We start from the raw sequence: 107110 nt of genomic DNA on the forward strand, positions 1-107110 counted from the left end.
AACTGGAACTCCAGCATTTTTTGTGATTGGACCTGATGGAAAAGTTACCCGATTGTTTGGAGCACAACCATATTCAACATTTGAAAATATTTTTGAAATTGAATTAAAAAAAATAAAATAATTTGCGATCAATTTACGAATAAAGTTAAAAAAAAGTATCAAAATTCCCTTCCTAGTTAGATAGAATTTACACAATAACCTTATTAATGAAATATCGGACGCAAGCTTATGGCAGCGGGAATTGATGACATTGCAATATACATACCTAGACTATACATTGACGCAGCAGATTTTGCAAAAGCTAGAGGACTAGACCCAGTAAAATTACAAAAAGGTCTTGGAGTATCTCAGATGGCAATAGTCGATGCCAATCAAGACCCAGCAATTTTGGCAGCAAATGCATGTTTGAAGATCATGCAAAAAAACAAACTATCACCAGAAGATATAGGTCGATTATACGTATCAACTGAATCATCATTTGATGAATCAAAGGCAATGAACTCTTTTGTTATTGGAATGCTCGAACAAGTTTATGGTCAAGGCGCATTTGAGCACTGTGGAGGAGTGGAAACAAAATTTGCATGTGTAAGTGGCTCATATGCATTGTATGACAATACAAATTGGATTAGAGCAGGAGAAGCTGAAGGAAAACACGCACTTGTTGTAGTGTCTGATATTGCAAAATATGATATGGGCTCCAGTGGAGAAATGACACAAGGTGCAGGAGCAATGGTAATGCTTCTAAATGACAAACCAAGATTATTAGCATTTGATCCTAGAGTAACATCAACATCAATTAAAGATGAATATGACTTTTACAGACCCTTTGGAAAAGAGACACCAATTGTTCATGGACAATATTCCAACATGTTATACATGATTCAAGTAAGAAAAGCACTTGAAGCATACAAGAAAAAAGTAATCTCATCAAAACTAATCAACATAGAACCAGGAGAAACAATACTAGACCATATGGATTACATTAACATGCACTTGCCATATAGCAACATGGGAAAGAAAGCATTAGCATACCTAGTAAGACATGAATGGCGTCAACTCCCAAGATGGAAAAAAATTCTGCAAGAAATTGGAATAGAAGAGCCAATTCCAAAAGATCCTAGAGGAACCATAGAATCAGTGTTAGGTGATGAGGAGTTTATGGCAAAAGATCATGAATTTACTAAACTATTTACTAAAACACCAGAGTATCAAGAAGTCTATGAATCAAAACTTGCAAGTTCATTAATTGCATCAAGTATGATTGGTAATTTGTATACAGCATCACTATACCTAGGGTTTAGGAGCAGTCTTGAATTTGAATATCAAAAAGGAATCAAATTGGAAGGAAAGAGAGTAGGATTTGGATCATATGGTAGTGGAAGTAGTGCCATGGTGTTTAGTGGTGTAATTCAACCTGAATACGAAGAGATTGTGAAAAACATGAACTTGGAGGCAGAAATTGGAGATAGACGAAAACTAACCTGGGAAGAATACGAAGAACTTCATGAGAACAAATTATCACCTGAAGACTCCATGCTACATTCAAAGAAAGAATTTATTCTAGTTGATGTAAATAAAGAAACTGAATCCAAAGGCGAAAGACGTTACATCTACAATGAATAATGGATGAAGAATCAAATCCAATCAAGGATTACCTATTTGATTATATCAAAAACTCACAAACAATACCAGAATTAATCTCTAAAAAGAAATTTGATGTTGTCATTAATGAAATAATTCAACATTGCTATGATAAAATAATTTTAATGGATAAAAAAGATGTAGCAGTTGGAGTACTTGCAACAGGACTTCTTCATTATTTGTTGACTAATGCGTTGCTGAATAGTCAAAGAAAAATAGAGTGTCAAGGAATTGAATTAGATATCATAATTCCCGATATCAAGACACTAGAAAAAGATCCAAAAATGGCTCTGCTAATTTGTATTCCAAAGTATTCGGACAAAAGAATCATTGAAGAAAAAATAGAACAGTTAGAAAAAATTCAACCAATCAAAGAAAATATTTGGATAGTTCTATCTGAAAACATAAAACTAGACAAGAAGACATTTGTTTTATCCAAACAAGATTCCTCTTTTTCAAAGATAATTTTTGAGATTGCTCAGTTTAGTAATGTGGGTGGGGCAAACAAATTCAAAATTTTACGAGTGTAAGATTAAAAAGAGAATAAATATCAAAAAAACATACAAAAGTTATGGCATCAGTTATCATAATTCCAATAGTTATAGTTGCGGTGGCGGGATTGAGTGCTTACTTGGTGTATAGATATGCCATGTATGATTTTCTATGTAAAAGATCAGTCAATCAGACCCTTAAAAGATACAATATCAAAAAGACACCATCTCAAATCATCAAAGAGTATTATGAGCAAAAAGATGAGAAAAAATCACACAAAGAGATTCTAAATTTGGAAAAATACTATAGGCAAAAAGAACCAGACCAGTTCCTAGCCATGTACGATGTGCTTAGAGAAAAATAAAACAACTAATTTTGAAACACTATGGTTGCATAGGTATCTGGATAAATGGAGTTCCACCTTCACCAACTACTAGAGGTAATCTTCCATCCCAAGCTTGTGTCTTTAGCCATTCCAAATAGTTTGGATTTTCAGAAAGTGCTTTGTTGATAATTGCAATTGCTTCAGCTTCACCTTTGGCTTCTGCAATATTTGCATTAGCAAGACCAATTGCATTTGCTTCACGTTGTCTTGCCTCTACTTCAATTCTTCGCAAATCATTCTCTGCTCTTAGAGCGTTTTGCTCAGCTTCTACTTTGGATTCAATGGCTTGAGCAAATAATGGTGAGAATTCAAAATCTGTAATTGAAATTACATCTGTTACAACATTAAATTGGTTTAATCTTTCTGTGATTGCAGCTTCAATATCTTGTTTAACAAGAGGTCTTTTTGTAATTAGTTCTTCAGCATTATATTTTGCAGTTACTTGTTTTACTGTCTCCTCAATTGCAGGTTGGATTACTCTATTTTCATAATCAAGCCCTAAATTCTTGTATAATCTATGTACACTTTCCTTATCAGGGTGATAATTGACGGTAACTGTTGTTTCTACTGTTTGTAAATCTCTTGATGCACTTCGGGCATCACTTGCATACTTTAGAGTACGAACTTCAATGTTAACTACTTCATCTTGAAAAGGGACTACAAAATGCAATCCTTCATCAAGAGGCGGTTGTGTAAGATCAACTGCATTCCAGTGTAATAATACTCCTCTATGACCGGAATCCACTATCTTTACAGATGCGGTTGCTACAACACCTATGAGGATTAGAATGATAATTCCAATTACAACACCTTTGGCAGCATTAATGTTAACTGACATTTTTGGAGATTGGTATTTTGACAACCATTACACTAGACATCTACTCCTTTTATACCATCTGTAAAATCACAAATCGCATTAAAACACCAAAAATGAACAAATTTATCACAAGAATACAAATGTAGTCTATGGCAGATCCAAACTATTCTTGGTTTTATTTGGTATTATTTTTGGCCATACCCCTATCTAGAATCATTCCAAGATTAATTTCAAAACGAAGGGAGAAGACTGATGGATATAAAACTAAAGAAACACAAACAGAACAAAGTACTGAATGGAGACCAAAACAAGAATCATTAAAATCACAAACAAAAGAAATGCAAGTTCTTGGAATAATGCATCAAGGTGCCAATACATTTGATAAAATTCAAAAAAACACCCAGATTGAAACCAAAGTACTTGATTCAATTTTACAAGAGTTAGAGCAAAAAGGCCTCATCAAGGTAGTAGAAAAACAAGGAATGTTTGGTCCAAAAATTGAGTTATACTCCACAGATAAAGGATTCAAAGAATATTATTCATAGTTATTTTAATAGCAATTTCAAATCAATATTCTTTTTGAAGATTTGATTCAAAGATGCATCACTCATGTCTTGGATAAATGGAATAGAACCCAATACTTTGATTCCTGTAAGATTTTGCAAATCCCTTGTCAAGTCTTTGATTGGATAGCCACTTTCAAAGTCATTAATGATTATTCCCTTGATTGGGATTTTGTACTTTTCACACATCTTTACTGTCATTACAGTGTGATTAACAGTTCCAATTTTACTACGTGTGACAATTACTGTTGGAATTTTCATCTCTTTTATCAAATTTGTAATGTAATAGTCTTTGAGAATAGGAGTCATGATACCCCCCATACCTTCAACTAGAATCACTTTGTGAAGTTTTGATAATTTTTTGAAACTAGATAAAACTGTAGAAACTTTGGGTTTTATTTTTAGTTTCTTCCAAGCAGTATAGGGTGATGCAGGAATTAAAAAGAATTGAGGGTTTACCAAATTTTCAGGATCACATGTTTGGGCAGCACTAGATAAAATTTCAACATCTTCGGATTTGTAGCCTTTTTTTTGAGCATCTCCTGCAGCAAATGGTTTCATCACACCAACATCCACACCCATTTTGCGCAGCACTACAGCAAGCCCTGCTGTGATGTAGGTTTTTCCAACATCTGTATCAGTTCCTGCAATAAAGAGAGATTTCAACAAAATATTTTTAGATGTATCCATTGATTAATTCATCGGTTAATTATTAAGATCTGACATCATAGAAAATCAAATGAAAAGTTATGTTTGGCACCCAAATACCCAGATGACTGAATGGGATTCTTTTGATAAAATTACCAAAGCCAAAGGAATGTGGCTAATAGATTCCAAAGGCAACAAAATGATAGATGCCGTAGCCTCTATGTGGTGTAATGTTTGGGGACATTCAAACCCTCAACTAGTCAAGGCAATCACAAATCAGAGCAAAAAACTGCAGCATTCATCAATGTTCAACATCACAAATGAGCCTGCAGAGAAATTAGCAGACAATCTAGTCAAAATCTCCCATGGAATGCACAAAGTGTTTTTTTCAGATAATGGATCATCAGCAATGGAAATTTCAATCAAAATGGCGTTACAGTATTGGAAAAACATTGGAGAGAAAAGAACAGAGATTGCAACACTAGAAAACGGATACCATGGAGATACCTTTGGCGCGATGGCAGTAGGATATGTGCCAGAATTTTTTGGGAAATTCAAAAAACAATTATTCAAAACAATACAATTTCCAGTTCCAAACAAATATCGACTGCCAAAAGAATATACGTTTTCTGATTATCAAAATGAATGTCTTGAAAAAATTGAAAAAAAGTTTTCAAAAAATAAAAACATTGCAGCATTTGTAATGGAAAGTGGTGCACAGGTAGCTGGGGGAGTCATAATTTATCCAAAAGAATTTCAAAAAAAGATTAGTCAATTATGTAAAAAATATGATGTATTGTTGGTCTTAGATGAGATTGCAACAGGATTTGGCAGATTAGGTTCTATGACTCAGCATGAAGAGCAAAAATCCACTCCAGATATTGTAGCATATGGAAAAATGTTAACAGGGGGTTATCTTACCATGGCTGCAACACTTGCAAACAAAAAAGTCTATGATTCATTCTCAGGAGAATTCAATGATTGGAAGCATCTCTTTCATGGTCACACATACACTGGAAACCCACTTGCAGCATCAGTTGCAAATGAAAATATCAAAATGTATCACAAAAACAAATTGATTAAAAAAATTCAGAAAACATCCAAAATATTTGAAAAATACTACAAGGAAATTTCTGAAATTGATATTGTTGGAGATATCAGACACAAAGGAATGTTAATGGGAATAGAACTAGTCACTGATAAAAAGAAAAAGATCCCAATTCATCCCAAAAAATCAATCAATAAAATATTCTATGAAGAAGGCAAAAAGAACGGAATCTATCTAAGAACCCTTGGGAATATAGTCATGCTTGTTCCACCCCTGGCAATATCTGAAAAAGAACTTGATTTACTCCTAAAGTGTACAATTAAGACTATTCTGAGTGCAAGGTCTCAAGTAATCTGACTGCTAACCCCCTAGATCGTTTCAAATCTTTTAAGATTCTATCTAAACAAACTATTGAAAAAATCAGTCATTGAAAATATGACTTGATCAAATGTATGAATCCAGAAATCATCATGGAATTTCTCATCTGCCAAAATATGTGAATGAGAATCTGTTAGTTCAACTGTAGCATGTGGGTGTGCTTCTACTATTGAAATAATTCCGGGGATTAAGAGAATTGATACAATTACAAAAATTATCACATGTTTCATACCTGATTTTCATAACAAAACTATTTTTACTTTTTTGAGATACTGACCTTTACAGATACAAACTAATGCTTGCAAACGTATTGTTTTGTGAATCTATTGCTGATAGAAAAATAAATTGATTGAATTACAATTTTTTTAATATACTTTGGAATTATATCAAATTTCTTACAAATCAATCTAAAAAAATGAATTTTATTATCTATGTTTTCTATTAATGCCTAAATACTATATTTCCTCTATCTTATTGGGTATGGTGGGGGTTGTAAGTGGAAGTAATTGATAATTCTCTTGTAGAACCTATTGAAATTCGAATGATCAGACCATCTAAATTCCCAGTTAGATACAAACTCCCATCAAATTCCTCAGAACTTGTAAACCTCAAATCTAGCATTAAAGAACATGGATTACTTCAGCCAATTGTGATCAGACCTCTTGATCATGGATTTGAGATTGTTGCAGGTCATAGAAGGTTTTCTGCATGTAAATCAATGCGTTGGAGATTTATTCCTAGTAAAATTAGAGATTTGTCTGACAAACAAGCATATGAAATCCAACTAACTGAAAATATTCAAAGAAAATCAATGGACCCAATTGAGGAAGCCGAGGCATACCAAAAATACGTAAATGAGTATGGCTGGGGGGGCGTAAGCGAACTAGGGAAAAAAATTGGAAAAAGTGAAGAATATGTATCTCATAGAATGCAACTTCTAAAACTCCCTGATGATGTGAGAGAAAAGATTGTTCACAATGATTTGAGTGTCAGTCAGGCATTAGAACTCACAAACGTTGATGCGTCTATGAAAAGCGAGTTTGTAGATGAAATTGTAGGTAATAAGCTTACAGTAAAACAGATCAGAATCATGAAAAAGAAGACCAAAGAAGAAACCGAACTTTACAAACCAAGTCCTAACAAGAATTCTAAAACCCTTAATCTGGTAAATAAAAGTAACCTTGCACTTAAAATCACTCTTTCAAGAATTGATGATTTGATTGAAGATGCACATGGTATTGATCCAAAACAAAGAGTAGAGATGATCAAATTTTTGATGGGTCTCAGATTGAAAACTCATTCAATGATAGATGAAACTATTAAATTTAAAAAGAAATTTTCAAAATAATTTTGTTATTTTATGATCCAATAAATGGCGGCGCCCATTCTTTGAGGAATTTTTTGTATTCATCTTCAGTGTATGTCAGAGCATAAATTGATGCTTCTGTCTGTGGAACAAAGTCATAGACCTCATAAGTTTGAATAATATCTCCAAATAGATTTCTATAGATGTCATTTTCCTCATCTGCCATCTCATTTGACAAAAATGATTTTACTGTGATCCAATCATATCCACCACGTGTCCTACCTGAAAATAATACAAATGGCGCATCATTAAGATATTTTTTCAAACCTACTAGACGTTTTGGAAGTGCTTGTGATGTTCTAAATGTAACAAGATCTACTCGAACAACTCTATGTGGAATTTTCTTTACATCTACTTTGATTGTATATCCCTTAATAATTTCATCTTCCTCAAGTTTTGTTATTCTAGATTCGATCTCTTCTTCTGCTAAATCATAGTTGAAACCTTTTAGATAATCCCATATCTCAAATACATCTTGTTTTGAGTTTTGGGAAAGCGCTGAAATTATAAGTTCATCAACCCTATCCACCATTATGCATAATCCCACAAATCAACTATTTAACAAATTTTCTAAATCTGTATTTTAGGGAAGAAATTTTTTGACTGTTTTAATTCTATTTTAATACCTGTTTTTTTGATACTATTCTACTGGTCTCTATATTACCTGAAAACGTAGGATATGTTGTACTGATAGGAGTTGGATTGATAATGGCATTATCAGTCATACTGATGGTCAAGGCCGAAACAAAATGGCTTGGAACTAGAAAAACCTCTGAGTGGTTTTATACTGCTGGACGAACAATCAAAACGGGATTAATTGCATCATCTATAGTATCTGCATGGACATGGGCTGCAACTTTACTTCAATCTTCTACTGTGACCTATGAGTTTGGATTGGGAGGGTCGTTTTGGTATGCAGCAGGTGCCAGTATTCAGGTTATCTTGTTTTCAATTCTTGCAATTGAACTAAAAAGAAAGGCGCCAATGACTCACACTTTTCCTGAGATGATCTATGTTAGATATGGAAAACATTCTCACAAGATTTTCTTATCTTTTGCATTAATGACTAACACAATTGTTACTGCGATGCTTGTTTTAGGCGGTGCTGCAGTAATCCACTCGCTTACTGGAGTAGATATTACTATAGCCGCATTTCTAATTCCTGTTGGAATAATCCTATACACTATTGGGGGAGGTCTTAAAGCAACATTTTTTGCAGAATATCTTAATGCAGCATTCATCTTTGTTGTGGTTTTGATTTTTGTAACTGTTATCTATTTTGCTACCCCTGAAATTGGGGGAATTTCTGGAATGTATGAAAAACTCCGTCAAGCATCTATTTTAAATCCTGTAGAAGGTAATGTATTTGGAACATATCTGACATTGGCATCAATTGGTGCTCTGATATTTGGCATCATCAACATTGTTGGAAACTTTGGAACTGTTTTTGTTGATCAATCATATTGGCAACGAGCAATTGCATCACGACCACGGGCTGCTACTGGCGGATTCATTATAGGTGGTTTGGCCTGGTTTGCCATCCCATTTACACTGGCTACTACTCTTGGTCTAGCGGCAATTGCTACTGGCGTCGTTCTAAATGAAAATGAGATAGAGTTGGGTCTTGTTGCCCCCACTACAGCCACAAATCTAATGGGTGATCTTGGAGCCGTTCTAATTCTTACAATAATATTTACAGCAGTTACTGCTGCGGGGTCTTCTCAATTAGTAAGTGTGTCATCTCTTATCACGTATGATGTATTTCGTACCTATCTGAAACCTTCTGCTACCGGTAGAGAATTGATTAGAATATCTCGATTTACCATCTTAGGATTTGGGATTGGAATGGGTGTTTTAGCATCTCTCCTATTTCATTCTGGATTTAGTTTACAATATGTCTATCTGATGATGGGTGTTCTGATAGGGTCTGCAGTTGCTCCGATCTCCTTTGCATTATTGTGGAAAAAGACCAACAAATTTGCTGCCACATCTGCTGCAGTAATTGGATTGGCATGTGGTGTTTTCTCATGGATCTTTGTAGCAAATTCTATCTATGGAGAAATCACACTTGCTTCAACAGGGAATTTAATTCCACTTTTGATTGGAAATGTTGTTTCAATCCTTGTCAGTTTGGGAATCACAATTGTTGGTAGTTTGATAAAATCTGAAAACTTTGATTTCCAAATAATGAAACAAAAAATTCTGGTTGTAGATGATAAGGTTCGTTCTATGCTAAGACGAGATACTGATGAAGAATTCCTTCAACGTTCTTTGAGATTTTGTAAAAGAATTGGATTCTCAATTTCAGTATTTCTTGTTATTGTTTGGCCTACCTCTTTTTATCTAACAGAGTTTGTTTTTGAAGAACAGTCATTCCACCTATGGGTTTGGCTTGCTATAACTTGGGCATTTTCGGCAGCAGGAATAATCATCTTTTTACCATTAATTGAGGCTAGAAGAAACATTACTGAGATTTTCCATAAAGCACAAATGAATCAAAATGAAGAGTTTGATGATTCTCAAGACTCTAAATATGATCTACCAATAATGAAAATCCTAGTCCCAGTTGACGGTTCTGCAAGATCACTTAAGGCATTGTATCAAGCAAATTATTTGTTTAGAGGTGCAGCAAAGGTTAGGATATACCTACTTCATGTGATAGAATGGACTGATGAAAATGAAGAAAATATTGATGAAGCATTATCAGAGCAAATTCAAGAAGAAGGCCGACTGATTCTAAGAAGTGTTGTTGTCCCCAAAAATATTAGTGACTATAAGAGAATTGTAAAACTGGGGGATCCTGCCCAAAAGATTTCCGAACTTGCTGACAAACTCAAAATTGATGTGATAATTATGGGCAAAAAGGGAATAGGAAAGTCCACTTCAGATTTGGGTCATGTTACACAAAAGGTACTCAAGTTAACTTCCAAATCTGTTGTTCTATCGGAATAGGAATAAAATCTTTGTCTTTTGATGAAAAGCTAAGAATTTTTTTTGGAAAATCATCTATCTTTGCCTCAATTGAAAACTTCTTGGTATCTTTGAGCATATGAATAATACTGTAATGTCTTGAGAATTCCTTGGTTAGATTGTTTTTAATTTTTTCTACAGGGGATTTTTTTCTAATCTCATTTACTACATGAAAACCACATACTATTATCAATTGGTCTAAACCTTGTTTTTTTCTTTGTATGATAGAATCTTTAGCAATTTTATACAATATATCAAAATCTTTCTCATGACTTTTACAAAACTGAATTTTTTTTGTTTGTTTGAAATTATTAATTTCAATGTTAAAATAAATTTGAATCAATAATTAAAATATGATATTATGAAAATACTCTTTTATTGCATAAAAAAATTTATTAAAAAGAAAAATTTTTTGACCTAGACTAACTCATTAATCTATACCATAATCTTTGTATGTTTTTGGACTCATCTTCATATTGTGCATCTTCATGACTGCCTCCACTCCGTATTCGTCAATGTATTTTTGATATTCATAGTGATATGGTTGCATTCCCGTACATGTTATCTCAAAATTATCGACCAGTACAAAGACTGATGCTTTATTATAACTATAGTCTTTGTCATTTAGAGTATCTATTGTATAGTTTGTAATGTCACACTCTCTGTATGTCATCTTTCTAATTGGAAGATCTCCTTGTTCTAGGTATATGGACATTCCAAATTCTGAGAATTTATGTTCTGCACCAAATGGACCTGTTCCTCGATTAAACTCTTCATCTGCAGCTCTATATAGAATACTTTTGTCAATTCCTACCATTCCTTGTAGATTTACAACTGGTGTTTCTCTGTTAAATCCAGATACATGTTGATACACATCAAAACTATTGATTTGTATAGTTTCTGAATCAAAGCTAAATTCGGTTATGATATTGATATCATTTAGACTGTTTCGTGGCATCATTCTTGTAGATTTGACCTCCTCATAGTCTACTTTGTAATCTACAACAAATGGACTGTTTTTGAAAGTGTGTAGTGCCAAAGCATTACCGACAAAACTCCACTGGCCAGTTGTAGTGTACTCGTTTACTAGAGTTATTTCATAATGTGTTTCTCCATCTGTTGTCCAAATGAATTTACCTTTATCTTCTCCTGGTTCTAGTGGACCTCTAAGTGAGACTAATTGTACAGGTTCAGATGCAGAATAGTATAAAGTCCCTGTATACTCTTTTTCGCTAATGGGGATGATTACTGCTAGTTGATGATTTTCATGTCCTATACCTGGATCTCTTTCTGAAATAATTCTATCAAACCCCTCAACAGGAATTTTTTCTCCTAGTTGGGCATTACTTGAGAATAAACTTGTTTGCTCTTTAATTGCCTTTTGACGTATGTCTTCTTGACTAAAAGTTTCTTGAGCAAATGATTGTGTAAATTCAATAGATGTCAAAGATACTGATAGTATAGCTATGAACATGCTGATTTTGATTTTGTTATATGTCATTGAAGGTAATTAGAAAAATTTGTTAGTTATGTTTGAAACAGATTTTGCTGGTTAAATAACACAAAACATGTCTAGTCGACGTCGACTATATATCTAAAACAACATATCAATATCTATTACTATTTTTTTATATTGAAAAATATTTTAAAATTGTTTTACAAGTATCTCTGTGGTAAATACCTCAAAAAAAACAACTCCATTTTTAATGACAATAGATAATTCAGTTTATCAAAAAATAAAAAAACTTGCCTCAAAACGAGGAATTACAACTCAAGAATTTATTCGCGCAATAATTATTCCTGAGTGGATTGCAAAGGAGAGAAAATCAAAAAAATAATCTAATATTTTTTAAAATTTCTAATAATTTTCAATTGTTTTTCAAAGTGATGTTTAGACTTGTTTAAGATCTGATTTGTTCAATTAGAAATTTCATCTCTTCACTATTCCTAGGATTGGATGTGTCGGTTGGAATTCTCAATAACTTCTAACTTTTCCTAATTTTACTAAATGGCGCATCAAGAGTTTTTTTCCTTACGATCTCTACAATTTTAAAAATTCCTTCAAAAATCATATCTGTTTTGTTTCCTAAAATTCTGATAATGACTCCTGATTCGTCAGACAAGATAGATGTTCCAATTGTTATTTTCTCAAATTTTTTTAGTTCTTTTTCAATAAGATTTTCTAGTGCAATGATTTCTTCTTTTTTTGTAAGGATGTAAACTGTTCCAACAATTTCATATTCACCTAATATTCCAAAATCTCTTACTCGTTGTTTTTTTGGTTCAATCTTCGTATTTTCTAAAAATCTAATCTTATTGTCTTGATTTTTGCAATGTGTTCTAAGATAACAAATATCATACTCAAATGACTCATCCATTGCAACTCTTCCCGGAGTTAAGATTTCTGAATAAATCAAAGTAGAATTGTCATGAACATTGAGATTCACCTTTTGATAATATCTAGAGTTTTTGTAAGGGATTATCTGATCCGGAATATATTCAAGATAACAATTCTCCTCAACTGTAATGTTTAGAATCTGTGATGCAGAATTTGCGTTCATGCTATAGATTCTAGTGGCCCCTTGCGTTGTAATATGAGAAATTGCCTTATTTTTTAGTAGGATGTCTGTTCTATATCGATCACCTTGTAGAATTCCCCCTGATGATGAAATTACATAAAGAAATGCCATTTGGGGAAGGAAACTTTCAGTGTATAGTGCTTTTTGAATTTGTAGAGGAACTTGTGAAAATTGCTTTGTAACAACAGTCTTTCCGCTTTCATTTACTTGGAGTTCTACATCTAAAATTCCTACCTTTCCGGATTTGCCCACCCCTAACTGTTTTACACTGGCATCATATGCCTGAATCTCTTTTGGAGTGTCATCAGGAGTATAGTATTCTAGTTTATTCAAGAATTACACCTTTTGGGCAATTATTGATTTTGGTTGTGCATCAAATAATACATCATGAATAATATGTTCTGTAACTTTCATTATTCCTTTATCCGTTTTACAGTTTACAAATTCAAATGGCTTTTCTTTTCTAATTTTTAGTGCATCTCTTTTCATTATTTCTAGATCTGCCTCAACTAATGGTGCAAGATCGATCTTGTTAATTATCAAAAGATCACAACTCTCAATTCCGAGTCCTCCCTTTCTTGGATACTTGTCTCCTCCTGCAACGTCAATAATGTAAATGAAATAATCAGCCAGGATTGGACTAAATGTAGTTGTAATGTTGTCTCCACCACTTTCAATTATTATGAGATCCAAATCAGGATGCTTTGCCTCCATCTCTTCAATTACTGAAAGATTCATTGAAGGGTCTTCTCGGACCGCAGTATGAGGACATCCACCTGTTGCAAGACCAATCACTAAATTCTCAGGGAGTAACCCCCTCTTAGTTGCAAGGTTATTTCGCATCCTATCGGCATCTTCTTTTGATATGACATCATTTGAGATGATACTTACACTGTATCCTTTTTGTGCAAGCATTGGAACTAGTCTCTCAATAAGCATACTCTTTCCAGAGCCTACAGGCCCTCCTATTCCAATTCTAGGAATATGTGTCATGATAAAAAAATCTAATTTTTATGTAATAAACATTTTAGAATCCATTTTCTCATGGGACATCTGAATGACATCCATTTGAGGTGCAAACTGCCACATTTCTGAAAGGGATTTATTTGAATTTTCTTTAATTGTCTGAGCAATTACAGGTTTAATTTTATGAATGATTTTTTGTCCTTCAAAGTGTTGAATTAGTCCTAATCGTAATGCCGCTCCCACTACTGCAACACTAAAACCGTAAAGCATCATCATCATGCTTTTCTCTTTTTTTATCTTCATGGCATTACAACATATAGCAAAGGCAACAGGAAAAATTCCATTTGCTTTTTTCTCTAAAATACTATCTTGATACTGCTTTAGCATTTTGTCATCTTTAACAAATTCTGCCACACACTTTACTAATTGAATCCCTGATCTTACTGATGCATCCCTAATTTCTTTAATTGATTTTGTTGCAAATAATGTATTATCTGCTTGAATAATTCTATCAAAATTACCTTCATTTGAATTCTCAAATATGTCTGCAAGTGCAATGCAATCAGTTGGTCCTATCTGCTGAATAATATTGATTTTAACCATCTCAGCTAGATCTGTCATCCCATGAATCTTATTTTGAGAGAAAAGATATTCCAATCCATTTGAAGTAGCAAATATTCCTGTAGGAAAAAAAGAATCTGATAACTGCATTACTCCTAGTTCTTGTTCAATCTCATCAATGTTCATGTACATCTGCCCCTGAATGCGGAGAAAATACCCGTTCTTCTACGGTCAACTCAATATAGTTGATAATACTATGAAATAGTTTCTCAAAGACTTCTTTTTCAGAATCAGCCTGTATTGGAAAGATTATCTCTTCTCCCTGAATAGAGATTGGTCTATGCCTATTTCCAATGATGTGGCCCAAAAGTATCATCACCTTTTTGTTGTTGCTAGTTTTTAGTCTCACTCTAATGACTTTTTCAGATAACTGCTCTATAACAATTGGATTTTTTCCATTAACCAGAACATCTCCATTACGTAGTTTAATTCCAGAATTTAAATTCAAACCAATATCAGTTCCACGATCAGTCTTTCTCCTGAGAATTTTTTTGTCTAATTCTATTCTGGAAATCTTTAATCTCTCAAAATTACCATCTTTAAGAGTATCAAATCCTTCATCTAGAAAAATATTTCCGATCGGTACATTGACCTCTAACACAACAAACTTTGTATTTTGATAAAGTTATACTTTCTTAGATTGTTTTTACATTTTTTAATTATTAAATACATTAAAACATAATCTCATTCAATGATGCTTACTCCTAGAGAATTAGAGAAACTCAATGTTTTTGTTACATCGGAACTTGCTCGCAGAAGACAGACTAGAGGACTTAAACTAAATCATCCTGAAGCAGTTTCTATTTTAGCTGATCATATCTTAGAAGGTGCAAGAGATGGAAGATCTGTTCCAGAACTAATGAGTTCTGGCAAAAAAGTTCTAACAAAAGATGATGTTCTTCCTGGCGTTGCTGATCTAATCCATTCCATCCAAGTAGAAGCAACTTTTGAAGATGGAACTAAACTAGTAACTATCCATGACCCGATTGTGTGATGTAAATGATTCCTGGCGAATATTTCCCTTCAGATGAACCAATAATTGCCAATGTGGGTAAGGAAACAGTTTTTGTTAGTGTTAGAAATACGGGAGATAGACCAATCCAAGTCGGTTCGCATACTCACTTTTTTGAAACAAATAAAGCACTTGATTTTCCAAGAAAGCAGTCCTATGGTTATCATCTTAATATTCCTGCAGGAACTTCTGTAAGATTTGAACCAGGTGAAACAAAAGAAATTGAATTAACAGAATTTGGAGGAAAGAAAATTGTTTATGGATTTAGCGGTTTAGTAAGTGGAAGCTTAGAAGAAAAACAAGAAGATGCTATCAAAAAAGCAGCAGAAAAAGGATTCAAGGGAGTGGCAAAATGACACTAACCATTCCAAGAAAAAACTATGTTGATTTGTTTGGTCCAACTACAGGTGATAAAGTTAGACTTGCTGATACCGATTTAATTATTGAAATTGAAAAAGACTTGGTCAAGTATGGTGATGAGGCTGTTTTTGGTGGAGGAAAAAGTATACGAGATGGACTTGGTCAAGCAAGTGGAGTGCTTCGTGCAGAATCACTCGATCTGGTAATTACTAATGCAATAGTTATGGATCCTATTTTGGGAATCATCAAAGCAGACATTGGAGTAAAAGATGGAAAAGTTGTATGTGTAGGAAATGCAGGAAATCCAAACATTATGGATGATGTTGACATGATAATTTCTTCAAACACTGAGATTATTGCTGGTGAGCATACAATTTGTACCCCTGGAACAATTGATTCTCATATTCATTTTATTTCTCCTCAACAAGTAATCCATGCAATCTGTAATGGAACAACTACAATGATTGGTGGGGGAACTGGTCCTGCAGATGGCACAAACGCCACTACATGTACTCCGGGAAAATGGAATATCCATAGAATGATTGAATCAGTTGATGATTTTCCACTTAACTTTGGATTCTTGGCAAAGGGAAATGATTCCCTTGAGACGGCATTACTTGAACAAATTGAAGCAGGAGCATGCGGATTAAAATTACACGAAGATTGGGGATCAACACCTGCTGCTATTGATTCTGCTCTAAACGTTGCAGATAAAACTGACACTCAAGTTGCAATACATACCGATACTCTAAATGAATGTGGATTTGTTGATGACACTATAGAAGCAATTGCAGGAAGAACAATCCATACTTATCACACAGAAGGTGCTGGAGGGGGTCATGCTCCGGACATTATGAAAGTTGCAAGTGAACAAAATATTCTTCCTTCTTCTACCAATCCAACAAGACCATTTACCGTAAACACACTTGCTGAACATCTTGATATGATGATGGTCTGTCATCATCTTAATTCTGCAGTTCCTGAAGATGTATCATTTGCAGAATCTAGAATTAGAGGTGAAACAATTGCAGCGGAAGATGTTTTACATGATCTTGGAGTGCTAAGTATGATGTCATCAGATAGTCAAGCAATGGGTAGAGTCGGTGAAGTGACAACTAGAAACTGGCAGACTGCCGATAAAATGAAAAAGATGACCGGACCATTACCTGAGGATAATTCTGGAAATGATAATTTCAGAGTAAAGCGATATCTTGCAAAAATCACAATCAATCCTGCCCTAACTCATGGAATCTCTGATTATGTAGGCTCTATTCAGCCTGGAAGACTAGCTGATATCGTTATTTGGTCTCCTCAATTCTTTGGCATCAAACCTAAAATGATCATCAAGGGCGGCTTTATCACCTATTCTCTAATGGGTGATCCTAATGCCTCAATCCCTACAACTGAACCCATATTGTATCGTCCTATGTTTGGAGCATATGGCCAAACAAAACATTCTACTTCTATAACTTTTACATCACAACTTGCACTAGACAAAGGAATTGAATCTGAAATTAAATCCCAAAAGAAATTGGTTCCTGTAAAAAATTGTCGTAATATTAGAAAAAAAGATATGTTGTATAATGATCAAACCCCCAAAATTGAAATCAATTCTGAAACCTATGAAGTAAAAGTTGATGGTAAACTTGCAACAATTGATCCAGCTGAAAAAATTTCTATGGCACGACTTTACAACTTGTTTTAATACTTTTCAATTTTTATTTTCTTCATGTAAATTTTCATTTAAGCCGACGTCGACTAGAATTATTTTTGATTGTAGGGTTTTATTTTGTCTTAAAAATTGAGTACATAAAGGTCCTAGTTTGTTCAATCAATAAGTAAATCTCAGAATATTCATTTTTGTGTACACGGCAAAATCTTTACCCTTTGTATTAACTACATTTTTTGCTATTGTAGTGTTCCTTGTCGGATCTCCACAAACCGTTTTTGCAGCAGGTGCCATTTCAGAAGGATTTGCAATTGGTGAAGCATTGCCTGAATGGATTGGTTGGGCTATTGTTGTTGGTTTAGGTGCAGTTTTTGCTGTAATAATTTCCATTGAAGTAAAAATTGAAGAAAGATACCTTGGAGTTAACCAGACCTCTGAGATGTTTAATACTGCTGGACGAACAATCAAAACGGGTCTAACTGCGGCTGCTATTGTTTCTGCTTGGACATGGGCTGCAACTTTACTTCAATCCTCAACTGTAGCATATCAGTATGGAATAAGTGGTCCATTTTGGTATGCAGCAGGAGCATCAATCCAAGTGTTGTTGTTCGGAATTTTAGCTATTGAATTGAAACGTAAAGCCCCAAACGCACATACATTCCTAGAAATCATTCGTGCAAGATTCGGTGATGGTTCTCATAAAGTCTTCTTGGTATTTGCATTAATGACTAACATGATTGTAACAGCCATGTTATTGCTAGGCGGTTCAGCCGTAGTCAATGGTCTTACTGGAATGGATATTTCTCTTGCTGCCTTCTTGATTCCAGTAGGTGTGATGATCTACACTCTAGTTGGAGGGCTAAAAGCAACTTTTGTTGCAGATTATATGCATACAATAATCATATTTGTTGTAATTCTAACCTTTGTTGCAGCAGTATATTTCAATACTGACATCACTGGTGGTGTTGAAGGAATGTATGAAAAATTAGTTGCAGCTGCAGATCTAAGACCAATTGAAGGAAATGCAGCAGGTGCATTCTTGACAATGGCATCAATTGGCGGTCTGATGTTTGGTATCATTAACATTGTAGGAAACTTTGGAACTGTCTTTGTTGACCAAGCATATTGGCAGCGAGCAATTGCAGCAAAACCATCATCCACTGTTAAGGGCTTCTTACTTGGTGGTGCATGTTGGTTTGCAATTCCATTTACACTTGCAACTACTATGGGGCTGACTGCAGTGGCACTTGATGTTGACTTGACCCCTGCACAAGTTCAATTAGGATTGGTAGTTCCAGCAGCAGCTACAGCGCTAATGGGGGAAGTCGGTGCTATCATGGTATTAACTATGTTATTTATGGCAGTAACTTCTGCCGGTTCTGCAGAACTAATTGCAGTCTCTTCTTTGATAACTTATGATATTTACCGAACGTACAAGAATCCAAATGCCTCAGGTAAACAACTAGTCAAAGTATCTAGAATAACGATTGTTGGATTTGGGCTTGGTATGGGGGGTTTAGCAGTCATACTCTTACACATGGGATTAAGTCTTGGCTTTGTCTATCTGGCAATGGGCATCATAATTGGTGCAGCAGTAATTCCAATTGCATTAACAATACTTTGGAGAAGAACAAACCGAGTAGCTGCCACGCTTGGAGCTATTATCGGTTTGATGGTTGCAGTAACTACCTGGGTATCTGTTGCAGCATCATTGCCAGAATTTGGTGGGGAAATCAATCTGGCAAGTCTTGGTCATAATTACTCTATGTTATTTGGAAACATTGCTGGAATCTTAACTGGTGGAGCAATTACCATCTTTGGAAGTCTTGCAGCTAAAACTGAGTTTGATTGGGCTGATCTCAAAAAGAAAATCACTCTTGTCGAATTATCTGAAGCAGAGTCTGCAGAAATCACTGAAAACGAAGAGACTTTGAAGAAAGCCTTCAAGTTTAGTCTTACTGGTGGCGGTATCATGACTCTGGTCTTAATCATTGCATGGCCAATGCCCTTGATTGCTGCCGGCGTAGTATTTGATATAATGGCTTATAGTATTTGGGTAGGAATCTCCGTAATTTGGGTAAGTATTGCTTCATTCTTCATCATATTTCTGCCCATCATTGAGGCAAGAAAAGGAATCGCACAAGTATTTAGCGGACAAAAGTCAGTTGCAGAAACTTCAAGAGGCGACAAGAATTGACTTCATGTTCTGGATGTAATGTTACATTGGGTTGGAAGAAATACAACTTTCAAAAGCAATGGAGAATTCCCGGATACTTTTGTAAAGATTGCATGAAAAAGATTGGGCATGACTTTGATGAACATGGAAAGATTACTCTTCCAAAAAGAACCTGTGATTCTTGTCACCAAGAATTTTTCTTTTTAACTACCACCTGGCAAAACAAACAACGACATAGATGTTGTGATGTTTGTAAAGACCTTGATAGTATAGAGTCATCATCAAAAACTGCATTGTTGCCCTCTGTTCCTTCAAGAATCCCAGTAATGATGGCGATCTTTGCAGCTTTTGGCATTATGCTAATGATTGGTGGATTTGCATATGTGATGTTAGTTGCACCACAGCAAGAATCTAGCATACTTCATGTAATTATTGGTAGTTGTATGTCTGGTGCAGGGTTTATGCTGGCAAGAAAGATGGTAAAGGTTAGAAACATGATCTTAGGCAAAAATTCACAACTTACAACTGAGGAATTAAGATAATGGCAAATAGATTATACAAAAAAATACTTGTTCCGTTAGATGGCTCAAAGTACTCAGAGCGAGCGTTTGCTGAAGCAGTAACTCTTGCAAAACAATGTGATGCAAAAATAGTTGGATTGTCCATAGTTCCTTTTTCACCACTATCATATCGTGAGATTAGAATTGCAAAAGAGACAATGTTTATTGAATCAAAAAAGAATCTTGCAAAAGCTAAGAAAAATGCAGAGAAAAAAGGTGTGACCTTACAAGAAAAAATATTGGAGGGGAATCCTGGAGAATTAATCTCTAATTTTGCAAATCAAAGTAGAAACAAAGTTGATCTGATAGTAATGGGTTCTAGAGGACGAGGTGGTCTTAAAGAAGTATTTCTTGGAAGCGTATCAAATCATGTAATGCACAAATCCAAAGTGCCTATAATGATCATAAAGTAATTTATTAAATTTACTAGTTGATGACTCTAAAGTAGATTAGGTTGTTTCTGTAATTATTGTATTACCCACAGACTAACTGGTAATGTACAATTCTTCATTGTGAAAATAGATAAAATTGTTGACATTACAGCCAAGAAAAAGGTGTAGAATAACTTTATTGAGATTCTATTAATTTTTAAATGCTTTTTTAACTTACATTCTGCTATGCGAACACGTGATCCTAAGTATAGAAAATACATGTATGCTTTGATGGGTGTATGCTCTGCAGTAATTTTGTTAGTAAACATGTAATGTGTGATGAATTCTGCAAAAGATACAAGGCTGAAAGTAATGATCTTGTAAGAGATGTACTGATTTTTCAAAATAAAATATTTTCAGAATTTAGTCTTGAAATTCATTAGTTATTCTTTACAAATGAATATCTTTAATGTAATTTTTACGTGTAAAATAATGAAGGACATGAGATATCTTGACAAGTCACCTCTAGCCCTTGTAATTTGATTTGACTCTTACAACTAAAAATAATTTCATGATGGGATTTAGTGATTATCTAAATGAATTTAGAAAAGAAGAGAATTATTGAATAAATCATCATATCATAATGGGTAAAATCCATTTGTATGAAAAAAATACAAAATCAAAATTAGAATTTTTGTTGAATAACTAGAATTCATGCGTGGCCAATTCTCGCTAAACAGTATTTGGCGTGCAAGCCAATCTACATCCATTTTTTCCCAAAATATAGTTGGGCATATTGGATAAAATTATTGAAAATAACTTTTTTAAAACCTGTGTTAACCCCCTATAGCATGGAGGTTAACGCTTTTCTAAGTTCATAGCAATAAAGGGAAATTTTTGACTACCTTCATTGTTATAAATGGAAAACATAAACAAAAGATCATGAGTGTCGTGAATTTCATAAAAGAGTGCCAGGAAAAAGTATTCTCAGGAAATCATATCACAGCAGAGGATGCTGAAAAATTACTAAACATCCCAGAGGAAAACCTCAAAGATTTGGCAAGATGTGCAAATGAGATTACTCGAGATTTTAATGGAGAAAAAGTAGATGTTGAGCAATTAAACAATATTAAAAAAAATGCATGTAGTGAAGATTGTACATTTTGTGGACAATCTGCATTCTTTGACACCGGAATTGAGACATACCAATTGCCCTCACCTGAAGAAGTAGTATCTAAAGCTCAAAAAGCAAAAGATGAGGGCGCAGAATCATATTGTCTTGTAGCAGCGTGGCGTGAACCATCAAAAACAGATTTTGAAAAAGTTTGTAAAATAATTACTGAGATAAATGACAAAGTTGGAATTAGTGTTGAATGTAGTTTAGGGTTTCTTACAAAAAAGCAAGCTGCAAAATTAAAAGAACTTAAAGTAAAAAGATACAATCATAATTTAGAGACAGCAAAATCAAAATTTCCAGAGATTTGTACAACTCATACATATGATGACCGGCTAAAGACATTAGGCATCGCGAGGGATGCAGGTTTAGAGTTATGTACGGGTGGAATCATAGGACTGGGTGAAACAAGAGCACAGAGATTAGAACTAACATTAGAACTTGCAAGACTGTATCCTGAAGAAGTTACAATTAACATACTTGTTCCAGTTCCAGGAACACCACTTGAACTTCAAACAGATTTACCAAACTCTGAAATTGTAAGAATGTTTTCAGTGATCAGATTTCTATTGCCTGAATCAGTTATCAAAATTTCTGGAGGCAGAGAAACTCAACTAGAGGATTCAGGTGAAGAGTTACTACAAAGCGGAGCAAATGGAATCATTACAGCAGGGTATCTTACCATGGGAGGTAATGAGGCCAAAAAAGACCGTAAAATGATTGAAAAAATTGGCCTCCAGGCATAAACTTGACTTTGTCGATGCAGAGTTACAAGCAATAAAGCAAAACAATCTCTATCGAGAATTACGATATGGGAAAGCTCAAGGCTCCCACATCACAATTAATGGAAAAAAATTAATCAATTTATGCTCAAATGACTATCTAGGAATTCCTACAACAAGGATTCAAGTGAGTCAACTCCAATCAAGTTCTAGACTTGTATCAGGCAATGACGAGTCATACAAAAAATTAGAAAAAATTCTTGCAAAACACAAATCACAGCAAAACAGTTTAATTTATCCTACAGGATACATGGCAAACCTGGGTTCAATTTCAGCAATTGCAAGAAAAGGAGACTTGATTCTAAGTGATGAGTTAAACCATACAAGCATTATTGAATCATGTAAGTTATCGGATGCAAGAGTTCTAGTTTACAAGCATAATGACATAAAAGATTTGCAAACAAAATTAAAACAAAAAGGAAAAAACAAGTTTGTAATCACTGAGGGAATATTTAGTATGGATGGAGACATGTCAAAACTAAAACAAATCACAGAGATATCTCAAAAAACAGATGCAATTACAATAGTAGATGATGCACATGGAGACTTTGTAATAGGAAAAGACGGAAAGGGAACACCAAATTATTTTAATGTTGGAAAAAAGATTGACATGTATATTAGTAGTCTAAGCAAAGGACTAGGATCATTTGGAGGATACGTTGCAGCAAAAAACAATGTAATTGACTTGTGCATAAACAGATCAAAATCATTTATCTATACATCAGCACTTCCTTCATTTTTAGTAGAATATTCATTAAAAAGATTCAATTCAAATAGAGAAAAACAAAAACTGAAACTAGAAAAAAACACAAAAAAATTAACAAAAGGACTCAAAGAGATTGGTTTTAAAATAAACTCAAAATCTCAAATCATACCAATTATTATCGGAAATGAGAAATCCGCAATGGACTTTGGGAAATTCTTATTTGAAAATGGGGTATTTGCTCAGCCAATTCGATACCCAACAGTTCCAAAAAACCAGGCAAGGCTTAGAATATCGGTAACTGCATGGCTAAAAGACAAGGATATTGAAAAATCGCTTGAAATATTCAAAAAGGCATACTTGAAATTTTGCTAATTATCTCATAGCGTCAAAGCCACCAAACATTGGAGACCCAATTAGAACAGCAGCCACAACGATTAGTCCTAAAACAACTCCAACTACTATGAATCGCTTGTTCATGCCAAAATTTGGTATAACCCAGTTAAAAACGGATTGTATCGACATATGATAAAAATCTGGAAGAATGCTTTAATGGAAAAATTGTAAATCTAGTGTGTGACAGAAATAACACTAGCAGTTGCAGCATTAGCAGGATTAAGCTCATTTGTAGCTCCGTGCATATTACCAATGATTCCTGCATTTCTTGCATATATCTCAGGAACTACTCTTTCAGAATTGAATCAAAAAGATGGAATAAAAACAGTATCAATTAACAGATCAAACATCATTTTAAATTCAGTATTTTTCGTGTTAGGTTTCTCGGTAGTGTTTTCCACATTAGGAGTTATAATTAACAGTACACTGTCATCATCATCAGGCGAACTAGTAGAAGGACTCAATCAGATAGGAGGAGCAATCATAGTAGCATTTGGCATATTCTTGCTTCTTTCAATGAAAATAAACAAACTAAACATGGAAAAAAAATTCTTTCCAAAAAGAGCAAAAGCAAGTTATCCAATGTCATTTGTTTTTGGTTTAGCATTTGCAGCAGGATGGACACCATGTGTAGGACCAATACTAGGAACAATACTTACACTTGCAGCAACAACGCCATCAGTTGCATTTAATCTACTATTAGTATACTCATTTGGATTAGGAATTCCATTTATTTTGATTGGTGTGTTTTATTCAAGAGCAAACAAAATTATTTGCTCAATGAGTAAGCATCTAAAATATTACAATATTGTTTTAGGTGGATTTATTGTGATTTTAGGAGTTCTAGTATACACAAATCAACTAGCATATATTGCCAACTTTCCACTTCTCAATGAATTATTATTTCTAGGGTAATAAAATGAAATCAGAAATTAAAACAGCAGTCATTTTGGCGGTAGTCATAGGTATGGGAATAGCTGCAATAAGCATATCATTTTCTACACTTGATGAGACAAATGTCTCAAACATTACCAATCAAGATACTAGTAAAATAGACAAATCAGGATTCAAAATGGCTCCTGACTTGGTAGGTATTGCACACTATCTGAATACAACACCTGAAGAACTGTCTCAAGAGATGGAGGGAAAAATTGTGTTATATGATATTTGGACATATAGTTGCATTAATTGCATCAGAACACTTCCATATATCACAGCATGGGATGACAAATATTCTGATCAAGGATTATTAATTATTGGAGTTCATTCTCCTGAATTTGAATTTGAAAAAGATCCTGAAAATGTAAAAATGTCAATTGACAAACATGGAATAGACTATCCAGTTGTAATGGATAACGATATGGAAACATGGAAAGCATTTGAAAACAGATACTGGCCAAGAAAATACATTGCAGACCATGAAGGATATATCAGATATGATCATATTGGCGAAGGAGGATACCAAGAAACTGAAAAAGTGATTCAGCAATTACTAAAAGAAAGATCAGATGCATTAGGAATTCAAACTACATTAGCTTCATCGCTAGTAGATATTGAAGAGTTTGAGCATACATTGTTTAGAACACCAGAATTGTACTTTGGGTACTACTTTGCACAAAATAGAAATCAGTTAGGTAGTGAAGAAGGATTCCAACCAGGAAAAACAGTAGTGTATGAAGAATCAGAAAAAATTGAACTACATAAATTCTATCCAATAGGGACTTGGAAAAATAACAAGGACAACATGGAGTTAATTTCAGATGCTGGAAAAATCAAATTGTTATACAATGCAAAGGAAGTAAACATTGTTACTGCAAGTAATGCCGAGTTGGAGATTTTTCTTGACGGGGAAGAATTGCCTGAACAATATTCTGGAACAGACATACAAACAAGAAACATTCTAAGGGTTTCAGAGCCAGGGTTGTATAACATTATCAGCAGTGAGGATAGTGCATCCCACGTATTAGAAATCAAAGTTACTGGTTCTGGCTTTGAAATATTCACATTTACCTTCGGGTAGTGTAACCATAACTGTCTGTCACTCCAGTTACACTAGCTGCAGTGACAAATCTCTTTAAAACAAAATTTTTGACCAATATCGAGAATCAGATATGCTAAGCAATTCTTGGAATAAATCACAGGGAGAAAGTATTTCCCAAAAAGTAATGGGAAAGGTACGACCTGATGAACCATTAAAGAATAAAATTGACTTTGCACAGAAAAAATTACAATTTCAAATTTCAAAATTAGAAGGAATAAATGAAAAACTTAGAGTAAAACATGATCAGATTTTTGATAAAATAGTTGTGGCTCACAAAAATAACAAGAATGCCTATGCACAAGCATATGCAAACGAATTGGCACAAGTAAGAAAGATGAAAAATATGGTAAGTGGTGCCAAACTTTCAATGGAGCAAGTAAAACTTAGACTAGATACAGTTTCAGAATTAGGAGACGTGGTAGTTACCCTTAGTCCTTGTATGTCAATTATCAAGGGATTGGCTCCATCACTTAATGGAATTATGCCAGAGGCAAATGCATCAATGCAAGACTTGTCATCAATACTCGGAGATGTAATGTCAGGCTCATCAATGGAATTAGGAGATACTATGAATGTGGGTGCAGAAACTAATGCAGACACACTAGCAATATTAGAAGAAGCACAAGGTGTTATTTCAGGTCAAACAAAAGCTTCTATTCCAGATGTTCCTGATACACTCAAACAACAAATTGTTGAAAGAAAATCCGACGTTTTCATTTAGATTTCTTTTTACTTTTTTGAATTAGAATTTTCTTTATTCTAGAAATTGTTGGATAGCTGTATCCGCGTCTTCTATAATTTGCAATCATCATCTTCCAATTTTTTAATCTCCATTGAGCTTGTTCAGTAGTTACAGAGTGAACTTCTTTTTGGATAATGCTTTTTCTTCCAACCTTTAGAGTTCCTGCATCTTTTGCAGACCATCTATTTTTTGCAAATTTTAATCCAGTAAGAATTTGATCAACAGGCATTTCTTTGAAATAATCTTTGAGTTTTTTTAATTCTAAATCAGTAGGTTTTGCAGAAATAGGTAACTCAATAGTAGGTTTTGCCATGAAGCATCTATTGAGTTGTGCTTTAAGAGAATCTTGCTAAACCAGAATTAACTAAAGCTAGAAAATATTGAGTCAACAAGGCAAAGAAACAAGAGCATTTTTGCACAATGTCATATACATTCCAGCACCAATAATCAGGGTAGCAAATGCAGCCAGAGGTATCAAAATAAAGAAATTAGTTTTACGACCCATTAAACAAAATACAGTTGATGCCTATAAAATTGTCACAGTTTTAATCAACTGTAATGGCAAAAGTACCTTTAGTTTTTGGATCTTGTAACAATGAAACCATTTTTCTAGGTAGTAAATCAGATGCCTTATCACAATTTACTGCAAGGGTTCTAGGACATACAAAATCGCTTTTTCTAATTACAATGTCATCAGTGTGTGAAAGGATAAGATCAGGGTGTCCTTTTCCCTCTACAGTGAAATTATGATCTCCAACACTAATGGAAAATGTAACAATTGAGTTAGAATTTTTGAGTTTATCTTTTAGATTTTGAGGCAAATCTGCACATGCGTAATTTGCACAAACTCCAATGATGCAATCGCCTTGCGGAGTCAAATGAGAATCTTTTGTAATCTCTATAGTCTTTTGATGATTTGATCTAATATTTTCATGGCCTGAAAATTCAATTTCGAATCTCACGGCAAATTAGATAGGCTAGACTTAAATTAAACTTTCAGAGCATTTGAATCAAATGCTTCCTGCACAACAAGGTTATGATAGAGCAATTACAGTATTTTCGCCAGATGGCAGGTTATACCAAGTAGAATATGCAATTGAGACTGTAAGAAGAGGAACAATTGCAGTTGGTATCAAATGTAAAGATGGCATCGTAATTGCAGTAGAAGAAAAGCCACGCAAATTGCAAATTTCTACAAATGCACAGAAAATTTTCCAAATTGATGATCATGTAGGAGTTGCAGCTGCAGGATATATCCCAGATGCAAGAAGTCAAGTTGACAATGCACGATTCTTTTCTCAAAGTAACAAAATGATTTATGATGAACCAGTAGAGGTTGAAACGATTGCTAAACACTTAGCTGATCAATCTCAACAATATACACAATATGCAGGAGTAAGACCATTTGGTGTTGCATTAATTCTTGGCGGAGTGGTTAACAACAACCCACAATTGTATTTGACTGATCCAAGTGGAACATACATCTCTTATGATGCAATTGCAATTGGTTCAGGTTCTGATCAAGTAACTGACTTTTTAGAAAAAACATACAAAAAAGATCTTTCGTTAGAAGATGCGTCAGCATTAGCTGCAGCAGGAATTTATCTATCAAGTGAAGATAAGGAGGGAACTAGTCATATCAGAATGGCACATATCAAAACAGATACTGGTTTGTATGAAATAGTTTCAGAAGAGCAGATTGCAAACTATGCAAACACTGCCAAAGAAAAATATCCACACGACAAAAATTAATTGTTTTATCTGTTTGTGAGACTCGATTATAGTGAAATTATCTGTTGCAATTCCTGAATCGTCGTTATCAGATGAATCATTAAAGATAGACAAGACTAGAAAAATTTCAGTACTGGCAAGAGCATGTGCAATTTTCAAAGTTGATACAATCTATGTTTACCAAGAAGGAAACAACAAACAAGATGGAAATCTCATGATTATGATTTTAAAATATCTAGAAACACCTCAGTTTTTGCGAAGAAGAATGTTTCCAAAAATGAATGATTTAAAATTTGCAGGAGTGTTACAACCATTAAAAATTCCTAGCCATATAACACCTGCAAACCCAAAAAAAATCAACAGAGGAGATGTCAGAGAAGGAATAGTCGTTAGTGTAAAGGGAAAAAGATTTGTAGATGTGGGCATAAACCAACTAATTCCATTTTTTGGAAAAACTTCAATTGGTAAAAGAGTAACAATTCAATTCAAAGAAGGACATCCAAATTTTTCAGTTAAAGAGATTAACAAAAGTGAGGCACCAGCATATTGGGGATATTCTGTAAAAGAAAGAGCAAATCTCTTCTCAGTACTATCAGAATGGAAGGGAAACATAATACTTACATCAAGAAAAGGCAAGACTGCAACAAAAGAACAAATTGCAAAATATACAAAATCAGATCAACCAACACTGGTTGTGTTTGGCTCTCCAGAGAAAGGAATTCATGAGATCCTAGGAGGAAAGATGAAAAATGTGCAAAACGCAAAATCTCTAAACTTTTTTCCAAACCAAGCTACCCAAACAGTACGTCTAGAAGAAGCATTACTTGGAACATTATCAATAATTAATGCACAAACTACATCATAATCATGGCAGAGAGAAAAAATTTTTTGTTGTTGGCAATCGGGGTTGGAGCTGCAGGAATTATCATTGGTGGAATAACAATTTGGAATATGGTAAATGATCTCTTTAGTCCTTAATTTTTAGGCACAGTTGGTTAACCAATATTTTTTTAGTAGTTAACGACATCTCACATGGTTTAATAGAGGGCAATCGATGATGCGTTTTAGTCATGGGTGCTAGAAAAAGACATTCACCACGTAGAGGAAGCCTTGCGTATTCACCTAGAGTACGTGCCAAAAGCATGGAGGCAAGAATACGTGCATGGCCAAAGTTAGATTCTGAAGAACCAAAAATTTTAGCTCACTGTGGCTTCAAAGCAGGATGTGTTCAAATTGTCAGTATTGATGATCGTGAAAAAGTACCTAATGCAGGAAAACAACTAGTAAGTTTGGGAACAGTTCTAGTTACACCACCAGTCTTGATTTTGGGAATTAGAGGTTATTCAAAAGATCATGATGGACTACATGCAGAGTTTGATGTTTATGCAGAAGATATTCCAAAAAACATTGCCAAAGAGATTTCACTAAAAAACAAACAAGAAAATGCAATAGAGAATGCAGAAAAAAGTTTGAAAAAAATTAAAGAAATTTTTGCCATTGTTGCAGTATCACCAAGTGCTGCAGGATTAGAACAAAAGAAACCATACATCTTTGAAGCTTCAGTTAGTGGAGGAGACATACCAAAACAATTTACACATGTTAAAGAATTACTTGGAAAAGAAATTAAGATTGATCAGATTTTTGAAACCGGTGCAAGCGTTGATGTTGCAGCAATTACAAAAGGCAAAGGTTGGCAAGGTGTTTTGAAAAGATGGAACGTAAAGAAGAAGCAACACAAATCAAGAAAGACCGTTAGAGAAGTTGGTTCACTAGGTCCAATCTCCCCACAAAGTGTCATGTATACTGTTCCAAGAGCAGGACAATTTGGATTCCATCAAAGAATAGAATACGACAAAAGAATTATGATTATGGGCAATACAGATGACGATAAACTAAAGATAAATCCAGATGGAGGATACAAACATTTTGGTTTAGTTAAAGGAGATTTCATCATTCTAAAAGGTTCAGTTCCTGGAACATATAGAAGATTAATCAAACTAAGAAGTCAAATCAGAAATGTTCCAGCCAAAGTTAACAAACCAAATATCTTGGAGGTAGTAGTATGACTAAAACAGCAGTATACGCAACAACTGGAACCAAAGACGGAGAAGTAGAACTCCCACCAGTATTTGCAACACCATTTAGAAGAGAATTGATTCACAAAGCTTTCACTAATCTAACATCACACAAATTCCAACCACAAGGAAGACATCCAACTGCAGGCCAAGACGTAGTTGCAGATTCTAATGATCCGCCAACAGGTCAAGGGGTATCTCGTGTAGCAAGAGCACGAGGTGGTGGTGGCGGAAGACAAGGACAAGGTGCAGAAGTAGCATCAACCAGAGGTGGAAGACAGGCACATCCACCTATTGTTGAGAAAGTAATTTACAAAAAATTAAACAAAAAAGAAAAAAAGTTGGCATTATGTTCTGCAATTGCAGCAACAGCATCAAAAGACAGAATAGAATCAAGAGGTCATAAGGTAGAAGGAATCGAATCATTTCCAATTGTAGTTTCAGACGACATTGAAGCAGTATCTAAAACAAGTGAAATTTCCAAAATACTAGATTCATTAAAACTAACACAAGATCTACAAAGATTACAATCAAGAAAACCACGTTCTGGTCAATCAAGACTCAGAGGAAGAAGTAAAAAAGTTGGAAAGAGCGTGTTGTTTGTAACTAAAGATTCATCAAATATATCAAAAGCAATTGGCGCACTTCCAGGTGTAGAGGCAACAAGTGTTAAAGATTTGAGCGTATTAGATTTAGCTCCGGGTTCAGACCCAATTAGATTAACCGTTTATTCCAAATCCGCAATAGAAGAAATTGGAAAAATAAAATCAACACATCTAGAGGTAATGGCGAAAGTACAATGAATGTAGATCAAGCAAGCAAAATCATAATCAAACCATACATTACTGAAAAGACATTTGCAATGGTGGAAAGTGAAAGTAAGATTTGCTTCATAGTAGATAGATCAGCAAGCAAACCAGAAATCGCTGATGCAGTTAACACACTATACAAAGAAAAAGTCACTAACGTCAATACAGCTAGAACAATATATGGCAAGAAAGCATTTGTTCAGTTTGAAAATACAGAAAAAGCAAGAGACCTCGCAACAAAGATAGGAATGCTATAATAGGGAGATTGAAGGTGAAGAACAAAAATGGTTAAAGAATTTTCATACAGAGGAATTCCAAAAGAAGAGTTAGAGAATATGTCATTAGAAAAATTATTCCAATTATTCAATGCAAGACAAAGAAGATCACTTACCAGAGGAATTAATGATGGTAAAAGAAAATTAATTGAAGAGATCAAAGCTGCAAAAGCAGGCAAATTAAAAAATCCAATCAAGACCCATGTCAGAGATTTGATTATCCTACCATACATGGTAGATGTTACAGTAAATGTTTTCTCAGGAAAGGAATTCAAACCAGTTCTAATTAGAACTGAGATGATTGGCCATTATTTGGGAGAATATGTCATAACAAACAAGAAGGTTTCACACGGTGCACCGGGTGTCGGCGCATCAAGATCCAGCCTCTATGTGCCATTGAAGTGATTATTATGGGTAGATTCGATTACGCTTTTCAAAATTATGATGCAACAAGACACGTACGTTCATCATTAAGAGAAAAAGATATCTCACATAAGCACGCAAGAGAAGTAGCAGTTGCAATCAAAGGATTGTCAATTGAAAAAGCAAGAGACTACTTACAATCTGTCGTTCACAAAGACAGAGCAATTGCATTTAGAAGATACAAGAATCAAGTCGGACACAAAGGTGATCCTGGAATGATGGCAGGACGTTACCCACAAAAAACAGCAAAAGAATTCATCAAAGTTTTAGATAATTTAGAATCAAATGCAGAATACAAAGGAATGGATTTAGATAGATTAAAAATTGTAAACGCAACTGTTCACAAAGGGGTTCTGATAAAAAGATTCATACCAAGAGCAATGGGTAGAGCAACTCCAAAGAACAATGTATTGACTCACGTAGAATTGGTGGCCCAGGAGATTTAGAAATGTCGTCAGTCAAGAATGTAATTAAAGACAACTACAACATGATGCTTCTCAAAGATTATCTTAGAGAAGCAATCAAAGAAGCTGGATTTTCACATGCAGAAATTTCAAAGACACCAACAGGTACAAGAGTTGCACTTCATGTTACAAGACCAGGAATAGTTATCGGAAGAAAAGGTTCAGGAATCAGAGACCTTACAGATAAACTTGCAACTGATTTTGGATTAAAGAATCCACAGATTTCTGTAGTGGAAATTGAAAAGCCAGAGTTATCACCAAGTGTAATGTGTAATAGAATGGCCTCACATCTTGAAAGAGGAACTGCGTTTAGAAGAGCGACTATGTGGACACTAAAACAAATTATGGAAAATGGCGCAATGGGCGTTCAAATTACAATTTCAGGTAAACTAAGAGGTGATCGTTCAGCTTTTGAGAAACATACTGCAGGAATCTTACCACGGGCAGGTCACCATGCAGAAGTAATAGTTGCTGAAGACATTGCACATGTCAATACAGCAATGGGATTAATTGGAATCAGAATTAGAATTGCAAGAAAAGAAAAATTTGTTCCAGAATTTGAGATGAAAACGGAGAAACCAAAGAAAGCTAAACAGGTCAAAGATGCAGATACTGGTAAGATGAGAGATGAAACTGCTGCTGAAAAGAAAGCAAGAACAGAATCAGAACAAATTGCACTAGAAGAAGAAAAAATGAAAGAACTTGAGACATTAGAAGAAGAGGAGGCAAAACTCAAATGACAAGAATTAGTATGAAGACAATCAAGAATCTAAATGAAAAAGATCTAAAAAGTAAGATTCAAGAATCACGAAGTGAACTTTCAAAACTTAGAGTTGATGCAGCTAAAGGTACATTAAGAAAAGAAAGCGGCAAACTAAAACCACTACGACACGACATTGCAAGAATGCTCACTAGATTAAACGAGATGAAGAAAGAGAAATGATTACAGCAGACAACATAACAGCACATGAATTTATTGGATTAAACACACAGATTGTTGAATCAACCAATCCACAAGTAATAGGATTAAATGGAACAATTGAAAATGAAACAAAATCAATGTTCACAATTAACACAGAAAATGGAAAAAAATCCATTGCAAAATCTACAAGTAATTGGAAATTCTCAATTGAAAATAACGATATAATTGTAAAAGGATCAAAGATTGCAAAAAGACCGTTTGATAGAATAGGAGCAAAGGCATGACTAGAGATATTGGATTAAAAGTAAAAGCACCAGAGAGAGAATGTACAGATAAGAATTGTCCTTTCCACGGAGGATTGGCAATTAGAGGTAAACTCTTTGATGGCAAAGTAACAGGAAGTAAAGCAAAACAGACCATCACCTTACAAAAAGACGCACCAATTTACTTTAATAAATTCAAAAGGTATGCAAGAGGAAAAAGCAGTATTCATGCTCACGTCCCAGGATGTCTTGATGTAGAATCAGGAGATAAAGTATTGACTGCAGAATGCAGACCAATATCAAAATCAGTGTCCTATGTGGTAGTGGAGGTTAGATCATAATGGCAAAGCAAGCAGGTAAGGGAGTAGAAGAATTCCGCCCATATGTAACTAAAGTTATTCCAGTCGGAGCAAATATTGTATGTGCAGATAATTCTGGCGCTAAAATTTTAGAAGTAATTAACGTTCCAAGGCACAAAACAAGAGCATCAAGACTCCCATCAGCATCAGTTGGAGATTTTTGTAATGTTGTTGTAAAGAAAGGTCCAGCTGAATTAAGAAAACAAGTGTATGGTGCAGTTATAATTAGACAAAAATATGCAATTCGCAGATTAAATGGTGTAAGAGTTTGTTTTGAAGACAACGCAGCAGTACTAATCACTCCAGAAGGAGAAACAAAAGGAACAGACATCAAAGGACCAGTAGCAGCAGAAGCTTCAGAGAAATGGCCAAGAGTAGCTAACTTGGCATCAATGGTGGTATAATAAAATGAAACCAACAAAAATGCGTAACAAGATGATTTATCGTGCATCATACAAGACAAAAAGTAAGCAACTTGGAAGTGCACTATCAAAAGATCTACATAAAAAATATGGAAAAAGAAGTGTCAGAGTAGTTGAAGGAGACAGCGTAACTATTCTTAGAGGAGAATTCAAAGGTGTAGATGGCAAAGTTTCAGAAGTATCTACAGAAAAAAGCAGTGTTGCCATTGAAGGAGTAAAGAAAGAAAAAACCAAAGGTGACAAATTTGATGTTTTTATTCACACCTCAAATCTGCTTGTCACATCATTAAACACATCAGACAAATGGAGAATGGCAAAGTTGGAAGGTAAAGATCCAACAAATCTACCTAAAGAGACACCAAAAGCTGCTGAAGAAACCGCTCAAGATACATCAAAGAAAGAAGAGTCACAGAAAACAGATACTAAAGAAACAAAAGTGGAGAAAGAATCACAAAAAAAGGAAGATGAGAATTAATGGTAAGCATTTCAGGTAGTAAAAAACTCAAACGACAAATGGCCCCTCAATTCTGGGGAATTACAAGAAAAGACAAAAGATTTGTAATTACGGTAAGACCAGGCCCTCACAAAAAGGATCATTCAGTACCTACAGCAGTATTTCTTAGAGATATGTTAAAGATTGTCACAAGTCTTAGAGAAGCAAAAACTGCAATCTATTCTGGAAAAGTAAAGATTGATGGAGTTGTTAGAAAATCACTACATCACGCAATTGGATTAATGGATATAGTGGAACTAGAAAATGTTCCAGATGTTTATCGTCTTGTGCCAACAGAAGGTAAGCTGCTAAAACCAATCAAAATTAACGATTCAGAAAAAACTAAAAAACTTGTTAGAGTTATCAGTAAAACTACAATTAACAAAGGAAAAATGCAAATAGGATTCCATGATGGGCGTTCAACAATTTCAGATACCAAAGTCAATGTTGGAGATGTATGTTTAATTCAAGTTCCAGATCAAAAAATTCTTGAAGTAATTAAATTAGAAACAGGAAACCATGGATTAGTAACACGTGGAATTAACGCAGGCCAGATTGGAAAGATTGAAAGTATTGAAGAAGGCACATTCATCCTTCCAAAAAGAGTTATTCTGTCTTTAGGAGATAGAAAAATCGAAATTCCAGCAGACATCATCATGCCAATAGGAAAAGAGGAACCAATAATTCAATTAAAGTGATCATATGTCTCAAACAACAGAATCCCCAATGAAAAAAATCTCTTTAGAGAAAGTAGTACTAAACATGGGAGTTGGTAAATCTGGAGATGTAATTGACATTGCAAGAAGAGCATTAGAACAAATTTCTGGTAAAAAACCATCAGCACGTAACGCAAAAGAAACACAAAGAGATTGGGGAGTAAGAAAAGGAGAACCAATTGGAGTTGCAGTTACAATTCGCGGTGATGATGCAAAAGAATTATTGAAAAGATTACTTGAAGCAAAAGGAAATACTGTAAATGGAAGATCATTTGATAATTTTGGAAATTATTCATTTGGAATTAAAGAACATATTGATATTCCAGGTGTGAAATATGAACCATCAATTGGAATTTTAGGTCTTGGAATTTCAGTTACACTAACTAGGCCAGGTTATGGAATTAGAAGAAGAAGCAAACACAAAGCAAGTGTTGGTAAATCTCACATTATTACAAATCAAGAAGCAAAGGATTATCTAGTAAAAGAGTTTGGAGTGACGGTAGCATAATGGCAAAAGATAGATCATACGAATTTACAGGTAGAAAAAAGCACGATTTTGGCAGAGGTTCAAGATGGTGTAAAAGATGCGGAGACTATACAGCTGTTATACAAAAATACGACTTGATGTTATGCAGACGATGCTTTAGAGAAGTAGCAACATCTCTGGGATTTAGGAAAAATAGGTGATATCATGCCAGCAACTAACATTTTAGCAAATCTATTTGTCACATTATACAATAACGAAACAAGAAGAAAAGGAGAGTGTACAATACTTCCAACTTCAAAATTGGGAATTGAAGTTCTCAAAACACTTCAAAAAGATGGATACATTGGAGAATTCGAACATATTGATGATAAAAGAGGAGGAAAATTCAAAATCAAATTATTGGCAAAGATTACAAAATGTGGTGCAATTTCACCTAGATTCAAAGTAAAAACTGATGAGTTTAACAATTGGGAACAGCAATACTTGCCAGCATACGATAGAGGAATGCTTCTTGTTACAACTAACCAGGGAGTAATGTCACATCATGATGCAGCACAGAAAGGAATTGGGGGATTTTTGATAGGATATGTCTACTAGTCAACTTGAAAAAATGCAAGATCAGGTGGAAATCCCAGAGGGAGTCAAGGTTACACAAAATAAACACATGTTATTGTTTGAAGGTCCACTAGGAAAAACACACAAAAGTTTTCGAAACATTCCAGTCAAAATTGACATTTCAGATAATAAAGTAAATCTCAAAACAATTGGTGAGAGAAAAAGAGATTATGCAATTTTACACACTGCAAGATCAATAATCAGAAATATTTGTGAAGGTCTCGTAGAAGGATATACAATAAAGATGAAAGTTGTTTTTGCACACTTTCCAATCACAGTAAAAGTTGAAGGAAAAAAAATTCTAATTGAAAATTATCAAGGAGAAAGAGCACCAAGAACTACACACATCATGGGAAATACAAAAGTAATTCCTAAAGGTGAAGACGTAATTCTCACAGGAGAAGTTTGGACAGACATTACCCAAACTGCAGCTAATATAGAATTAAAAACCAAAGTAAAGAATAAAGATCACAGAGTTTTCCTAGACGGCATCTATGTCTATGAAAAGAAAAAAGGCATAGAAAAGTAGATTTTAGTTTTTTCTAATGACCCTAGATCCTGAATTTGCCAAACAAACAACTGATTTAATTCAACAGACTTTAGAATTATACAAAAAATCAGGAGCTTCACCAAGAGTAGGAGAAGTTTGGGATTGTGAAAAAATTGGTGATTTTTTGTGTGGTTTTTTTGTTGGCGAAATGGTAGGTTCTGCACTTAGTGCATTTCAAGTTGTTCATCAAAGAGAACCTACTGCTGATGAGCACTTGGAAATAATTGAACTAGTAGAAAGTCATTCAAAAGAAATCAAAGAATTTTTTGCCAAATTTAACTAATCTACTATAACTTTGGTCTAAATTGTATAGTCGCAAGGATTAAATCACTTTTACCGAGGTACAAACATGTTGCCGCCCTAGCTCAGCGTGGTAGAGCATCCGACTGTTAATCGGACGGTCGTCAGTTCAAGTCTGATGGGCGGCGCCACTTATTTCTAAACTCGAGTTTTGAAACATTTTATTTTGATTGTGTTAACATATTACAAGGAGTGAAAAAATAATATTTCTAAATTCGAATTTAGAAATATTGATCGGTTGACAGTAATTGGTTTACACTATTAGACAACATAGATCTAATAGATGATCGCATATTTAGAATAATGCAGGAGGTTTACATTGGTCAGAACTAGAAGGGCCAACAGATATTGTGTTGACTGTGGCGCAAGACTAGTGTATTACCCAAGATTATCAAACCCAAAAGCACCAAATGAACATCGCGTACTAGTTTATGCATGTCCAGATTGCACAGATGATTTTGAAAAACCAAAAATGTTCTCAATTAAACGAAACCAAGTAGAAGATCCATTAGAAACTGTTGAGATAGAAATTACACAGTTACAGAAAAAAGCAGCTACTGCAAAATAATTTTAGGAAATGACATATCCAGAAAGACAAAGAAGTAATCTATGGTTTTTGTTGCCAATATTTTTTGGGATAATAGGGGGGATTATTGCATATTTTATTTTGCGTAAGGATGATCCCAAAAAAGCAAAAAATTGTTTGTATGTTGGAATTGCATTAATGATTGCAGGGTTAGTTTTTAATGCAATAATTGCATCACTCATACCTGAATTTGGCCCTGGTTTCAGAGTAAACGTTTAGCAAAAATGTTTAGTTCGCAGGTAAAGATTTAGAATATTTCAAAATTCGAATTTAGAAATATTCAAAATTTAGTACTAATCATAAATTTAGAATCATATAGAACCACTTTGCAATAATCCATTATGAGTGCATCAAGAATGAGAGATAATGTTGAAAGATGGTTAATTCATGAGGGGTTATCCTTTGAAGATGTTAAAAATCCTGAAAATGTATTCCAGATTTTGGTAAAACATGCAGGTCCAGCAGGAGTGCCAGTAGAAATTTTTGAACCAAAGGCACAACAAGGAATCTTAGTAGTAGGATCTAAAGTGAACATGAAAAATAATCAGATTGCAAGGTATTTGGGGTTTAACGAAGAAGAGAAAGAGAAGTTTGAGAAAAAAGTAGCAGATTATTGTTATTCAATCCAGGCAATTAACAAAAATACCACAGAAGATGGAAAGCAAAAGATCGGGGTTTATGTTGTGTTAGATAAAGAGGAAAACATCAATCAGCAAGGCCTGCTTGATACATTAGATAGAGTTTCAGAAATGCATGAAAAAACTGCAAGATTTTTGATGAAGACATTCTAAAACATAGATGATTTATCAGTTCTACGCGGGGCTTATAACAAAAATTACCTATTTCATAATATGAAAAGAAATACAACAAAATCAAAACCAAGAGAGATTACAATTTCTACAACAGAGTTGTCAAGATTTGGTATGGGGGTAATGAGCAGAGCCCTCAAAGTAGTTAATACTGCAAAAAAAGGCAAAATTACAATCAGATTAGAGAAGCAATAAATCTCAAATTTTGTAATTTTAACAAAAGGGATTTTGTCCCTTTTTTATTAAATTTCGAAGTAAATATTGCCAAACCCCCCCCCCCATTTAGGGGCAAGCAGTAGGTAAAATCAACACATCTCAACATAAAACATGAAAATCAATTTTTTTCAAATTGATGAGAATTCAATAAATGAATCGTTTGAAACTACCAATAATTTGTTTGAAGAGTTTAGAATTCTCTCATCTAAAATATTCATTCAAGTTTCAGAGTTTATAGGAGATATTACACAAAATTTTCTAAAATAGAAGATTTGTTAGAATTATGCCTAGGCGTTAAACCCCCCTCTAATTTTACCCTAATTAGGCACAATGTCAATTTTTCAAAAGTAGGCGTTTTGAGGGGGGGTTGAACACTCGTGCCTAGATATGAAATGCAACCATCAACCCACCAAGATGTCCCAGCTAAACATGTATGATCTTTTTGTGTTGTGCCTAAAAGCTCAACCCCTCAATTTTGACGAAAAATTACCAAAAATTACCAAAAAAATAGACCAAAAAAGACCAATGTGGAAACGTTGATCGATATAATTTTCCGCGGTTTTTATCTCATAAATGGTACCCGCATTATCGAGTTTTGGTCCTGCCCATTTCACTTGTGCAATTTTGCACTGGGCCTAAAGCCCTTTTTTTTCCAAACTATGCAACTATATATTCAAAAAAATGATGATTTTTTCGTGGCAGGATTAGGAATAGTCATTGTAATTGGAGCCATAATTGCATCCATGGCAGCTGCAATGTACATGTATACAGAATATCAGACAAATTACATCGAAACTACCACAGGTGATACTGTTACAGTAGGGCCTGTAGAATATGTCATCACATTTGAAGGCACACATGAAGGAAGTAAAGAAGTACAACCAGAAAACACGTTTGTAATGATTGGAATTACTGCAGAGTATACTGGAGATGAAGAGAAAACACTACTGTCAGGAGGACAATTTTACATTGTTGATGAAAAAGAGCAAAAACATGAAGCAGTTTATGGCGAATTTTCATCTAAAGACTTACTTTTAGAATGGTTAGAACCAAACAAGCCAGTAGAAAAAACGACACAGTTTGATATTCCATTTGATGAAGACAAAACGTACAAAATAATCATAAGACCACAAAAAGAACAGTCAACAGTAGACACAGCTGTTGTTTGCATAACAAATTGTTGATCGATAATTATCAAAATCAAAAAAAATTGTCAAATTTTTCTATAGTTTGCGTAATATTGTGTGACTTTTACTATATAACACACATGATTTTTGAAAAAAATCATGGCAATATCTAAAGCCAAAAGAGCTGAAGCAGCTAAGAAAGCAGCAAGAACTCGAAAGAGAAATGCAGCTAAGAAAGCAGCAGAGGCAGCAAAAGCAGCAGCATCTCGTAAGAGAAAAGCTGCAGCAACTCGAAGGAAGAATGCAGCTAAAGCAGCTCCAAAGAGAAGAACTGCAGCTAAAAGAAAAGCCGCTCCAAAGAGAAGAACTGCAGCTAAAAGAAAAGCAGCTCCAAAGAGAAAGGCAGCAGGAAAACGCAAAGCCGCTCCAAAGAGAAGAACTGCAGCTAAAAGAAAAGCAGCTCCAAAGAGAAAGGCAGCAGGAAAACGCAAAGCCGCTCCAAAGAGAAAGGCAGCTAAACGTCGACGTTAAGCTGTCTATGCTAACTTTTTTATGAGTTACATTCTTAATTTATCATATTTCTAAACTCGAATTTAGAAATATTGTAAATTGTTACTCGGACATTTTTAATTCAGGTAAAACAAAAATTCTGTTTGGTTTTATTTTTAGTATAACTCTTTTTTCAGCATCACGTTTGAATGGATAGTGATCACGTCCCATATATTGTTGCGTCAATTTATCAGCATGTTTGTAATCATAATCAGGAATCAATTCTTCAACAACACCACGAATTGTTGTCATATCAAGAGGGTTATCTTTTGAGACAACTGAAACTGCAACACGAGGATCACGTAAAACATTTTTGTGTTTTATTCTCCCTTCAGCAGTATTCACCATAACATACCCATCTTCATAATTTGCCCAAACAGGTGAAACCTGTGGCGAACCATCTTTCATAACAGTTGCAATAAAGACAAGATTTTTTTCAGAAAATAATTTTACAGCTTTTTCATCCATTAATTTCATTTCTCCAGATTGTTGGAAGTTGTTCAATTTTTGTAATGATTTCAAGTGCTTTTTCATTGTCTTTTTCTTGCATTGCTACTGAAAACTCATATCCAAGTCTGATCGCCTCGGGTGAAAGATCCTTTATTGATTCTAAATCTTTGCCTTCAAGTTTTATTCTTTCACCAATCGCACACATTTTCCAATTATCAGACATGTCTTGATGCTCCTGACCAAGTTCTTGCTGAACTTGTTTACGCCAATTAGTCAGAGTCATCTTTTCAATGAGGTCTTCTGTTTTTTGGCTGTAAAATATACGTACCATATCAGAATTTCTTGCACGAAATACTTAGGTTTAACGATTATTTTTTACCAGTATTCTCAAGTACATTCGTCATGGCACGATTCATAATTTCCATTACCAAATATTGAGAATATTCTTCAGATTTCTTTCCTTTTGATTTTCCAGTCTTTGGGGTCAATCCTTTTAGGATTTTTTCAATTTTTGTAGATGTGTTATCAATGAGTTTTGAATATTTTAATTCAAAATCTTCAGGGGTTTGAAAATCAAGAAGTTTTGTAGATGTGCTGTAAAATTTGGTTATTGCACCTCGAGATTCTTCAATTTTTACAATTTCAATCAGCCCTGATTCTTTTAGAATTTCCAGGTGATGGCGTACAGTGGTTAATGCTTTTTTGAATCCAAATTTTTTGAGCATGGTTGTAATCTGGTCAGCAGAAAGAGCTTGATGATATAATATCTCAACAATTTTTGCTCTTGCAGGGTCTTCAATTGCTCGAGCATGTTCAATACTTGTCGTGACAATACGATTTACTTTAATTGGTTTTTCTAATAACGTAGACATACTGAGATTACCTTTAATTCTGATCTAAAAGATCCTTGTATCATATTTTTTTGTCTAATCGCATCAATTTTTTTTCATTTTCAAAAAAATCATACTATTACTAAATTATGATTACCACTACAAGAATTATTGTATTATAATCACTAAAAATTATACCACTATGATAAAGATAGTAGTATAGAAAGAATTATTGTAGTGGTCTAAGATTTTTTATAAAATACCAAAAAAAGGACAATCAAGAAAATATGTCTAAAAATACCCCCATCAAGACAGGATTTTGTTAATTTTCAAAAACACTATTCGAGTTGAAAGTTAACAAACAGTCAACATTGAATCAAAATAACAATTACAGTGATTTACCAGAGAATTTTTCATATGCAGTAACATAACGTTCTGTCATTTTAGAAATTATATCAGATGGAATTTCAGGAGCCATAGGTTCTTCACCACGGTCACGAGCATCATCAAACTGTTTTTGATACCCATTTGTAGTTAGCCAATCACGTAAGAGTTGTTTGTCATATGCTTCTTGGATTTTTCCAACTTCAAAGGAATCCTTTGGCCATAAACGATACTCATCAGGACCAATTGAATCACCCAAAATGATTTGGTTATCTAAAATTCCAAATTCTAATTTTAAATCAGCCAAGATAAAACCAACATTATCAGCAATTTGTGCCATCTTTTTGTAAATATCAATTGAAGTTTTTTCTAACCAGTTGTATTGTTCCTCAGAAACTAGTTTCATTTCAATTGCTTTTGTTTTATCTATAGGAATATCATGCTCGGATTTAGTGGTAGGATCAAATATTGGTTCAGGCAGTTTTGCAGCTAATGTAGTATCAGTGCCTTCAGGAACTTTGAATTCTCCTTTTTTCCATCGGTTTACAAGACTACCATAAAAATATCCACGAACTACACATTCCATTGGAAGCATCTGCATTTTTTTGACTATAATTTCAGTGTCAGATTCGCGTTTGATGAAATGGTTGGGTACAGGTAATTCATTGAACCAAAATTCAGCAAATTTGCATAAAATCTCCCCTTTTCTAGGAATATCTTGCTTGAATTTTACATCATATGCAGATACACGGTCAGAGAATTTGAAGAGCAGTGTATTTTCATCAACATCATAAAGATCCTTTACTTTTCCACTGGTAAGAAATTTCAAGTAAAAATACTGAATGTTTACAGAATTTAACTGCTAGCAAATATCATGAACCCATCATACCTACCATTTTAGGCATTTCACGATATGCTTTATTGACAAATATGTCATTATCAGCACTGATCATCACAAATTTCATTGAATTCTCAGGAGGAGGAGAGACAATAATTTTTTGTCCCACTGCGATAGTTTGAATATCCAATGTATCCCCATCACCAAAATTAATGTGAACATTTGTTATTGGCTTGGCACCAATGTTTTGGATTGTCACTCGCCCCATAGTAAACATTCCCTGTTCATCTAAAAGAGGATCTACAAAAATTTCATAGTCTTGAGTAGATATAGAAAATTTGAAAAAATCTGCCCCAAAAATTACACCAATAGTTGCAATTACTCCTACACCAATACAAAGAAGTGCGGTGTACTGCTTCACAAAAATCTTATAGTATTTCTAATAATTAAATTGGTTACTTTACTTCAACGCCATTCCAAAACGCAACCATGCCTTTAATTTTCATAGCAGCATCATTAGGTTCAGCATAATACCATGCACAATCTTTGTTTGTCTTTCCATTAACGGTTACAGAATAATAATTGGCCATACCTTTCCATCCACAAAAACTAGTCAGGTCAGATTTTTCAAAGTATTCTTTTTTGATAGAATTAATAGGAAAGTAATGATTTCCTTCCACTACAACAGTATCATCACTTTCTGCAATAATTTCACCATTCCAAATTGCTTGCATTCTAATCATGTTTCTCCTTTGATTTCTTCTCGACTCTTAAACTCGGGGGTAATTCCAAGGGATTCATAATTTCCAGACGCACATGTAAAACACATAGAATCAACAGGAATTCCTACTGCTGCTGCAAGATTCTCAGCGTCATTATACCCCAAAAAGTCAGCACCAATACTTTTTCTTACCATGTCTATAGTTTCTTCTTGAGACATGTCTTTTCCATTTGAAAATGTTGCAAGTTCCTCTTGAGAGGGAAAATCAATACCAGCATAACATGGGAATTTTATTGGAGGATAAGTAATGACCATACTAATTTTTCGTGCCCCAGCACGTCTTAATGCTTTGATTATTGCTTTGGAGCTTGTACCTCTAACCAAACTATCATCAATTACAACAACATGTTTTCCGTCAATAATTTCTCGAATTGGAATAATCCATCGATTAATTTCTACCCTGTCTGTTTGATGGGGTTCAATAAAACTTCGCAAAGGCCCTTTCTTGCTGTATCTGTCTTTGAGTAGTCCCTCATCAAAAGATACACCTAATTCTTGTGCATAACCTAATGCTGCAGGTCTTGCAGAATCAGGTACGGGGATAACCAAATCAGCATCTTTGATTGGGAATTTTTTTGCCAAAAATCGACCAATGTTTTTTCTTGCAACATAGATGTTAGTTCCTTCCATGTTACTTGTTGGATGTGCAAAGTAAGTAAATTCAAAAGAACAATGTGCACGTTGTGGATCATCAGAAAACATTTCAGTTTCTATACCGTCTTTGCTTAATCGGATTAATTCACCAGGAGTCACATTTCGTTGCATTTGTGCACCAACTGCAGAAACTGCAGATGATTCTGATGCTACAATGTATGTATCATCAGATTCCTTATGACCTAAAACCATAGGACGAAAACCTTTTGGATCACGCGCAGCATAAACAGAATTATCATCAGAGATAAATGTAAAGCAATATGATCCAACCATTTCATTTTTTAAAACAGATAGGGCTTTTCCCATTTGACCTTTTTCAGAAATTAACGAAACAAGTCTTTGTGCAGCAACTAGTGTGTCACTTGCATTTTGAGGGGTAAAAGAGCAGCCACCTACTAAATTTGAGAGTTCTTGAACATTAGCTATTGTTCCATTGTGTGCAACACAAAGATCCTTTACTTTGAGAGGTTGTGCATTTTCCAATGAACTCCTGCCCATAGTAGAATAACGAACATGTCCTATTACACAAGGAGAAGAATATTCTTCAGCAATTGCCTTGAATTCAGAAGATGCTGCAGACACAAGACCTAATCTTTTGAGTGGAGGTTTGTTTGGTATTGCAATACCCCAGGCCTCCTGGCCCCTATGTTGTAAAGCACGTAATGCATCAATTGCCATTGGAATAACATTAGTACCACTAAGGCTGTAAATTCCAATTACGCCACAATTTTCTTTTGGTTTATCATCAAGAACATGCAATTTGTGATTGTTATCCATGCAATACCAAATCCCTTAACGAATTTAACCAAGTTTTTTGTGCTTTATCAACTCTTAGATCTATAATTGATTTTTTACCATTAACAAAATGAATCTTTTCTCCAGTAAATTCACCAATAACGCTGTACAAAGCTTTATTCTTTTTGAGGATTTTTTCAATTTTTGAGAGATTTTTCTTATCAAATGTTAAAAGATAGCGAGAGTGACTTTCAGAAAAGAGGATTCCATCAACATCCAATTTTTTACAAGGGACTTTTTCCAAAGATACTTTGCAACCAATTAGATTGTTCATAGACAATTCAGATACTGCAATTGCCAGTCCACCTTTTGAGCAATCATGAGCTGATTTCAAAAGTTGTCTTTCTATAATATCTAAAACTGATTTCATATTCTTTTTTGATTCTGAAAAATCTACTTTTGGACATTTTCCACCTACAAATTTGTGAATATATTCAAAATATTCAGAACCCCCCAATTCATCTTTTGTATCTCCAACAATTATCAGGCAGTCACCATCACTAATTTTTTGAGGAATTTGAGGATTTTTGTCAATTAATCCAATGACCCCAATTAGAGGAGTGGGTTTAATTGGACCGACAGGAGTTTCATTGTATAGACTAACTTTACCACCAATACATGGGATTTTGAAATCCTTTGCAAAATCAGTCAACCCCTTTAGGGATTCTAAGAATGTCCAAAAAATTTCAGGATCCTTTGGATTTCCAAATTGTAGATGATCTAACATTCCAATTGGTTTGGCGCCAGTACAAACAACATTTCTGCATGCTTCCTCAAAGCAACCAATTGCACCTTCTCTTGGATTGATGTAGCATTGTTTTGGATTACCATCAATTTTTACTGAGAGAAATTTACCATTGTCTAATCTTAAAACAGACGCATCTCTTCCTGGCTTTACCACAGTTCGGATTCCTACCTCATGATCATATTGCCCATAAACCCAAATTTTACTTGCAATGTTTGGGGATGCAAGTAATTTCATCATTGTTTTAGAAAAATCAGAAATTGTTTTGAACTTTTTTTCTTGTTCAATTGTCTTAAGATATGATGGTTTTTTTGATGGCAAATCAAGCAAGGTAGCATTTGCAACAACATCTGTTGGAAGATTTGCAAATGTTTTTTTTCCTTTTTTGACATGCATACGGTTATCAGATTTTACAGTTCCAATAACAGAGCAACCGATTCTAAATTTTTTACATATTTCTTGTAATTTTTTAAATTTAGGTTTACTAGTAACAATTAGCATTCTCTCTTGAGATTCAGAAACCATAATCTCATCGGGATGCATATCAGATTCTCGAGTGTGCACCTTACTAACATCCATCTCAATTCCAATATCTAATGCATCTGCAGTTTCAGAAATAGCACAAGACAGTCCACCGCCACCCAAATCTTTCATTGCGTGAATGAGTTTTTCATTTCGTGCCTCCAAAACGGCTTCAATAATTAATTTCTCAATAAAGGGGTCAGGGATTTGAACAGCAGAACGGTCTTCAGATTCTAATGAATCAGAAGCAAATTGTGAACCACCAATGCCATCTCTACCAGTAGAACCACCCATTAGTACTACTATGTCACCTTTTTTTGCATGGTTTTTTATTAAATTCTCTTTTTTACCAAAACCAACTGCTGCAACATCTACTAATGCATAATTTTCATAGCATTGATCAAATTCAACTTCTCCCCCAATAGTTGGAATGCCCAAGCAGTTACCATAATCGGCAATTCCAGTAACAGCATTTTTGAACAGCCATCTTGCTTGTTGATCTTTTTCAATATCTCCAAATCGCAACCCATCAAATATTGCGATAGGCCTTGTCCCAGCTGATAAAATATCCCGAATTACACCACCAACCCCAGTTGCAGCACCACCGTAGGGCTCAACAGCAGAAGGATGGTTATGACTTTCAATATGTGCAGTAACAACATATCCATCACCAACATCCAATACACCAGAATCATATCCTTTTTCTGTAATGACAAGAGGGCCCTTCATGGGCAACATTTTGAGATGTCTTTTTGAGGATTTGTAAGAGCAGTGCTCAGACCACTCTGCTGCAACAATTTGTAATTCAGTGGAGGTAGGATCTCTTCCAATTTTAGATTTTAATTCAGATAGTTCTTGAGGTTCTAAACTCAATTGCTTACACCTATTTTTTTCAGAAGAGATTCAAAAATTAGAGAAGATGGTTTGCTATCAATTGGATTAATTTCTGATTCTACTGCTCTTTCAGGATGAGGCATCATTCCAACAACATTTCCATCTTCATTACACACACCTGCAATTCGGTCTGATGAACCATTAACTACTCTGTCGTATCGAAATACAATTTGATTTTTTTTCTTTAATTGTTTCAAAGTTTCATCATCCACATAGTATCTACCTTCACCATTTGCAATAGGGATTGGGATTTTTTGATTTAGTTTAAATTGATTTGTAAATGGAGTTTTATTGTTTTCAACAATCAGATTTGTCCATTCACACATAAAATTAAGAGATTCATTTTTGAGTAAAACGCCAGGCAAAAGGCCAGACTCTACAAGAATTTGAAATCCATTACAAACTCCCAAAATAGGTATGCCTTTCTTTGCCATTTTCTGTACATCTTTAATAATTGGACTATGAGCGGCGATAACTCCGGCTCTAAGCCTGTCTCCATATGAAAAACCACCTGGAAGGATTACAGCATCAATGTTTTTTGGCAAAGATTTTTCATGCCAAAAATATTGAGCATCAAGATTAAAGACATCAGTTAAAACATGATACATGTCACGATCACAATTGCTACCAGGAAAAACTACAACACCAACTTTCACAATTACATTTAGATCTGGCGATATTTAATTTGAGTCTAGTCAGAAAAAATTATTACTGGAAAATACATCATGATCGCATGGCTCATGTGAGAGACATTATGCAAAAAAATGTCATTACAATCGAACATGATAAAACAGTCCTTGATGCGTCTATTGTTCTTAGAGAAAAAGAGATCAGTTTTTTGGTCATAATTAAAAAGGGAAAACCAGTAGGGGTTGTTTCAGAACGAGATATTGTTCAAAAAATAGCAGCCAAAGATCTAAAATCATCATCAGTTTTAATCGAAGAAGTCATGTCAAAGAAATTCAAGTGGGTGAGTCCAGATACAGTAATTGAGGATGCTGTTCAAAAAATGTTGAATAACAACATACGACGGTTAATCATCCTAGAAGATGAAAAGTTGGTAGGAGTAATCACACAAACAAATCTGGCGGAATTTTTACGCAGTAAACTCTTGATTAATGCAATGATAGACAATATTGATTCAGAAAAATACTAAGCATCAAAGACGTCAATTGTGACTTTACTCACCATGGGATTATAGATGCGTAATTCATCACATATTTCTTGTATTTTAAATTGTGCGGATTTTTTGTCTTTTTCTTTAATGGTGAATTTTAGCATTTTTGCAGTTTTAATTTTAGATACTGTTTTGTGGGTACCCTTTAATACCAAATCATTTAGAATTGTGTCCCCTTCAGGATCACTAATCCCAGGTTTATTTTCAATTGTTACATGAACATTATACGTATCCATAATAATTTAAAAAATTGAATCGAGGTTAATCTATCTTCCGAATAATTTTGTGCTTTTATACTTATTTTGAAATAATCAGTAAAGTTTCCGGTTCTGAGGACTTGTGTTGTGCAGATATACCCAGCCCAGAATCGGTTACTTGAATTTGTATTATTCATTAATCTTCAAGAAATTTTCTAAAAAACCAGAAATACGAGATCTTGTTAAAAAATTAGCAAACAGAATAACCAAAAAATTTTTCTTGTTCAATAAAATTTGAGAAAATCCAAAATTTTTAGATCAGGCATGGATTAGTAATAGTTAATCAAAATTAAAGATTGAAAATAAATAATTGCATTATTGTATTATACTTTGAATTTTTTTAGTCCTTCATTTAGGACTAGGTTTACAACGTGTGAGAAGCTAACTGACTTTATAGAAGTTCTGATCATTTTTGCTTGAATGTTTCTAATTTTTTCAGTATTCTCAGTTTTCAATACAACAGTAATTCGTTCTCCCAACAACCAGAATACTTATTCATGATATAAAAAGAGCCGGATAATTTCCCAAAATTGAGTATTAGTCACAAAGCCGAAAATATTGGAATTTATATCAGAATGATTTGTACAAAATAACATGGCAAGATCAAGATATTGGAAAATTACAGCTGAAGAGATGGAAGGATTTAGCTATAATGAAGAGAATTTGTTGAATTGGGAGATAAAATGTGTCAGAGAACCAGAAGATGAAGCACATTTTATTGGGGTTTTCATGTATCGTAACGGTACAGCATATGATTATGAATCAGTAAAGGGGATTTGTTATTTTTACAATAATATTGATAGAAAAGAACTTCCTGAAATTACTGGCTTCCTTCAAGGAAAGTTTGGAGGTAAAGAGATGGAAAAAGGTGAACGTGTAATTCTCAAAGGTTCACAGGAAATCTATTCAAGCAAAGATCTTGCAAGTTTAGCAAAAGAGATGGAATCCAAATTTAACACAAAGGCCATCATTTCTCTGGAATTTGAGGGCATATCAATAGAGCAACTCAAAGAAGACGGATTGCCTGAGGCAAAATTATTACCAATTCCCGGCAAATAGATATAGCTTTAAGCACAAAGAGATTAGATGTCAGAGCTTGATGGTATCAATCAGCATTTTGAGGAACTAAGAAAGAGATTACTTCGAATTGTACTAGTAATTGGAATAATTACTGCATTCATTTTGACATTTCATGCCGAACCAATCCAAGTAGGTCAAACCACATTATACTATCCAACACCTGAACCATTAAACAACATCGCAGCACAAATTACGAATCATATGAAAATTAATCTAGTACCAGAAGATGTACAGTTAATTCAAACTGCTCCAGGTCAAGCATTCTTTGCACAAGTGTACATTGCAGCACTAGTAGGAATTGTTGTTAGCATGCCAATAATCATCAAAGAGTTAGTTGGATTCATCAAACCAGCTCTAAAAGAAAATGAAATTAATGTTAGTAGAAGTATCACCATTCCCGCATTAGGGTTGTTCATTACAGGATGTGCATTTTCATACAACTTAGTAATTCCATACATTTTAGATTTCTTATACCGATATGGGGAATCTGCAGGACTAGTTACATTTCTCAATGTAATAGAATTTGTAACTTTTGTATTACAATTTTTATTGGCATTTGGATTCTCATTTCAACTTCCTCTAGTAATGTATGCAATTTCTGCATCAGGGATGGTCGATACAGATTTTTGGCGTAAAAACATTAGATATGCAATTGTCATAATTGTGATCTTTGGTGCAATTATTACTCCAGATGGAAGTGGTGTTACTATGTGGTTTATTGCAGGACCCATGATAGCACTGTATGCTACAGGCATGGTACTCATTGAACGCAAAGAACGTAAAAAGTTGAACACTTAAATCCGAATTTAGATAAAGAGACACATAATGTTTGGAATGAATTTAGCCAATTTCATTGCAGGTCAAGAATGGATATTCATCATAGTTATAGCAGTAGTATTGATTTTTGGTGCTAAAAAAATTCCAGAACTTGCAAAAACCTTCGGTAAAGCCAAAGGAGAATTTGAAAAAGGCAAGATTGAAGGTGAAAAAGAGCTTAAAGACTTCAAAGATAAAGAAGCAAAATCAGACTAGTTTTCAGCAATTTTTATAAAATTATCTAAAATTTCTTCGTAATTCTGCAGATATCTATTTTTAGAAAACATACCACCAATTTTCATTTTTCCTTTTAATTTGAAATCCACATCAACTAGAATTTTTGTGCCTTGAGGGATTTCGATGAACTGTTCTTGTATATGAGAGCCTTTTGCATCACCTCCAATAACAAATACATCATGTAAAACAGGTTCATTAGTAACATGCTTTGCCATGATCACAAATTCATCATCACCTAGAATCAGATGTTCCTCAACTACTGCAACATTATCTCTAACAGAACGGATTCTAATTGAAGGGAAAAATTCAGAAGAGATTTTTTGATAGTTTTCATAATCTGAAAAAATTTTGTATACAGTATTTCTATCAGCAGTAGTTATTTTTTCAAAGGAAAATTGCGGCAATTATAATTTAGAGAGTACCCCATCGAGGGTATAAATTGTGTTCTATGTCAAATTGGTCCAGACATTTTCCAACACCATGATTTACAATATCATCAATAGATTTAGGTTTGGTATAAAATTCAGTCACAGGAGGTAAAATAACAACCCCCAATCTTGAAAGCTTTAACATATTTTCTAGATGAATTGCAGATAGAGGAGTCTCCCTTACCATTAAAATTAATTTTCTTGATTCTTTTATTGTGACTCCAGCTGCTCGGGCAACAAGTGTATCGTCATAACCGTTTGCAATTGCAGATAATGTTTTCATGCTACATGGGGCAACAATCATTCCGTCAATTCTATGAGTGCCACTAGAAACACTAGATGCCATATTTTTTTCATCTGAGACATTGGTTGCAAGTGATTTTACATAATCAGACGTAAATTCAGTTTCCATTGGAATACATTTTTCTCCCCATTCAGAAATTATCAAATGAGTCTCAATGTCTAATTTTTTCAAAGTTTCAAGCATTCGAATTCCATAGATAACTCCAGTACTTCCAGTTATTCCAATTACTAGTTTCAATGATTGTGATTAGAATTCAGAGTATTTTATGTATTAGATAGGAAGTTATTCTTAGCACTAGACAGGAGGCTCATCATCAGCAGATGCTTCTAATTCCTTTCTTTCTTTTCTTCGCTTTATCCAAAGAGTGATTCCACCAACAGCCATTGCAGTTAGTAAAATTACACCTGCCATCTGTAATTCAAATTGATACAGCACACATTAGAGCAAACATCAATTCACAAAAATCTTGTGATTGTCTCCGATCGTAAAAAATGAAAATTAGCTATATTAGATCCTAATTTCAAGACATATCGTGATTAAAAGTTCTGAGATCAAGAAAATTGTTAATGACTATTCAGATGTAAAGATAGGTGTTCTTGGAAGTCATTCAGCACTTGAGATTATGGATGGCGCAAAAGATGAAGATTTTCAGACAAGAGTATTTTGTCAAAAAGGTAGAGAAGGACCATATCAAAGGTTTAGTAGAATTGCAGATGAAATTACAGTTTTGAATAAATTCAAAGACATGGCTTCAGCTAAAATTCAAAAAGAGTTAAGAGATTCAAATACAATAATTGTACCACATCGTTCCCTTACTGTTTATCTGGGGTACAAAACAATTGAAAATTCTTTCAAAGTACCAATTTTTGGAAACAGAAAATTATTCCAAGCTGAAGAGAGAACTGCAAAAAAAGGTCAGTATTATCTTTTAGAAAAAGCCAAAATAAAATATCCAAAATTATTCAAGGATCCTAAGAGAATCAATAAACCTTGTATCGTAAAAGTACAAGAAAAGAACAGGCCTCTAGAAAGAGCATTCTTTACTGTATCATCATACAAGGATTATGTTAAAAAATCTGAAGAGAGAGTTAAACAAGGGGTCATAGCTAGAAAGGATCTAGAAAAGGCAAGTATTGAAGAATTAGCAATTGGCACATACATGAATTTTAATTTCTTCCACACACCAATTTCAGAACAAGTTGATTTTATTGGAATTGAGAGAAGACTTCAAACAAATATTCATGACTACAATGCACTTCCTGCACAACAACAATTAGACATTGATGTGGATTTACAAAACATCGAAGTGGGTCACACACCTGCAAGTATCAGAGAATCTCTTTTAGAAAAAGTATTCAAAATGGGAGACAAATTTGTTAGAGCAGTAAAGAAGGAATACACTCCAGGAATAATTGGACCATTCTCACTTCAAAGTGTAATTACAAAGGATTTAGAATTGATTGTATATGATGTTTCATTGCGTGTTCCAGGAAATCCAATTGTTGCCACTACTAGCCCATATACAAAATATCAATATGGAAAAACATTCGGAGTTGGAAGAAGGATTGCAATGGAAATAAAACGAGCACATGAAGAAGATAGATTAGATGAAATAGTTACGTAAAAAATTTTTGAGCAAATAATATTTTTAAGAATTAAAAAGGCGCAACCCCCTTATTGCAGAACATTGAGAGATTCCCTCTCACGGTCAGGTCGTTAAACGCCTGATTGCCTTTATCATTCTGCGGGGCTACGCGTTTTATTCGTTAGATTTTATAACTAACGACATCAATATGTATAGGAAATTTTAGTATTTAATATTTATCATGAAATTTTACAATAATGATCTAATATTATTGTAAAAATTTTGTTATACACACATAAACTAAAAACAAAAACATATTTTCAAAACACATCAACACAGATTGTTAATTGGTTAGATTGGAAATACATTGAATACCATTCGTTCTAATTTTGAGTGATTAAAACGGTTTGACACTCGAAATGGAATTGCTGATACCAATTAACAATACAAACTCTTTTTTGGGCAATTCATAACAATCCAATATGGGCAAGACTATTTTTGTAAAGGAGATAATCACAATCACAAAAGAGCCTAAACTATGCCCCACATGTGAAAAAGAGGACAGATTTGAAAGAGACATTGTCAGAGAAGAAAGGTCAGATGGAAAAACAATTCTCTGTACTCGCTGTGAGGCGTTAATTGTAGTCACAAATCTTAATCTCAGGAATGTAGAGTTGTCATCAAGAAAAGATGACACAATTATGCTAAAAGAGCCTCATCTAATCAGAAGAGTGGCATATTAGTCATCAGATTTTGAAAGTAACTCCTCAATTACATGACGTCTAACATTTGCAGTTTCCCAATCTCGGAGATTAGCAATTTTGCATTCTTCCTTTATGACTAATCCTGCCAATCCATCACTCCACATGTGACGCTTTGGATCATAGACTAGAATAATTTTTCCACGTTTCTTTATCTTGATTCCACCATGACATCGCTCTATTACCTGTAATGCAACTTTCTTGTAGAGTTTTTCAAAATTCACCATGTTTGAAAAGTAACTGCTTGTATCAAAAAGGTTCTGATACATGAATAATAATATACTATTAACAAACAATACAATTTGCTGATGATTAACCACGACTAAGCTATCACTGATAGATGATGAGTTTGCCGAATTATGAAGCAGAATTTTTAATTATGAAATTCTTTCTTGAACATTTACAATCATTGAAAGAGGTGGCGACAGTGCTTCAGGATTGTCAATACTCTCCCAAACAAAAACCTGAATGTTGTATGTTCCAGGAATAATTGGAGTCCATGATTGTGCAGGAGAAAATGATTGTCTTGGGGACAACGAACCTGTCAACCAAGATAATGATATTACAACATCTTGATTATTTTTTACTTGTGTCAAGTATGCAAAGTTTTGGTGGATGTCTTGATTATTTGAAATGTCTGCCATAATCATTATCTGCTCATCAACATAGTGTATTTTATCTTCAAAAGGAATTTCAGTTGAAACAGGTTCAGCAAAAGCCAGCCCCATACCAAAAATTATCAAAAATGCAAAAACTATTGTGATTTTCATAACGGGTATTAGTAAGATGAATATTTAATCTAGCTAATGGGTAAACTGCCAGAAAAATTTCCAGAGTATTCCATCATGTATAAGACAATCACAAATCAGATCAAATCATTAGAAAAACAAAGAGAACAGATGCCAAAAAACGAATTAAATGAATTAAATTTAAAAATTCAAAAATATGAAAACGAGTTAGATAAAATAAGAAAAATGTTTCCAAATAGTTTTTTTGAAGACATTTAATTATTCATGATGATCATGGCCACAATCACATTGACGATCTGACCCATTTGCGGCCATTAATTTTTGAACCATTTCATCACGGATTTGAAGCAAATCGCCTACTTGCTTTTTATGAGAATCAGAATCCCAATTTCCATGATGCAGTTCTCTTACAACATCAATAATTTCAAGATCCACATTTAGCAGATTGTCCATCAGTTGTTCTTGCTCATTCATGACAAATCATAATTAATGGTGGGAGAAAAACTGTTCTAATTTCAGGTTTATGCTTCCAAACTTTCCTTTAGTAGGTTTTTTCTAACAAGAATTGGAATATTGTAATATGCTGCAAGTGCCATTGCGTCTGATGCACGATAATTTCTTAACACAAGGTCTTTTTTACCTGTAAAATACAGATTAGCTCTAAGAACTTCACCACTTTCATAGATTTTGACTTTGACTAGAACAAGTTCATTTTCTTCACAAATATCCTCTATCATTTTGTAAATTGAAGGTACAGGTTCGCCGCCCTTATCATCACCAAAACTTGAGATATGTTTTGCGACTTCGCCAGAAAATGCTCTCATGTGAAATTCTTTACCATTATCAGCTTTTAGAACAACCATGCCTTCAACTGCGTAAGGGTCAACAAATCCAACATAATCAATTTTTACAGAGTCGTAATCAGGCTCTTGTGCTTGATTGATATCCATTGTCTGGATAAACTTCACGCCCAGTGCTTATAAAGATAGCAAAATTGGGAGATCAGTGAGAATAATCTAATAAGGTAAATTTTTTTTAGACGATCAATTCTGGAGCCCAATCCCAAATTATTTAAAATCCCTAACTAAGGGTAGCTTAATGTCAAGTAATCCAGAACGAGCTGTTTCGTATGTACTAAACAAGTACGTTACAGAATACATGGACAAGGATGTTTTGATTCTAAGCCAGAATACTCTAACCAGGGAAGCAGCAAGGATGCTACGACATTATGAAACAGATGACATCATCATTACAGATGAAAACAGAGTGCCAGTTGGAATTGTCACAGATGAGGATATTCTAAGTAAAGTAAGTGATGTTACAGTCTATGCAGAAGCGACAAAATTAAAAGACATTATGAGTACACCACTTGTCACAATAAATGAAAAAGCTACATTACAAGATGCATTACACAAAATGAGAGACAACAACATTAGAAAATTACCAATTTTAACAAAAAAGAACGAAGTTGTAGGGATGATTTTTCAAACTACAATTGCAAATGTTATCAGAGATGCAACTGCTGCTGAACCTCGATTATTGAGCCCTCCAGTAAAAGCAGTACTTGGAAATCTAGGGTTTGTTTTACAATTTGCAGGAGTTCTATTACTTGTCCCAGCTATAGTTGCAACAATTTTAGAAGATACAACAACTGCCACAGGAATTTATCTTACAACTGTTTTGTTGTTAGTGACAGGTTTCTTTCTTAATTCTTATGGCGAGAAATCTAGTTTAAACCTACAACAGGCGTCAATATTGGTCTTTTCAAGCCTGTTTTTGCTGTCTCTGTTTGGAACTGTTCCATATCTGTATGTTTTGCCAAGTGATGAGACCAATGTAGAGGTATTTGGAAATGCGTTCTTTTCAAGTGCTGCAGGATTTACCACAGGAGGAATATCACTATTTGATGAGCCTGAAAATCTTACTCAGAGTTTTACCTTTTATCGTAGCTATACACAACTCATCGGAGGAATGAGTTTCATTTATTTGGTAATTACAGCATTTTATCCAGAATCAAAATTGCAATCAATGCGTGGCTTTATCTCAGGAAGAACACTACATATGAAGGAGCTTTTCTCAACAATTACTGTAATCTTTGCAGTATACATCATAATTGTTGCAATGTTGTTGTATTTCTTTGGACAAGACAATCTACTTGATGATTTCTCATTAGCTATGAGTACACTTGCGACAGGAGGATTTGTTCCATCATCTACAATTGTTGAGAACTTAGGGTGGCAAGAACAAGTAATCTTGATGGGAGCAATGATACTTGGCGCATTACCATTTACATTCCACTATGCATTTGTAAGAAAAAAATTCCTTGCACCAAAATTAGGAAAAGAGGTTCTCACATATTTTGCAATATTAAGTGGCGCCACAGTATTATTTATTGGAATAAGTGGACTAGAACCATTAGAGAGTGCATTTTATTCAGTATCAGCTAGCACAACAGCAGGTCTTCAACTCCAAAGTTTAGCAGGGCTAAATGGAGTTGCACATTCAATATTGATAATTTTGATGTTCATTGGAGGTTGTGGATTTTCAACTGCAGGAGGTCTAAAAATTTTCAGATTATTCCATCTTAGAAATTGTAGATCATTTTTCAGTAGCATAAAAAGAAATGAACTCCCAACTCAAACAAAGAAGGAGGTAATATCTACGCTAATAATCATAGCATTATTTCCAACAATATCTGCAATTACAGGATTACACCTTGCAGAAAGTGAAAATGTACCATTTCAAGATGCATTTTTTGAAGCAGCAGGTGTAATTACTACTGGAGGACTATCTGCAGGAGTCATAGATTTTGATACAGACCCAGCTACAAAGATTGTTTTAGCATTTTTGATGATATTTGGAAGGTTGGAAATAATTGCAATCATATACATTTTTGTGCCCAGACTTAGTTAAGATAGAATTTAATTTCATAGAAAAAACAAAACATCATGAAGCAGACAAATTCAATCAATAAAGGCAAAAAACTAATTGTCCTAGGATTTGTCACAATTGCACTTTTGTTTATCATTTATGGTAGATATCAAGATCCTGAACTACTAACACCAAGTGCAATTGACTCAATTCAAAGAATTGCATATGGATTTTACATTACTTTACTAGCATCATTTGGTGCAATTGCTTTTGGTTTGTATAGATATCACAAAGGCAAGATACAAAATAATGAAAAAAACATTTCAACAATAATTGCACTAGTTGCATGGAATTCCAAATCAAAAAAAATATTCATTGCAACATTCATAGGCTATGGAATATTTTTCTCTCTTGTATCGGGAACACTAGTATATCAACCAGAAGTTAGTTTTTCAATACATTATGGCGCAGAAATACCCTCAGGATTTGTTGCCCCTTGTTGCGGAGATATAGGCTATATGCCAAAAATCATCATTTATCTTACTGAGCATGTAGGATTACAAATAATTCCAATTAACTTGGTACTTCAAATTATTGTTTCATATCTAGTTGCACTAAACACATCAATTGCTATTAATGCATATACATTTTCTAAAAAAGGAAGTGGAATGAGTGGGATAGGTGCCATTGCAGGTGCATTCATTGCATGTCCTACTTGTGCAGGTACCTTTTTCTCAGTGTTTATTGGAACAGCAAGTGGAATAGCATTATCCATTGCACTAGCTCAATTACAGACAGCACTAATTGCAATATCAATACCAATTCTTTTGGTTACACCATACATCATGGCAAGAAAATTACGAAACCCAGATGGAAGCTGTAAAATTCTATGAGTTAATTCAAAGATATTCTAAAGAACCAAAGTAAAATTTAAGATTGAAACCAGTGATTGAATTTTTTCACATGAGGTCTTTTCCAATTTCCAATATCATAGCCATCACGACGTAAATATTTGAGAGTTAGTTTGTAAATTAGTTCGTCATGATCTACTTGTTCTAAAATTTCAGTCCACAATACTTTCCCATTTTTCTCAATCTTTGATTTAAAATCAGGATTTAATGACTCTACAATTTCTTTACACTCTTCAAGTGTTTTTCCGTTCTTGTATGCCCGAACACGTCTATCACATCGATCCATATTATTCTGACATTATGAAATTATTTTAATCTAATTTAAGGTGCTTCAAACAAATATGAGTAGAAAAGTGAATCAGCATGGGAATTAGTAGTATTTCAGAATATGTAGATTTTTTTGTTAATCTAAACATGGGAGAAAATGTTAGTTTGATTAGTTTTGTTAATAATGAAAAGTTGGTGTTAAAACAAAAGTTAGAATACAAAAACCTACCAAAAGAACCAATCAAAAAAGGAATAGAAATCTTAGAACAACTAGCAAAAGAGATTAGTGAGATTGGGGAGAAAAAGGTCATAGAGAAATATCAAGAATAGTGAAAATAGATGGATAAAAATTCAGAAATCATTAGAACAGAAATCATTAGAATTTTAAATAAAAATGGGAAAATCAGAGGCACAGAATTAGCAAAAAAAGTGATGAAGAAAGTAGGAAATGAAAAAACAGTGTATAGAGAAATTAGCGCCCTGGTAGAATCTGGAGATATCGAAAAACAGGTTCACAGTAGATCACATATCGAATACGAATTAGTTAATCTATATGAGTCAGTAAACAATCAATTAAAAAATTTACATAAAGAAGTAAAAACAATTTTTGACGAAATAAGCAATTTTCAATTAATTAGTAAAGCAGAAAATCTTTCATTTCATGAAAGACTAAGATCAATTATTCATCTAATCCAAATAGTACAATCAACTGACGGAATCATGACATTATTATCGTTTTACCCAACATTTAGAAAAGACAAAATGTTCCCTCAAATAAATAGACAAATTGATGATTGCTGGCAAGCAATTATGACCTGTATTTCACAACAGCCTGAAGACGTATTTCTTAATGAAATTTTAGCAAATTTGAGAATTTCAAACATTGATTCAAAAAATATTAATTAAAATCTTTTAGTTTTTCAATAATTACTTTAAGAATTTCTTCATCATCAAGTAAGATCAATGGAAAATTATTTTCTTCGCTTGCTATTCTAAATTCTGTATCTTTGGTAACAATTATCATATTATTTTCACGCGCATAATTAATTATAGAATAATCTGAACCGAGTTTTTTTCCAGTCATTTTTAATTTTCGTACACTTTGCGCATCATATCCATGTTCTTTTAGGCGTTCATCCATTCCATCCAAGTTTTCATCTACAAGAATTTTCATACAATATCTGAATTACATTTCAATATTAGTGTAAAATTATTCTAGGATAGGCAGAACAACCTTACATATCTCTCCAATTAGATTTCCAAGGCTATTCATGTACTAAATCACGCACAGTTTTTGCAATATATTCAATGTTTTTGGTAGATACATTTGGATGAATAGGTAATGACAAAACGTGTTTTGATGCCCAATCAGTATTTGTTAATTTTGATTTTATGTTGTAAATAGGGATTTTATGGAATCTAACGAAAATGGCATGTTATGTATTGTAAAATTTATTTTCAAACTTTATCCCACCTAAAGTTTTAATTTATCAACTAGCATGTACGGATTGAGGAATTTTCTTCTTAACATAGCGTCCTAGGGTTTCAGGAGAATATTCTATTCCATGCTCATTAGCCATATGATTCCAATAGGCAAAAACAACTTGTTCCAAGTCACCACTTACTGAGTAGTCACAATCAAAGCCACAATCATCACATCTTATGGAAACCATACGAAGTAATCAAATTGCTAGAATAAAAACAGAGATTAAAAAATTCAAAAATTTGTTTAATATTTTGAATAAATTTGTATGAACGTAAGTAAATAAGAAATTACAAACATCAAATACTTATTTCACAGGAAATAGACCATTTTGTGGATATAAAAGAAGAAGACACATCAGAAGAATCAAAGAAGAATCATATTGAATATTACAAATCATTGACAAAAACGATTTCAGATATTAAAGAAGAGATGCAGGATGAAGAAGACCCAGTGATCAAAAACCATCTTGAAAAGAGAATCGAGGCCATGGAAAAAGATAAAATGAGAATTAAGGAAATGTTTCCAGACATTATTAATGAGTAAAATGACTACGCCGACAGAAAAAAATCATAATAAACATTTGGATTTATTGCACGAATACAAGATACATCTTGTAAAGTATATCAACGAACTAGAAAAATTAGATCAGCAATCTGAATTTGCAAAGCAATGGAATGAAACAACGATTAAAGAAAGAAAACAAGAACTAAAAGTCATAGATAAAATATTAAAAAATTTAATTAGATTCTAGTCATTTTGAGTCAAATCATATAGGCAATTACAAAAAAAATCAACATTATTTTTTGAAACACCATCAAACCAGGCTAGATCAGAAGTTATGTTGTATCCTTGTATTTCAGGCTCAGAAATTGATTTTAAAAAATTATTTTCACTTTCAACCATTTTTTGAACTGCACTATGATCGTTCTTTGAAAATTTGTAATTACAAGTTACCAAATCAATTTGGATAAAATAATTTCCATGTTGTGGATTTATTTTTGCTTTGATAAACGGCTGGTGGAGCTGCTGGCAATCTCTAAAATGCTTGTCATATTCAAACATCTTTGAATCACCAAGATATTTTTTAAAAGTCATGATAACTTTGGAAACAAAATAACTAGACAGAGCCTAAAGATCTGTTGTGAATTTTTTAATTTTTGTAATTAATCTAATTTTTGTATTTATTGGCATTTCAGGCTCCATTGTAAAATAGATAATGTTTCTTCTTGCATACACTACCATTTGAGAAACTTTTTCCCGTTCAACATGGACATATCTTACCTTACCAAGAGATTTATCAAATTCCTTTCTCATAGAACGTCTTTGTGCAACTTGCTTGCAAAAATGTTCTTCCTCCCTTTGGGATTTTAGACTAGTTTTACCAGTTTTCATGATAGCCTCTCGAATATTGCCTTTAGGATCAATTATTGCTGCAAATCTCATTTTAGAGTCTAAGTTTATGATTTTTTGAACAATTTCAAGCAGATCAATTTTCTTTTTTGCTGCCATATAGATAAGAAAAATTATTTGGCAAATATAATCTAATAAAAATAATGCAAGATCTTAGAATAACTAATGATGGAGGAGAATTTTTTTAATATATAGAAAAAATACAACTTCAATTTTTTCAGTACTTAAAAAATTAGAAGAGCAATCAAAATTAGAAAAAACTAGAAAGATAGATGTTCCTGCAAATGAGAGAATGTTAGCAATAACAAAAGAGACAGGTGAGCTTCTCAATATGATAATTCGATTAAAAAATGTAAAGAACGCTTTAGAGGTTGGGATGTCCGTCGGATATTCCACAATATGGTGTGCAGAGGCAATTATTGAAAATGGTGGAAAAATCATCACCATAGAACAAAACCCAGAAAAAATCAAAAGGGCAAAAGAAAATTTTCAAAATGCAAATGTTTCAGACATTATAACAATTCAAGAGGGATTTGCAATGGAAATACTAAGAAGTTTTAGATTACAAAAAAAATATCAGAACTTTTTTGATTTTGTATTAATTGATGCAGATAAGGAAAATGTAATAGAATATTTTGACATGATTTTGCCATTAGTATCAATTGGGGGGGTTATTGTCACTGATAATATGTTATATCCTGAAAAATATCAAGAAGATATGAAAAAATATTCACAACACATACAATCAAACCAAAATGTTAGAACAATAACATCACCCATAGGAAATGGCGAGGAGATTACAATAAAATTAAAGTGATTTTTTCTTTTTAGTACTTTTTGTAGATTTAGTTTTCTTTTTTGGAGTTTTTGTAGTAGATTTAGGTGTTTTTACATTTAATGATTTTAATTTTTTATTTTTTTCAGAAATCTGCTGTTTTAATTTTTGTTGTTTTTCTTTTAATTTTTTATTTTTTAATTTAATTTGCTGTTCTGTCTTTTCACGTTTCTTTTTAAGGGATTCATAGAGTTTTTCTTCTTTTTTGAGTTGTCTTACGAAACTTTCTTGAGACTTTAATCGTTTATTTTCTTCTTTAGTTTTCTTAGCAATCAGTTCTTTTTCTTTAGATATAGTGTTTATCAAATTAAGACGGGCTTCCTTTGATTTTATTAGATCTTCTTCCTGAGATTTTATTAAATTTTTTAATTTTTCAGATTCAGCAAATTTTGCTTTCTCTTCATTTACTTGCGAAACAATAAACTCATAATCTTTTTTAGTTTTTTCCAAGTCATTTTGTTTTAATTTAATTTCATTTGCAATAGAAGCTTGTTCTAGTAAACGTGATTTTTGTTCCTCAATCATTTTAGTTAGTAAAGATTGTTCAGTTTGCACCTGTTTTTCTATTGCCTCTTGCTCCAACTGTGCTTGAACTAGTTGTTTTTTCTGTTTTTCTAACTCTTTTGAGATTTTAGATTTTTCAGAATTAATATTTTTAATAATTTTTGCTCTTTCTTTTTTTACTTTTTCAAGTTCTTCTTTTTGAGCAATAATTTCTTTAGATAATTTTGTTTGATTCTCAATTTTTAGTCTTTCTTCTTGTATTTGGTTTTCTAGTGCTTGCTTTTCTTGAGTAACTTTTTGTTCATACTCTTTTCTATGAGACATTAATTGAGTTAATTTTGAGCGATGTTCGTTAATTTCATTTGAAACCTTTTTTTGTTTTTCAATTTTCTCTTCTTCAACCAGTATATTTTTTGAAATATTTTCCATTTCAGCAGAATTACTTGGAGAGTTCCACCCTTTTGGCAATGTTCCTCTAGGAATTGGTTTAGGTTTAAGAGGTTCACGTAGAAGTGTTGAAATTTGGGGGGTCTGTTTTACTTCTCTAGTTTCAGGTTCTAGTTGTTTTGGGTAATAAGCTTTGTTTAGTTTTGATTCTAAATATACAGCATCAGAGTGATACAAAGTTTTGTTATTTGCAATCATATCAAAAATATGTTGCAGTCTACCTGGATCACCTTTTCCAGAATCAATTAATTCTTTAATTTTTGGTAAAACATTATTTTCTGTTTTGGTTTCCACTTCATCTTCCAGAGTTATTGGTGAATCAAGTTTTTTTTCAAGATACTTTTGATCAGAATGGTATAGTGGACGATTATTTTTTAGATATTCTAGGATATGATGCAATCTTCCAGAATCGCCATTGCCAGAATCAATTAAGCCTTGTACATTTTCTATTGTCTGTGAAAGAGTCAATTGCGACATATCTTCTTCGTCTTTAGTTAATTTGTCCTAGTCTAGTAAAAATAACTTTTTAAAAATAATTTACACATGCATAAATTTTAGGTGATTTATTAATTAGAAAATCTGCATTAAATTATGAAAGCAGGGATCCCTATGATCTCCATAGGCGGAGGAATGTTTTTGGTCGGATTAATCATGTTTTACTCAATAGAGTTAGGTCAAACGGAGCCTATTTTGAGATTGATTAAAAATATTGGTACATTTGTGGGTCTAAGTGGCATAGGCGTCACCGTAGCTGGGGTATTGTTATATCTAATTAGTAGAAATCAGCCACCCATACAAGAAAATTTTGAATCATAAAAAAATCAGTTCAGCATTCAACTGATAAAATCAGATACAACAAGTGACAACTTAATTATTGTACTTGTGTCAAAAATTTGTAAATGTCTGAAAAAATATGGATTGGTGCAATTTTCCTAAAGGATGAAGGAGGTTATGAAATCCTACTAAAATCATTAAAACATTATCGAAAAAGATTAAGAACTATCGCAAATAGTCCCGAGTTAAAAGATTCAGCTGCAATGTTTGCATCAGTATTAAATCAACAAGCAATGAAAACAGTTCCAAAAATTGATGAGGTAATTAAAAAAATTCAAAACAGTATGGATGACATCCAAACAGTAAAAAGTTTAAGTGATGAAATTCCATTTTTTGAAAAAGCACTTAGGTGTTATGAATCAGATATTCACAAAGCTCAAGATACAGGACATGAATATTTTGTAAAATTGGTTGGCGACATGGTAGAGGCAAAAAATGATTTAGAAGTTATTAAAAATGCCATAAATAAAATAAAAGAATATTCAGAGTAATTTTAGAGGCCTTGAAGATACCAATCAAGATATGGAGTTAATGCTTTACACTGCTTCATTTTTTCTGATTCATCTTTTGCATCCAAAATTTTCTGAATTTTTCCATCAAGGTATTCAGATGTTAAAGTACTCTTAAACTGAGGCTGAATTTGCTTTAAAACAGCGATTATCTCATCTGAAGAGGTATTTTCAAAATTTTCTAAAATTTTAGAAATTTTCTCATTCAATGACATGTAAATAATTTAGAGAAAACCCATTATAATTTTAGTCATAGTACATCATCATCATCCCAAGTTAGTCTAAATCTTCCAGTTACACGGAACATCTGAATTTTACCACCTTTTTTAAAATTTAATTTGTAAAAATTGTGGGACGCATCATCAATCTCTAATGTTACATTTTCCTTTTTGGTTTGAAAAACAATTGGATCATTTGAAATCTGATTCCAATCACTTTCATCAAAATCCATATAAAATTTGGTGTACAGTAACCCCATCATTCCAATCTAAAATGAACCTGAATAAATAACTAGAGAATAGACTATTTATCTAATGAGTACTTTGGGACTATTATTCCTAAGAAACTAAGAACAGTAGGAAGTAACAGTTCAGAATCTTTATCGTTTCGAATAATCTCAAAGACCTTGAAAATTAACTGTTGAATTGTTAAATGTTCGTCGCGATACAATGTTTTTTTGGGGTTTTTTACAGAATCTAAAATAGTAAACCCATTATCTGTTTGAAGTAATAGTCTTAAAAGAGAATTTGCAAGAATAATTTTTTCATCTATATCCTTATGTGGAAAATCAGTTTCTAATCGATTGACCTGAGATTTTACATCATGAAAAGAGTTGTTTGTTGTTTGCTCTATATGCTGAGATGATTTATGGTCGTAATTTTCAGTAAGATGATAAAATTTCATATTACTTTTTGAGGTCACAAAAATGATTTCTTTGTCAATTAACGAATCTCTGGTTTTCTCAAAGGTTGATTTTGCCATAAATTTTGGAACAATTAGTTTTATGAGGGCATTATGGTGCAAGTTTGGGTTTTCTTGGATATTCTCTAGTAGAATTCTTTCACGCTCATATTTTCTCAGTGGAGGCTCAAATTGACTCATTGTATCTAGGTCAACCTTATATTAGTAGGTCAACTATTAAACAATTTCTCAAATCGAAGTGCATATAATTCAAAATATCCTCTTGAATTGCCCATCAAAGTTATTCTAAACTTAATGTACGTCAAAACTGCACAAACAACAGATAACAAGACAGGCAATATGTTCAACCCTGTTTTAGATACATGTCTCATGATTTTGTCATAAAAAAACGGCATTGGAGGTGATTAATGTCATTTGCAACAGATACTGTATGTACCACTATTACATTGGATATAGATTCAGAAAAACTAGGCGAGTTTTCCTTAGAAGAAAAAGCTGATGATGTGTTTGTCTTGCAGAACGGGTTTTACAGATTCAATGGAAAGTGGAAGCAAAGAGGAATTGGAAAACTTGGAAGTAAAGAGATTGAACATCTAGATACCATAGAAAAGGATGGAAAATTGTTTTACAAATTCAAAGTATTACGTGCAGGACAATTACGTTCATCAATTATTCAAGACAATATTGAGGGGATTGGCAAGTTCTCAGAGATGACAAGGCAGATTGATCTTAATGCCGATAAAAAAAGAACATGGTTAGGAAATATTACAAATATTAATGAACAAACAACAAATTATTCTATTCCAATTTGTTTAAATTATTTTAAAAATATTTGAGAGAATGGACAATAAAAAACAATTTTTGATTAGCGGGGGAATTTGTATACTAAGTTTCATTATAATGTATTTTCTATTGACAACTGACTTTCAAGATAATTCTTTTATGATGTATCAAATTGTAGAAAACGTTAGAATCCATCATCTTTTTTTAATTCCTGTTTTGACTTATTTTGTATTTTTTATTGTGTGGATTATTACTAGAGAATACATTTCAATAAATTTAGAAAATTTAATTTATGATTGGCCAAAAAAGGGTTTAGTAAAAATAATAGATTCAAACACAAAAAAAGACATTCTTGGTTTTTTTCTTCTCAGTACCGTCATTACTGGTTTTGTTTGGTATGTGTTAGGAATATCTACTTCAGAAGCATTTTTAGCAATAGTTCCTTTTACAGAATTTGTTCCTGAATTACAAGTTCCTTGTGAAGCATTAGCTGAAATTTCAGATAATTCTTTTGGGGATATCGAATATGTTCTTTTGTTAGTTGGTCCAATTTGGGTATTGATCCTTAAACAAAGTAGAAAATACGAAATCCGAAACTCAATAAAAAAACAAAGAGGGATGAGAACATTAGTTTTGTTCTTTTGGGCCTCAATAGCATTATTTGTAGCTGACAATAATTTTGAATTAGGATGTGAAGACGATAGACCTTCTGGATGGTATCTTGCACCCCCAGGTCCTGCATATAACCTCTATTCAGATATGTTATCAGCCATGATTTATGGGGGTTTGATTACTTTGTTTATTTTTGTTTTAAACAAATATTTTGAAAAATGGATTACTACAAAAAATTAATTATCCTAAAAAAATTTCTATGTTATAAAAATAATTTTTCATATATTCATATTAGATTATGATTACAATACCTTTTAGTATTCCTTGTACACAGAATGTCTGTTTGAGATTAATAAAATTTAGAATATTTCGTTATCGTTCAATAGAGGATTCAGGAGAAATACCTGTAGATGAGAAAATTACTACCTTTGTAGGAATTAATGAAAGTGGAAAAACTAATGCTTTACGTGCATTAAGAAAATTAAACAATAAAGCTGATACAAAATTCAATAGGTTGACCGAACAACCTGTCTGGCATTTTAGAAATTTTGATGAAAATGAAATTTTTATTACTGCCACATTTTCTATAGAGAAGGCAGAAAGAGACGAAATAAAAGAAATAGATGAAAATTATGGGAATTTGCAAGAAATTTCTTTTAGTAGAAAAAAGAATATGGATTTAATTTGTCATTTTGAAGAAAATGACCAACTTGCAATTCCTTATTCAAAATTCAATGTTGAATATATTCAACCAATCAAATCCATAATTGAAGGGATTAATGTAACTACATTTGAAAATGGTGAAGCATTAGTCAACAATGTTTTAAGTTCTATTGAGCAAATAGGCGAGGGATTAGAAGATGATCTAAACGTTAGAAAACAATCAATTTTAGATCAGATAAAAACAAAAATTGACGCGGTTACACCTCATTTAGATGCAATTTCTCCTCATCACGATAATTCTGAAATAGAAACAATTCTAAAAAAAATTGAAGATGATGTAAAACCTGACAATGGGGAGGAAGTAAAAAATTTCTTAATAAGTAAACTGCCACGATTCATTTATTTCGAAAATATAGGTGTACTAGACAGCCGCATCAATCTTCAAACGTTGGTTGACGATATTAAAACAGGTGACTTAACAGAACAAGAACTTACTGCAAAAACATTGTTAGATTTAGCTAATTTAGATGCAATTGAACTGTTAAAGTTAAGTTCCGAAGAAAAGAAAAGTCAGCCCAGAATAATTCAGGACAAGGATACTTTATCTCAATTATGCAATCAAGCATCATTAAGTCTTAGCAGAGAGATGGATGACATATGGAATCAAAATGAACATGATGTGCAAATCGAAGTTAATGGGAATTTTTTGAGATTATGGGTAACTAATAGGCAAGACAGATTAAGATTACAATTAGAAGAAAGAAGTAGAGGTTATCAATGGTATTTTTCGTTTTATGTTGTATTTAATGTGGAGTCTGAAGGAAGGCATAAAGATTCAATATTATTATTAGATGAACCTGCATTGTTTCTTCATGCTTTGGGCCAAGAAGATTTCTTAACAAAGGCATTACCGCAGCTATCCCAAAAAAATCAAATCATCTATACTACTCATTCCCCATTTTTACTCGACTTAACTAAACCATTTTCAATACACACGGTAACATTAGATAAAGAATCTTCAAGACGCGAATCACATATTTCAAAAGAACATTGGGCAACAGACAGAGATGCGTTATTCCCATTACAATCTGCTGTAGGATATCATCTTGCACAATCAATGTTTATTGGAAAGAATAGTATGATTGTAGAAGGATTAACTGATTTCTGGTTACTTAGTAGTGCTTCAGCTGTTTTTGAAGCAAATGGCAAAGCAGGTTTTAACAAAAATTTTGTTTTTAGTCCTGCTGGAGGCGGCACAAAAACCATTATTTTGGCAAAAACTTACGTTTCACAAGAATTGAATGTAGGTGTTCTTTTAGATTCAGACAATGAAGGTAAAATTACAAAAGAAAAATTGGTTCGTGAACAAATTTTGAAAAGTAATAAAATTTTAACACTGGGAGACGTGCTTGAAAAACAAGGAGTTACGATGTCTTTGGAAGATATATTCCCTGAAGATTACTATCTAAAATTTGTAAAACAAGCATACAAAGATGTCATAGGAGAGAAGGAAATTAAATTAGAAAGTGATAACCCCATGATGGTAAAACGTGTTGAATCATATTTTTCAAAAAATCAATTAGGAAAATTTGACAAAACAAAACCTGCATTGGAAATTACTAAAGAATTTGGAAAAACAGATCTTGAAAAACTTCCATCTGAATTGATTGCTAATCTTGAAAAAATATTTTCAAGTGTCAACACTATTATGAAATGATAGAAATCCCTCATAATTGTATTATACAAGATTAGAGAACTTTTAGCATTGAATAAAACAGAAAAAATATCGTTAATAACTGCAATTGGAACAGTTATAGTTGCTTTTGCAGTTGGAATTCAGTCATATGCATTACTATCAGAATTTGAAAGTATCAATAGACCATGGATTGGAATTACAAAATTTGAAGAAACCCCAGAGAATAAAATAAATTACATCTATGAAAACTTTGGAAAAATTCCTAACACCGATGGAAAGATAAGAGTTGTTTGGACGGAAGACATCTATGATGATTTTATAGAAAAAATGTATGATAAACCTGCACAATTAGAGATGGGAGTTTTGTTACCCACTCAAACATTAGAACAAACGATAAACGATCTGCCTTTAGAATTAATACAAAAATCAAAAAATGGTGATCCTTTGTATGTGGGAGTTTTAATCAAATATGATTACCTTGATAATAAAGAAGGAGAATATGGCACAATGATGGAATTTGTTAATGGGGAATTCTCTATTGTTAAAACCTGGTTAAAGTAAATCCTGACCTACAAATTCAAAAAAAATTAGAGGTCAAAAGTATTGCATGAATTGCAATTTTGACCATCAGGCAATGTATCTATCATATCTTTTGGATGGGGCATTTTGGAACAAGTTGGGCTCGAATTGCTTCAAGATTATACACATCTGTATCAGTAGAATCTATGAGAAGTTTTTCAACTTTGGTAGGCTTCTTTGGGTCATAATTCCACTGCTTGAGAAGTTTTTCCATCGAAGTCTTTTTGTGGTTTATCCACCAATCCAAAATTTTTATGGCTTTTTTTACAGTCATTGATTAATGATAATTTAGATTTTGTAAAACTTTGTGAAATTTAATTATTGACTGTGATTCTAGCAATATTTTCAATATTTCTAATCATTAATTCTTGTTGTATGTGTCCCCAAAATCTAGAAGGGTTTACAAATCCTTCATCATGGTCAATGTTTAAAATTAATCTTTGATTCTTATCTTTAGGAAAAATTTTTGTAATGTTTTCTCTGCTATAGATGTAAAATTCATTGGATTCTCCTTCATACACAACATGATTCAAATTGTCTCTAAGAATTACTGATTGTCCAATTCTCAAATTTCTAATATAATCATTTAACGCAGATAATCTGTTTCGCGGTATCAAAATTGTATCTGGTCTTTCAATTTCATTTACACTCGTAAATGCTTGCTCTAATGTATCATACAAATTTGCTTGGTTAGATTCAGATGTTAGTTCTAATTCCAGACTACGAAAATGGTTTATGAAATGTGCCATCTCTATTTGTTGTAATCTATTAAACACCCGCTCATCTAATTTATCAACTGATACTGAATCAGGTCTAATCAATGTAGAAGGAACTGAAATATCAAAAGCATGTGGAGTATAATGTTGATTTTCATTTGTGACAAAAACAGGTAATGCAAATCGAATATTTTGCGTCCAAGTAATGAATCGTTGTCTTATTGCATCTTCTAATTGTGATATTATGTCTTCACTCATGATTTTACTAACGTATTCTGATAAAAACTCATTAAAATATGAGCTACATAATAATTCTGTATTATGGGCAGTTTTAGTAGTGGACCTGGATTTGCAGGTGCTAATAACATGATGATCTTTATTGATGGGGGGTATCTAAGAAAAAATGTCAAAAATTTAGTTGACAATGATGATATTAATTATCAAATTCTTGCACATTATTTACGAGATAATGGCAGATTAGATACAAGATTTGCAGCACATGTAATTAGAAATTATTACTATGATGGTATTGCCAATGTAAAAGATGCTGAATCAAATTATGATGGCAGTGACAAAGGATTAGAACTATTAGATGTGTCATCAGAAATGATTCAAGAAAAAGAAGAAAAACAAGAAAGATATGTTACGCCAATTAAAAACTTAGAACTTTTTGAAGTACGGTTAGGACGTCATGTATTATCTACTGTAGGCGGTGTTGAAAATAGAAAGAATTGGTCATGGAGACAAAAGGGTGTAGATGGTCTGATTGCAATCGACATGATAACTAAAGCATATGAAGGGCAATACAACACTCCAATTTTACTAGCAGGAGATGCAGATTTTATAGAAATTGTGAATTCTGTGAAAAATTTAGGCACAAATGTTGTAGGGGCATTTTTCCCAGGCCATGTCTCTCAAGAGTTAGAATATTCACTTGATAAAAAAATTGAATTAGTAAAAGGTGAATTATTAAACCAAAAAATTATTCATGAAAACTAAAATTTTAGAAATATTTTTTCAATGCAATCCATCCCTTTGCTAGGAGTGGTTCGTATTTTTTAGAATTTTCAAAATGAGCCTGTAGATCTTGAAATGATTTCCTATTCTCAATGTCATTACTATGATCTTCTAACTCAATAATCTGATTTTTTTCAACATCAGGAACAACTCCTTTGATTCCCGCAGATTTTGAAGGGTTCTCATGTAAATCTTTGAGAAAAATGATTCGTCCAAGCAAGTTTTCTGCTAAATGAATTATTGTGTAATTCATGGCATATTGATCATCTTTAGGAAATACTCTAAATGATTTCCATTTTTTCTCAGTATCATCCCAATCACTGTAAAAACAAAGTTTCTTTATCTTGTTGAATTTTTTTAAAATTTCAAGCAAGTCTTTACGTTTTGAAATAGCCTCTTCTTTTGATTTTTCAGCTATTTTTTGAACAGTTTCTTGCTGAAAATCAAGATAAATTTTCATTTCAGCATCAGACATCTCATCAATCATTTTCATGTTTTCTTTTTCTAGTTGGCTTAGCTTAAAGTCATGATCAAGGAGGGATTTCCAATCTTTTTTAGTGACACCATTATCTTCTTGCAGTTTTCTTAGTAACCAATTAGCTTTGGCAGACTCTTCATATGATAAAATGGCAAGTGCAGTAGATTCAGCATGCTTTTTTTGATTGAATAATTCTTCTGATGTAATAAGTAACGAATTTGCATGGCCTATTGCAAAATTCATTCCTTTTATGATCTTATCCGATGTAATCAAAAAATCAGTCATAACCTTGACTATGATTTCATTAATCTAAAACTTTACGACAACTGTCATAATTTTATTCGTAAAAGGGGGGCTTTGCCTTTTTACTCTTTGTCGATAAATTCTTCTGCTCTTGGAGGGTCTGGAGCAAGTCCCTTTCTCTTTCGAATGTCAGCAACAGCTGCTGTAAGCATGGATTTAGGAACTTCGGTCCATGCCTTAAAGGAAGTATTCCATGTTGCACGTCCTGCAGTTTGACCTCTCATCTCTTCAGATAATGTAAATGTCTCAGAAGCTGGTATCTCACCTGTAACAATACTTGATGCACCTTTTTGTGCCATATCTAGAACTTTGCCACGTTTTCCAGAAAGAACTGTTGCAACATTTCCAACTAGATCAGTTGGTACACGAACTTCAATTGCCAAAGTTGGTTCCAAGACAGCAGTTCCTGCAGTTAGCAATGCACCCATACATGCTCTACGAGATGCAGGTCCTAATTGAGATAGACCTCTGTGTGCAGTATCCTCGTGAGGAACAAAGTGAGTAAATATGAATTTACAGTCCCTCATCTGCTCTTTACAGAGAGGCCCCTCTTTCATTACTTCATCAAATCCAGAGTTTATAGAATCAGTTGATTCCTGTACAAATTGAACACCTTTTGTTCCGTTAATCAAAACATTACCACGAGAATCAAATCGCATAACTCTCTTTATTGTATCAGTATCCCATCCGGCGCCCTTTAGCAAATCTGAAACAATCTTCTTGTCTTTCATATCACTGATTTCACCGGTTCTTAGCATGTTTGCAATTTCAGGCTCTAGTGGTTCAACTTTCATGAATATTTTGTTGTGCCTGTTTGGAGATTTTGCCATGATTGGTTCACATGCAGATTTTACAGTTTCTCGATAGTTAATCAAAGGCTCAGATGTAACAATCTCTACTTTAGCATCCTGAATACGGTGAGTAGCAACATCAAGGTGCAAGACACCCATTCCTGCAACAATTGTCTCTCCGCTTTCTTCATCAATTTTTACAATCAAGTTAGGATCTTCAATGGTTAGTTGTTTGAGAACTTCGACTAGTTTAGGTAAATCTTTAGGATGTTTTGGTTCAATTGCAACTTGGACAACAGGTTCTGAAACATATTTGACTCCTTCAAACATTGGAATGTCTTTAACAGATGATAATGTGTTACCTGCTCTAGCTTCAGTTAATCCTAATAATGCAGGAATGTTTCCAGCACCAAGTTCTCCTACTTGTTCTCTTTGGTTTCCCATAAAGAAATTTACAGATTGAACTCTTCCTTCACGTTTTGCATCAATGATGTTGATTGTTTGTCCATCTTTGATTGTTCCAGAGAATAATCTTCCAATAGCAACAGGCCCTGCTGCAGGATCCAATACCATGTTTACAATCATCATAATTGTGGGACCAGTATCATCACATGCAAGTAATGCCTTTCCAACATCAGATTCTAAATCACCTTTCCAAATTTGAGGAATTCTGTATGTGACTGCCTCATGAGGGGCAGGATGATGTTTTACAACCATACCAAGAACTGCATCAGCTAGTGGTGCTTTCTCAACTAGATCGTCGACTTTTTCATTTTCATAAGCGTCAATAACATCTTTGAATGTAATACCTCTTTCTTTCATTAAATCAATGTTGATTGCCCATCTATCTTTTGCAGAGCCAAAGGTCACACTTGCATCTTGAATTGATACCTTCCATTTTTCTTTGTATTCAGGTTCTGCATATGTATCGATTAATTGATTAAAGTTTGAAACTACTTCTGCTAATTGAGCCTGCATTTTTTCAGGAGTTAATCGCAGTTCTTTGATTAGTCTATCTACTTTGTTGATAAATAAAACAGGCTTTACTCTCTCTTCAAGTGCCATTCTAGTAACAGTTTCAGTCTGAGTCATGATTCCTTCTACTGCATCACACACTACAACTGCACCATCAATTGCCCTAAGACTACGAATTACCCTTCCACTAAAATCTACGTGTCCAGGTGTATCAATCATGTTAATGACATATTCAGTACCTTTTTGGGAAAAGAGCAAAGTAACATTTGCTTGATAAATTGTAATTCCTCTTTGTTGTTCTTCTTTATCAAAATCCATAGCAAGTGCTTTTCCAGCAGCTGATGGGGCAATAATTCCAGAGTAAGCTAAAAGGCTGTCACTCATAGTAGTTTTTCCATGGTCAACGTGAGCAATTACACCAAAGTTTCGTATCTGATCCTTATTTTTGATAATTTTCATTACTTCACTTGTTGACTTGAATTTTACCATATTCGCAAACCCTAGGATTCAGCTATTAAACCTTAGCCTTCCAAAAAGATCAATAGATCATGTCATTACTTACATTACGAATCTTTTTTGCCGTCACAAAATAACAGTCTTTTTTCCGTTTTCTTTTTGCCTCATTTAGTGCAATGAATTGAGAGAAAAATGTACAGTACAACACTTGAGATATTTTATCAGATGGCATACTGGGATGAACCACATTAATTCCAATTTTTTTAAGATTTTTTGTCAATTGCACATTATGTAGATTTTTTTCTTCAAAAATTATGACAGTGTCACCACTTTTAGCTGAAAATAACTCCATGTGAGAAAACTGCTCTATTCTACAATAGTGTGCATCATACCCCAACACCTCATAGAATTTTGCAGCACAATACATTGCAAGAGGGAAAGTCAATAAATTGCCAAGGATGTAAATTTTTTTAGAGATTTGGACTCGCTTGGAATCAGATTTTGCTTTTGAATATAATCTAGCAGGATGGGAGATACGTATAGGCGCAACTAGAGAAATGCAACATAAGGCACTTTCTAAAAATGAGATGCTGCCTGCAGTAAAAACTCCATTATTAGGAGAGTCAAGTAGAATTACATCATTAGAGACTTTAGCTAATTGGCCATCAGACTTTGATGTAATTGCAGTTGATTTTTTTGTAATTTTTGCAACCTTGACATTAGTAATGGTGTTACCAGAAATTGAAACAAAGTAAACATGTTTTGATTTTACTAAAGATCTATTTTTGTACAAGTCTAATGGATCCATTGCCTTTACCAATCCATTAGAAAAAGATTCAGCCAACATAGAAGACACCATTGAATCACCACTTCCAGAAAAAATGATATTTTTTTGCAGAGTCTTTGAAATAGGTTTTTGCTTTTGAAAGGATTTTAGAAAATCTACTTGGAGATGAATGTCTTTTTCAAATGCATCCATAGTATTCATCAATTCAAATAATTTTTTGGCATATATTAGAAAATCTGTTTTAGCTGTGTTTTGATTTTTATTACGACTAGAATTGAACTAATTATGGAAATTTCAGTAGGGCATACTCCTGATTCGGATGATGCATTCATGTTTTATGGTATGTTTACAGGAAAAGTTCCATCTCCAGATTTTGAAGTAAATCATGTCATTGAAGATATTGAAAAATTAAACCGCAAAGCAACAAATCCACAACTAGATGTCACAGCAGTTTCAGTTCATGCATGTGCATATATTCCAGGATACACTGTTTTACGAAGTGGCGGAAGTTTTGGAATTGGATATGGCCCCATAGTTACTGCAAGAAAACAAATGACTATTGATGAGATAAAAAAATGCAAAATTGCAATTCCAGGAAAGATGACATCAGCATTTTTACTACTACAATTAATGATCGGAAAATTTGATTATGTTGAAATGAACTTTAGCGACATTCCAGAAGCTGTAAAATCAGGCAAAGTCGATGCAGGGCTAGTAATTCACGAGACACAATTATCATATGAGCAAGAAGGGAATGCCAAAATTCTAGATGTAGGAGAATGGTGGGATAAGACAACTGGCGGATTGCCAGTACCACTTGGAATTAATGTCATGAGAACAGACTTAGGATCAGAGACAATACAGAAATTTGACAAATATCTTCAAGCATCAATTGAATATGGATTAGAAAATTTTGATGATGCACTAGAGTATGCAATGCAGTATTCCAGAGAAAAGCCAAGAGAATTGATTGAAAAATTTGTAAAAATGTATGTAAATCAAGTAACAGTCAATATGGGAGATTCTGGGGAAGAATCCATAAGAAGAGTATTTGAGATGGCAAAAGAAAAAAATCTAGTTCCAGATTTTGAACTAAGCATAGCCATCAAGTAATTATAGAACAAAAAATTTTTACAATTAATGGGTGACGGAATAGGCGGTCCAGTAATTGGCATTCTAACTAACAATGCATTTGAATTACTTGTAAGTCATGTTAGAAAAGACAACAAAGATGAATATGGTAAAACAGAAAAAATTATCATGAGCAAAATTGACAATCCAGACGACCCACAATATGAAGAAAAAACAAAAGAAGACTTGGAAAGAGCACTAAAAGGAAAGTTTGTTTCATGCAATGTTCAATACAGAGATAAAAAAACAGATGCACTCATTTGCAATGTATTTGTACAAAAGCCACCTGAAGGATTTTGAAATTTTAGCTAGACTCAATGATGTAATGTAATTTTGTCACACGTGATCGTTCTTTTATGCTAATAGAGCACAAAATTTTCGTGAGATACATTTGAGATTTACAGCATGACTATTAGTATTGTATTTATCACAAAAATGGAGTCTGCAAAGTTGCAGATTCAGCAGGAATGCTGATAATTAATTCAGGAGATCAAGGTACAATTTCACTCAAGTTGCACATGGAAGAAAAATAAATACGGAGGATCCAATTTCCTAATATATGATAAATACAAAATAATATCAAATTGGTACTAATTGACAAGAAAATTTTTGGTGGAGGCATTGCCATGATTGTTGCAGGAATTGTTATCGGCTTATCAATTGGAGAGCCACCCACAGGTCAAGCTGGAATGTCTGAAGAAGAGATTATTGATTTAATGGTAGCAGAAGATGAAAACCAGGCTTTGCAGTTATTGTATGGACTTTTAATTGGTGTAGGATTTTTGTTGATTTTAATTAGTTTTGGAGCAAGGCGTAGAAAGGGCAGTGCAAAAAGATCAGAGAAAAAGCCTGCAGAGTAATTCAAACTTTTTAATCCAATTAAAGTACAGAAATAAAGTTGATTCATGCAGAAATTAGTATATATCCAATAGCGACAAAAACTACTAGCGCAAGTTTTTACATTGCAAAAGCAATTGAATCAATTCAAAAGATAGAAAATCTCACATACGAAATTAATTCAATGGGGACAGTTTTAGAGTCAGATGATATGGATGTAATTAACAAAGCAACAAAACAGATGACAGAAACAGTTCACAATCTAGGAATTGGTAGAGTAGAAGTTGTAATTAAGATAGATTCAAGAAGAGACAAACATCTAAAGATGCATGAAAAGATAGAGTCAATTAAAAAACATTTAGATTAAAAATTCTTTAAAATTCCAAAATGAGTATTACGTTGTGCAGGAGTACGGCCTATTTCTTTTACCATAGTTGCAAGCTCATCAACTGATGATGTTGTAGGTTTTCCTGCAGCACGATAAATCTCCTCAGAAAATGCAGTTCCAACCAAGTCACTTCCACCATTAGACAAGGCAACTTGAGCAAGTTTCTTTCCATATGCTACCCAATAAACAGAGATGTTGTTTAGAGTATTTGCAAGCATAAGTCTTGATAATGCAATGATTCTCAAATCATAAACAGAAGAACATTCATTATTTACCAAATGCTCTTGTTCTAGTTCGGTATTATCTAAACTGAATTTTAGTGGAATGAGTGTGATGAATCCATTTGTCTTTTTTTGTAACTCACGAATTTTTACAAGATGATCAACAATGTGTTCAGGTTTTTCAATGTGTCCATAAAGCATAGTTACATTACTTTTGATTCCCATATTATGGGCCTCTTCAATTACATCTAACCATTCTTGACCAGTACATTTTCCTCTTACAATCTTTTTTCTAATTTCTGGATGAAATAGTTCTGCTCCACCACCAGGCATTGAATCAAGTCCAGCATCTTTCAGTCTAGACAGAATTTCTTTAGTGGAATTTTTTGTAAGTTTTGATAGATAAAAAATCTCTGCTGCAGTTAATGCTTTGATGTTTAGTTTGGGATGATTTTTCTTAATTATTTTCATCATGTCTTCATAGTATTCAAGGGGAAGTTTGGGATGAAACCCTCCAACAATGTGTACTTCAGTTGCACCCATCTGTTTTGCAATTCCTACTCGCTGTTCAATTTCTTGAGGAGTTAATGTGTAAGCATCTTCAGCACCATCTTTTCTATAAAATGCACACATCTGACAACTTGCAGCACACACATTTGTGTAATTCATGTAGTATGATGCTGCAAAAGTTACAGTGTCACCAACTAGTTCCTTTCTTCGGGCATCAGCTACTGCTCCAAGCAAGTGCAGATTATCATAATTCATCAATTCAAGACCATCTTTGTAGGATAGTTCTTGACCTGCTATGGCGCGATCTAGTGCCTGAGAATCACCTACTAGTTGTTCTAGCATACAATAAGACTAACCCATCATGATATATTCCTTAGTCAGACTCAAGAAATAAGTAGTCAGATAACAATATCACTACATGGTGCTCCCACTAGTAGATGAACACAAACCAAAATGCTATCTATGCCATGAAGGGTTTGATAATTTAGAAAAACTCAGAGAGCATCAAAAATCAAAACATACAGATTTTTTTGAATCACATGAAAAAGAGATGAATCGAGAGCCAGCACCTGGCGATGTTACAGTGTTTTAGTTTGTTCTTTAATTGATTTCAGTAAATCTTGTGCCAAATCTTTTGAAATATTGGCCAGATCAAATCCTTTGTCAATAGATAATGCTTTTTTAAAATGTTTTAGTGCATCTTGTAATTGTCCAATTTCACCTAAAGACAATCCTTTGTATGCAAGGGCCATTGTGCATTTTTTATCAATTTTTAAAATCTCATCATAGCATTTTATTGCCTCAACATATTTTTGATCAGAATGCAGTGCAGTACCTTTGTTTAGTAGAGCATCAAGGTTTGCAGGAGAAATTAGCAAGGCTTTATTGTATGAGCGGATTGCAAGTTTAATTCTGCCCATATTTTGTAATGTAACTCCTTTATCAATAAGGGCACTGACATTTGCAGGTTCACTTTTCAATACTAAATCATAGAGGTCTAGCGCATCATCAAAATTACCATCTTCAACACACTCATAGGCTTGAGACAACATCTTTTTTGTATTATTCAATATATCAGATAATATTTTGTTAATAAAGTAGTTTTACTTTACAAGATATTATACGTACAAACAATGAATTTACCTCCATGATCGGTTTATGATAATATGGTATAAAATTAGATTTTTTGATTAATTATTGATTAGAGGTAAACTGTGGATTAACTTCAGATCAGGAAATTCTATCCACTCGCATGTATCCTTGAGGCTTGCTATTTGACTGATCCCAACAAGTAATCAAGAAGTTCATTTTTCTTCTTGTTTTTGTACTGTATAGTGTAGTATGAGGTCTATGAGCATTGCCTAAAACAATTGTTTTTTTACCATATTGCTTGAATTTTCCATCTACAACATATCTCATGATATTTGCACCAGATGGAAATTTTACTTTCTTTTTTAGATTATAATCTTTTACCGTAAGTATACCAAAATTATTTTTCCAATATACCATAGAAGACATTGAATAGTTATGACCAGTTTTTTGAAGAATTTTTGAACTTGATGTAATTTGCCATTTTTTATCAACAATTAAATGAATTAAGCTACCTTCAACTGTTTCAACTATTTTTTCAGGCATGAATGCCATAAAGCATGGAGACACATGAGCAGGGCATCTTCCCGTTTGTAAATAAGCAGTGCCACCGTTTGAGTAGTTATGGTGAGAATCAGCAGGAACAGTTTTGACACCTTTTCCAATTCCATTAATGCCAAACTTGCAAATAATCATTCGAGGTTTACCAGTGGAAGATTTGTCACCATGTTGAAAAAGTGCAACTGCAATACCATTTTTTTCTTCTACAAGAAAATGATCATTTGTTACTGTATTTGGGAATCCTTTTGAATTTCGACTGCTGTATACTGAAAATTTTCCAATACGATTAAAATTACTATCTAGTTTTAACAAAAAACACTTCTTTGCACTTGCTGTGGAAAATGAAATCCAATGATACCCATGAGCAAAAACATGCCAGTGATCTGCAATATTTTCACCACCAGAATCTACTGAAGTTGCAACTGTAGTCCAAGATGGCGAACCAAAAGATGGGGGATTAAGAGGATCAACTCTAGACATAATAATTTCTCCGTTTGTTTCTGCAGACAAAACTAAACCTTGGGAATCATCTACTACTGGGAATAACCACAAATCTGTACCATAAACTGCAGTTTTTTTTACAAGTGAGACTAGTGTGGGAGGTTCTTTTGTCACAGAATACAATAAGATCATATATTGATAAGGGTTCTATCTTTTATTATCATACAGAATTAAGTTATTTTTCATAATATATGAAATAATAATATAGATTCAATATAAAATCAAGAAGAATACCTATCACGAGGATCAATTTGCAATGATTTGTTAAAACAATCCATTGCTTCTTCGTATCTCCCAAGACTGCGAAGTGTAATTCCTTTGTAATTCCACAAGTCAGGATCATCTTGATTCAAAAGAAGGGCTTGCTCAAAAAATCCTAGCGCATCATCAAAATTGCCATCCTCTAGGAAAGACTTTCCTTGTGAGATAAGTTCTTCAATTTCACTCATGAAAATATGATTCCAAGCATTTGTTTTAAATTTGACATGACTGAAAAAATTTGAGCCTAATCAATTAAACAGATTTTTAGTTATTTAGTGAAAATTTAAATAAATTTTTTCAATATAACTAGTGTGAATTTAGATAAGACAGATGAAAGAATTCTAAAAAATTTGATGGTAGATGCAAGATTATCAGCAAGACAACTTGCATTGAAATTAGGAATGTCAACTGTAACTGTTCTATCTAGAATAAAAAAAATGGAGAAAGCCAACATCATAAATGGATACTCAGCAATAGTTGATCATGAAAAACTTGGTTATTCGCTTACTGCAATAATTGAAATTATTGCAAATAATGACAAAGTTGTGGATATTGAGGAAGAGTTATCAAAATTTGAAAATGTTTGTGGAGTGTATGATATTACTGGTTCAACAGATACGATAATTATTGCAAAATTTAAAGAAAGAAATGAACTAAGCAAGTTTGTCAAAGGTCTTGCAGTTATCCCCAATGTTGAAAACACAATTACACATGTAGTATTAAATACTGCAAAAGAAGATTTTAGATTAGCATAGTGAAAAAGAATTGAAAATTGTAAGTATTTTTCTAGTTTTAGTAATGTTATTTCTAATACAACAATCATACGGACAAAATGAAGAATTAGATATGGAACTTGAAGTTTCAGATGAGGAAAAAATTATTCTATTTGGAGGGTTTGCAATAGCTATAATTGGATTATTCTTGTTTTTAGCTAGAGATATCATTCTTAGAAGAAAGACATCATATGATAAAGAAGAGTTAGAATCAAAAAAAGACAAGACACAAGAAAAATATCATTCTGATTGGGGAGATGATTACGAAGAGATTGGAAAAAGAAGAAACACCATTAAAGATAAAGAATTTAGAGATGCTGTAAAAAATAATGAATTACCAAATTACTATAAAATTTTAGGGGTTTCAAAGGATGCAACACAAGAAGAGATAAAGAGTAAATTCAGAGAACTAGCAAAAAAGACACATCCAGATATAACAAAAAAAGACTCTGAAGAAGAGATGTCAAAACTAAACAAAGCTTACGAAGTACTTTCAGATAAAGAAAGTAAAGAAAGATATGACAAGTATTTTGTAGATTAAACTGATTCTAGTTTTACAATAATCATACTAAGTTCAATTGAATCAGGTGTTTGAACACTATTTGTTAGATTTGTGAAAATTTCCAAATTTTTTGTGGAATCATTAATGCTCACAATAGTTGTGATTTTTATTTCGCCAAATTCTGTATTTGGTCCAAGCATCTTTTTTGTAAGTAATGGAACTACAGAAAGATCCTTAATTGTACCCTTCATCTTATAAGCAAATTTTTCTGAAAAATATACCCCACCACGGGTGGTGGGTTTGTTTACTGGAATAGGAGAATAAGTTACAGAAACATCTGTCAATATGTATGAATTATCTTTTAAATCGAGTTTGAATTCAAGAGAATCAGATTTTGTTGAATCAATTAAAAATTTTAAAATGTTTTCATCAACAGTCATTTAAAAATAGCAAAATAGTAATTCTATTGAATCTTTCTACAGGAAATTAAAATTTCAATCAGATCAACTTTAAAAATAAGAAAAAAGACTGATGAATAATGCAATTATTTGCAAATACGCAGGTAATGAGAAATAATATTTTAGATTTATTGATAGAGAATAGACTAGAAGACGATTGCTATGTAGAAATGCTAGATTACACTATTGACTTGTTTGAAAGTAGGGGTCTTGGTAGAGATTATTATGGATATCATAATATCAATCATGAATTAGAAGTAACATATTTTTCATTATTAGCTGCAAAACAAGAAAAAATAAAATTCACACATGAGGACATAAAATATCTATATGTTGCAGCATTGTTTCATGATTTTGATCCAGAAAAAAGTGTCGACAAACCTCATGAAGAAAGTGTTTTAAAATTTATTGCAACTGACAAAAAACTTGGTCAATTAATTAAAACTGCAAAAATTGATTTAGAAATAATCAAAGTGTTAATCTTAAGAACAACATATCCTTGGGCAGGTCAACTTAAAAAAAATGCTGAAGAGCAAATCAAGCAATGTTTTCAAAATTCAGAATTGACTAGAAACAACATCGAATATCAACAACACATCATGAATATGGGATGGTATCTCACAGTAGTTGACAGAGTTAGTGGATACGCATTAGGCGATTTTTCCAAGGCTATGGAAATGGCAAAAATGAATGCACATGCACTAGCATGGAGACCATCATTAATTGTTAGAAGCGCAGTAGCATATTTCGAAGAGCTGTTAAACAAAGAAACAGAGATGGTAAAGCCTGTTCTCAAAATACTTTCAAATGAAATGAGAAAGAATTTTTTTGACACAGTTTTATCATTTATGAGAATCAGACAACAAGAAATTACCATTCAAGCTGATTGTGCATATAGAAATCTTAGATTAGTGCCAACTATCGAATGCATGTCTACTAGAAATGATCCAAATTTTATCAATTCGTTACATGACATATTATTAGAACTGCCTAGACCTTTACAATTCACAGACAAATTTGAAGAGTCAATAAAAGATCCAGACACCATTATCACCACACTAAGATTAAATGGAAAAAAAGGAGAAATTGTAGGATATGCCAAGGGTGGCGCTCTTGAAAATTATAATCTAAGAGAAGAAATTAGAGATGAAAACTATGGTCTAGGAAATACAGTATTTTTGGAACCAATCGCAGTAAAGATGGGGTATTGGGGATTAAAAGGAGGCAGTGAGATGCGCCACATGTTTGTAATGCAGGCTCACTCAAAAAAATTCAAGTATCTTACAAGTTTTGCACTTAGAGATGTGATTCAGGCAAGAATTGAAAAAGAGCAAGCAGAGTTTGTAGCACAGTTTGATCCTGAACGATGGGATTATTATCGAATCAAGATTTAGATTCATCAAATGAATTCTTTGAAAACAGTATTATCAAAAGCAATTCAAGGTCAAATACATTCAGAAAAAGAGTTTCAAAAATTTTACTCAGTAGATGCAAGTTCATATCAAATCATTCCAAAAATGATAGTTATTCCAAAAAATGAAAAAGACATCATCAATACAATTAAGATAGCAAAAAAATTTAAAACAACAGTAACTGTGCGTGGTGCAGGCACGGGGTTAGTTGGTAGTGCACTAAATAATGGAATTATTTTAGATATGAAAAATTTTGATTCAATAAAAATATTCAAAAATCATGCAACTGTAGGTCCAGGAACAATCAAAGGTAAATTAGATAAAAAATTAGAGGAAAAGAAAAAAATTTTTCCACCAAATCCATCGATTGGTTCCTTTTGTTCTGTAGGAGGAATGCTTGGAAATAATTCAAGTGGAAGTAGAAGTCTAAAGTATGGAAGTGTAATTGACAATGTAATTGAGATAACAGTAATCGATGGTAACGGTAAAAAAATTATTCTACCAAAAGATAAAAAAATTTCAAATAAAATTCAAAGTAAAATTAGTGTAGATGAGAAACAGTTTCCAAATGTTTCAAAAAATTCTTCAGGATATAGAATTGATAAAATAAAATCAGGAAAAGATACTCATAAAATTATTATTGGTTCAGAGGGAACATTAGGAATTATAACATCAGCAAAACTCAAAATTAAAGACATACCAAAAAAAAGAATTCTTTTCGTAATAGAATATAGTTCAGTTAAAAATGCAATAAATGATTGTATCAAAATAAACAATACAAATCCTTCTGCAATTGAGTTTGTAGATCATACCACATTAAAACAAATAAATTATATTTTTCAAAAAAATACAGAATGTTTACTTTTTGTAGAATATGATGAAAAGATTACTCTAAACGAGAGAAAAATAAAGTCAATTATTTCAGGAAATATTGTAAAAAAACTAACAAAAAAACAAGATATTCATCAATGGTGGAAATATAGAGATTCATCATTATTTTATAGCCTCAAAAGCATAAAGAAAGAAAATAGAATTCCCCACATAATTGAGGATGCAGCAGTACCAATAGAAAAATTGCCAAAATTATTTTTGATTTTAAAGAAAATTAACAAAAAATTTCAGACAAAATCAGTCATATACGGACATATAGGAAACGGCAATCTACATGTTAGACTAATTTCAAAGAGAAGAAAAATGTCAACAATTAAAAAAATTGCAATGGAGTATTTTGATGAAATAATCAAGATTGGCGGAACAATTACTGCAGAACATGGAGATGGTTTAGCACGTTCAGAATTTATCAAAAAACAATATGGGAAAACAAACTATGAAACATTTAAAGAAATTAAGAAATTATTTGATCCAAAAATGATATTAAATCCAGGAAAAATAATGACTAAAAAAAGTACAGTAATTAGAAATTTTGAGAAAATCTAATTTTGAATTCGATATCAAACTAATTGTTTAAAATATTTTAAAAGAGATCAGATAAAGAATTTAAAACTAATTTTAATTATTTAAAATTAAAAAATAATTTTTGTGAACTCAAAATAAAGTTATAATACAAAAAATGAAAATGAAAAATATCTAATATTTAAAAAATATGCAGAACTTGTTGCTAAATTTACCCAAATTACATCCATTACGAAAAAAATGAATCCAGAATGTAATAATTAAGATCGGAGATTTGCCTCTTAGTGAAAAAAATTCAACAAGTTCTTGCTAATAGAACCTTGAGCCTAGTGAGGGTATGACAATAGGATATTGCGTAAAATGCCGAGACAAACGAGAAATCGGTGGCGCTAAACCATACACAATGAAAAATGGTAAACCTGCAATCAAAGGCACATGCCCAACATGCAGTACTGCCATTTTTAGAATCGGTAGAGGATAGATTTCTTATATAGAAATTTAGTACTGCCATTCATCAGTAAGGCCATTCCATAGCGAACGCATTGGGGATGGATCTTTTTCTATTTCTTCAGTAATTCTATTTTTTAATACAAAAAAGAAGTTTTCTAGTGCATCAATTCCACCATCAGCATATAGTTCGTGGCCTATCTCAGTAATTCTCTTATGTTTTTCAGGGATTTCAGAAGAATTTGGATTTTGTAGACAAAATGTCATCAGATCAATTAGTTCTTCTTCAAGCATAAAGTCCATTACACAATTACCAAAATTCTAATCAAATTTAGGTTTTGGTAAAAAAGAATTAAAGAGATTACTTTAGGCGTTTGTAAATCTCTTTGAATTCAAGTGAAATGTTGTATGACATGTTAAGAAGATGTGCAAGTTGATTCATAGATGTTTTGTCATGACCTAGTTGTCTCAAAATAGTTAATGCCTTTTGTGGAGAACTTGACAATAACGGGTTTTGCCCCGACCAAGTCTTAAATGCCTCCTCCACATCCAAACTGAAATTTAAAACAAATTCTTTCCAGTTTGGCATTTTTTTTAGTGCTTTTTCTGTTAACAAAACTTGAGATAGTTCTCGAAATTCATTTTTTCTGTCTACATACAACATGTCTAATGCTTGCTGAATTTTTTCTTCCCTATATTCAGGGGTGTTTAACATATACATTCCAGATTTACTCATAACATCATTATTCATGTTATTAGTGATAAACAGTATAGTTGATTCTCTGAAAATTTGTTAGCGTTTTTTAATTAAATTAAACAAATATGAGGAATTGAAAAAGAAAAGAGTGGATCTTATTGGAATGGGTCAATAAATGGACAGTTAACTATATGGTCACTATCCATTGGACGTGCAATACCAATATCGATCAAGCCAGCCTCTTTGTATGCATTCAAATCATCAATGGTTTCTAGCAATTGAGCATTTTCTGGATTTGTCCAGTCAGTCATGAAAATTCTCCACATGGGGGAATAGTTTGCATCACCAGGAGCTCCAGCAGCAATTCCTGCTTGAAATCCCAATGGGCCAGAACCAGTCAATCCATTTTTGAATTGAAATAGATCAACTGCAGCTGAATTTGCAATCAAACTTGCAGATGTTGGTGAACTTACAACACCCATCATTCCAGCAGGGCCACTTGGAGTAGCATCTGTTACAATGTAATAGATTGTTCTACCATCAGGACCCCATCCACGATGAGCTATGAAAGTTACAGTCATCTCTTCTGTATCGATATCAAGAACTTGTCCACCACCATAGGGTGTTTCATCAGTCAAAGTTTTGTCTTCTTTGACCATCATTTGACCATCAGGCCAAACAATTTGTGGCATGTTCAAAACCACATCAACAGTAGTTAATGTGACTTCACCATTGTCTGCAGCTTCCATCACCATTGCATCAGAATTCAAAACTCTTGGTGTAACACCTTCATTCCATGTTACATGTACATGTGAAGTTAATGCACTATACACATCTGGTTGTGCAGGAGTACTAGTAAAAACTTCTCCTTGGAAACCATGTACACCATTACCTTCTATTCCATTTGTAAACATGTAGGTTTTTGAAAGTGCCTTATCAGGAGCATTCTTTAACAATGGAGCAAGCTCTACTTTCCAACCTTGATTTTTTGTTATCAAGTCTGCATGAGTTGGATCACTTGAATCTGTGATGATGTAATAAACATCTCCACCATCATAGAATCCTTGATGCATAGGAATAGTTGCAGGAACATTTGCTCTTGACAATCTAAGTACAGATCCCAAATCAGCCTCTGTTATCTTTTCCATCATAGTTTCTTTTTCCATCATGGTTTTTTCCTTCATTTTTTCAGAAGGTTCAGAAACTGGAGCTACAGGCTTGGATTTTCCTTGTTCTGCCATCCATGCGGCTTTTCCACCAGAAATTTCAGAACATAGTTGCAATCCACAAACATTTGTGCTAGAACCATATTTTGAAGAACTAACACCTTTGCTTTTTAGGGCTTCAGCATCTGTGAAAGAACCGGTGGTAATTCCAACTGTAAACAAAGGGAGTATTGCAAGTAATGCAATGTATCTTAGACTCTTGTTCATTAAGGAGAAAAACCCAATTTTCTTTAAAAGAATTTATCCAAATCAGCACTTATTCTGAAAGTTCTGAGAATCTATTTTCCACATAATCCCAATTTACAACATTCCACCATTCTTTAACATAGTCAGATCTTTTGTTTTGATATTTCAGATAGTAAGCATGCTCCCATAAATCTAATCCCAGTAAAGGTATTTTTTGCAAAGTCCAAGGACTCGTTTGGTTTTCAGTGGAAATTATTTCTATTTTATTATATGTAGAATTAAAAACTAGCCAACACCAACCACTGCCCTGAATTTCAATAGCAGTATTTGAAAAAATTTTTTTGAAATTATCAAAGCTGTCATAGTAAACATCTATTGCGTCTTCCATCTTTCCTCCGGGCGAACCATCACCATTTGGAGTCATTGTTTCCCAAAACAATCTATGATTTTCAAAGCCACCTCCAAAAAAGTTAATTTTATTTCTTCCAGATTCAGGAATCAGGTTTAGATCAGATAGAACAGATGTTATGTATTGGGGATGAGATGCACTACCAATTTCTTCTAGAGAGATATTCAAGCCATCAACATATGATTGATGATGTTTCTGATGATGAATCTTCATCGTTTGAGCGTCAATGTATGGTTCTAATTCATCATAATCATAAGGTAAGCGTGGCAGTTCATATCTAACCATAAAAGAAATTAGAAATATCCACATATAATCTTCAAGAAAAAATCAGGTTTTTATTTAAAATTAAATTCTAAAATATATTGGTTCATCCAGTAATTACACAAATTTTTTCAAAAGAGAAGAATGCAGAAATATTTTTTTCATGGATTTCTAAGAAAATAAACAATGCTAATGCATTACAAGAATTCTTTGAATGGCATTTACAAGTAATCTCAGAAGTAGTAAAAGAAATCGAAAATACAAAAAAAGTAAATTTTGAAGATAAACCAGAGTCTGAGGTATGGGCAAAGAATTTTTTAGAAAATTATGATGAAAAAATTAGAAACATGAGAAAGAAAAGCAACCAAATATTTGAGAGGTTTCATGAATTAAAAAAAGAGTTCAATAATACAATTCCAAAAGAACACGAATATTATAAAAAATCAAATGAGATAATGCAAGTATTTCTCAATAATCAAGAATTGTTAGTTGGAAAAATCATTTTTTCATACAGAGAAACATGGTTTTTAGCAAATCAAATTATCGATTCAAATTTTAAATTAGGTTCAATCAAAAACTATCAAAATTGGGTTGAAGCAAACTTTTCAAATTTAAAAAAAGTTAAACAAGCACTAGAATACATTGAAAACGAAATTTCAAAGTAGAAAAGATGATAAGAGTTGAAAGAAGTAAAAAAATATGAGAAAGTTAGGAACAATTGATTTAGAAATTTTGCATTTAGCAGTTAAAGAAAATGGTACTTTTAATGAAACAAACCTTGAAAATTCAGAATTAAAACGACTAGGGGTAGGAAAAATTTTGGATTCGTTAGGAACTTTGAAGGATAGAAAATTTCTTTCATTAAATAGTGATGGGTCATTTTCAATAACACCGGTTGCAAAAGAGATTCTATGGACTGAAAACATACCAGTTTGGGCTAGAATATTACGTCTTCTCCAAATTAAATCATGCAACATGGACCAAATTATTGACATTCTAAGATTACCTGAAGATAAAATTTTAGAAGAAATTGAAAAGTTAAGGCAAAATCAATTGGTGTTAATGTCTCCACAAAGACAAGATGATAAAATTGTCAAGGTGTATGAAATATTACCTGAAGGAATTGAACAAATTGATAAAACAGAAAAAGATGGTTTTGATAAAATAAAGTTTGGACAAATAGAGCCTGAATTTGAGATTCTAAGTTTAATTGACGAAGTCACAAAGGAGATTCAGGATTCACAAATAGAACCATACAAGAAAACCAGAATTGTGGAAAAATTATCGACCCTAAAAAAGAAATTAGACATTTAGTTATTTTGAACGTATTTTATCTTGTATCTGTGCCAAAATGAGCTCGGCCTTGTCTTTATTTTCAAAGTTTTCAACACTTTCATCCATAATTTCATCAATTTCATAACTTTTGTCAACTAGAACATTTGCAACATGATCATCCAAAGTACCATTTCCAATCAGATAATATGCAAACACTGTATTTTTTTGACCAATTCTATGCAGTCTATCCTCAGCTTGTCTATGTATTGCAGGACTCCAGTCAAGCTCTGCAAAAATAACGTATTTTGCCCTAGTCAAATTTATACCAACATTTCCCGCACGAATTCCTGCAATCATTAGTTTTGATTCGCCTTTTTGGAATTTATCTATCTGATCTTGTCGTACAGAATCTGACTGTCCACCAATGATAGACACTGGTGAAAACTCCTGGAGGCTCTCATGTAGTAATTTATGAATTACTTTATGATGACAGAATACAACAACACTTTCTTCAATCTCCATAATATTTTTTACAAAATTAATAACATGTGGGAGTTTGGCTAATCCTGCAATCTGTCTTTCACTTTGTATTGCACGATGATATGAAGCAGATTTTGAGAATTCAGATTCTGCATCCTTTTGTTCGTCTTCTAGCTTTTTCCAAATCTTATCTAATTCCTCAAGATAATAATCAGTATCTGCAGCAATAACTTCCTTATAGCGAACCTTATCTTTTAGTTCCTTTAGTACGTCAGATTTTTTTCTTCTAAGCATAACATGTTTTTGTAGTTCATTTCTTAGCGATGCACGCTTATTTTCTAAAACTATTGCTTTGCCTTTTTCATTAACATAACAAAAGTATTCACAAAATTCTTTAAAACTTCCAAGAAGTCCAGGTTTTAAAATGTCAATAATGGGCCATATTTCAGAACCACGATTGTAAATAGGAGTTCCGGAAAGACCAATTCTGTATGATACGGACGACAAAGCTGCTAGTTTTTTTATTGATTTGTATTTCTGGGTTGTTTTAGATCTCAAGTTATGTACTTCATCACAAACAACAGTTTTGATTCCAATTTTTGCTAAATCATCATATCGCTTGAAAAGCAATTCATAATTAATTACATAAATATCAGTTTTAGGAAGTTCTTTTCGTTTTCCAGTACGAATCAAAGTAACACTAGGAGAATCAGATTCTAATATTCGTCCATTTCTACTTTTTTTCTTGAGGAATTTTTCAATCTCTCTTTCCCAATTGTTTAATGTAACTAATGGTGCAACAACTAAAACAGGAAATGTTTGTTTTTCTGTAGCAACATAAGACAGAGTCTGCACCGTTTTACCAAGGCCCATTTCATCAGCTAAAAGTGCATTACCAGAAGATTTTATTAAAAAGTCTAATCCCTCTTTTTGAAAATTGAGTAATTTTCCTCTAAATTGGTCACCAGCTTTTGCTCTCTTTAACTTATGCTTAATTGGCGGTAAAGTCGGTTTGGGAGCATAAGTTTTTACAATTTTTCTCTGCCAAGTGGTTTTCGATAGAATCTCAAGGGGGTATCTATCAAGGATCAGTTTGATCTGTTTGACGTTTTCAGTACTATCAGGAATTATAACTTCATTGACATTTTCACCATACCATGCCTCAGGCACCAATCTTGAAATCATGCTTACAGCACGCTCACCAGTTATCTTCCAGCACCAGATTTTGGAGTATTTGTCAAGGACATACTCAAGTGTTCCAATGTTTTCCATGGATGTTTCCATAATTTGTCGATAGAATGTTTTTTTGCCTTATGAATCTTCATGTTTTGTTCGATCATTAAAAAGAAAGTCAAAAATCGCAAAGAGTTAAAATATGATAGTGTTTTTACGTATTGGAAAAATCTATTCTTTAGTAGGCTCAAAATTAAAAACAGTTATCTTACAAATTTCATGATCAAATACAAAAATTACTGTATTAAAATTAAGAATTATAGAATTTTAAAATATTTTTTGAACTAGTATATGTTTAAAGTTCATGGAATTTTTAATCAAACATGGAATTCAAACAGGACGAAGAGCCAAATGTTGAAAAACCAATACTGATTGCTGCAATGCAAGACATGGGAAACGTTGGCAGTATTGTAATAAATTTTATCAACGAATCATTAAGAACAAAAACATTTAGAATATCAAAAACTCCTTTTCCAACATATATTGTAGATAGAGGAGGATATATTGATCTTCCCGATGAAAGTTGGGATTACAAATACACAGATGATTTGATTGTTTTTGGAGGAGGTAAAGGCCAACCACAAAATACTAGTGAGTTAAATGCACTTTGTCAAGATGTAATTGATGTGGCAAAAAAATATTCTGCTAAATTCATCTACACACTTGGTGGCTTTCACACAAATAGAATGTTCAATAATAATCCTAGAACATACATCACTACAACATCACAAGAGCTAACAAAACAGATGGAGGGGTTAGGTGTAGACATTACTCCACAAAAATCAATCATCACAGGTTTTAATGGATTAATTTTGGGGTTTGCAAAAAAGAATGGAATTCACGGGATTGGGATGTATGGAGAGTTAAATGAGCCCGAAATACCGCAATATCGAGCAGCAATCAGCATAATCAAAACTCTTGAAAAATTAACCTATAGAAAATTTGGAGATACAAGTAGACTAGAAGTGATGGCACAAGAAATTGAAAGAAAATTTAAAAATTAATCTCTAATGTGACTTTCCCACTGGATGGGGTTCAGTATTTTCATCATGACAATCACATGAGCAGAGATGAGTCTTGTGATTATTCATACAATCAATGCATTCAAAATGCTTTCGTGTTTCACAAGCAGCACATATCATCTTACTACATGTATTAACCAGATGAATTTGAATTTTTTCTTATTTTTACACCTAATACACTATTCCACTTCTATCAAGCAGATCATTTGTTAAATCAACATAACCTTGTGGATCTAACTCCCTAACAAATCCACCATCAATATTGATAAGATATATGGAATGTAAATGGGCATTCAAAATATCATCATATTCTATAGGAGGATTTTTGTAATATCGATCACACAAGTCTTTTACTTTTTTTACATCATCTTTTTTTCGTGCATTAGGAGGCAACAAGAAAATTTTTGGGATGGGTAAAATTCCAGTTGCAGGACTAGCTAATGAAAATTTGGAGCAGTGTTGGCTATATCTGGCAATCTTACTCATTATTCTTGCAGTAAAATAATCTATGGTATCCATGGCATGCTCTGGCGGAGTGAATCCCGTTTCAATTTCAATAATGGTGTTGCCCCCTCCTTTTTTTGCAAAAATATCACAAACTAAAATTTCTGAAATATCTTTTTCAACATCTACAGCATAACCGCGTGAAATTAAATTACTTGCACATATTAGCTCCAAAATAGAATGGTTGATTTTTACTAGATTTTTTTGATACATATCAATTAATTGTTGTCGCACATAATTTAATTTCGAAGTGTCCTTTTCTTGTAGATTTACAGACAGCTTCTTTGTCATATCATACACATCATTACGAAATTTTTCTAAGTCCATAATTCAAGATTAGATGAATTTAGGGGTTTAAGAATAGTCTGAAATTACAAAGTTCGATATTAAGCACAAAAATGGTCAAGATTAATCAAATAAAATTTAAAATTAGCGAATTTTTATTCATACTTTGTCTTAACAACAAAAAATAACACAGAATCAAGTGTACAAAAAAGCAGGAATAGTAGGGATATTTTCATTTTTGATGCTATTTTCATTTATCCAGACATCTGAGGCGGAATTATGGGAGTTAGTCATAGACCTCAACATGGAGAAAAGTGCAATAGTTTCAGGAGAAACAGTAGTTATCACAGGTAAGGTAGTAGACCATGCATATAATCCCATTCAAGGAGCAGAGGTACTAATCAGAACAGGTTCAGATACCACAAAAGCATTCACTGACCCAGAGGGAGTGTTTAGAGGGGAATTCAAGGATTTTGACAAAATTCCAGGAACCTATACAATTAATGTAATTGCAACATGGAATGGAATGACAGGACTCAAAACAACACAATTCCAAGTAAAGGGGGACATTTCACCTGTTTCAGCATTACAAGAAAAATTAAACACAGAGGAGGCAAGAAGATATCTTGGTTCAAATGAAAGTGATTTTGAAAAAGATCCAATTGGGCAAACCCTCTTCAAATATTATCATGGATTATTACAAGAATTACTTTTAGAACAAAAAGATGAAAGAGAGTCAATTGAAGAAGACTTGTACTTAGAAGAACAAAGAATCATAGCAGATGAACTAAAAGTTCAAGCAATTGAAGAATATAATCCAGGTTATGGAGTGTTTGAAGGGTTAAACTATGAAGACTATGTAAATAACTTGAATCCTGAAATTCAAGACATCGTTAGTAGCCAATTAAACTTTACAAAGAATATTTTTGAAGAAGCACAAATAGTAAAAGCCCAAATTTTAGCAGATGGTGGAACATATGAAGAAGCACAGAAGGCATATCTTGAAATGTTATCAATTCCAAAAGAGAAATTAGACGAATTTATTGATGAAAAACTAAGAGAATTAGAAAATTCTGAAGAATCATCAGAAGAGAATTATGAAGAAAAGAACGATTGATAAATTCTACGTGCGCCTTATATTCAAAATTCACTGAGATTATTTATGAAAATAGATATTCCAATACCATGCCCAACTTGTGGTGGAAAAATGTATTCAGTTAGTTATGAATCATCAATTTCTCTTTTAAAGAAAAGAAGTTGGCAAGTATGCAAAGAATGTGACTTTGAAAGAAATTCTGAAGAATTTAAAAAATCAATTTGCTGTGCATAGCAGCACAAATATTTTTTCTAAACAATTTTTAATCATATGCAAATACAATCTATGAATTGAAAGTATTTCACAAACCCACATGCATTACATGCAAAAAAACCATATCAGAAATAGAAAGAATGCGTGTAGATATTGAAAAGAGGGATTTTTTTAAAGATCCATTCTCTGAGGCAGAATTAAAAAAGATAGTAAAAATGACGGGGAAAAAGCCATCAGAACTCTTAAGAAAACGAGATAAAATGTTCAAAGAATTAAATTTGGAAAATAATAAAAAAACAGATGCTCAAATAATCAAATTGATGGTCAAGTATCCAGGACTAATTTTAAGGCCAATCATAATATCAAAAAATAAAGCATACATAGGAAAAGTCGATCCGGCTAAAATAAAATAATTTTAAGGGTTTTCTTTTTTGAATATTCTTATTGCCTCTAAATGAGAGCAATTTGCTTTTAGTCCCTTTCCATGATGAAATTTGTAAAAATTTTTGAATCCAGGGCACTCACAGGTATCAGAAGTTACAAAATAAGATTTATCAGGATCAGAGGAAGATTTTATTTGAAATAAATCATCATCAATTTTCGATACGCCACCACTCTCAACTAATTTTTTGGCTTTTCGAATTGTGTTAGCACTCATCATAATATGAAAGACATTATCATTTTTTATTCTTTAATTTTTTTAGTATGTTTGCCCATTCTTTGTCTTGAGCCATTGCATTTTGATAAAGAAGTTCAAATGTCCATGCAATAATTTCATTCCAAATTGCTTTTAGAGATTCATCATCAGTCCATAAAACACTGGTTTTAACTGCAGTCATTGCAATAATGTTATTTGCGTTTTTTGATGGATTTTTATTCCATTTTTTTATTACCCTGTCACAAAATTCTAAAATTTCAGATTTGGTCAATACCAATTCATCAGGATCAAAGAAATTTTTACCATTCTTTACCATAGATTACCAATCACATAACAGATTATAATTTTTTAGAGTAATATTTTCATAAAATCTTAAATAATGTTAACACCATAGTACAATGACGAGAGGCCTGCTTTTCTGCCCAGAATATATGCCTAGAGTTCGTTTCACTCTCGTCAAATTGTACAAGTTAATTTTCAAATGATTATAAACTAATTTTCATATCCGTGATTATTGAGTATGAAAAGATATGTTGCCACACGTTTGGCAACAATGTTTGGGGTTCTAATGATTACATTGCTAATTACAATTGCATTAGTTGGCTCAAATATGGACACCATTCTCAAACAAGGAATAGTGTTTCAGGTAAGATCAGAGATAACTGAAAATCCAGCAATTGTTGAAAGTTTTTCATCTGTTGATGAGTTTGAGGAGTTTATACAAAATCAAATTGATCAAAGAACCAAAGTTTTAGGATTAGATGAACCATGGTATTCACCACAAAGAATAGGATTTACAATGTACAAAATTTTGCTTTTAGATTTTGGTCATGCCACATTTCTTACTAGTGATGTAGGGTCATCAGATGTAAAAGATATCATATTTGAGAAACTTCCAAGAACGATTCTTCTATTTACGACAGCCACCATAATAATTTCAATAATTGGGATTTTCTTAGGATCATTATCTGCAAGTAAAGTGGGTTCAATTATAGACAGAATTACATCTAGTTTTGCAATTATTAGTTCTAGTTTTCCGGTATGGTGGATAGGAATGCTAATGATATTTCTATTTGCATTCACATATCAAATATTTCCAGCAAGAGCAACACCAGACATTCCTACAACAGATCCAGAATACATTGGTTCGTTGTTATACCACATGGCATTGCCACTAATTACAATTGTAATGATTGGATTTGGATCATGGGCATATTTGGTAAGAAATTTCATGGTAGGAATTATGCAAGAAGATTTTATCATGGCAAAAAGGACAATTGGAATAAAACAAAAAAAGATAATATACATACACGCACTAAAAAATGCAGCACCCCCCATTGTTACAATTTTAGCTCTTAGTCTATCAGGTTCTCTAGGAGGGGCAATAATTACAGAAGCAGTATTTGATTGGCCCGGAATGGGCAGATTATATTTTGAGGCAATAACAGTTATGGACTTGCCTGTAATAATCGGAGCCACATACATCCTAACAGTATTTTTTCTAGTCAGTATATTTATTGCAGATTTACTGTATGGGTACTTTGATCCGAGGGTGAGAACTGGTCAATGAGTAGCATAACCCCCCAAGAAATAAAGCAAGAATTTCTAAAAAGCAAAATAGGAATTGCAGGAATTGCCATTCTCAGTATTCTTATTGCAATATCAATTATTGCCATAATTGCCATTCCAGTTGAGACATTTCAAGAATGGAACAATCCTGGAAACTGGATCCTGTATCCCAAAGTCGCAATTCCTATTTGGGTAAATATTTTCATGACTGAAAAAATTCCTGAACATAAAATTCTTGAAAACCCAACCATCCAAACTAATTCTGAAGGTGAAATTAATTTATCATCACATAAATTTGGAATTGATTTTGACTATGAGTTTTTTCCAAATGACTTTATCTATGTTTTTTCATCAGAATATTCTGAATCAGTGTTATTACAAATGTCAGTTATTAGACCTGACGGAATAAAATTAGAACTGATATCAACATCATTGCCACATTCTAATTCAAAAACAATTCATACAGAAAGGATCTTTTCAACAGATGAAGCAATAAAGAAAAATTTGTTTTTGCAATCAGAAATATTTGATTTTAGTTTAGAAAGATTATCAGCTGAAGACATTGTATTTTCAAAAACTAAAACAAACGAACCACTCAAAGGAAAATATATTTTTTCAATCGATACATATTCTATTAATTCAGAGATTAAGACTCATGAATCCAAATTGATTATTGGTGGCAAAGCATTTGGAATGATGGGAACAGATGAATTAAGACGTGATCTTGCCATAGGATTGCTATGGGGAACCCCACTGGCATTATTCATAGGATTAGTTGTATCTATTGCGTCAGTAATTATGGGATTATTGTATGGAGTTTATGCAGGATTCAAGGGCAAAAAAACAGATGAAGTGATGATGCGCTTTAATGATGTCATATACGCATTGCCAGCACTACCATTTCTCATTATTTTATCAGTTACAATTAGCAACAGCATATTTGTTCTAGTAGGATTTTTGATGATTTTTGGATGGGTAGGCATTGCAAAAGTTGCCAGAAGCATGTCATTACAAATCAAAACTAGAGGATATGTAGATGCTGCAAATATGATGGGACAAAAAAATTCCAAAATTGTACTCAAACATATCTTGCCTCAATTACTGCCCTATGCATTTGCAAGTATTGCAATATCAGTACCTGCAGCAATTACTACAGAGGCCGGTTTGAGTTTCTTGGGGTTAGGCGATCCATCATTTCCAACATGGGGGCATATTCTTCACGATGCAAATACATTTGGCGCTGCAGCAAGAGGATTGTGGTGGTGGATAATGCCGCCAGGAGTAATGATTGCAATTGCAGGTCTGGCATTTGTGTTTATAGGAAACGCATTAGATGCTATTGTCAATCCAAAACTAAAAAGATGATTAAAAATAATTTCTAATTGTATCTACTGCAGATTCATTAAGTTTGATTGTATAAGTTTTAGAATTTGGATCAGTCTCTTTTGTTTGAGCTAAAATTTCAGTAAATTTTGTTTTTTCTTCCTCAGTGGCTCCAGCTTCATGAGTACAAAGATTGAAAGCTTTGAGATTAAGATTATTCTTTAGCAAATATGCTATGAATTTCTTATACTCTTCAGGATTTGTCCAATCTTTGTTTTTTTCTCCACACGCAATGATCCAGACATCCACAGAATTATGAAAAATTACTTTTTGACGAATTTCATCAAGAGACATTTTTTCTAAAAGTCAGCACGTTGCATCTTAGAACCACATCTTGGACAAGACCCACCTTTGTGTTTGTTGTTACATACAAGACATACATAACGAACACCGCCAGAACCACCTTGTGAACCCATTCCAAAGAATCCACCACCAGTTCCAGAATCACTGCCACCATAACCTCTCATACGGTTCATGTAGCGTCGTCTCAAAATTAGCGGAAATGCGATAAATATTGCAAGGGCAGCACCTAAACCATATGGGAAGGGCAAGACCATCTGCAAACCAATGCTGATTGCAAGGGATGCAAATAAGAATATCAAATAAGTTTTGTAATTAAACAATTCATTAAAAGTACCTTCAAAAAGGTTATAAAGTTTTGTTAATTTTTTTAAAATTTAACTAGAGTTTTAAGAATAATTATTTTATTGAAATTGGAATGGCATTACCACTGCTATCCCATGCAAAAACAGAATCATCAGAATAGGGGGATTTCACGATGATTGAAACAAGCCCAAAGAAATTATGAAGATCAGTTACCGAGGGTTCAGCAGAACCGCTAGGATGAGAATGAACAATTCCAACATAACTCATATCAAATGGTAAGAATGAATGAGGAAACCCTGCAAATGTAGGCCCAGTGTAATTGAAAGGGGGAATTACAAGTCCATCAATCTTTATTTCGCCATTTTTTGATTTTCCTTTAAGAATCAAAATTCCTTCATTAGGATGTTTCATCTGACAATAAGATAAAATGCTATCAAGAACATCTTTTTCAAGTATCACTTTTCGCTCAAATTTTTTCCTTTTGAATAACACAAGAATGCTAGAGTTTTGAACTAATTTAATTTTAAGACATCAAAACCGTATATTTTGTGTTAGAGAATGAACGCAGTTTTTTCTCTATTTCAGAGACGAGTTGGGGCAGGGTAGAATCAATCTCGTCAATTTCACCTTGAAATGTTTCAGATTTTAGTTCCAAATCATCCTTTAACTCAGAAGTTTTTGCAAGCTCAGTTTCTAATGCAGTTAATTTTTCAGAACGAAGTGAGTTCAGATCATCTTGCATTTTTTTATATTTTTGATAGTACTCAGATACCTTTGAAATAAACCCATCTAATGTTTCTTCAGTTTCAGTAATTTGAGAAAAGGTCTTTTCAGTATCTTTAACAGATATTGAACCTGAAGCAATTCCCTTTCTGACATTTTCTAAAATCAAAATTATTGAATCTCTGTTTTCAGGAATTAGTACATCAAAAGGATCATTTACTAATTGTGTTAGTATATTTTTTTGGTCTTTATCTAAAGATGAAGCGTATTCATATCTTCCAAGAGGTCTAGATATTTTTGTAAATTGGAAATTGATTTCATCTTTGATTCTTGATTTTTGGTTTTCAAATGACTCTAGTAGTTTTTTTGATTCAATGTATTTTTTATAATTATCAGAAGATTTGATTTCTTCAATTGATTTTTGTAATGAGACAATATGTTCTTTAGTAGATTCCAACTCATTGTGAGTATCAATAATTTTTTGAGTTTTTTCTATTTTTTTTGATTTTAATTTATCAATTTGTTTCAAAGTGTTTAAAATTTCTTCAGAAGTCAACTTTGTATTTTCAAAGTTTTGAAGAATGTCATGAATCTCAGAGTGATTCTGGTTCATCACTTCTAAACTATCTTTTAATTGAGCTGCATATTTTTTGGCAAAAATATGGATGATTCTAGTTTGACGACCCAGTACATCACCCACTTTTTTTAGAATTTGATTTAAAGAGACATCTAGTTTTTTTGCATCATCAATAGAAGATATTTCAGGAAGGGGTACCACTCCCTTTTTTATTATGTCAATAACCTGCTTTTTACCTCGAACCACAATGATTGCAAGATGCTTATCAATATCATCAACATTTAGTGTGTCTTTTTCTAGTTTGTCTCCAATTTTGATTAAATCGTCAATTAATGGGGCAGTGCCATTTCTAAGATGTTTTATTTCAGAGATAGTTTGAGATTCTCTTAATTTCGCTAAATCAGCCACAATTTTTTTTACATCAGATAAAGGAATCTCTTTTGTTTGAGTAATATCCTCTACAGGTTTCTCTTCTTGCTTCTTTTTTCCCCATCCAAAGACCATTTGATGATATTTGCTAAAGGGGATTAAAAATGGTTGTACAAAATTTAAAAATCACAAGATTTGAGTCCCACATATGGCAAAAATTCAAAAAAAATCATTTCATACAGGCACGGTAAAAAAAACAATAAAGATCAAGGCATCAAATCATAAAGTTTGGAGGAAAATTAGCAATATTGTTGGGCTTCCCACATGGCTAGTAGATGTAAAAGATACAGTATATCTTTCTAAAAAGAAAAAAGGAGTGGGTGCAATACGATTAATCACTTTTGCTGACGGTAATGAAATAGAAGAGCATGTAGTAGCATGGAAAACTGGAGAATATTTTACATATATTGCCACAGAAGGATTGCCACTTAGAGCATATGTTGCAACAATATCAATCAAACCAAAATCAAAAAATCTTGTGGAGTTAACATGGGAATCATATATCAATAGTAAAAAAATGACAGAAAAACAATTCACAGATTTTCTTGTATTCATGGGTTCATTTTATGAGGCATCATTAGAAAATCTCAAAGCACTGTTAGAAAAATAACACCAGAGTATTTTTAGGTTAAAATGTAAATACTGTAAATCATAAAAAGTACTATGAGCGATATGCGATTTATCCTTATTGGGATAGGTCTTACTTTTGCAGGATTTCTTGTCTTAGGTGTAATGGGATCACAGTACCAGGCTGCAACTTTTGAATCAGACGAATTTGGAACATGTTATGAATATTTTGAAGACAAACCCCCACAAGAGATTAATTGTTCATTTAAGATAATGGACCAAACTGTTTTCTTTGGATTGGTAATCGGATTACTTGGTGCAGGAGTAATTGCCCTAATAAAGGGAGTAAGAGGAGATTGGGACAGTAAAGTAAAACCCGAGGACATAGTAGGTCCAGGTAATACAGAAAACGAGGATTCAGAGAGAAAACAAGATTAAGAAGTTTTTTTAGATTTTATTTTTTCATACTCATTAAACTCATCTTCTTCTAATCTTTGAAAGTATATTTCTTCATATGGCATTTTTATAATTATATAATATCCAAATTTACTTTTAAGCTTAAAGAACAATTTGTACTAGTCTAGGCTCAAGATGACTCTATGATTTGTTTCATATTTTGAACCATTTCTCCAATCTCATCTACTCTTTGATTGAATTGTTTATCTGTTATCTCATCAGGTTTATTCAGAGTAATCATTATTTCAGAATATTCATCATTTGAAATAACTCTCATAGGAACATCCCATACAGATTCTTCATCGATGAATTTATGGTCCAAAATTCCAAGGGATTTATTTTCGTTGAATTTCAGTTTGGATTTTCCATGAGGTCCAGTAAATGACCACCATCCATCTTCATTGATTTTTGCATCAGGCATCATTTTAGGAGGAAGCTGCAAGATTGCATCAAATGTATCGCCAGTCTTTTTCTTTACAGTGATACTAATAGTCCTAGATCTTGACACGATATAAAATCGAATTAATGATTAAAAAGGATATAGTAGTAATGAGACGTATTATATGAAATCTATTTATTCAAAAACTCTTTAATTTTTTTCAAATTTTCAACATTTGATTCATGAAACATCACCATTGATTCTGCAACAGAGTTTGGTAAAACTGTTTTGAGGTTTTTGACTAATTCATCACCACTAGAAATCATATTATCAATGAGTTTATCTATCTCATTTTTTTCGTCGACCATCTAAATCAAGATGGGCCTAATCTTAATTATCTTTTTTTATGAGGGTTGCAGTAGAACGAACTTTGTCTAATTTTTGAATATTCCATGAAACAATTTCCCTGATCTTCTCAAAATTCTCTGCCTGTAATTTTACTAGCATATCATGAGTTCCAATAGTTTCAAAAACATCTGCGACTTGTTCAATCTCTTTGAGTTTTTCGATTATTTCAGTCTCTGCACCCAACTCACAATTTAACATCACATAAGCATCAGTCATGAATCTAACAAATTGTTTTGATTATTTAAAGATGAATAATTTTAGGAGGAGCTTACCATGTAACATGAACCAAGTCCTTGAGATTTCGTCTTGGTTTTGGGAATTTGGTTTGTTGAGGATATCCGATACATAATACGGAGGAAGGAACTAAATCAGTCCCAATTACATCCATCACTTTTTGCTCATCAAACATGCCAATCCAAATTGAACTCAAACCCAAAGCTTGTGCTGCCAATTGGGAGTAGCCTGCAGCCAAAGTAGCATCTTGAATGGCAAATTTCTTTAAAACATATTCAGGAAAATCAAATTTTACTCTAGAGGGGTTTTTGCAAAAAACCAACACGACTGGAGCATCGACATAAGGTTGTTTGTTACATGCCTCAACTAGTTGTTTTTTCTTTTCAGGGCTTTTTACATAAAAAATTTCAAACCCCTGATAGTTACCAGCTGTAGGAGCAGTATCAGCTGCTGCAATAATTTTATCAATTTTTGCAGTCTCAACAGGTTTATCTAAAAACTTTCTTGTTGAACGTCTTTTTGCCATAACAGCAAACAAGTCAGTATCAACGACTTCAGTGGGTCCTGATTTTAAAATGAAATTAATTAATTGATTTCGTACATTTGGATCAGTCTTTTCAGGTGTTACATGTGGCTCATAACCTAAAGGATAAATTTTCTCTTCTTTTACATCAGGGCCCATAAACAATGTAGAGAAAATAAGTATTAAAGAATTTGAAGTTACTCTGCTTCAAATTTGTCACAACCAGAAGTACAGGGTTTATTCATTACACCTTCACATTTGCCTGCAGCATCATGCATGATTCTATGGTGTCCACATATCTTGCATTTTTCTCGAAAATGAGAAATTAATTCAGCAGTAGAAATTTCTGATTTTTGAATCTTTAATTCAATATCTTCAACCATATGGATCATCTTCTAAAGTACTTTAAAAATTGATTCTAATTTCTGGCCAAATGTTACATAGACAAAACATGAAAAAATCATTAGGTAATATAGTTAAGAAAAAAACAGGGGGGATTATTCTTTATAATGGACAATCAAAGAATTATCCATAACAGGCATCACAGCAATAACATTTTCACCTTTTTCAGCTAAAAAGTCATTTACTACATCTTGAAGATACACTCCTTGAGAAAGAGTCTTTGTTTCAAAATAGCGAATCTTATGAATCATTGTAACATGAATATTATTTTCAATGCTATTATACTTTGAAAAACATACCAAAAAAATCTTAGGTAAAATCAGACAAATTAAAATTAATTTTACTTATTTTGCTTTCTTTGAAATTGGAATTTCAATTGTTGAAACATCTCTTTTTCGTCCATCTTGAGATTCAAGAGATTCAGAATTAATTTTAACACATCCGACTTCAAACACATTTGTTTTTTTCAAAAGGACTTGAGTGACATCAACTGCCAAGCCAATACTCATTCCTCTAGCTTTAATGGTAATAGAGTCAAGTGATGCTAATTGAATTATTGCAGAAGTAACGTATGACATTAGAGGTTTCTTTCCAATGAAAATCGTGTCAGTAGTATTATCTAACATGTAAAATGGCAATTTTTACCTCATTTAAACCGAGTACACACGTGCAGTCACAAATCTTAATTAATAAAAAAATTTGAGAGTTATCTAAAAATAATCAAGTTCAAAGTTAATCAAACGAAACTAATCTAAATCTTCTACTTTCTGTGTTTTGGTAAACATTCTTTGCAATATACTGGTCTGCCTTCTTTTGGTTCAAATGGAACCTCAGAATCTTTTCCGCAGTCAGCACATGTACATTTGTACATTTTTCTGTCTTGTGACATAATTCAAACTACAGTCTTGCCTATAATAACATCCGTATTTGGACAAAAATGTGAAATCATATCAAAAAGTAAATTTTTAGAAATATTAAATCATAAAAATTAACTGATTATTGAATAATTAAGTAGACTGTTTGAAAATATGGTAATTTTACTGATCCATTCAAGAAAAAAGAATCTAACAGCTATAGAATAGAGTAAAAAAAGTGAACGTATCCTGTATTTGAGCAAGTGAAAAACAAAAAGTTCATGGCACAAACAAAAGCCCAACGTAGTGCTGCAGCACAAAAAGCTGCTAGAACTCGTAAAAGAAATGCAAAACTAAAGGCAGAAGCTGCAGCAAAGACTGCAGCCAAGCGAAAGAGATCAACTGCTGCTAAAAAAAGAGCAGCAGCAAGTGCTCCAAAAAGAAAAACTGCTTCTAGAAAGGCCCCTACAAAAAGAAAGGCCCCAAAAAGAGCAATAAAGAGTACAATAAAATCAAAAGGAAAGAAGCGATAAATGACATTCAATCTTATTCTAGAGCGTTTAGCTAGTCATTATCTAGAAAATGAAGATTATAGAAATTAATTCAATTTTTTCTCTTTTTCTTTTTTTAACTTCAACAAAGGATTGAAATTCAATATAATCATATCCCCCAACAAGGAATACTGCAAAATAACGCCGGGAAAGGGATTCGAACCCCTGCACGCTTGCACGTAGCCGTTTTCGAGACGGCCGCCTTACCACTTGGCTATCCCGGCAATTAATCTAAGATTTTCTCCATAATAAAGCAAATCAGAATTAGAGTTTTTTATCAATATCAAACAGTTCACCATTGAATCTTTTTTTGATTTGTTCTTTGGTTTTGTTCCATTCTTCTTCAGTAATTGTATCTGTAAAAATAGAATGAAATTCAGAAAATTCGATATTCATAATTGAGATGATTTCTTGTTTTTCATACTTAGTTAATGGAAAATATGACGTTATCTTTGAGACATACCCATCAGAATATTTGATTTCAAATATCTTGTCTTCCAGATTGGGTGAGAGTATCAGATTGACCACAATAAAATACAATCAGCATCAACAATAAAATCGATTTTATCTAAAATACCGATCAAATAGAAAAGATAAACACAAAATAGCTTAAAATTTCAATTAAAAATATGGGCTTAAATCTAAAAGACTTGGTTGTAAGGGAGAAAACAACTCTTGAAGCATTTTCAAATAAAGTAATTGCAATTGATGCGTACAATGCAATCTATCAGTTTTTAGCAAGCATTAGAGGTCCAGATGGATTACAACTATCAGATGCAGAAGGCAGGATTACAAGTCATCTTAGCGGTCTTCTTTATAGAAATGTGAATTTCCTATCTTTAGGAATAAAACCAGTATACGTATTTGATGGAAAGCCCCCATCCTTAAAAACTGCGGAAATCGAGCGTAGAAAACAAATCAAAATGGATGCCACAATAAAATATGAAAAAGCCATTGCAGATGGAAACCTAGAAGATGCCAGAAAATATGCTCAGCAAACTACCAGTATGAAAGATGGTATGGTAAAAGAATCAAAACAACTTCTAACATATTTTGGCATACCATACATTGAAGCCCCATCAGAAGGAGAAGCAACTGCAGCTCATCTTACAAACACTGGTCAAGCATACGCCTCTGCAAGTCAAGATTTTGATTCAATTTTATGTGGCGCAAAAAGACTTGTTAGGAATTTTACAAATAGCGGAAGAAGGAAAATACCAAACAAAAACACATACATCGACATCGTTCCAGAAATTATTGAAACACAGAAAACACTAGAATCATTAGAATTAACACGAGAAGAACTTATAGATGTAGGAATTTTAATTGGAACTGATTTTAATCCAAACGGTTTTGAACGAATCGGTCCAAAGACAGCACTAAAGATGATCAAACAACATTCAAGATTAGAAGACATACCTCAAATTCAAGAACAGTTACAAGAAATCGATTTTCAACAAATTCGAGAAATATTTTTGAATCCAGAAGTTGCAGAGATAGATGAAATTATTTTTAACGACATAGACTATGAGGGAATAACTAATTATCTTGTAAAGGAACGAAGTTTTTCTGAAGACAGAGTCAACTCTACATTAAACAGATTAAAAAAAG

At 33.0% G+C, this 107110-nt stretch carries 159 protein-coding genes and 2 tRNA genes (2 of these 161 cut by a window edge); 89 read left to right on the forward strand and 72 right to left on the reverse strand.

The annotated features are described in order from the left end of the window. From NPIRD3C_RS06640 to NPIRD3C_RS06655, 4 genes are all read left to right on the forward strand, one after another. Window positions 1-121 carry the 3' end of a DsbA family protein gene (locus tag NPIRD3C_RS06640; RefSeq protein WP_148703402.1) on the forward strand. 590 nt of this gene lie to the left of the window's left edge, so 121 of the gene's 711 nt are visible here — the last part of the coding sequence; its start codon lies off the left edge, out of view; it ends in the stop codon at window positions 119-121. A gap of 107 nt (window positions 122-228) precedes the next feature. Further along, on the forward strand, window positions 229-1623 hold the full coding sequence (locus NPIRD3C_RS06645; protein WP_148703403.1) for a hydroxymethylglutaryl-CoA synthase family protein: 1395 nt from the start codon (window positions 229-231) through the stop codon (window positions 1621-1623). Further along, a complete protein-coding gene (locus NPIRD3C_RS06650) occupies window positions 1623-2171 on the forward strand; it encodes a hypothetical protein (protein ID WP_148703404.1) in 549 nt (182 codons plus the stop codon). Before NPIRD3C_RS06645 ends, NPIRD3C_RS06650 begins: the two co-directional genes overlap by 1 nt. A gap of 41 nt (window positions 2172-2212) precedes the next feature. Continuing rightward, window positions 2213-2497, forward strand: a complete 285-nt coding sequence (locus tag NPIRD3C_RS06655; protein WP_148703405.1) for a hypothetical protein — start codon at window positions 2213-2215, stop codon at window positions 2495-2497. Window positions 2498-2516: 19 nt separating this feature from the next. Here the strand turns inward: NPIRD3C_RS06655 and NPIRD3C_RS06660 are convergent, their stop codons facing one another. Further along, a complete protein-coding gene (locus tag NPIRD3C_RS06660; RefSeq protein ID WP_148703406.1) occupies window positions 2517-3380 on the reverse strand; it encodes a prohibitin family protein in 864 nt (287 codons plus the stop codon). 104 nt (window positions 3381-3484) lie between these two features. Here NPIRD3C_RS06660 and NPIRD3C_RS06665 point away from each other — a divergent pair, with 104 nt between their 5' ends. After that, window positions 3485-3880 (forward strand): winged helix-turn-helix transcriptional regulator, encoded by a 396-nt coding sequence (locus NPIRD3C_RS06665; protein WP_148703407.1) that lies wholly within the window; start codon window positions 3485-3487, stop codon window positions 3878-3880. Here the strand turns inward: NPIRD3C_RS06665 and bioD are convergent, their stop codons facing one another. Beyond that, on the reverse strand, window positions 3881-4564 hold the full coding sequence (bioD, locus tag NPIRD3C_RS06670; RefSeq protein ID WP_148704162.1) for a dethiobiotin synthase: 684 nt from the start codon (window positions 4562-4564) through the stop codon (window positions 3881-3883). A 73-nt stretch (window positions 4565-4637) separates the two neighbouring features. On the opposite strand from bioD, the gene bioA reads away from it, so the two are divergent. After that, window positions 4638-5951, forward strand: coding sequence for an adenosylmethionine--8-amino-7-oxononanoate transaminase (gene bioA, locus NPIRD3C_RS06675; RefSeq protein WP_148703408.1), 1314 nt, complete (start codon window positions 4638-4640; stop codon window positions 5949-5951). A 38-nt stretch (window positions 5952-5989) separates the two neighbouring features. Here the strand turns inward: bioA and NPIRD3C_RS06680 are convergent, their stop codons facing one another. Then, window positions 5990-6202 carry a hypothetical protein gene (locus tag NPIRD3C_RS06680; protein WP_148703409.1) on the reverse strand — a complete coding sequence of 71 codons (213 nt, stop codon included), beginning with the start codon at window positions 6200-6202 and terminating at the stop codon, window positions 5990-5992. A gap of 266 nt (window positions 6203-6468) precedes the next feature. On the opposite strand from NPIRD3C_RS06680, the gene NPIRD3C_RS06685 reads away from it, so the two are divergent. Then, window positions 6469-7320, forward strand: a complete 852-nt coding sequence (locus NPIRD3C_RS06685; protein WP_148703410.1) for a ParB/RepB/Spo0J family partition protein — start codon at window positions 6469-6471, stop codon at window positions 7318-7320. Between the two features lie 10 nt (window positions 7321-7330). On the opposite strand, the gene NPIRD3C_RS06690 is transcribed toward NPIRD3C_RS06685, so the two are convergent. Next, window positions 7331-7870 (reverse strand): histidine kinase, encoded by a 540-nt coding sequence (locus NPIRD3C_RS06690; RefSeq protein WP_148703411.1) that lies wholly within the window; start codon window positions 7868-7870, stop codon window positions 7331-7333. A 176-nt stretch (window positions 7871-8046) separates the two neighbouring features. On the opposite strand from NPIRD3C_RS06690, the gene NPIRD3C_RS06695 reads away from it, so the two are divergent. After that, window positions 8047-10290: a sodium:solute symporter family transporter gene (locus NPIRD3C_RS06695; RefSeq protein WP_237087630.1), complete on the forward strand. Its 2244-nt coding sequence runs from the start codon at window positions 8047-8049 to the stop codon at window positions 10288-10290. On the opposite strand, the gene NPIRD3C_RS10885 is transcribed toward NPIRD3C_RS06695, so the two are convergent. Together NPIRD3C_RS10885 and NPIRD3C_RS06705 are read right to left on the reverse strand one after the other, a co-directional pair. Continuing rightward, window positions 10253-10501 (reverse strand): hypothetical protein, encoded by a 249-nt coding sequence (locus NPIRD3C_RS10885; RefSeq protein ID WP_237087631.1) that lies wholly within the window; start codon window positions 10499-10501, stop codon window positions 10253-10255. The genes NPIRD3C_RS06695 and NPIRD3C_RS10885 overlap by 38 nt on opposite strands. 237 nt (window positions 10502-10738) lie before the next feature. Further along, entirely contained in the window at window positions 10739-11809 is a 1071-nt protein-coding gene (locus NPIRD3C_RS06705) for a hypothetical protein (protein WP_148703414.1), read from the reverse strand. 169 nt (window positions 11810-11978) lie between these two features. Here NPIRD3C_RS06705 and NPIRD3C_RS10465 point away from each other — a divergent pair, with 169 nt between their 5' ends. Continuing rightward, window positions 11979-12146: a hypothetical protein gene (locus tag NPIRD3C_RS10465; protein WP_160272887.1), complete on the forward strand. Its 168-nt coding sequence runs from the start codon at window positions 11979-11981 to the stop codon at window positions 12144-12146. 147 nt (window positions 12147-12293) lie between these two features. On the opposite strand, the gene NPIRD3C_RS06710 is transcribed toward NPIRD3C_RS10465, so the two are convergent. From NPIRD3C_RS06710 to NPIRD3C_RS06725, 4 genes are read right to left on the reverse strand one after another with little or no spacing between them, the layout of a single operon-like run. Then, on the reverse strand, window positions 12294-13220 hold the full coding sequence (locus NPIRD3C_RS06710; RefSeq protein WP_148703415.1) for an urease accessory protein UreD: 927 nt from the start codon (window positions 13218-13220) through the stop codon (window positions 12294-12296). 3 nt (window positions 13221-13223) lie between these two features. Next, window positions 13224-13880 carry an urease accessory protein UreG gene (gene ureG / locus NPIRD3C_RS06715; RefSeq protein WP_148703416.1) on the reverse strand — a complete coding sequence of 219 codons (657 nt, stop codon included), beginning with the start codon at window positions 13878-13880 and terminating at the stop codon, window positions 13224-13226. Between the two features lie 18 nt (window positions 13881-13898). Further along, the gene (locus NPIRD3C_RS06720) at window positions 13899-14600 is read right to left on the reverse strand and encodes an urease accessory protein UreF (RefSeq protein WP_148703417.1); all 702 of its coding nucleotides are present in this window, start codon (window positions 14598-14600) and stop codon (window positions 13899-13901) included. Continuing rightward, window positions 14590-15075 (reverse strand): urease accessory protein UreE, encoded by a 486-nt coding sequence (locus NPIRD3C_RS06725; protein WP_148703418.1) that lies wholly within the window; start codon window positions 15073-15075, stop codon window positions 14590-14592. The genes NPIRD3C_RS06720 and NPIRD3C_RS06725 overlap by 11 nt, the downstream gene beginning before the upstream one ends. Window positions 15076-15165: 90 nt before the next feature. Here NPIRD3C_RS06725 and NPIRD3C_RS06730 point away from each other — a divergent pair, with 90 nt between their 5' ends. The 11 genes from NPIRD3C_RS06730 to NPIRD3C_RS06780 all read left to right on the forward strand — a co-directional run bounded on the left by NPIRD3C_RS06730 (window position 15166) and on the right by NPIRD3C_RS06780 (window position 26439). Then, a complete protein-coding gene (locus NPIRD3C_RS06730) occupies window positions 15166-15468 on the forward strand; it encodes an urease subunit gamma (protein WP_148703419.1) in 303 nt (100 codons plus the stop codon). Window positions 15469-15473: 5 nt separating this feature from the next. Then, complete coding sequence (locus tag NPIRD3C_RS06735; protein ID WP_148703420.1) at window positions 15474-15842, forward strand: urease subunit beta; 369 nt, start codon at window positions 15474-15476, stop codon at window positions 15840-15842. Further along, window positions 15839-17551, forward strand: coding sequence for an urease subunit alpha (gene ureC, locus NPIRD3C_RS06740; protein WP_148703421.1), 1713 nt, complete (start codon window positions 15839-15841; stop codon window positions 17549-17551). The genes NPIRD3C_RS06735 and ureC overlap by 4 nt, the downstream gene beginning before the upstream one ends. A 157-nt stretch (window positions 17552-17708) precedes the next feature. Continuing rightward, window positions 17709-19712: a sodium:solute symporter family protein gene (locus tag NPIRD3C_RS06745; protein WP_237087632.1), complete on the forward strand. Its 2004-nt coding sequence runs from the start codon at window positions 17709-17711 to the stop codon at window positions 19710-19712. Then, on the forward strand, window positions 19709-20233 hold the full coding sequence (locus tag NPIRD3C_RS06750; RefSeq protein ID WP_237087633.1) for a hypothetical protein: 525 nt from the start codon (window positions 19709-19711) through the stop codon (window positions 20231-20233). The genes NPIRD3C_RS06745 and NPIRD3C_RS06750 overlap by 4 nt, the downstream gene beginning before the upstream one ends. After that, the gene (locus NPIRD3C_RS06755) at window positions 20233-20664 is read left to right on the forward strand and encodes a universal stress protein (RefSeq protein ID WP_148703422.1); all 432 of its coding nucleotides are present in this window, start codon (window positions 20233-20235) and stop codon (window positions 20662-20664) included. Before NPIRD3C_RS06750 ends, NPIRD3C_RS06755 begins: the two co-directional genes overlap by 1 nt. 900 nt (window positions 20665-21564) lie before the next feature. Then, window positions 21565-22542: a biotin synthase BioB gene (bioB, locus tag NPIRD3C_RS06760; protein ID WP_148703423.1), complete on the forward strand. Its 978-nt coding sequence runs from the start codon at window positions 21565-21567 to the stop codon at window positions 22540-22542. Continuing rightward, window positions 22517-23656, forward strand: a complete 1140-nt coding sequence (locus NPIRD3C_RS06765; RefSeq protein WP_148703424.1) for an aminotransferase class I/II-fold pyridoxal phosphate-dependent enzyme — start codon at window positions 22517-22519, stop codon at window positions 23654-23656. Before bioB ends, NPIRD3C_RS06765 begins: the two co-directional genes overlap by 26 nt. Before the next feature lie 201 nt (window positions 23657-23857). Then, the gene (locus NPIRD3C_RS06770) at window positions 23858-24592 is read left to right on the forward strand and encodes a cytochrome c biogenesis CcdA family protein (RefSeq protein ID WP_148703425.1); all 735 of its coding nucleotides are present in this window, start codon (window positions 23858-23860) and stop codon (window positions 24590-24592) included. A 4-nt stretch (window positions 24593-24596) separates the two neighbouring features. Beyond that, window positions 24597-25697, forward strand: coding sequence for a redoxin family protein (locus NPIRD3C_RS06775; protein ID WP_148703426.1), 1101 nt, complete (start codon window positions 24597-24599; stop codon window positions 25695-25697). 91 nt (window positions 25698-25788) lie between these two features. Beyond that, entirely contained in the window at window positions 25789-26439 is a 651-nt protein-coding gene (locus NPIRD3C_RS06780) for a Snf7 family protein (RefSeq protein ID WP_148703427.1), read from the forward strand. Here the strand turns inward: NPIRD3C_RS06780 and NPIRD3C_RS06785 are convergent. Together NPIRD3C_RS06785 and NPIRD3C_RS06790 are read right to left on the reverse strand one after the other, a co-directional pair. Next, entirely contained in the window at window positions 26432-26773 is a 342-nt protein-coding gene (locus NPIRD3C_RS06785; RefSeq protein WP_148703428.1) for a hypothetical protein, read from the reverse strand. The genes NPIRD3C_RS06780 and NPIRD3C_RS06785 overlap by 8 nt on opposite strands. Window positions 26774-27005: 232 nt before the next feature. Next, entirely contained in the window at window positions 27006-27422 is a 417-nt protein-coding gene (locus NPIRD3C_RS06790; RefSeq protein WP_148703429.1) for a DUF371 domain-containing protein, read from the reverse strand. A gap of 52 nt (window positions 27423-27474) precedes the next feature. On the opposite strand from NPIRD3C_RS06790, the gene psmA reads away from it, so the two are divergent. From psmA to NPIRD3C_RS06915, 26 genes are all read left to right on the forward strand, one after another. Further along, window positions 27475-28212, forward strand: coding sequence for an archaeal proteasome endopeptidase complex subunit alpha (gene psmA, locus NPIRD3C_RS06795; RefSeq protein WP_148703430.1), 738 nt, complete (start codon window positions 27475-27477; stop codon window positions 28210-28212). Window positions 28213-28243: 31 nt separating this feature from the next. After that, a complete protein-coding gene (locus NPIRD3C_RS06800; RefSeq protein ID WP_148703431.1) occupies window positions 28244-29056 on the forward strand; it encodes a putative RNA uridine N3 methyltransferase in 813 nt (270 codons plus the stop codon). A 205-nt stretch (window positions 29057-29261) separates the two neighbouring features. Continuing rightward, on the forward strand, window positions 29262-30257 hold the full coding sequence (locus NPIRD3C_RS06805; protein WP_148703432.1) for a 50S ribosomal protein L3: 996 nt from the start codon (window positions 29262-29264) through the stop codon (window positions 30255-30257). After that, window positions 30254-31069, forward strand: a complete 816-nt coding sequence (gene rplD, locus NPIRD3C_RS06810) for a 50S ribosomal protein L4 (RefSeq protein ID WP_148703433.1) — start codon at window positions 30254-30256, stop codon at window positions 31067-31069. Before NPIRD3C_RS06805 ends, rplD begins: the two co-directional genes overlap by 4 nt. After that, entirely contained in the window at window positions 31066-31332 is a 267-nt protein-coding gene (locus tag NPIRD3C_RS06815) for a 50S ribosomal protein L23 (protein WP_148703434.1), read from the forward strand. Before rplD ends, NPIRD3C_RS06815 begins: the two co-directional genes overlap by 4 nt. Before the next feature lie 27 nt (window positions 31333-31359). Next, entirely contained in the window at window positions 31360-31755 is a 396-nt protein-coding gene (locus tag NPIRD3C_RS06820) for a 30S ribosomal protein S19 (RefSeq protein ID WP_148703435.1), read from the forward strand. A 5-nt stretch (window positions 31756-31760) separates the two neighbouring features. Next, a complete protein-coding gene (locus tag NPIRD3C_RS06825) occupies window positions 31761-32219 on the forward strand; it encodes a 50S ribosomal protein L22 (RefSeq protein ID WP_148703436.1) in 459 nt (152 codons plus the stop codon). 2 nt (window positions 32220-32221) lie between these two features. Beyond that, complete coding sequence (locus tag NPIRD3C_RS06830; RefSeq protein WP_148703437.1) at window positions 32222-32977, forward strand: 30S ribosomal protein S3; 756 nt, start codon at window positions 32222-32224, stop codon at window positions 32975-32977. After that, window positions 32974-33180: a 50S ribosomal protein L29 gene (rpmC, locus tag NPIRD3C_RS06835; protein ID WP_148703438.1), complete on the forward strand. Its 207-nt coding sequence runs from the start codon at window positions 32974-32976 to the stop codon at window positions 33178-33180. The genes NPIRD3C_RS06830 and rpmC overlap by 4 nt, the downstream gene beginning before the upstream one ends. Further along, window positions 33177-33443: a ribonuclease P protein component 1 gene (locus NPIRD3C_RS06840; protein WP_148703439.1), complete on the forward strand. Its 267-nt coding sequence runs from the start codon at window positions 33177-33179 to the stop codon at window positions 33441-33443. Before rpmC ends, NPIRD3C_RS06840 begins: the two co-directional genes overlap by 4 nt. Continuing rightward, window positions 33440-33763 carry a 30S ribosomal protein S17 gene (locus NPIRD3C_RS06845; protein ID WP_148703440.1) on the forward strand — a complete coding sequence of 108 codons (324 nt, stop codon included), beginning with the start codon at window positions 33440-33442 and terminating at the stop codon, window positions 33761-33763. Before NPIRD3C_RS06840 ends, NPIRD3C_RS06845 begins: the two co-directional genes overlap by 4 nt. Further along, on the forward strand, window positions 33763-34185 hold the full coding sequence (locus NPIRD3C_RS06850) for a 50S ribosomal protein L14 (protein WP_148703441.1): 423 nt from the start codon (window positions 33763-33765) through the stop codon (window positions 34183-34185). The genes NPIRD3C_RS06845 and NPIRD3C_RS06850 overlap by 1 nt, the downstream gene beginning before the upstream one ends. Before the next feature lie 4 nt (window positions 34186-34189). Continuing rightward, the gene (gene rplX, locus NPIRD3C_RS06855) at window positions 34190-34678 is read left to right on the forward strand and encodes a 50S ribosomal protein L24 (RefSeq protein ID WP_148703442.1); all 489 of its coding nucleotides are present in this window, start codon (window positions 34190-34192) and stop codon (window positions 34676-34678) included. Then, complete coding sequence (locus NPIRD3C_RS06860) at window positions 34678-35394, forward strand: 30S ribosomal protein S4e (protein WP_148703443.1); 717 nt, start codon at window positions 34678-34680, stop codon at window positions 35392-35394. Before rplX ends, NPIRD3C_RS06860 begins: the two co-directional genes overlap by 1 nt. A gap of 4 nt (window positions 35395-35398) precedes the next feature. Further along, entirely contained in the window at window positions 35399-35920 is a 522-nt protein-coding gene (locus tag NPIRD3C_RS06865) for a 50S ribosomal protein L5 (protein ID WP_148703444.1), read from the forward strand. Further along, on the forward strand, window positions 35920-36099 hold the full coding sequence (locus NPIRD3C_RS06870; RefSeq protein ID WP_014963151.1) for a 30S ribosomal protein S14: 180 nt from the start codon (window positions 35920-35922) through the stop codon (window positions 36097-36099). The genes NPIRD3C_RS06865 and NPIRD3C_RS06870 overlap by 1 nt, the downstream gene beginning before the upstream one ends. 4 nt (window positions 36100-36103) lie before the next feature. Then, window positions 36104-36496, forward strand: coding sequence for a 30S ribosomal protein S8 (locus NPIRD3C_RS06875; protein WP_148703445.1), 393 nt, complete (start codon window positions 36104-36106; stop codon window positions 36494-36496). Beyond that, window positions 36486-37043: a 50S ribosomal protein L6 gene (locus tag NPIRD3C_RS06880; RefSeq protein WP_148703446.1), complete on the forward strand. Its 558-nt coding sequence runs from the start codon at window positions 36486-36488 to the stop codon at window positions 37041-37043. Before NPIRD3C_RS06875 ends, NPIRD3C_RS06880 begins: the two co-directional genes overlap by 11 nt. A 16-nt stretch (window positions 37044-37059) precedes the next feature. Continuing rightward, window positions 37060-37347: a hypothetical protein gene (locus tag NPIRD3C_RS06885; RefSeq protein ID WP_148703447.1), complete on the forward strand. Its 288-nt coding sequence runs from the start codon at window positions 37060-37062 to the stop codon at window positions 37345-37347. Window positions 37348-37418: 71 nt separating this feature from the next. Next, a tRNA-Asn gene (locus NPIRD3C_RS06890) sits at window positions 37419-37495 on the forward strand. A gap of 188 nt (window positions 37496-37683) precedes the next feature. Beyond that, entirely contained in the window at window positions 37684-37932 is a 249-nt protein-coding gene (locus NPIRD3C_RS06895; protein WP_141975656.1) for a hypothetical protein, read from the forward strand. Window positions 37933-37941: 9 nt separating this feature from the next. After that, on the forward strand, window positions 37942-38169 hold the full coding sequence (locus NPIRD3C_RS06900) for a hypothetical protein (protein WP_148703448.1): 228 nt from the start codon (window positions 37942-37944) through the stop codon (window positions 38167-38169). Between the two features lie 122 nt (window positions 38170-38291). Next, window positions 38292-38741, forward strand: a complete 450-nt coding sequence (locus NPIRD3C_RS06905; RefSeq protein WP_148703449.1) for a DUF2299 family protein — start codon at window positions 38292-38294, stop codon at window positions 38739-38741. 60 nt (window positions 38742-38801) lie between these two features. Further along, window positions 38802-38954, forward strand: a complete 153-nt coding sequence (locus NPIRD3C_RS10470) for a hypothetical protein (protein WP_160272889.1) — start codon at window positions 38802-38804, stop codon at window positions 38952-38954. A gap of 716 nt (window positions 38955-39670) precedes the next feature. Further along, complete coding sequence (locus tag NPIRD3C_RS06910; RefSeq protein ID WP_148703450.1) at window positions 39671-40159, forward strand: DUF4352 domain-containing protein; 489 nt, start codon at window positions 39671-39673, stop codon at window positions 40157-40159. 102 nt (window positions 40160-40261) lie between these two features. Beyond that, the gene (locus tag NPIRD3C_RS06915) at window positions 40262-40633 is read left to right on the forward strand and encodes a histone (protein WP_148703451.1); all 372 of its coding nucleotides are present in this window, start codon (window positions 40262-40264) and stop codon (window positions 40631-40633) included. Between the two features lie 81 nt (window positions 40634-40714). On the opposite strand, the gene NPIRD3C_RS06920 is transcribed toward NPIRD3C_RS06915, so the two are convergent. From NPIRD3C_RS06920 to purQ, 9 genes are all read right to left on the reverse strand, one after another. Next, window positions 40715-41119: a PPOX class F420-dependent oxidoreductase gene (locus NPIRD3C_RS06920; protein ID WP_148703452.1), complete on the reverse strand. Its 405-nt coding sequence runs from the start codon at window positions 41117-41119 to the stop codon at window positions 40715-40717. After that, the gene (locus tag NPIRD3C_RS06925) at window positions 41112-41432 is read right to left on the reverse strand and encodes a hypothetical protein (RefSeq protein ID WP_148703453.1); all 321 of its coding nucleotides are present in this window, start codon (window positions 41430-41432) and stop codon (window positions 41112-41114) included. The genes NPIRD3C_RS06920 and NPIRD3C_RS06925 overlap by 8 nt, the downstream gene beginning before the upstream one ends. A 37-nt stretch (window positions 41433-41469) precedes the next feature. Further along, window positions 41470-41973 (reverse strand): winged helix-turn-helix domain-containing protein, encoded by a 504-nt coding sequence (locus NPIRD3C_RS06930; protein ID WP_148703454.1) that lies wholly within the window; start codon window positions 41971-41973, stop codon window positions 41470-41472. A 346-nt stretch (window positions 41974-42319) separates the two neighbouring features. Continuing rightward, on the reverse strand, window positions 42320-43144 hold the full coding sequence (purC, locus tag NPIRD3C_RS06935; RefSeq protein ID WP_148703455.1) for a phosphoribosylaminoimidazolesuccinocarboxamide synthase: 825 nt from the start codon (window positions 43142-43144) through the stop codon (window positions 42320-42322). Between the two features lie 43 nt (window positions 43145-43187). Further along, complete coding sequence (locus NPIRD3C_RS06940) at window positions 43188-43574, reverse strand: hypothetical protein (protein WP_148703456.1); 387 nt, start codon at window positions 43572-43574, stop codon at window positions 43188-43190. Between the two features lie 34 nt (window positions 43575-43608). After that, on the reverse strand, window positions 43609-43887 hold the full coding sequence (locus NPIRD3C_RS06945) for a DUF427 domain-containing protein (protein ID WP_148704165.1): 279 nt from the start codon (window positions 43885-43887) through the stop codon (window positions 43609-43611). 5 nt (window positions 43888-43892) lie between these two features. Continuing rightward, window positions 43893-45365 carry an amidophosphoribosyltransferase gene (locus NPIRD3C_RS06950; protein ID WP_148703457.1) on the reverse strand — a complete coding sequence of 491 codons (1473 nt, stop codon included), beginning with the start codon at window positions 45363-45365 and terminating at the stop codon, window positions 43893-43895. After that, window positions 45358-47523 (reverse strand): phosphoribosylformylglycinamidine synthase subunit PurL, encoded by a 2166-nt coding sequence (gene purL / locus NPIRD3C_RS06955; protein ID WP_148703458.1) that lies wholly within the window; start codon window positions 47521-47523, stop codon window positions 45358-45360. Before purL ends, NPIRD3C_RS06950 begins: the two co-directional genes overlap by 8 nt. Beyond that, window positions 47520-48200: a phosphoribosylformylglycinamidine synthase subunit PurQ gene (purQ, locus tag NPIRD3C_RS06960; RefSeq protein ID WP_148703459.1), complete on the reverse strand. Its 681-nt coding sequence runs from the start codon at window positions 48198-48200 to the stop codon at window positions 47520-47522. Before purQ ends, purL begins: the two co-directional genes overlap by 4 nt. Before the next feature lie 77 nt (window positions 48201-48277). On the opposite strand from purQ, the gene NPIRD3C_RS06965 reads away from it, so the two are divergent. Beyond that, window positions 48278-48700 carry a CBS domain-containing protein gene (locus tag NPIRD3C_RS06965; RefSeq protein WP_148703460.1) on the forward strand — a complete coding sequence of 141 codons (423 nt, stop codon included), beginning with the start codon at window positions 48278-48280 and terminating at the stop codon, window positions 48698-48700. Here the strand turns inward: NPIRD3C_RS06965 and purS are convergent. Next, a complete protein-coding gene (purS, locus tag NPIRD3C_RS06970; protein ID WP_148703461.1) occupies window positions 48697-48957 on the reverse strand; it encodes a phosphoribosylformylglycinamidine synthase subunit PurS in 261 nt (86 codons plus the stop codon). The genes NPIRD3C_RS06965 and purS overlap by 4 nt on opposite strands. Window positions 48958-49301: 344 nt before the next feature. Beyond that, window positions 49302-49460: a hypothetical protein gene (locus NPIRD3C_RS10475; RefSeq protein ID WP_160272890.1), complete on the reverse strand. Its 159-nt coding sequence runs from the start codon at window positions 49458-49460 to the stop codon at window positions 49302-49304. A gap of 112 nt (window positions 49461-49572) precedes the next feature. Here NPIRD3C_RS10475 and NPIRD3C_RS06975 point away from each other — a divergent pair, with 112 nt between their 5' ends. The 3 genes from NPIRD3C_RS06975 to NPIRD3C_RS06985 are packed head-to-tail and all read left to right on the forward strand — an operon-like array spanning window position 49573 to window position 51090. Further along, window positions 49573-50037 (forward strand): hypothetical protein, encoded by a 465-nt coding sequence (locus NPIRD3C_RS06975; RefSeq protein WP_148703462.1) that lies wholly within the window; start codon window positions 49573-49575, stop codon window positions 50035-50037. A 27-nt stretch (window positions 50038-50064) separates the two neighbouring features. Continuing rightward, window positions 50065-50856, forward strand: a complete 792-nt coding sequence (gene tatC, locus NPIRD3C_RS06980) for a twin-arginine translocase subunit TatC (protein WP_148703463.1) — start codon at window positions 50065-50067, stop codon at window positions 50854-50856. Between the two features lie 27 nt (window positions 50857-50883). After that, a complete protein-coding gene (locus NPIRD3C_RS06985; RefSeq protein ID WP_012215156.1) occupies window positions 50884-51090 on the forward strand; it encodes a Sec-independent protein translocase subunit TatA/TatB in 207 nt (68 codons plus the stop codon). Here the strand turns inward: NPIRD3C_RS06985 and NPIRD3C_RS06990 are convergent. The 3 genes from NPIRD3C_RS06990 to NPIRD3C_RS10480 are packed head-to-tail and all read right to left on the reverse strand — an operon-like array spanning window position 51087 to window position 52278. After that, window positions 51087-51515: an SRPBCC family protein gene (locus NPIRD3C_RS06990; protein WP_148703464.1), complete on the reverse strand. Its 429-nt coding sequence runs from the start codon at window positions 51513-51515 to the stop codon at window positions 51087-51089. The genes NPIRD3C_RS06985 and NPIRD3C_RS06990 overlap by 4 nt on opposite strands. A gap of 7 nt (window positions 51516-51522) precedes the next feature. After that, entirely contained in the window at window positions 51523-52080 is a 558-nt protein-coding gene (locus tag NPIRD3C_RS06995; protein ID WP_148703465.1) for a UbiX family flavin prenyltransferase, read from the reverse strand. Between the two features lie 57 nt (window positions 52081-52137). Continuing rightward, window positions 52138-52278, reverse strand: a complete 141-nt coding sequence (locus NPIRD3C_RS10480; RefSeq protein WP_160272892.1) for a hypothetical protein — start codon at window positions 52276-52278, stop codon at window positions 52138-52140. A gap of 97 nt (window positions 52279-52375) precedes the next feature. Between NPIRD3C_RS10480 and NPIRD3C_RS07000 the strand changes: the two genes are divergently transcribed. Both NPIRD3C_RS07000 and NPIRD3C_RS07005 read left to right on the forward strand, forming a co-directional pair. Then, window positions 52376-53467, forward strand: coding sequence for a formate--phosphoribosylaminoimidazolecarboxamide ligase family protein (locus NPIRD3C_RS07000; RefSeq protein WP_148703466.1), 1092 nt, complete (start codon window positions 52376-52378; stop codon window positions 53465-53467). 443 nt (window positions 53468-53910) lie between these two features. Next, window positions 53911-54171 (forward strand): hypothetical protein, encoded by a 261-nt coding sequence (locus NPIRD3C_RS07005; protein ID WP_148703467.1) that lies wholly within the window; start codon window positions 53911-53913, stop codon window positions 54169-54171. Here NPIRD3C_RS07005 and NPIRD3C_RS07010 read toward each other — a convergent pair. Beyond that, window positions 54168-54416 (reverse strand): hypothetical protein, encoded by a 249-nt coding sequence (locus tag NPIRD3C_RS07010; RefSeq protein WP_148703468.1) that lies wholly within the window; start codon window positions 54414-54416, stop codon window positions 54168-54170. The two genes, NPIRD3C_RS07005 and NPIRD3C_RS07010, sit on opposite strands and share 4 nt — an antisense overlap. 150 nt (window positions 54417-54566) lie before the next feature. After that, on the reverse strand, window positions 54567-54959 hold the full coding sequence (locus NPIRD3C_RS07015; protein WP_148703469.1) for a hypothetical protein: 393 nt from the start codon (window positions 54957-54959) through the stop codon (window positions 54567-54569). A gap of 36 nt (window positions 54960-54995) precedes the next feature. Between NPIRD3C_RS07015 and NPIRD3C_RS07020 the strand changes: the two genes are divergently transcribed. Further along, window positions 54996-55196 carry a hypothetical protein gene (locus NPIRD3C_RS07020; RefSeq protein ID WP_148703470.1) on the forward strand — a complete coding sequence of 67 codons (201 nt, stop codon included), beginning with the start codon at window positions 54996-54998 and terminating at the stop codon, window positions 55194-55196. Here NPIRD3C_RS07020 and NPIRD3C_RS07025 read toward each other — a convergent pair whose 3' ends face one another. Further along, entirely contained in the window at window positions 55197-55412 is a 216-nt protein-coding gene (locus tag NPIRD3C_RS07025; protein ID WP_148703471.1) for a hypothetical protein, read from the reverse strand. Window positions 55413-55459: 47 nt separating this feature from the next. Next, complete coding sequence (locus tag NPIRD3C_RS07030; protein ID WP_148703472.1) at window positions 55460-55888, reverse strand: bifunctional nuclease family protein; 429 nt, start codon at window positions 55886-55888, stop codon at window positions 55460-55462. Between the two features lie 148 nt (window positions 55889-56036). Here NPIRD3C_RS07030 and NPIRD3C_RS07035 point away from each other — a divergent pair, with 148 nt between their 5' ends. Together NPIRD3C_RS07035 and NPIRD3C_RS07040 are read left to right on the forward strand one after the other, a co-directional pair. Next, window positions 56037-57851, forward strand: coding sequence for a CBS domain-containing protein (locus NPIRD3C_RS07035; RefSeq protein WP_148703473.1), 1815 nt, complete (start codon window positions 56037-56039; stop codon window positions 57849-57851). Between the two features lie 35 nt (window positions 57852-57886). Continuing rightward, window positions 57887-58702, forward strand: coding sequence for a hypothetical protein (locus tag NPIRD3C_RS07040; RefSeq protein WP_148703474.1), 816 nt, complete (start codon window positions 57887-57889; stop codon window positions 58700-58702). Window positions 58703-58739: 37 nt separating this feature from the next. Here the strand turns inward: NPIRD3C_RS07040 and NPIRD3C_RS07045 are convergent, their stop codons facing one another. Continuing rightward, window positions 58740-59006, reverse strand: coding sequence for a hypothetical protein (locus NPIRD3C_RS07045; protein ID WP_148703475.1), 267 nt, complete (start codon window positions 59004-59006; stop codon window positions 58740-58742). A gap of 77 nt (window positions 59007-59083) precedes the next feature. Here NPIRD3C_RS07045 and NPIRD3C_RS07050 point away from each other — a divergent pair, with 77 nt between their 5' ends. After that, on the forward strand, window positions 59084-59317 hold the full coding sequence (locus NPIRD3C_RS07050; RefSeq protein ID WP_148703476.1) for a hypothetical protein: 234 nt from the start codon (window positions 59084-59086) through the stop codon (window positions 59315-59317). A 9-nt stretch (window positions 59318-59326) separates the two neighbouring features. Then, a complete protein-coding gene (locus NPIRD3C_RS07055; RefSeq protein WP_148703477.1) occupies window positions 59327-59893 on the forward strand; it encodes a hypothetical protein in 567 nt (188 codons plus the stop codon). Here the strand turns inward: NPIRD3C_RS07055 and NPIRD3C_RS07060 are convergent. From NPIRD3C_RS07060 to NPIRD3C_RS07070, 3 genes are all read right to left on the reverse strand, one after another. Further along, the gene (locus tag NPIRD3C_RS07060; protein ID WP_148703478.1) at window positions 59886-60161 is read right to left on the reverse strand and encodes a DUF5615 family PIN-like protein; all 276 of its coding nucleotides are present in this window, start codon (window positions 60159-60161) and stop codon (window positions 59886-59888) included. The genes NPIRD3C_RS07055 and NPIRD3C_RS07060 overlap by 8 nt on opposite strands. 91 nt (window positions 60162-60252) lie before the next feature. Then, entirely contained in the window at window positions 60253-60417 is a 165-nt protein-coding gene (locus tag NPIRD3C_RS07065) for a DegT/DnrJ/EryC1/StrS family aminotransferase (RefSeq protein WP_342399212.1), read from the reverse strand. A 60-nt stretch (window positions 60418-60477) separates the two neighbouring features. Next, entirely contained in the window at window positions 60478-60660 is a 183-nt protein-coding gene (locus NPIRD3C_RS07070; protein ID WP_148703479.1) for a DUF1059 domain-containing protein, read from the reverse strand. A gap of 143 nt (window positions 60661-60803) precedes the next feature. On the opposite strand from NPIRD3C_RS07070, the gene NPIRD3C_RS07075 reads away from it, so the two are divergent. Both NPIRD3C_RS07075 and NPIRD3C_RS07080 read left to right on the forward strand, forming a co-directional pair. Further along, window positions 60804-61016 carry a hypothetical protein gene (locus NPIRD3C_RS07075; protein WP_148703480.1) on the forward strand — a complete coding sequence of 71 codons (213 nt, stop codon included), beginning with the start codon at window positions 60804-60806 and terminating at the stop codon, window positions 61014-61016. After that, window positions 61009-61224 (forward strand): hypothetical protein, encoded by a 216-nt coding sequence (locus tag NPIRD3C_RS07080; RefSeq protein ID WP_237087635.1) that lies wholly within the window; start codon window positions 61009-61011, stop codon window positions 61222-61224. Before NPIRD3C_RS07075 ends, NPIRD3C_RS07080 begins: the two co-directional genes overlap by 8 nt. On the opposite strand, the gene NPIRD3C_RS07085 is transcribed toward NPIRD3C_RS07080, so the two are convergent. Beyond that, window positions 61221-61568, reverse strand: coding sequence for a hypothetical protein (locus NPIRD3C_RS07085; RefSeq protein WP_148703481.1), 348 nt, complete (start codon window positions 61566-61568; stop codon window positions 61221-61223). The genes NPIRD3C_RS07080 and NPIRD3C_RS07085 overlap by 4 nt on opposite strands. A gap of 33 nt (window positions 61569-61601) precedes the next feature. Beyond that, on the reverse strand, window positions 61602-61982 hold the full coding sequence (locus NPIRD3C_RS07090; RefSeq protein WP_148703482.1) for a DUF6659 family protein: 381 nt from the start codon (window positions 61980-61982) through the stop codon (window positions 61602-61604). A gap of 193 nt (window positions 61983-62175) precedes the next feature. Between NPIRD3C_RS07090 and NPIRD3C_RS07095 the strand changes: the two genes are divergently transcribed. Continuing rightward, entirely contained in the window at window positions 62176-62700 is a 525-nt protein-coding gene (locus NPIRD3C_RS07095; protein ID WP_237087636.1) for an O-methyltransferase, read from the forward strand. Here the strand turns inward: NPIRD3C_RS07095 and NPIRD3C_RS07100 are convergent. Continuing rightward, entirely contained in the window at window positions 62692-64146 is a 1455-nt protein-coding gene (locus NPIRD3C_RS07100) for a coiled-coil domain-containing protein (protein ID WP_148703484.1), read from the reverse strand. The two genes, NPIRD3C_RS07095 and NPIRD3C_RS07100, sit on opposite strands and share 9 nt — an antisense overlap. A 114-nt stretch (window positions 64147-64260) precedes the next feature. On the opposite strand from NPIRD3C_RS07100, the gene NPIRD3C_RS07105 reads away from it, so the two are divergent. Continuing rightward, on the forward strand, window positions 64261-64485 hold the full coding sequence (locus tag NPIRD3C_RS07105) for a hypothetical protein (RefSeq protein ID WP_148703485.1): 225 nt from the start codon (window positions 64261-64263) through the stop codon (window positions 64483-64485). Between the two features lie 83 nt (window positions 64486-64568). After that, window positions 64569-64994, forward strand: a complete 426-nt coding sequence (locus tag NPIRD3C_RS07110; RefSeq protein ID WP_148703486.1) for a hypothetical protein — start codon at window positions 64569-64571, stop codon at window positions 64992-64994. Between the two features lie 2 nt (window positions 64995-64996). Here the strand turns inward: NPIRD3C_RS07110 and NPIRD3C_RS07115 are convergent, their stop codons facing one another. The 3 genes from NPIRD3C_RS07115 to NPIRD3C_RS07125 all read right to left on the reverse strand — a co-directional run bounded on the left by NPIRD3C_RS07115 (window position 64997) and on the right by NPIRD3C_RS07125 (window position 66113). Next, complete coding sequence (locus NPIRD3C_RS07115) at window positions 64997-65227, reverse strand: hypothetical protein (protein WP_148703487.1); 231 nt, start codon at window positions 65225-65227, stop codon at window positions 64997-64999. A gap of 35 nt (window positions 65228-65262) precedes the next feature. Beyond that, a complete protein-coding gene (locus NPIRD3C_RS07120) occupies window positions 65263-65463 on the reverse strand; it encodes a hypothetical protein (RefSeq protein WP_148703488.1) in 201 nt (66 codons plus the stop codon). Between the two features lie 71 nt (window positions 65464-65534). Next, window positions 65535-66113, reverse strand: coding sequence for a hypothetical protein (locus NPIRD3C_RS07125; RefSeq protein WP_148703489.1), 579 nt, complete (start codon window positions 66111-66113; stop codon window positions 65535-65537). A 227-nt stretch (window positions 66114-66340) separates the two neighbouring features. On the opposite strand from NPIRD3C_RS07125, the gene NPIRD3C_RS07130 reads away from it, so the two are divergent. The 4 genes from NPIRD3C_RS07130 to NPIRD3C_RS07145 all read left to right on the forward strand — a co-directional run bounded on the left by NPIRD3C_RS07130 (window position 66341) and on the right by NPIRD3C_RS07145 (window position 70248). Then, the gene (locus NPIRD3C_RS07130; RefSeq protein WP_148703490.1) at window positions 66341-66769 is read left to right on the forward strand and encodes a hypothetical protein; all 429 of its coding nucleotides are present in this window, start codon (window positions 66341-66343) and stop codon (window positions 66767-66769) included. Between the two features lie 76 nt (window positions 66770-66845). Further along, window positions 66846-67568: a hypothetical protein gene (locus tag NPIRD3C_RS07135; RefSeq protein WP_148703491.1), complete on the forward strand. Its 723-nt coding sequence runs from the start codon at window positions 66846-66848 to the stop codon at window positions 67566-67568. A gap of 103 nt (window positions 67569-67671) precedes the next feature. Next, window positions 67672-69708 carry an AAA family ATPase gene (locus NPIRD3C_RS07140; protein ID WP_160272894.1) on the forward strand — a complete coding sequence of 679 codons (2037 nt, stop codon included), beginning with the start codon at window positions 67672-67674 and terminating at the stop codon, window positions 69706-69708. Between the two features lie 48 nt (window positions 69709-69756). After that, window positions 69757-70248, forward strand: a complete 492-nt coding sequence (locus NPIRD3C_RS07145; protein WP_148703493.1) for a hypothetical protein — start codon at window positions 69757-69759, stop codon at window positions 70246-70248. Between the two features lie 82 nt (window positions 70249-70330). On the opposite strand, the gene NPIRD3C_RS07150 is transcribed toward NPIRD3C_RS07145, so the two are convergent. Next, entirely contained in the window at window positions 70331-70540 is a 210-nt protein-coding gene (locus NPIRD3C_RS07150) for a hypothetical protein (protein WP_148703494.1), read from the reverse strand. A 40-nt stretch (window positions 70541-70580) separates the two neighbouring features. Then, entirely contained in the window at window positions 70581-71240 is a 660-nt protein-coding gene (locus NPIRD3C_RS07155) for a hypothetical protein (RefSeq protein ID WP_148703495.1), read from the reverse strand. 63 nt (window positions 71241-71303) lie between these two features. Here NPIRD3C_RS07155 and NPIRD3C_RS07160 point away from each other — a divergent pair, with 63 nt between their 5' ends. Next, window positions 71304-71981, forward strand: coding sequence for an NYN domain-containing protein (locus tag NPIRD3C_RS07160; protein ID WP_148703496.1), 678 nt, complete (start codon window positions 71304-71306; stop codon window positions 71979-71981). Between the two features lie 4 nt (window positions 71982-71985). On the opposite strand, the gene NPIRD3C_RS07165 is transcribed toward NPIRD3C_RS07160, so the two are convergent. The 3 genes from NPIRD3C_RS07165 to NPIRD3C_RS07175 form a co-directional block, all read right to left on the reverse strand. Continuing rightward, window positions 71986-72762 (reverse strand): AbiV family abortive infection protein, encoded by a 777-nt coding sequence (locus NPIRD3C_RS07165; RefSeq protein WP_148703497.1) that lies wholly within the window; start codon window positions 72760-72762, stop codon window positions 71986-71988. Between the two features lie 80 nt (window positions 72763-72842). Beyond that, window positions 72843-75035 carry an elongation factor EF-2 gene (locus tag NPIRD3C_RS07170; RefSeq protein WP_148703498.1) on the reverse strand — a complete coding sequence of 731 codons (2193 nt, stop codon included), beginning with the start codon at window positions 75033-75035 and terminating at the stop codon, window positions 72843-72845. A 49-nt stretch (window positions 75036-75084) separates the two neighbouring features. Continuing rightward, window positions 75085-75990, reverse strand: coding sequence for a phosphoheptose isomerase family protein (locus NPIRD3C_RS07175; RefSeq protein WP_148703499.1), 906 nt, complete (start codon window positions 75988-75990; stop codon window positions 75085-75087). A gap of 84 nt (window positions 75991-76074) precedes the next feature. Between NPIRD3C_RS07175 and NPIRD3C_RS07180 the strand changes: the two genes are divergently transcribed. The 4 genes from NPIRD3C_RS07180 to NPIRD3C_RS07195 all read left to right on the forward strand — a co-directional run bounded on the left by NPIRD3C_RS07180 (window position 76075) and on the right by NPIRD3C_RS07195 (window position 78124). Continuing rightward, window positions 76075-76902 (forward strand): MqnA/MqnD/SBP family protein, encoded by an 828-nt coding sequence (locus NPIRD3C_RS07180; protein ID WP_148703500.1) that lies wholly within the window; start codon window positions 76075-76077, stop codon window positions 76900-76902. A gap of 27 nt (window positions 76903-76929) precedes the next feature. Next, entirely contained in the window at window positions 76930-77220 is a 291-nt protein-coding gene (locus NPIRD3C_RS07185; RefSeq protein WP_148703501.1) for a hypothetical protein, read from the forward strand. Window positions 77221-77486: 266 nt separating this feature from the next. Continuing rightward, window positions 77487-77780, forward strand: a complete 294-nt coding sequence (locus NPIRD3C_RS07190) for a cytochrome c-type biogenesis protein (protein ID WP_148703502.1) — start codon at window positions 77487-77489, stop codon at window positions 77778-77780. Window positions 77781-77818: 38 nt separating this feature from the next. Beyond that, the gene (locus tag NPIRD3C_RS07195) at window positions 77819-78124 is read left to right on the forward strand and encodes an MTH1187 family thiamine-binding protein (protein WP_148703503.1); all 306 of its coding nucleotides are present in this window, start codon (window positions 77819-77821) and stop codon (window positions 78122-78124) included. Here the strand turns inward: NPIRD3C_RS07195 and NPIRD3C_RS07200 are convergent. Continuing rightward, window positions 78121-79218 carry a radical SAM protein gene (locus tag NPIRD3C_RS07200; protein WP_148703504.1) on the reverse strand — a complete coding sequence of 366 codons (1098 nt, stop codon included), beginning with the start codon at window positions 79216-79218 and terminating at the stop codon, window positions 78121-78123. The genes NPIRD3C_RS07195 and NPIRD3C_RS07200 overlap by 4 nt on opposite strands. A 76-nt stretch (window positions 79219-79294) precedes the next feature. On the opposite strand from NPIRD3C_RS07200, the gene NPIRD3C_RS10655 reads away from it, so the two are divergent. Beyond that, complete coding sequence (locus NPIRD3C_RS10655) at window positions 79295-79468, forward strand: C2H2-type zinc finger protein (protein ID WP_182126732.1); 174 nt, start codon at window positions 79295-79297, stop codon at window positions 79466-79468. Here the strand turns inward: NPIRD3C_RS10655 and NPIRD3C_RS07205 are convergent. The 3 genes from NPIRD3C_RS07205 to NPIRD3C_RS07215 all read right to left on the reverse strand — a co-directional run bounded on the left by NPIRD3C_RS07205 (window position 79455) and on the right by NPIRD3C_RS07215 (window position 81476). Further along, entirely contained in the window at window positions 79455-79928 is a 474-nt protein-coding gene (locus tag NPIRD3C_RS07205) for a tetratricopeptide repeat protein (RefSeq protein WP_182126827.1), read from the reverse strand. The two genes, NPIRD3C_RS10655 and NPIRD3C_RS07205, sit on opposite strands and share 14 nt — an antisense overlap. A 178-nt stretch (window positions 79929-80106) precedes the next feature. After that, window positions 80107-81141: a hypothetical protein gene (locus tag NPIRD3C_RS07210; RefSeq protein ID WP_148703506.1), complete on the reverse strand. Its 1035-nt coding sequence runs from the start codon at window positions 81139-81141 to the stop codon at window positions 80107-80109. Between the two features lie 107 nt (window positions 81142-81248). Next, complete coding sequence (locus tag NPIRD3C_RS07215; protein WP_148703507.1) at window positions 81249-81476, reverse strand: tetratricopeptide repeat protein; 228 nt, start codon at window positions 81474-81476, stop codon at window positions 81249-81251. A 123-nt stretch (window positions 81477-81599) separates the two neighbouring features. Here NPIRD3C_RS07215 and NPIRD3C_RS07220 point away from each other — a divergent pair, with 123 nt between their 5' ends. Together NPIRD3C_RS07220 and NPIRD3C_RS07225 are read left to right on the forward strand one after the other, a co-directional pair. Continuing rightward, a complete protein-coding gene (locus tag NPIRD3C_RS07220) occupies window positions 81600-82043 on the forward strand; it encodes an Lrp/AsnC family transcriptional regulator (RefSeq protein ID WP_148703508.1) in 444 nt (147 codons plus the stop codon). A gap of 10 nt (window positions 82044-82053) precedes the next feature. Continuing rightward, on the forward strand, window positions 82054-82602 hold the full coding sequence (locus NPIRD3C_RS07225; RefSeq protein WP_148703509.1) for a DnaJ domain-containing protein: 549 nt from the start codon (window positions 82054-82056) through the stop codon (window positions 82600-82602). Here NPIRD3C_RS07225 and NPIRD3C_RS07230 read toward each other — a convergent pair. Beyond that, window positions 82599-83003, reverse strand: a complete 405-nt coding sequence (locus tag NPIRD3C_RS07230) for a hypothetical protein (RefSeq protein WP_148703510.1) — start codon at window positions 83001-83003, stop codon at window positions 82599-82601. The two genes, NPIRD3C_RS07225 and NPIRD3C_RS07230, sit on opposite strands and share 4 nt — an antisense overlap. A 98-nt stretch (window positions 83004-83101) precedes the next feature. Between NPIRD3C_RS07230 and NPIRD3C_RS07235 the strand changes: the two genes are divergently transcribed. The 3 genes from NPIRD3C_RS07235 (at window position 83102) to NPIRD3C_RS10660 (ending at window position 86327) form a co-directional block, all read left to right on the forward strand. After that, window positions 83102-84415, forward strand: coding sequence for an HD domain-containing protein (locus NPIRD3C_RS07235; protein WP_148703511.1), 1314 nt, complete (start codon window positions 83102-83104; stop codon window positions 84413-84415). Window positions 84416-84424: 9 nt separating this feature from the next. Then, window positions 84425-85870 (forward strand): FAD-binding oxidoreductase, encoded by a 1446-nt coding sequence (locus NPIRD3C_RS07240; RefSeq protein WP_148703512.1) that lies wholly within the window; start codon window positions 84425-84427, stop codon window positions 85868-85870. Window positions 85871-86183: 313 nt separating this feature from the next. Beyond that, entirely contained in the window at window positions 86184-86327 is a 144-nt protein-coding gene (locus tag NPIRD3C_RS10660) for a DUF5679 domain-containing protein (protein ID WP_012215116.1), read from the forward strand. Between the two features lie 17 nt (window positions 86328-86344). On the opposite strand, the gene NPIRD3C_RS07245 is transcribed toward NPIRD3C_RS10660, so the two are convergent. From NPIRD3C_RS07245 to NPIRD3C_RS07260, 4 genes are all read right to left on the reverse strand, one after another. After that, window positions 86345-86596: a hypothetical protein gene (locus NPIRD3C_RS07245; protein WP_148703513.1), complete on the reverse strand. Its 252-nt coding sequence runs from the start codon at window positions 86594-86596 to the stop codon at window positions 86345-86347. 58 nt (window positions 86597-86654) lie between these two features. Beyond that, window positions 86655-87029: a hypothetical protein gene (locus NPIRD3C_RS07250; protein WP_148703514.1), complete on the reverse strand. Its 375-nt coding sequence runs from the start codon at window positions 87027-87029 to the stop codon at window positions 86655-86657. 116 nt (window positions 87030-87145) lie between these two features. Further along, a complete protein-coding gene (locus tag NPIRD3C_RS07255) occupies window positions 87146-88423 on the reverse strand; it encodes a DUF7482 domain-containing protein (RefSeq protein WP_148703515.1) in 1278 nt (425 codons plus the stop codon). 49 nt (window positions 88424-88472) lie between these two features. Then, entirely contained in the window at window positions 88473-89096 is a 624-nt protein-coding gene (locus NPIRD3C_RS07260; RefSeq protein ID WP_148703516.1) for a superoxide dismutase, read from the reverse strand. Window positions 89097-89173: 77 nt separating this feature from the next. Here NPIRD3C_RS07260 and NPIRD3C_RS07265 point away from each other — a divergent pair, with 77 nt between their 5' ends. Together NPIRD3C_RS07265 and NPIRD3C_RS07270 are read left to right on the forward strand one after the other, a co-directional pair. Beyond that, window positions 89174-89737: a hypothetical protein gene (locus tag NPIRD3C_RS07265; protein WP_148703517.1), complete on the forward strand. Its 564-nt coding sequence runs from the start codon at window positions 89174-89176 to the stop codon at window positions 89735-89737. A 34-nt stretch (window positions 89738-89771) separates the two neighbouring features. Beyond that, the gene (locus tag NPIRD3C_RS07270; RefSeq protein WP_148703518.1) at window positions 89772-90386 is read left to right on the forward strand and encodes a hypothetical protein; all 615 of its coding nucleotides are present in this window, start codon (window positions 89772-89774) and stop codon (window positions 90384-90386) included. Here the strand turns inward: NPIRD3C_RS07270 and NPIRD3C_RS07275 are convergent, their stop codons facing one another. Continuing rightward, window positions 90387-92111, reverse strand: a complete 1725-nt coding sequence (locus NPIRD3C_RS07275; RefSeq protein WP_148703519.1) for a DEAD/DEAH box helicase — start codon at window positions 92109-92111, stop codon at window positions 90387-90389. Between the two features lie 272 nt (window positions 92112-92383). On the opposite strand from NPIRD3C_RS07275, the gene NPIRD3C_RS07280 reads away from it, so the two are divergent. Next, complete coding sequence (locus NPIRD3C_RS07280) at window positions 92384-93064, forward strand: PAC2 family protein (RefSeq protein ID WP_148703520.1); 681 nt, start codon at window positions 92384-92386, stop codon at window positions 93062-93064. A gap of 189 nt (window positions 93065-93253) precedes the next feature. Here NPIRD3C_RS07280 and NPIRD3C_RS07285 read toward each other — a convergent pair whose 3' ends face one another. Next, a complete protein-coding gene (locus NPIRD3C_RS07285; protein ID WP_148703521.1) occupies window positions 93254-93913 on the reverse strand; it encodes a hypothetical protein in 660 nt (219 codons plus the stop codon). A 157-nt stretch (window positions 93914-94070) separates the two neighbouring features. On the opposite strand from NPIRD3C_RS07285, the gene NPIRD3C_RS07290 reads away from it, so the two are divergent. From NPIRD3C_RS07290 to NPIRD3C_RS07295, 3 genes are read left to right on the forward strand one after another with little or no spacing between them, the layout of a single operon-like run. After that, complete coding sequence (locus tag NPIRD3C_RS07290) at window positions 94071-94988, forward strand: carboxypeptidase-like regulatory domain-containing protein (protein WP_148703522.1); 918 nt, start codon at window positions 94071-94073, stop codon at window positions 94986-94988. Between the two features lie 45 nt (window positions 94989-95033). Next, on the forward strand, window positions 95034-95201 hold the full coding sequence (locus NPIRD3C_RS10665; RefSeq protein ID WP_182126741.1) for a hypothetical protein: 168 nt from the start codon (window positions 95034-95036) through the stop codon (window positions 95199-95201). Between the two features lie 56 nt (window positions 95202-95257). Beyond that, window positions 95258-95593, forward strand: a complete 336-nt coding sequence (locus NPIRD3C_RS07295) for an arsenate reductase family protein (RefSeq protein WP_148703523.1) — start codon at window positions 95258-95260, stop codon at window positions 95591-95593. A 2-nt stretch (window positions 95594-95595) separates the two neighbouring features. Here NPIRD3C_RS07295 and NPIRD3C_RS07300 read toward each other — a convergent pair whose 3' ends face one another. Further along, window positions 95596-95838: a hypothetical protein gene (locus NPIRD3C_RS07300; protein WP_148704167.1), complete on the reverse strand. Its 243-nt coding sequence runs from the start codon at window positions 95836-95838 to the stop codon at window positions 95596-95598. A 19-nt stretch (window positions 95839-95857) separates the two neighbouring features. After that, window positions 95858-96154, reverse strand: a complete 297-nt coding sequence (locus NPIRD3C_RS07305) for a hypothetical protein (protein WP_148703524.1) — start codon at window positions 96152-96154, stop codon at window positions 95858-95860. A 204-nt stretch (window positions 96155-96358) separates the two neighbouring features. Between NPIRD3C_RS07305 and NPIRD3C_RS07310 the strand changes: the two genes are divergently transcribed. Continuing rightward, window positions 96359-97408, forward strand: a complete 1050-nt coding sequence (locus NPIRD3C_RS07310) for an ABC transporter permease (protein ID WP_148704168.1) — start codon at window positions 96359-96361, stop codon at window positions 97406-97408. Further along, window positions 97405-98772: an ABC transporter permease gene (locus tag NPIRD3C_RS07315; RefSeq protein WP_148703525.1), complete on the forward strand. Its 1368-nt coding sequence runs from the start codon at window positions 97405-97407 to the stop codon at window positions 98770-98772. Before NPIRD3C_RS07310 ends, NPIRD3C_RS07315 begins: the two co-directional genes overlap by 4 nt. Here the strand turns inward: NPIRD3C_RS07315 and NPIRD3C_RS07320 are convergent, their stop codons facing one another. From NPIRD3C_RS07320 to NPIRD3C_RS07335, 4 genes are all read right to left on the reverse strand, one after another. Continuing rightward, a complete protein-coding gene (locus NPIRD3C_RS07320; protein ID WP_148703526.1) occupies window positions 98773-99084 on the reverse strand; it encodes a hypothetical protein in 312 nt (103 codons plus the stop codon). It lies immediately after the preceding gene. A gap of 5 nt (window positions 99085-99089) precedes the next feature. Continuing rightward, complete coding sequence (locus NPIRD3C_RS07325) at window positions 99090-99347, reverse strand: hypothetical protein (RefSeq protein WP_237087637.1); 258 nt, start codon at window positions 99345-99347, stop codon at window positions 99090-99092. A gap of 142 nt (window positions 99348-99489) precedes the next feature. Further along, window positions 99490-99888 (reverse strand): Mov34/MPN/PAD-1 family protein, encoded by a 399-nt coding sequence (locus NPIRD3C_RS07330; protein ID WP_148703527.1) that lies wholly within the window; start codon window positions 99886-99888, stop codon window positions 99490-99492. A 31-nt stretch (window positions 99889-99919) separates the two neighbouring features. Continuing rightward, window positions 99920-101200 (reverse strand): exonuclease SbcC, encoded by a 1281-nt coding sequence (locus tag NPIRD3C_RS07335; protein WP_148703528.1) that lies wholly within the window; start codon window positions 101198-101200, stop codon window positions 99920-99922. Between the two features lie 73 nt (window positions 101201-101273). On the opposite strand from NPIRD3C_RS07335, the gene NPIRD3C_RS07340 reads away from it, so the two are divergent. Continuing rightward, window positions 101274-101735, forward strand: coding sequence for an SRPBCC family protein (locus NPIRD3C_RS07340; RefSeq protein WP_148703529.1), 462 nt, complete (start codon window positions 101274-101276; stop codon window positions 101733-101735). Window positions 101736-101797: 62 nt separating this feature from the next. Next, window positions 101798-102130, forward strand: a complete 333-nt coding sequence (locus NPIRD3C_RS07345; RefSeq protein WP_148704170.1) for a hypothetical protein — start codon at window positions 101798-101800, stop codon at window positions 102128-102130. Between the two features lie 148 nt (window positions 102131-102278). Here NPIRD3C_RS07345 and NPIRD3C_RS07350 read toward each other — a convergent pair whose 3' ends face one another. The 8 genes from NPIRD3C_RS07350 to NPIRD3C_RS07375 form a co-directional block, all read right to left on the reverse strand. Beyond that, a complete protein-coding gene (locus tag NPIRD3C_RS07350; RefSeq protein ID WP_182126744.1) occupies window positions 102279-102656 on the reverse strand; it encodes a hypothetical protein in 378 nt (125 codons plus the stop codon). Between the two features lie 62 nt (window positions 102657-102718). Then, window positions 102719-102895, reverse strand: coding sequence for a hypothetical protein (locus NPIRD3C_RS10670; RefSeq protein WP_182126745.1), 177 nt, complete (start codon window positions 102893-102895; stop codon window positions 102719-102721). A 22-nt stretch (window positions 102896-102917) separates the two neighbouring features. Then, window positions 102918-103151, reverse strand: coding sequence for an Lrp/AsnC ligand binding domain-containing protein (locus NPIRD3C_RS07355; RefSeq protein WP_148703531.1), 234 nt, complete (start codon window positions 103149-103151; stop codon window positions 102918-102920). A gap of 52 nt (window positions 103152-103203) precedes the next feature. Further along, window positions 103204-103851: a nitroreductase family protein gene (locus NPIRD3C_RS07360; protein ID WP_148703532.1), complete on the reverse strand. Its 648-nt coding sequence runs from the start codon at window positions 103849-103851 to the stop codon at window positions 103204-103206. Window positions 103852-103889: 38 nt separating this feature from the next. After that, entirely contained in the window at window positions 103890-104075 is a 186-nt protein-coding gene (locus NPIRD3C_RS07365) for a hypothetical protein (protein WP_148703533.1), read from the reverse strand. A gap of 114 nt (window positions 104076-104189) precedes the next feature. Continuing rightward, window positions 104190-104345: a hypothetical protein gene (locus NPIRD3C_RS10675; RefSeq protein ID WP_192827840.1), complete on the reverse strand. Its 156-nt coding sequence runs from the start codon at window positions 104343-104345 to the stop codon at window positions 104190-104192. Between the two features lie 93 nt (window positions 104346-104438). Further along, window positions 104439-104720 (reverse strand): AlbA family DNA/RNA-binding protein, encoded by a 282-nt coding sequence (locus NPIRD3C_RS07370; protein ID WP_148703534.1) that lies wholly within the window; start codon window positions 104718-104720, stop codon window positions 104439-104441. A 134-nt stretch (window positions 104721-104854) separates the two neighbouring features. Beyond that, a complete protein-coding gene (locus tag NPIRD3C_RS07375) occupies window positions 104855-104983 on the reverse strand; it encodes a CxxC-x17-CxxC domain-containing protein (protein WP_148703535.1) in 129 nt (42 codons plus the stop codon). Window positions 104984-105229: 246 nt separating this feature from the next. On the opposite strand from NPIRD3C_RS07375, the gene NPIRD3C_RS07380 reads away from it, so the two are divergent. Next, the gene (locus NPIRD3C_RS07380) at window positions 105230-105481 is read left to right on the forward strand and encodes a histone (protein ID WP_148703536.1); all 252 of its coding nucleotides are present in this window, start codon (window positions 105230-105232) and stop codon (window positions 105479-105481) included. A 160-nt stretch (window positions 105482-105641) separates the two neighbouring features. Here the strand turns inward: NPIRD3C_RS07380 and NPIRD3C_RS07385 are convergent. Beyond that, a tRNA-Ser gene (locus NPIRD3C_RS07385) sits at window positions 105642-105723 on the reverse strand. A 40-nt stretch (window positions 105724-105763) separates the two neighbouring features. Next, entirely contained in the window at window positions 105764-106027 is a 264-nt protein-coding gene (locus NPIRD3C_RS07390) for a hypothetical protein (RefSeq protein WP_148703537.1), read from the reverse strand. Window positions 106028-106128: 101 nt separating this feature from the next. Between NPIRD3C_RS07390 and fen the strand changes: the two genes are divergently transcribed. Beyond that, window positions 106129-107110 carry the 5' portion of a flap endonuclease-1 gene (gene fen, locus NPIRD3C_RS07395; protein WP_148703538.1) on the forward strand. The gene runs 41 nt beyond the window's last position, so 982 of the gene's 1023 nt are visible here — the first part of the coding sequence; it begins with the start codon at window positions 106129-106131; the stop codon falls past the right edge of the window.

The sequence above is a fragment of the Nitrosopumilus piranensis genome (assembly GCF_000875775.1).
Classification (GTDB): Archaea; Thermoproteota; Nitrososphaeria; order Nitrososphaerales; family Nitrosopumilaceae; genus Nitrosopumilus; species Nitrosopumilus piranensis.

Bases quoted from the DNA above. Each gene is read 5' to 3' on its own strand.
- NPIRD3C_RS06645 (WP_148703403.1), top strand. From the start codon at position 229: ATGGCAGCGGGAATTGATGACATTGCAATATACATACCTAGACTATAC.
- NPIRD3C_RS06650 (WP_148703404.1), top strand. From the start codon at position 1,623: ATGGATGAAGAATCAAATCCAATCAAGGATTACCTATTTGATTATATC.
- NPIRD3C_RS06655 (WP_148703405.1), top strand. From the start codon at position 2,213: ATGGCATCAGTTATCATAATTCCAATAGTTATAGTTGCGGTGGCGGGA.
- NPIRD3C_RS06665 (WP_148703407.1), top strand. From the start codon at position 3,485: ATGGCAGATCCAAACTATTCTTGGTTTTATTTGGTATTATTTTTGGCC.
- bioA (WP_148703408.1), top strand. From the start codon at position 4,638: ATGAAAAGTTATGTTTGGCACCCAAATACCCAGATGACTGAATGGGAT.
- NPIRD3C_RS06680 (WP_148703409.1), bottom strand. From the start codon at position 6,202: ATGAAACATGTGATAATTTTTGTAATTGTATCAATTCTCTTAATCCCC.
- NPIRD3C_RS06690 (WP_148703411.1), bottom strand. From the start codon at position 7,870: ATGGTGGATAGGGTTGATGAACTTATAATTTCAGCGCTTTCCCAAAAC.
- NPIRD3C_RS06695 (WP_237087630.1), top strand. From the start codon at position 8,047: ATGGCATTATCAGTCATACTGATGGTCAAGGCCGAAACAAAATGGCTT.
- NPIRD3C_RS06705 (WP_148703414.1), bottom strand. From the start codon at position 11,809: ATGACATATAACAAAATCAAAATCAGCATGTTCATAGCTATACTATCA.
- ureG (WP_148703416.1), bottom strand. From the start codon at position 13,880: ATGACACATATTCCTAGAATTGGAATAGGAGGGCCTGTAGGCTCTGGA.
- NPIRD3C_RS06720 (WP_148703417.1), bottom strand. From the start codon at position 14,600: ATGAACATTGATGAGATTGAACAAGAACTAGGAGTAATGCAGTTATCA.
- NPIRD3C_RS06730 (WP_148703419.1), top strand. From the start codon at position 15,166: ATGATGCTTACTCCTAGAGAATTAGAGAAACTCAATGTTTTTGTTACA.
- NPIRD3C_RS06735 (WP_148703420.1), top strand. From the start codon at position 15,474: ATGATTCCTGGCGAATATTTCCCTTCAGATGAACCAATAATTGCCAAT.
- ureC (WP_148703421.1), top strand. From the start codon at position 15,839: ATGACACTAACCATTCCAAGAAAAAACTATGTTGATTTGTTTGGTCCA.
- NPIRD3C_RS06755 (WP_148703422.1), top strand. From the start codon at position 20,233: ATGGCAAATAGATTATACAAAAAAATACTTGTTCCGTTAGATGGCTCA.
- bioB (WP_148703423.1), top strand. From the start codon at position 21,565: ATGAGTGTCGTGAATTTCATAAAAGAGTGCCAGGAAAAAGTATTCTCA.
- NPIRD3C_RS06775 (WP_148703426.1), top strand. From the start codon at position 24,597: ATGAAATCAGAAATTAAAACAGCAGTCATTTTGGCGGTAGTCATAGGT.
- NPIRD3C_RS06780 (WP_148703427.1), top strand. From the start codon at position 25,789: ATGCTAAGCAATTCTTGGAATAAATCACAGGGAGAAAGTATTTCCCAA.
- NPIRD3C_RS06785 (WP_148703428.1), bottom strand. From the start codon at position 26,773: ATGGCAAAACCTACTATTGAGTTACCTATTTCTGCAAAACCTACTGAT.
- psmA (WP_148703430.1), top strand. From the start codon at position 27,475: ATGCTTCCTGCACAACAAGGTTATGATAGAGCAATTACAGTATTTTCG.
- NPIRD3C_RS06805 (WP_148703432.1), top strand. From the start codon at position 29,262: ATGGGTGCTAGAAAAAGACATTCACCACGTAGAGGAAGCCTTGCGTAT.
- rplD (WP_148703433.1), top strand. From the start codon at position 30,254: ATGACTAAAACAGCAGTATACGCAACAACTGGAACCAAAGACGGAGAA.
- NPIRD3C_RS06815 (WP_148703434.1), top strand. From the start codon at position 31,066: ATGAATGTAGATCAAGCAAGCAAAATCATAATCAAACCATACATTACT.
- NPIRD3C_RS06820 (WP_148703435.1), top strand. From the start codon at position 31,360: ATGGTTAAAGAATTTTCATACAGAGGAATTCCAAAAGAAGAGTTAGAG.
- NPIRD3C_RS06825 (WP_148703436.1), top strand. From the start codon at position 31,761: ATGGGTAGATTCGATTACGCTTTTCAAAATTATGATGCAACAAGACAC.
- NPIRD3C_RS06830 (WP_148703437.1), top strand. From the start codon at position 32,222: ATGTCGTCAGTCAAGAATGTAATTAAAGACAACTACAACATGATGCTT.
- rpmC (WP_148703438.1), top strand. From the start codon at position 32,974: ATGACAAGAATTAGTATGAAGACAATCAAGAATCTAAATGAAAAAGAT.
- NPIRD3C_RS06840 (WP_148703439.1), top strand. From the start codon at position 33,177: ATGATTACAGCAGACAACATAACAGCACATGAATTTATTGGATTAAAC.
- NPIRD3C_RS06845 (WP_148703440.1), top strand. From the start codon at position 33,440: ATGACTAGAGATATTGGATTAAAAGTAAAAGCACCAGAGAGAGAATGT.
- NPIRD3C_RS06850 (WP_148703441.1), top strand. From the start codon at position 33,763: ATGGCAAAGCAAGCAGGTAAGGGAGTAGAAGAATTCCGCCCATATGTA.
- rplX (WP_148703442.1), top strand. From the start codon at position 34,190: ATGAAACCAACAAAAATGCGTAACAAGATGATTTATCGTGCATCATAC.
- NPIRD3C_RS06860 (WP_148703443.1), top strand. From the start codon at position 34,678: ATGGTAAGCATTTCAGGTAGTAAAAAACTCAAACGACAAATGGCCCCT.
- NPIRD3C_RS06865 (WP_148703444.1), top strand. From the start codon at position 35,399: ATGTCTCAAACAACAGAATCCCCAATGAAAAAAATCTCTTTAGAGAAA.
- NPIRD3C_RS06870 (WP_014963151.1), top strand. From the start codon at position 35,920: ATGGCAAAAGATAGATCATACGAATTTACAGGTAGAAAAAAGCACGAT.
- NPIRD3C_RS06875 (WP_148703445.1), top strand. From the start codon at position 36,104: ATGCCAGCAACTAACATTTTAGCAAATCTATTTGTCACATTATACAAT.
- NPIRD3C_RS06880 (WP_148703446.1), top strand. From the start codon at position 36,486: ATGTCTACTAGTCAACTTGAAAAAATGCAAGATCAGGTGGAAATCCCA.
- NPIRD3C_RS06885 (WP_148703447.1), top strand. From the start codon at position 37,060: ATGACCCTAGATCCTGAATTTGCCAAACAAACAACTGATTTAATTCAA.
- NPIRD3C_RS06900 (WP_148703448.1), top strand. From the start codon at position 37,942: ATGACATATCCAGAAAGACAAAGAAGTAATCTATGGTTTTTGTTGCCA.
- NPIRD3C_RS06905 (WP_148703449.1), top strand. From the start codon at position 38,292: ATGAGTGCATCAAGAATGAGAGATAATGTTGAAAGATGGTTAATTCAT.
- NPIRD3C_RS10470 (WP_160272889.1), top strand. From the start codon at position 38,802: ATGAAAAGAAATACAACAAAATCAAAACCAAGAGAGATTACAATTTCT.
- NPIRD3C_RS06915 (WP_148703451.1), top strand. From the start codon at position 40,262: ATGGCAATATCTAAAGCCAAAAGAGCTGAAGCAGCTAAGAAAGCAGCA.
- NPIRD3C_RS06920 (WP_148703452.1), bottom strand. From the start codon at position 41,119: ATGGATGAAAAAGCTGTAAAATTATTTTCTGAAAAAAATCTTGTCTTT.
- NPIRD3C_RS06925 (WP_148703453.1), bottom strand. From the start codon at position 41,432: ATGGTACGTATATTTTACAGCCAAAAAACAGAAGACCTCATTGAAAAG.
- NPIRD3C_RS06930 (WP_148703454.1), bottom strand. From the start codon at position 41,973: ATGTCTACGTTATTAGAAAAACCAATTAAAGTAAATCGTATTGTCACG.
- NPIRD3C_RS06945 (WP_148704165.1), bottom strand. From the start codon at position 43,887: ATGCAAGCAATTTGGAATGGTGAAATTATTGCAGAAAGTGATGATACT.
- NPIRD3C_RS06950 (WP_148703457.1), bottom strand. From the start codon at position 45,365: ATGGATAACAATCACAAATTGCATGTTCTTGATGATAAACCAAAAGAA.
- NPIRD3C_RS06965 (WP_148703460.1), top strand. From the start codon at position 48,278: ATGGCTCATGTGAGAGACATTATGCAAAAAAATGTCATTACAATCGAA.
- purS (WP_148703461.1), bottom strand. From the start codon at position 48,957: ATGGATACGTATAATGTTCATGTAACAATTGAAAATAAACCTGGGATT.
- NPIRD3C_RS06975 (WP_148703462.1), top strand. From the start codon at position 49,573: ATGGCAAGATCAAGATATTGGAAAATTACAGCTGAAGAGATGGAAGGA.
- tatC (WP_148703463.1), top strand. From the start codon at position 50,065: ATGTCAGAGCTTGATGGTATCAATCAGCATTTTGAGGAACTAAGAAAG.
- NPIRD3C_RS06985 (WP_012215156.1), top strand. From the start codon at position 50,884: ATGTTTGGAATGAATTTAGCCAATTTCATTGCAGGTCAAGAATGGATA.
- NPIRD3C_RS07005 (WP_148703467.1), top strand. From the start codon at position 53,911: ATGGGCAAGACTATTTTTGTAAAGGAGATAATCACAATCACAAAAGAG.
- NPIRD3C_RS07010 (WP_148703468.1), bottom strand. From the start codon at position 54,416: ATGGTGAATTTTGAAAAACTCTACAAGAAAGTTGCATTACAGGTAATA.
- NPIRD3C_RS07015 (WP_148703469.1), bottom strand. From the start codon at position 54,959: ATGAAAATCACAATAGTTTTTGCATTTTTGATAATTTTTGGTATGGGG.
- NPIRD3C_RS07020 (WP_148703470.1), top strand. From the start codon at position 54,996: ATGGGTAAACTGCCAGAAAAATTTCCAGAGTATTCCATCATGTATAAG.
- NPIRD3C_RS07025 (WP_148703471.1), bottom strand. From the start codon at position 55,412: ATGAATGAGCAAGAACAACTGATGGACAATCTGCTAAATGTGGATCTT.
- NPIRD3C_RS07030 (WP_148703472.1), bottom strand. From the start codon at position 55,888: ATGGATATCAATCAAGCACAAGAGCCTGATTACGACTCTGTAAAAATT.
- NPIRD3C_RS07035 (WP_148703473.1), top strand. From the start codon at position 56,037: ATGTCAAGTAATCCAGAACGAGCTGTTTCGTATGTACTAAACAAGTAC.
- NPIRD3C_RS07040 (WP_148703474.1), top strand. From the start codon at position 57,887: ATGAAGCAGACAAATTCAATCAATAAAGGCAAAAAACTAATTGTCCTA.
- NPIRD3C_RS07045 (WP_148703475.1), bottom strand. From the start codon at position 59,006: ATGGATCGATGTGATAGACGTGTTCGGGCATACAAGAACGGAAAAACA.
- NPIRD3C_RS07050 (WP_148703476.1), top strand. From the start codon at position 59,084: ATGGGAATTAGTAGTATTTCAGAATATGTAGATTTTTTTGTTAATCTA.
- NPIRD3C_RS07055 (WP_148703477.1), top strand. From the start codon at position 59,327: ATGGATAAAAATTCAGAAATCATTAGAACAGAAATCATTAGAATTTTA.
- NPIRD3C_RS07060 (WP_148703478.1), bottom strand. From the start codon at position 60,161: ATGAAAATTCTTGTAGATGAAAACTTGGATGGAATGGATGAACGCCTA.
- NPIRD3C_RS07070 (WP_148703479.1), bottom strand. From the start codon at position 60,660: ATGGTTTCCATAAGATGTGATGATTGTGGCTTTGATTGTGACTACTCA.
- NPIRD3C_RS07080 (WP_237087635.1), top strand. From the start codon at position 61,009: ATGAGTAAAATGACTACGCCGACAGAAAAAAATCATAATAAACATTTG.
- NPIRD3C_RS07085 (WP_148703481.1), bottom strand. From the start codon at position 61,568: ATGACTTTTAAAAAATATCTTGGTGATTCAAAGATGTTTGAATATGAC.
- NPIRD3C_RS07090 (WP_148703482.1), bottom strand. From the start codon at position 61,982: ATGGCAGCAAAAAAGAAAATTGATCTGCTTGAAATTGTTCAAAAAATC.
- NPIRD3C_RS07095 (WP_237087636.1), top strand. From the start codon at position 62,176: ATGTTAGCAATAACAAAAGAGACAGGTGAGCTTCTCAATATGATAATT.
- NPIRD3C_RS07100 (WP_148703484.1), bottom strand. From the start codon at position 64,146: ATGTCGCAATTGACTCTTTCACAGACAATAGAAAATGTACAAGGCTTA.
- NPIRD3C_RS07105 (WP_148703485.1), top strand. From the start codon at position 64,261: ATGAAAGCAGGGATCCCTATGATCTCCATAGGCGGAGGAATGTTTTTG.
- NPIRD3C_RS07110 (WP_148703486.1), top strand. From the start codon at position 64,569: ATGTCTGAAAAAATATGGATTGGTGCAATTTTCCTAAAGGATGAAGGA.
- NPIRD3C_RS07115 (WP_148703487.1), bottom strand. From the start codon at position 65,227: ATGTCATTGAATGAGAAAATTTCTAAAATTTTAGAAAATTTTGAAAAT.
- NPIRD3C_RS07120 (WP_148703488.1), bottom strand. From the start codon at position 65,463: ATGGATTTTGATGAAAGTGATTGGAATCAGATTTCAAATGATCCAATT.
- NPIRD3C_RS07125 (WP_148703489.1), bottom strand. From the start codon at position 66,113: ATGAGTCAATTTGAGCCTCCACTGAGAAAATATGAGCGTGAAAGAATT.
- NPIRD3C_RS07130 (WP_148703490.1), top strand. From the start codon at position 66,341: ATGTCATTTGCAACAGATACTGTATGTACCACTATTACATTGGATATA.
- NPIRD3C_RS07150 (WP_148703494.1), bottom strand. From the start codon at position 70,540: ATGACTGTAAAAAAAGCCATAAAAATTTTGGATTGGTGGATAAACCAC.
- NPIRD3C_RS07155 (WP_148703495.1), bottom strand. From the start codon at position 71,240: ATGAGTGAAGACATAATATCACAATTAGAAGATGCAATAAGACAACGA.
- NPIRD3C_RS07160 (WP_148703496.1), top strand. From the start codon at position 71,304: ATGGGCAGTTTTAGTAGTGGACCTGGATTTGCAGGTGCTAATAACATG.
- NPIRD3C_RS07165 (WP_148703497.1), bottom strand. From the start codon at position 72,762: ATGACTGATTTTTTGATTACATCGGATAAGATCATAAAAGGAATGAAT.
- NPIRD3C_RS07170 (WP_148703498.1), bottom strand. From the start codon at position 75,035: ATGGTAAAATTCAAGTCAACAAGTGAAGTAATGAAAATTATCAAAAAT.
- NPIRD3C_RS07175 (WP_148703499.1), bottom strand. From the start codon at position 75,990: ATGAATACTATGGATGCATTTGAAAAAGACATTCATCTCCAAGTAGAT.
- NPIRD3C_RS07180 (WP_148703500.1), top strand. From the start codon at position 76,075: ATGGAAATTTCAGTAGGGCATACTCCTGATTCGGATGATGCATTCATG.
- NPIRD3C_RS07185 (WP_148703501.1), top strand. From the start codon at position 76,930: ATGGGTGACGGAATAGGCGGTCCAGTAATTGGCATTCTAACTAACAAT.
- NPIRD3C_RS07200 (WP_148703504.1), bottom strand. From the start codon at position 79,218: ATGCTAGAACAACTAGTAGGTGATTCTCAGGCACTAGATCGCGCCATA.
- NPIRD3C_RS10655 (WP_182126732.1), top strand. From the start codon at position 79,295: ATGGTGCTCCCACTAGTAGATGAACACAAACCAAAATGCTATCTATGC.
- NPIRD3C_RS07205 (WP_182126827.1), bottom strand. From the start codon at position 79,928: ATGTTGTCTCAAGCCTATGAGTGTGTTGAAGATGGTAATTTTGATGAT.
- NPIRD3C_RS07215 (WP_148703507.1), bottom strand. From the start codon at position 81,476: ATGAGTGAAATTGAAGAACTTATCTCACAAGGAAAGTCTTTCCTAGAG.
- NPIRD3C_RS07230 (WP_148703510.1), bottom strand. From the start codon at position 83,003: ATGACTGTTGATGAAAACATTTTAAAATTTTTAATTGATTCAACAAAA.
- NPIRD3C_RS07235 (WP_148703511.1), top strand. From the start codon at position 83,102: ATGCAATTATTTGCAAATACGCAGGTAATGAGAAATAATATTTTAGAT.
- NPIRD3C_RS07240 (WP_148703512.1), top strand. From the start codon at position 84,425: ATGAATTCTTTGAAAACAGTATTATCAAAAGCAATTCAAGGTCAAATA.
- NPIRD3C_RS10660 (WP_012215116.1), top strand. From the start codon at position 86,184: ATGACAATAGGATATTGCGTAAAATGCCGAGACAAACGAGAAATCGGT.
- NPIRD3C_RS07245 (WP_148703513.1), bottom strand. From the start codon at position 86,596: ATGGACTTTATGCTTGAAGAAGAACTAATTGATCTGATGACATTTTGT.
- NPIRD3C_RS07250 (WP_148703514.1), bottom strand. From the start codon at position 87,029: ATGAGTAAATCTGGAATGTATATGTTAAACACCCCTGAATATAGGGAA.
- NPIRD3C_RS07255 (WP_148703515.1), bottom strand. From the start codon at position 88,423: ATGAACAAGAGTCTAAGATACATTGCATTACTTGCAATACTCCCTTTG.
- NPIRD3C_RS07260 (WP_148703516.1), bottom strand. From the start codon at position 89,096: ATGGTTAGATATGAACTGCCACGCTTACCTTATGATTATGATGAATTA.
- NPIRD3C_RS07270 (WP_148703518.1), top strand. From the start codon at position 89,772: ATGAGAAAGTTAGGAACAATTGATTTAGAAATTTTGCATTTAGCAGTT.
- NPIRD3C_RS07275 (WP_148703519.1), bottom strand. From the start codon at position 92,111: ATGGAAACATCCATGGAAAACATTGGAACACTTGAGTATGTCCTTGAC.
- NPIRD3C_RS07280 (WP_148703520.1), top strand. From the start codon at position 92,384: ATGGAATTCAAACAGGACGAAGAGCCAAATGTTGAAAAACCAATACTG.
- NPIRD3C_RS07285 (WP_148703521.1), bottom strand. From the start codon at position 93,913: ATGGACTTAGAAAAATTTCGTAATGATGTGTATGATATGACAAAGAAG.
- NPIRD3C_RS10665 (WP_182126741.1), top strand. From the start codon at position 95,034: ATGAAAATAGATATTCCAATACCATGCCCAACTTGTGGTGGAAAAATG.
- NPIRD3C_RS07300 (WP_148704167.1), bottom strand. From the start codon at position 95,838: ATGAGTGCTAACACAATTCGAAAAGCCAAAAAATTAGTTGAGAGTGGT.
- NPIRD3C_RS07305 (WP_148703524.1), bottom strand. From the start codon at position 96,154: ATGGTAAAGAATGGTAAAAATTTCTTTGATCCTGATGAATTGGTATTG.
- NPIRD3C_RS07310 (WP_148704168.1), top strand. From the start codon at position 96,359: ATGAAAAGATATGTTGCCACACGTTTGGCAACAATGTTTGGGGTTCTA.
- NPIRD3C_RS07315 (WP_148703525.1), top strand. From the start codon at position 97,405: ATGAGTAGCATAACCCCCCAAGAAATAAAGCAAGAATTTCTAAAAAGC.
- NPIRD3C_RS07320 (WP_148703526.1), bottom strand. From the start codon at position 99,084: ATGTCTCTTGATGAAATTCGTCAAAAAGTAATTTTTCATAATTCTGTG.
- NPIRD3C_RS07325 (WP_237087637.1), bottom strand. From the start codon at position 99,347: ATGGTCTTGCCCTTCCCATATGGTTTAGGTGCTGCCCTTGCAATATTT.
- NPIRD3C_RS07335 (WP_148703528.1), bottom strand. From the start codon at position 101,200: ATGGTCTTTGGATGGGGAAAAAAGAAGCAAGAAGAGAAACCTGTAGAG.
- NPIRD3C_RS07340 (WP_148703529.1), top strand. From the start codon at position 101,274: ATGGCAAAAATTCAAAAAAAATCATTTCATACAGGCACGGTAAAAAAA.
- NPIRD3C_RS07345 (WP_148704170.1), top strand. From the start codon at position 101,798: ATGCGATTTATCCTTATTGGGATAGGTCTTACTTTTGCAGGATTTCTT.
- NPIRD3C_RS10670 (WP_182126745.1), bottom strand. From the start codon at position 102,895: ATGGTCGACGAAAAAAATGAGATAGATAAACTCATTGATAATATGATT.
- NPIRD3C_RS07355 (WP_148703531.1), bottom strand. From the start codon at position 103,151: ATGACTGATGCTTATGTGATGTTAAATTGTGAGTTGGGTGCAGAGACT.
- NPIRD3C_RS07360 (WP_148703532.1), bottom strand. From the start codon at position 103,851: ATGGGCCCTGATGTAAAAGAAGAGAAAATTTATCCTTTAGGTTATGAG.
- NPIRD3C_RS07365 (WP_148703533.1), bottom strand. From the start codon at position 104,075: ATGGTTGAAGATATTGAATTAAAGATTCAAAAATCAGAAATTTCTACT.
- NPIRD3C_RS10675 (WP_192827840.1), bottom strand. From the start codon at position 104,345: ATGATTCATAAGATTCGCTATTTTGAAACAAAGACTCTTTCTCAAGGA.
- NPIRD3C_RS07370 (WP_148703534.1), bottom strand. From the start codon at position 104,720: ATGTTAGATAATACTACTGACACGATTTTCATTGGAAAGAAACCTCTA.
- NPIRD3C_RS07375 (WP_148703535.1), bottom strand. From the start codon at position 104,983: ATGTCACAAGACAGAAAAATGTACAAATGTACATGTGCTGACTGCGGA.
- NPIRD3C_RS07380 (WP_148703536.1), top strand. From the start codon at position 105,230: ATGGCACAAACAAAAGCCCAACGTAGTGCTGCAGCACAAAAAGCTGCT.